Below are 96386 nucleotides of genomic sequence, written 5' to 3'. Positions count from 1 at the left end.
CAAGGCGCGCAAAGGGGCGCATACTCGTTGTATGCAACCCTTTGCGCAACGCCGCTGGGCGGAGTGGCTCGGCGTTCCAAAACAGGAAGTTATTCTTTCGCGGGCCCTTAGGCCGCGATGGCGCTCTGTCCGCCAACCTCCGCGAGCCGCGAAAGGGAAAGCACTTCGAATCATCGCGGCCTAAGGGCCGCTCCTACAAGTGGAACGGATTCCACGGCGCGAAAGAAAGACAACCCCGTTTAGATGGATGTCACCCCGAGCCAGCGCCGTCGGAAAGGTTCGGTGGGTTACGGCGCGCCCGAATGTCGAAGTCAAACGGCGCGCTCATCTCGACGCGCGCCTAACCCACCCTACGCTCGATCAAGCGCCGGATGAAGACGCCTGACAATGAATCCACACAGGAACGCAAACAACCCATTTGCGTCTATTTGCGTTCATTTGTGGACTCGAATTTCCATAACAGACGGGCCCCGCCCGGAGGCGGGGCCCGCTCCCCGGCCGGTCCTAGTGACCGGTCGCACCACCCGCGCCCTTCGGCACGCGGATGTCCTCCACCAGGTGCTGGATGTGCTCCGGCACCGGGGCGGTCATCTTCGACACCACCACCGCGGCGATGAAGTTCAACAGCGCGCCCACCGCGCCGAAGGACTCGGGCTGGATGCCCATCACCCAGTGGGCGGCGTCGTTGGGCAGGTTGTTGGTGCCCGGGACGAAGAACCACCCCTTGTAGACGAAGATGTAGACCAGGGTGGACCCCAGACCCACCAACATGCCGACCACCGCGCCGGTGCTGTTCATCTTCTTGTTGAAGATGCCCATCATCAGCGCCGGGAACAGCGAGGAGGCGGCGAGACCGAAGGCCAGCGCCACCACCTGGGCGGCGAAGCCCGGCGGGTGGAGGCCGAAGTAGCCGGCCACCATGATCGCACCGGCCATGGCGATACGGCCGGCCATCAGCTCGCTCTTCTCCGAGATGTCGGGCCGGAACACGCCCTTCAGCAGGTCATGGGAGATCGCCGAGGCGATCGCCAGCAGGAGACCGGCGGCGGTGGAGAGCGCGGCGGCGATACCGCCGGCGGCCACCAGGGCGATGACCCAGTTGGGCAGCTTGGCGATTTCGGGGTTGGCGAGCACCATGATGTCGCGGTCCACCTTGACCATCTCGTTGCCCTTCCAGCCGTACTCGGCCTCGGCCTTGGCGGCGAACTCCTTGTTCTTGTCGTTGTAGTACTGGATGCGGCCGTCGCCGTTCTTGTCCTCGTACTTCAGCAGGCCGGTCTTCTCCCAGTTCTTGAACCAGTCGGGACGCTCGTCGTAGACCAGGCTGCCGGTGGGGCTGCCCACTTCGCCCGGTTGGACGGTCTTCATCAGGTTGAAGATCGCCATCGCACCGACCGCCGGGGCGGTGGTGTAGAGCAGCGCGATGAAGACCAGCGCCCAGCCCGCGGAGGAGCGGGCGTCCTTCACCTTGGGCACGGTGAAGAAGCGGACGATGACGTGCGGCAGACCGGCGGTGCCGATCATCAACGACATGGTCAATAGCACCATGTTGAGCGTCGTCCCCTTCTGCGCGGTGTATTCGGCGAAGCCGATCCCCGCCAGCACCTCGTTGAGCCGCATCAGCATGTGGCCGCTGTTGTCGGCCATGGTGGCGCCGAGACCGAGCTGGGGCAGCGGCACGCCGGTGAGCTGCAGGGAGATGAACACCGCCGGCACCGTATAGGCGAAGATCATCACGCAGTACTGGGCGATCTGGGTGTAGGTGATGCCCTTCATGCCACCCATCACCGCATAGAAGAAAACGATCGCCATGCCGGTGAAGAGGCCGGTGGCGAAGTCCACTTCGAGGAAGCGCGAGAAGGCCACGCCGATACCCTTCATCTGGCCGATGACGTAGGTGATCGAGGCGACGATCAGGCAGATGACGGCGACGATGCGGGCGGTCTGCGAGTAGTAGCGGTCACCGATGAACTCGGGCACGGTGAACTTGCCGAACTTGCGCAGGTAGGGCGCCAGCAGCATCGCCAGCAGCACGTAGCCGCCAGTCCAGCCCATCAGGTAGACCGAGGCGTCGTAGCCTTTGAAGGCGATCAGGCCGGCCATCGAGATGAAGGAGGCCGCCGACATCCAGTCGGCGCCGGTGGCCATGCCGTTGGCGACCGGGTGGATGCCGCCGCCGGCGACGTAGAACTCACCGGTGGTGCCGGCACGCGCCCAGATGGCGATGCCGATGTAGAGGGCGAAGGTGATGCCCACTACGATAAAGGTCAACGTTTGCAGATCCATGGAGGCTCCCCTTTAGTCTTCGTGGACGTCGAACTGGCGATCGAGCTGATTCATCCGCCAGGCGTAGAAGAAGATCAGCGCCAGGAACGTATAGATCGATCCCTGCTGGGCGAACCAGAAGCCGAGGGGATAACCCCCGAGCATGATGGAGTTGAGCGGCCCGACCAGAATGATGCCGAAGCCGAAGGACACGACGAACCAGATCACCAGGCAGATCATCAGAAGGCGCAGGTTGGCCTTCCAATACTCCGCCATCTTCTCTGATGACGACATTTGCGTTCTCCTCTGTTGTTGAAATTTGGGGAGATCCCCCCTCCGCGATCACAACCCGTCGCTCCCGCTCTCACCGGAAACGGCGGGCAAACCTCTCCGCCCTCCCGGGCAGCGGCCTCTCCTCCCCCGTAGGCCTATTCCTCTACACGACAACACGGCCGCGCTGTAGGAGCGGCCCCTAGGCCGCGAGGCGCCGTCTCCGTTTCTCCCAACCGTGTCCGACGCCTCAGGCGCTGAACTCCGCACATCGCGGCCTAGGGGCCGCTCCTACAGCCGCCGCCGGACTCTCCGCGCCACAGCCCTCGTGCATGTTGTAGGCGCAGTCTCCGTCTCTCCCACCGGCATCCTAAACTCGGGCGCCGCGCTCCGCACATCGCGCCCTAGGGGCCGCTCCTACAGGCCGGGGCCAGAACCGCTCCTACAATTGGTACTCCAGCGACAGCTTCAGCTGGAGCTTGCGCGCCTGGCGGAACGCCTCCTTGAGAATCCGCTGGTCCAGCTCGTTCAGCGAGTCGGGATCGAGGTGATTGCTCATCGGCCGCCCCTCACCCGCCTGGCGCTGGTGGGTGCGCATGCGCAGCAGCTGGATGTAGTGGTAGGCCTCGTTCCACGCCTCCACGTCGGCGGCGCGCATCACTCCCTTCTCCACCATCGCCGCCAGCCGCGCGCCGGTGTTGGTCTCCCCCACCCCGTGGGCGAGGGCGTAGATGCGGGCGGCATCGACGAAGGGGGCGAGCCCCTCCACCTTGAGGTCGAAGGTGTGCGGGTGGTCGCCGCCGCGGCTCACCCGGAAGTCACGGATCATCCCCAGCGGCGGCCGGTTGCGCAGGGCGTTGGCGGCCATCTGGTGACGGAACCGGCTGTTGCGGGCGGTACGTTCGAGCAGCTCCTCGCGCAGTGCCTCCACCGGTCGCTCGGGACCGTAGAGAGGGCGATAGTCGAAGAAGATGGTGGCCTTCAGCAGGTGCTCCGGAGTGCCCTGGTCGATCCAGCGCTCGAACCGCGCGAGCCACTCCGCGCGGGAGAGGCAGCACTCCGGATTGCTCGCCATGATGTTGCCCGGGCAGAGCGGGAAGCCGCAGCGGGCCAGCGCCTCGTTGACCCGGCGGGCGAACGGCAACAGCCGGGCGCGCACGTTCTCCGCTTCACTGTCACCGGCGGCCTCGAACAGGATGCCGTTGTCCTGGTCGGTCTTCAGGGTCTGCTCACTGCGTCCTTCGCTACCGAAAGAGAGCCAAGTGAACTCCGGCAGCTCCCCCTCTTCATCCTCCAGGCAGAGTTCGATCACCCGCCGGGTGAGATGGTCGTTGAGGCGGGCGACGATCTCGGTGAGCTGGGCCACCGAGGCGCCCTGGGCGAGCATCCGGTCGATCAGCCGGTGAACGTCGCGTCCCAACCGCACCAGGCTCTCCACATCGGCGGCCCGCGGGATCGCCCGCGACAGGCTGGAGAGGCCGACCCGCTGCAGCGAGAAGAGATCGCGCTCCGAGAGCACTCCCTCCAGGCGGCCGTCGCGCACCACGCAGACGTGGCCGAAGCCGTGCTCGGCCATCAGCAGCGCCGCCTCGTGGGCGTAGGCCTGGACCGGCAGCGTCACCGGTTCGGCGGTCATCACCGCGGAGAGGGGACGGTCGAGGGCGACGCCCGGCAGCACCACCCTTGAGAGCAGGTCGTGGAGGGTGAACAGCCCCACCGGACGGCCGACGTCATCCACCGCCACGATGCTCCCGACGTGCTCCCGCTCCATCGCCGCCAGCGCTTCGCCCAGCGGGGTTGCGGCACGGGCGGTGACCGGCTCGCGCCGCACCAGCCCGCCCAGCGGGGCGCTCAGCGGAGCGCCGTCGACGTTGCCGGCGGCGAGCCGCGCCCGCTCACCACGCAGCGCCTGGTCCAGCAGATTGGCCAGGCGGCGAGAGCAAAAGTCGTGGAACACCGCGCTCTGCGCCAGCAGCAACTCGAAGTCGTGCCGCTCCAGGGCGTAGCAGATGGTCTCCTCCACCGCCCGTTGCACCATATGCACCGGACGGTGGGAGAGCAGCGCACCGATCGGGAAACACTCACCGGCCACCAGCTCCCATGCCTGACGCTCCTCGGCCTCCTCCTCGCCCTCCTCATGGGCAAGCTCGCCGCGGACCCTTCCCTCCTTGATGATGTAGAAGCGCCGGGCGGGGCCGTCCTCCGGGGCGACGATCACCTCGCCGGGGGCGAAATAGCGGGGTTCGAGGCGCTTGGCAAGAAACTCGAGCTGCGAGCCCCCCATATGGTCGAAGGGGGCGTGCCGCCCGAGAAAATCGAGGACGGGGGTCAGCAGGGAGGGGGAACTTTTTGGGGTCTCGGCCATCGGACATCCGCTAAAAAGCCGCCACGGGCCTAGGGAGAACCCGTGGCGGAAACCACTAAGGGAGACCCCGTAGAAACAAGATGCGTGCCGAGCTGATGTTTCCTAAATTTTCAATAAGTTACAAAATTATTACCGAGCCGTACGTTACGGGACGTAACAGATTTCCCCTCAACGGAAGGCGCGATACGTTACGGATCGTAACGGAGTGACAGATGACAGAGCGGCGCCGGGGCCCGATTTCGGGTCAACCCATTTCCGATATTTTTTCCTTGCCCCCAACCGTTCACCACACATCGACTCGCCGTGAGAGCGTGGCTTTTCTCGTTTCCACGCTCCGCGTGGAAAGTCTTCTTTGACGCTCTGCGTCATGCTGAACGACGACACCAAATTTCAGCGCCTTGCCAAACGCCTGGACGCAGAGCGTCCAAGGTCCCCGGTTGCGACGCAGAGCGTCGCAACCAGCGAGTCGACAAAGGTGGAGGGGCGGCCCTGGCCGCCCTCCCCCTCCGCCTGAAGCCATTTTTCTCGTTTCCACGCTCCGCGTGGAAACGTCTTCTTTGACGCTCTGCGTCATGCTGAACGAAGACACCAAAATTTCAGCGCCTTGCCAAACACCTGGACGCAGAGCGTCCAAGGTCCCCGGTTGCGACGCAGAGCGTCGCAACCAGCGAGTCGACAAAGGTGGAGGGGCAGCCCTGGCCGCCCTCCCCCTCCGCCTGAAGCCATTTTCTCGTTTCCACGCTCCGCGTGGAAACGTCTTCTTTGACGCTCCGCGTCATGCTGAACGAAGACACCAAAATTTCAGCGCCTTACCAAACACCTGGACGTAGAGCGTCCAAGGTCCCCGGTTGCGACGCAGAGCGTCGCAACCAGAGAATCGACAAAAGCGAAGGGGCGGCCCTGGCCGCCCTCCGCCCTCCGCCCTCCGCCCTCCGCCTGAAGCCTGAAGCCTGAAGCCTGACGCCTGACGCCTGACGCCTTTTGCCTGAAACCCAAAAAGGTTGACATATCAGCAAATTCTAATAAACTCTCCCTCAACCCGAATACCTGAGCGAGGCGCTAAACAATATGTTTTCGCTACCCATCCAAGAGATCGACGCCACCGAACTGAAACAGTGGATCGAGGCCAAGGGCGAGCAGTTCCGGATCATCGACGTGCGCGAGGCGATGGAGCACGCCCAGGGCACCATCCCCAATGCCGAGTTGATGCCGCTCTCCACCCTTGGCCACCGCATCCAGGAGATCGAGCGTGATCGCGAGGTGGTCTTCATCTGCCGCAGCGGCGCCCGCTCCGGCCAGGTTTGCGCCTATCTCGCCAACATGGGGTACGAAAAGGTCTACAACCTGCGCGGCGGCATGATCGGCTGGGTGCGCAGCGGCTTCCAGCCGGTCGCACCGATGAGCGCCAGCGCCTGACGGGGGAACCTATCCGGCGCCTCGCGGTCACAAGGTTTTCTCCCCCAAAGCTGGACAGGAACGTCCAACTTCTTTTCCTCCTCTGGAAACACCGCCGCGGCTCCCCGCCCGGCGGTATTTTTTTGCCTACAGGGACGTAGGTATGCGGCGTGAGCAGGACGCGGAAGCAGTAGCCACGGAATTCTTTACCGAAGAAAATCCCCGTAGCGCTTCGCGCGCCGGGCATTTTCTTCGGTAAAGAATTCCGTATGTGGGGGAATATGGCTTTGTTTTCCGGAAAGATCGTCCACCGGGCCCGGGATCGGTGGGGCTCCATCGAGGTGGTGGAGGATGGGGCGGTGCGCTCGCTGCACTTCGGTACCGCGGCGCGGCAGAGCGCCATGTCGCTCTATGAACCGGACTATCTGCTGCTCAGCTACACCCGGGCGATGGTCGCGCCGCTGCTCTTCGTCGAGGCGCCACGACGGGTGTTGCTGGTGGGATTGGGCGGCGGCTCGGTGGCCAAGTTCCTGCTGCGCCACTATCCGCAGTGCCACATCGAGGCGGTGGAGCTGCGCCCGGAGGTGGTCGGAGCGGCGCGTCGCTGGTTCGATCTCCCGACGCCCCCCAATCTGGAGATCTCGATCGGAGACGGGGCGGAGTTTCTGTTCCGCGCCGACGACGGGGGCTACGACCTGATCCTGATCGACGCCTACGACCACGCCGGCATGGCCCCGGGACTGGGCGAGGGCGACGTGCTCGCCGCCGCCGCGCGGGCGCTGCGCGCCGGTGGCGCGTTTTCGCTCAACGCCTGGAGCGCGGAACACGCGCTGTTCGACAAGGTGGAACGGGCCCTGCTCCACCACTTCGAGCGGCGGGTGCTACGGCTGCCGGTGACGGAGAAGGGGAACGTGATCCTGATCGGGTTGGACAACGCCCTCGGCCTCAGCGCCGCAGGCCGCCTGAAACGGCGCGCAGCAGAACTGGACCAGCGCCTCGGCATCGGACTGCAACAACAACTGGCGGCCCTGCGACGTCACAACTCGCTGGCCCGCATCGGGCGGTCGATCTTTTAGGATAACGACTCACCCTTCTGAGGCGAGCAGTTCCTTTTTGGGAACCGGCCTCACTCCAGACCGCAGGCCATCGCCAGTTTGCGAATCCGTGGCGCCATGCTCGCCCGACGTACTCGTTCGCCCCGCCGGGAGACCCATAGCGGGCCGGACAGTTGCGACCCGAGCAAAGCGGTGCGGGTCTCCAGCCATTGATCCAACCACTCCATGGTCTTCGCGTCGACTGCCGCGACCACCGTCTGGCCGCTGCTCGCGCGATAGCGGATGACCCCTTCGGGAAGCACCACGTAATGCTGAAGTGCCGTGGGATCGTAAAGATCCAGCCCCACGACTCCACCGAGCCAGGTACCGGTGACCTGCATCATCCGCAGGAAGGCGCGATCACGGATATTCTCGAAGCTGTCCGCCGGAACCCCGTCCAAGGGTTCCAGCGCCTTCTGCAGCGCCGGCGACAGCAGTCGCTCTTCAGGAAGGCGCAACGGGGGGAACCCCTCGAAAGGATTGCGCGCTGCAGACAACAGGTGACGCTGGGAGGCATGGACGAACAACAAGCGCACGAACGCCGCCGCATAGAGCGACGAGACCTCCTCGGCCAGTCCGTCCAACCAACGCTTGAGATGGCTCCTGCGGATCTTGTCGATCTCGTTGACCCCGAGCCCTTCCATCGACTCCCGCCAAACGCTCAACAGCTCGTGGCACTGCTCCCGCTCCGATCGGCTGAGCCGCTGATTGTCACGACTGCCAAGGAAATTTTCGATCAGCGTCTCAAGATCGCCGGAGCTTTTTCGGACGCCTCGACGAGACCCATGGCTTGCTGCCATATCCATCCCTTCCCGTACCCGCAACGCTGTCCGGCACCCATCGCCGGACTGAAACGACCGAACGGTCGTCTGGATTATCGCTTGAACCTGCGTGCAGTTTAAACCAAACGGTGGTTTGGAATAACTGGGGAAGGGGGATTTTCCGTTTCAGAACGGTAAAAAAGGGGCCAAGAATGAAAAAAAATGGGGAAAACGATGGAATAATTGAAAATTATGCGTGGTAGTACGGCGCGGGAAGGCGCTCACCCGCCCTTGTCGTCACGGTCGCGGAAGTCGATCAGACGCGCGGTTGCCCGTAGCGACACCTTCTCGCCGTAGACGTCGCCCAGCAACACCGTACCGAGGGTCCGCGCAACCACTTCGCGAGCCAACTCCCGCGCTTCCCGCTCATCCCTCTGCTCGGAGAAGATGTGGACCAGGGCACGAATCCAGGCATCGAAGCATTTGCGGATCACCGGCAGGAACTCCGGCTCGTTGGTGATCTCCAGGGCGAGGTTGTGGATGACACAGCCGCCGGAATTGGAGGTAAGGTATCCCTCCATGGCGGCCATCGTCGCCTCGAGGCGCTCGGTTCCGGAGAGGGTCTCGCGGTAGGCCAGCGAGAAGATCTCCTCGTCGAAGCGGTGCTCCACGTAGCGCAACACGGCCAGGGCGATCGCCTTCTTGCTCGGGAAGTAGTGATAGATGCTACCCTTGAGCAGACCGCAGGCCCGGCCGACATCGGCCATCGAAGTGTTGCTGTATCCTTTGGTGCGGAATAGCTCCAGCGCCGCCAGGACGATCGCTTCGGCATTGGTCTTTCGGCTGACCATATGGGGCCTTCTTATCCGTTCTACTTGTAAGAAAATGATTGATAACTAAGATCCCACGATAGCCCCTCGCCCGGCTGGCGACAATTAGCTACTTTCGGAAGTTCTTGAAAGAAATCCTTTAACGATCTGTACGTTTTCTTACAACTCACCAGACGAAATCGTCGCCTCACGTAGGAATTATCCTACAACCAATCACTTCCGAAGCAGACCAATAACTACATGTATGGGAAGGATATTCCCCTGATATTCGCCCTTCATTCTTTCGACTTTCCCCACCAAACCACTCGAACCTTCACTCTCTCGTTCATTTGACTGGGAGGAGACGTCCGGCAACCCTCCTTGCCCATACGGAAGCTCGCCGCATTGGACACGGCAAACGGAGAGGGAGGCAGACTCTCCCAACCGGGGGAGGAGGAACGAACGCCGCCCTGCAGCCCCTCCCTGGACGACGGACACGGACAAAAAAAAGGGGGCGCGGGCCGGTTCGGCCCGCGCCCCCTCTCGGGGGAACGCCGCAGTGGACGCTATCCGCGCCGCCAGCGGGTCTCGCCGGCGGAGTCCTCCAGGATGATTTCGTGGGCCTTGAACAGGTCGCGGATACGGTCGGCCTCCGCCCAATCCTTCGCCGCCCGCGCCTTCGCCCGGCGGACGATCAGCGCCTCGATCTCCTCATCGCTCAAAGTGTCGTCGCCCGCCTGGGCCGGCATTCCCTTGAGGAAGGCCTCGGGATCATCCTGCAGCAGGCCGAGCACCCCGCCGATGGCCCGCATCCGCGCCCCCAGCCGAGCCGCCTCGTTCGGCTCGGCGTCACGTAGACGATTCACCTCGCGGGCCAGCTCGAAAAGCACCGCCAGCGCCTCGGGGGTATTGAAGTCGTCGTCCATCGCCGCCTCGAAGCGGCGCTGGTACTCGTCACCCTCCACCGCCTCGATCCGTTCGAGGCCGCGCAGCGCGGTGTAGAGACGGGTCAGCGCGCCGCGGGCCTGGTCGAGCTGTTCGTCGGAGTAGTTGAGCGGGCTGCGGTACTGGCTGGTGAGGATGAAGTAGCGCACCTCCTCGGCCCGGTAGCGGGCGAGGATCTCGCGCACGGTGAAGAAGTTGCCCAGGGACTTGGACATCTTCTCCTCGTTGATCCGCACGAAGCCGTTGTGCATCCAGTAGTTGACGAAGGTCTCGCCGGTCGCCCCCTCGCTCTGGGCAATTTCGTTCTCGTGGTGGGGGAACTGGAGGTCGGCGCCGCCGCCGTGGATGTCGAAGTGGTTGCCGAGGCAGTCGCAGGACATCGCGGAACATTCGATGTGCCAGCCGGGCCGCCCGCGTCCCCACGGGGAGTCCCACGCCGGCTCGCCGGGCTTGGCCGCCTTCCACAGGGCGAAGTCCAACGGGTCGTCCTTCGCCTCACCGATCTCCACCCGCGCCCCCGCCCGCAGGTCCTCGGGGTTCTTGCCGGAGAGACGGCCGTAGCCGGTGAAGCTGGAGACGTCGTAGTAGACGTCGCCGTTGCCGGCGACGTAGGCGTGGCCGTTGGCGATCAGTTGCTCGATCATCGCCAGGATCTGTTCCATCGAGGTGGTGGCGCGGGGCTCGACGTCGGGTGGGAGTACGCCAAGCGCCGCAGCGTCCTCGTGCATCGCCGCGATGAACCGCTCGGTGAGCTCGGTGAAGGGTTCGCCGTTGGCGTTGGCGCGGTTGATGATCTTGTCGTCGATGTCGGTGACGTTACGCACATAGGTCACCTCGAAACCGCGGACACGCAGATAGCGCACCACCACGTCGAAGGCCACCAGCACCCGGGCGTGGCCCAGATGACAGTAGTCGTAGACGGTCATGCCACAGACGTAGATCCGCACCTTACCCGCCTCGATCGGACGGAATGCCTCCTTCTGGCGGGTGAGACTGTTGTAGATCTGCAGCATCGACACTCTCCGTGAGGATCAGTTGGCGCTGCCGGCGGAGGCCTGCTGTTCGGCCACCTGCTTGTGGACCTCGGCCATGTCGAGGGCCTTGGCCTTCTCCACCACGTCCTGGAAAGCGCCCTTGGGCAGCGCGCCGGCCTGGGAGAAGATCACCACCTTCTCGCGGATGATCATCAGGGTGGGGATGGAGCGGATCTGGAAGGAGCCGGCCAGCTCCTGCTCCACCTCGGTATTGACCTTGCCGAAGACGATGTCGGGGTGGTCCGCGGAGACCTCCTCGTAGACCGGGCCGAAACCCTGACAGGGGCCGCACCAGGGGGCCCAGAAGTCGAGGATAATGAAATCCTTGTCGGCGAGCGTGGTCTCGAAATTGTCCTTGGTCAGTTCAACGGTAGCCATGGGATTCTCCGCAAGAGGATGGGCCTCTCGGCCGCCGACCAGCGGGAACGGCCGGGAAGACCAGTGAGAGACGGTAGTCAGAATGCGGCCGACGACCGGCCGCGACGAGGTTCATAAGAGAACCTTAACATTCTCAAGCGGAGGATTAAAGACGACCGCCATTCAGGCGTACTCCACCAGCACCTGCCGCCGCTCCTCCTCGGACATGGTGTTGAGCACCTCGCGGGCCAACGCCACCCGCTGCTCCCCCTCCAGTCGCTGGGCAAGCTGCTCGAAGGCGCGGATCAGCCGATCGACCTCCTGCTCCGGGGAGAGCGGTGGGCGAGGCATGCGGGCGGTGACCGTCTCCCCCGCCACCGCCTGTTCGATCAGCGCGCGGCGCTCCCCCGCCTCCATGCGCCGCAGGGCATCCAGTTCACACCCCTTGTCGAGGATGGTCCCGGCCAGGTGCTCGGCGGTATAGCCCACCTCCTCGATGGAGGCGGCGCGGCGCAGGTCGCGATTGATCGCCGCCTTCGACTCGCCGGTAATCCCGGCGGTCTCGTCGGCGAAGTCGGGACGCGCCTCCTCTTCCCCTTCGCCCACCGCCCCCAGCTTGCGCTCCCACAGCTCCTTGCGCCGCTTCAGGTGGGCGGCCCGTTCGATCGGCGAGAGTTCGGAGCGCATCAGGTTCTCGTCCACCTCCCACAGCAGCGCCTCCACCTCGCCGCCGGCCATGGCGATGCACGGGACCCGCTCCAACCCGAGGCGCTTGCACGCCTCCAGGCGGTGGAGGCCGGCCACCAGGGTGTAGCCGCCGCCGTCGCCGATCACGCTCACCGGCACCTGGACCCCCAGGGCGCGGATGCTCTCGGCCAGCTTCTCCACCCGGTTCTCCACCACGTGGCGCATGCGCTTGCCGACGCGGATCGCGTCGACCGGGATCGATTCGATAACGGCGCTCATGGACTCTCCGGCTCGGGGATCGAAAAAGGCGGGTAGTGTACCGCGCGCCGGATCGCCCTCCCTACCACTCCTTCACGAACTCGGCGCGGCGGGTCCGCACCAGGGCCCGTTTCGGCACCTTGTAGATGCGCGCCAGCAGCTCCGCCTCGCGTAGCGCATCCCGTTCCGAGGGCTGGTTGGCGAAGTGCTTGATCCGGCCGTCGTTGCCGTAGCAGGCCACCGTCCAGTAGAGGCCGAAATCCTGGAGCCGAATGTTGGGCATGCTCATCCGCTGCTGCACCTCATGAACGATCGATGCTCCCCTAGGGGCGGGCGTGCCGTCCGCGAGTGGTTTATATAGTAGGAAGAATGACCATCGCAAGCACCCCATGAGCCCAGCCGACACCCCGTCCCGCCCCCCCTTCGCCGACGGCGCCGTCGCCGCCGTTCGCGGCTCGGTGGTGGACGTGTGCTTCACCCATCGTCTGCCGCCGTTGCGCCGCCGCCTGCTGGCCGGGGCGGGCGGTGAGGTGGTCCTGGAAGTGGCCGCCCACCTCGGGGAGCTGGAGGCGCGCTGCGTCGCCCTCACCCCCACCCGGGGAGTGGCCCGCGGCGACCCGGTGCGCGACGGCGGCGGACCGCTGACGGTGCCGGTGGGCGAGCGGCTGCTCGGCCGGATGCTCAACGTCTTCGGCGCCCCCATCGACGGCGGCGAGCCGCTCACCGGCGGCCTGTGGCAGAGCATTCATCAACCACCGCCCTCGCTGGAGCGGCGGGTGGTGGGACGCGAGACCTTCGTCACCGGAATCAAGGCGATCGACCTCCTCGCCCCCCTGGAGCGGGGCGGCAAGGCGGGGCTGTTCGGCGGTGCCGGGGTCGGCAAGACGGTGCTGATCACCGAGATGATCCACAACATGGTGGGGCGCTATCGCGGGGTCTCCATGTTCTGCGGCATCGGCGAGCGCTGCCGCGAGGCCGAGGAGCTGCACCGCGAGATGAAGGATGCGGGGGTGCTCGACAAGACGGTGATGGTGTTCGGCCAGATGAACGAGCCGCCGGGCGCCCGCTTCCGCGTCGGTCACGGGGCGCTGACCATGGCCGAGTGGTTCCGCGACAGCGCCAAGCAGGACGTGCTGCTGCTGATCGACAACATCTTCCGCTTCATCCAGGCGGGCGCCGAGGTCTCCGGGCTGATGGGGCAGATCCCCTCGCGGGTCGGCTATCAGCCGACGCTCGCCACCGAGATCGCCGAGCTGGAGGAGCGCATCTGCTCCACCGAATCGGGCTCCATCACCTCGGTGCAGGCGGTCTACGTGCCCGCCGACGACTTCACCGACCCGGCGGCCACCCACACCTTCGGGCATCTCACCGCGAGCATCGTGCTCTCGCGCAAGCGGGCCAGCCAGGGCTTCTACCCGGCCATCGACCCGCTGCGCTCCGACTCCAAGATGCTCACCCCGCAGACCGTCGGCGAGCGCCACTACCGCACCGCCCAGGCGGTGCGCCGCACCCTGAGCGAGTACGAGGAGCTGAAGGACATCATCGCCATGCTCGGCATGGAGGAGCTCTCCCAGCACGACCGCCACACCGTCGCCCACGCCCGCCGGCTGGAGCGGTTCCTCACCCAGCCGTTCTTCTCCACCGAACACTTCACCGGCATCGAGGGCCGCTCGGTGAGCCTGGAGGCGACCATCGACGGCTGCGAGCGGATCCTCGCCGACGCGTTCGCCGACCGGCCGGAGCAGGCGTTGTACATGATCGGGGAGGTCGATGAGGCGCTGGAAGGGAGCGGGAGTCGGACGAGGGAGGTAAAAGGTTAAAGGCGAAAGGTCAAAGGGAAGAGGATCGACTCAATTGAAAGGAATGTGCGTATTGGAAGCCTCATCCCGTTCGCTGATGAAGGCGCACCCTTGCGTGCCATCCCGCCCACTCGGCAGAGGGGAACGCGAAGCGTTCCCGACCTTTGACCTTTGACCTTTGACCTTTGACCTTTGACCTTTGACCTTTGACCTTTGACCTTTGACCTTTGACCTTTGACCTTTGACCTTTGACCTTTGACCTTTGACCTTTGACCTTTGACCCAGGCGCCGATGATGAAACTGAAAGTAATGGTCCCCACCGAGATCGTCGTCGACGAGCCGGCGACCAAGGTGATCGCCGAGGCGGAGGACGGCCAGTTCTGCCTGCTGCCGCGGCATATCGACTTCGTCGCGGCGCTGGTGCCGGGACTGCTCGCCTTCACCGACGCCCGGGGCGAGGAGGTCTACCTGGCGGTGGACGAAGGGACCCTGGTCAAACGGGACAGGGAGGTGCTGGTCTCGGTCCGCCACGCCCTGCGCGGCGAGAGCCTGGAGGCGCTGCACGAGACCCTGCGCCGGCAGTTCCACGAACTGGACGAACACGAACGGGCGGCCCGCACCGCCCTGGCGAAACTGGAGGCGGACGCGGTGCGCCGCTTCCTCGAACTGGGGAGCGACCGGCGATGAACGCGAAGGGCCCGCGAAAGAATAACTTCCTGTTTTGGGGCGTCGAGACGTCCGTCCGGCAAGGCGCGCAAAGGGGCGCATACTTGCCGTATGCAACCCTTTGCGCAACGCCGCCGGACGGAGCGGATCGGCGTTCCAAAACAGGGAGTTATTCTTTCGCGGACCCTAAGCGCAACGGCGATCCCGATTGGCGCGGCCCCCACCAGCGGCTCCACAACCGGATCGGCAAGAAGGCGGAGCGGCGTCTGCGCTCCCGCCGCGACCGGCGCTGGAACGGCTGGTTCGGCCTCGGCATGTTCGGCATGGTGGGCTGGTCGGTGGCGCTGCCCACCCTGCTCGGCATCGCCCTCGGGGTGTGGCTCGACGACCGGATGTCGACGGCGCGTTCCTGGACCCTGACCCTGCTGTTCGCCGGGCTCACCGTCGGGGTGCTGGTGGCGCTGCACTGGATTCGGCAGGAGAGCGGGGAGGACGAGGAAGGTGACCGGTGACGGATGGAGTACAGCCTTGGGGCTGTACGTGCGATACCATCTTCTCATCTTCTCGTTTCCACGCTCTGCGTGGAAACGTCTTTCTTCGACGCTCCGCGTCGTGTCAAACGAGGGCACCGCCCCCCCAATCCGACTCCAGGTCCGTAGGGCGGATTAGCGTAGCGTAATCCGCCGGGAACGAGGGCTCCTTCGCCGAAATCAGCCCCGATCCGGCGGATTACGCTATCGCTAATCCGCCCTACGTCCTACGTCCAACTCGACCGCAAAGGCGACGACGCCTGAGATATCCATCGGGACCCCCTGCGTGACCCCAACAGCGTGGCTTGAACTGCTCCCCTACCTCCTCGCAGGCGTCCTCCTCGGCGCGATCCATTTCGGCGGGCTGTGGTGGACGGTGCGACGACTGCCGACCGCCGCGCACCCGGCCCTGTGGACGGCCGGCAGCTTCCTGCTGCGCTCCGCCCTGGTGCTCGCGGGCTTCGCCTTGATCGCCCGCCAGGGGTGGCCACCGACCCTCGCGGCACTGGCCGGTCTGCTCGCGATCCGCCTGCTGCTGACCCGCCTCCTGGGTACCGTAACGAATCCGCACAACGGCTGACGGCAGGCGCCCCGAGGTCCGCTAGCCGCCCCCCTGAATCGGTGCTAGGTTGTCGGTAAAGAGGGGCCGCAACGGTCCATCGCGAGGCGGTATGGAGTTCAGCAGCGACCACACGATCCTCTGGCAATGGGGGTTGGTCAAACTCAACGCCACGATCCTCTATACATGGCTGGTCATGGCCCTGCTCGCGGGCGGCTCGTGGGCCGTCAGCCGCCGGCTGAGCAGCGACACCCGCATCTCCCACTGGCAGAACCTGCTGGAGGTGATCGTCGTCACCATCCGCAAGCAGGTGCATGAGATCAGCCAGTCGGAGGAGTCGGAGCACTACCTCCCCTTCGTCGGCACCCTCTACCTGTTCATCGCGCTGTCCGGCCTGCTCGGGGTGATCCCCGGCTTCCACCCGCCCACCGGCTCACTCTCCACCACCGCGGCGCTGGCCGCCTGCGTGTTCGTCGCGGTGCCGCTCTACGGCATCCGCCACGAGGGGCTGAGCAACTACCTGCGCCACTACTTCCAGCCCTCGCCGCTGATGTTTCCGTTCCACCTGATCGGCGAGCTGACCCGCACCCTGGCACTCGCCGTGCGACTGTTCGGCAACGTGCTCAGCGGGGTCACCCTGGGGGCGATCATCATCGGCATCGCGCCGCTCTTCTTCCCGGTGCTGCTGCAGGTGCTGGAGCTGCTGATCGGCCAGGTGCAGGCGTTCATCTTCGCCATCCTCGCCACCGTCTACATCGCCTCCGCCGCCCACGGCCATCATCGTGGGGAAGAACCGCCGACCAAGGGAGAAGACCATGGATAACGCCACCCTGATCGCCGTCGCCTCGGTGGCGATGGCCGCCCTCGCGGTGGCCATCGGCTCCATCGGCACCGCCATCGGCATGGGCCGGGCGATCGCCCAGGCCCTCACCTCCATCGCCCAGCAGCCCGACGAGGCCAACACCGTCACCCGCACGCTGTTCGTCGGTCTGGCGATGATCGAATCGCTGGCCATCTACTGTTTCGTGGTGGCGATGATCCTGCTCTTCGCCAACCCCTTCTGGGATCAATTGATCCAGGCGGGGTGAGATGCAGATCGACTGGTTCACCTTCTTCGCCCAGATCGCCAACTTCCTGCTGCTGATCTGGCTGCTCAAGCGCTTCCTCTACCGGCCGGTGACCCGTGCCATGGAGCAGCGTGAGGCGTTCATCGCCGCGCGCCTGGAGGAGGCCCGGGAGCGGGAGGCGAGCGCCGACGAGAAGGCGCTCGACTATCAGCGCCAGCTCCATGAACTGGAGGCGAGCCGCGAAGAGGGTCTGCGCCAGGCGCGGGAAGAGGCGGAGGCGCTGCGCCGGCGCCTGCTGGAGGAGGCGCGGGTCGAGCTCGCCGACACCCGCAAGCGCTGGAGCCGGCAGTTGGAGGAGGAACGGGGAGAACACATCGACGAGATCAAACGCCAGATCGCCCGCGAGGTCTGCGCGGTGAGCCGGCAGGCGCTCCTCGCACTGGCCGACGTCGAGCTGGAGCGGCAGATGGTGACCGTCTTTCTCGGCCGCCTCGCCGAGATGGACGGGACTCAACGGGAACGGATCGCCGCGGAGTGCCGGGGCCACGCGGTCACCCTGTACACGCGGGAGGCGTTGGACGAGACGCTGCGCCGCAGGGCGGACGCGGTGATCGGCGGACTCACCGGTGAAGGGGCGGAACTGCGCTTCGCGACCAGCGAGCGCTGGCAGTGCGGCATCGAACTGGAGCTGCCCGGCCGCTCCATCACCTGGACGCTGGACGACTACCTGCACGACCTGGAGGCCCATCTGAACGCCACCCTGACCAAGACAGCCAACTGACGAATCCGATCGAAGCCCCCCCTGGTTACCACGCTCCGCGTGGTAACCAGGGCTTCCACATCGGCAGAGGAGCCGAACCTGGACGCTCCGCGTCGGCCGCCCTTCACCGCAGCTGCGGTGTCATGACAGGACGCAGAGCGTCCAAGGACCGCCGGTTGCGACGCCGCCGGTTGCGACGCCGCCGGTTACGACGCAGAGCGTCGTAACCAGAGCAACTGGACGCTCCGCGTCGGCGACCCGCTTTCCGAAACCACGGTGCCATGACAGGACGCAGAGCGTCCAAAGGCCCCTGGTTGCGACGCAGAGCGGCGCAACCAGGGGAGCGTCCGAGCGGAGCGTCAGCGCACCCGCCGCAACATCACCATCGCCAGCCCGAGGAACAGCAGGCTCGGCGCGAAGGCGGTGAAGGCGGCATTCAAACCGTAGATCTGCCCCAGGTGGCCGATAGTCTGGTTGAACAGGTGGAAGCCGATCCCCAGCAGCGCCCCCACCGTGAAGCGCAGCCCGATGGCCGCCGAACGCATCCGGCCGAAGGAGAAGGGGACCGCCAGCACCAGCATCACCAGCCCGGTGAAAGGCACGCTGACCCGCCCCCAGAAGGCGTGCTCGTAACGCACCGCATCGAGGCCGTTGTCGAGCAGATAGGCGATGTAGCGGGCCAACCCCCACGCCGACAGCCGCTCCGGGGCGATCGTCACCACGTTGATCAACTCCGGACTGAGCAGCGAATCCCACGGCGCCCGGGGCAGGGAACTCACCGTCACCTTCTTCTCGTCGATGACGCTCTGTTCGATTCCCTCCAGCAGCCAGCCCTGTTTCTGATAGACCGCGCCGCGGGCGGCGGTGGCCTTGCGCAGGCGGCGCTCGCCGTCGAACTCGTAGATGTAGATGCCGCCCAGGCGCCCGCCGGGGAAGATGTCGCGGATGTTGATGAAGTCGTTGCCGTCGCGCACCCAGAAACCGTTGGCGCTGCGGAAGATGGCGTTCTGCGATTGAGCCACCGCCCGCCGGTTGAGGGCGTACTGGTCCACCGGCGGCGCCACCACCTCGCCGACCAGGGTGGCGCCGAGCATGATCACCGCCCCGCTTTTCAGCACCGAGCCGACCAGCCGCTGGAGCGAGACGCCGGCGGCACGGATCGCGGTCAACTCCGCATGGGCGGCCAGCGCACCGAGCGCGAACAGCGCGCCGATCAGCGCGCTGTAGCCGATTACTTCGTGGATCCGGCGGGGAATGGTGAGCAGGATGTAGAGGGCCGCCTCGGCGGTGGTGTAGTCCCCCTTGCCGACGTCGGGCAGCTCGCCGAGGAAACCGAAGAAGAGTTCGATCGACACCAGCACCGCCAACACCGTCAGGGTGGCACGCAGCAGGACGCGGCCGACGTAACGGTCAAGGACCTTCATGCCGCCCTCGCCCGCCGCCACAGGCGGCGTGTCCAGCCCAGATCCACCGCCCAGGCCAGCAGCACGATCGCGCCGAGCAGCAGGTGGACCCACCACAGACCGATCCACGTCGGCACCCCCTCACGCTCCACCAGCTTGCGTGCGACGGTAAGCACGTTGGTGTAGATCAGGTAGGTAAGCAGCGCCACGCCGAGCTTGCCATAGCGCCCCTGGCGCGGCTGCAGCCGTGCCAGGGGGACCGCCAGCAACGCCAGCAGGAGCAGCGACAGCGCCACCGAGAAGCGCCACTGCAACTCGGCCACGTCCGGCGGCTCCGCCGCGGCGAGCAGCTCCTCCACCGAGCGCGCCTCCCGGTCGTAATGCCCCTCGCGGGGCAGGCGGCTCTCCTCGATCAGCACCCGGTGGCGCTGGTAGCGGATGATCCGGTAGTCCGCCGAACCGGGCGTCCCCTCGTAGATGTAGCCGTTCTCCATCACCAGGTAGCGGTCGCCGGTGGCCTCGTCCACCTCCAGGGTGGCCCGCTCCGGCGACTGGATGGAGGTGATGCCACCCCCCTTCACCGCGTGGATGAAGAGGTTGCTCATCTCCTGCTGGTCGCGGCTCATCCGCTCCACGTAGAAGATGCGGTTGCCCGACGGGCTCTCCTTGAAGCGCCCCGCAGCCACCCCGGTCACCTCCGAGCTGCGCGCCGCCTCCCGCTCGATGTCCTCCACCGTCCGCGCCGCCCACGGGGAGAGGCGCATCGTCATGTAGAGCACCAGCAGGAAGATCAGCCCGGCGGCGCCCAGCACCGGCCGCAGCAGCCGCGGATTGCCCACCCCGCAGGCGGCCAGGGCGGCCATCTCGTTGTCGCGGTACATCCGCCCGAGGACCAGCAGCAGCGCCAGGTAGAAGCCCATCGGCAGCAGCAGTGCCAGATACTGCAGCCCCTTCAGCGCGAGCATGGTGAAGATCACGTCGTTGGGCAGCTGGCCGGCCGCCACGTCGGCCAGGAAATGGACCAGGCGGTTGCTGATCAGGATCAGCAGCAGCACCCCCACCACTGCCGATAGCGTCAGCAACAACTCGCGGAGGAGAAACCGGTCGATCACGCCGAAAAAGGGAACTTTGCTTTTTTTGGACAATGGCATTGTCTTTACAGAAAACGGCGTATTAATTACAATTTTCCCACCACGAACCGGCCCTCTCCCGCTTTGCCAAACGGGGCAAAAACGGGCGCTAACGGTATACCGAAACCCCCGCCCCTGCAATCCGGGGCAAGCCGCCGCAGTCGGCGCGGCGCGTCGTCGTTGAGGAACAGCCAATGGAATACAGTGTCAAGAGCGGCAGCCCGGAAAAGCAGCGGACCGCCTGCGTCGTCGTCGGCGTGTTCGAGCCACGACGTCTCTCCACCGCCGCCGAGCAGCTCGATCAGGCCACCGGCGGCATGATCTCCGCAGTGGTACGCCGCGGCGACATGGAGGGCAAGCTGGGCCAGACGCTACTGCTGCACACCAACGCCGACACCGCGATGACCGACCGCATCCTGCTGGTCGGTTGCGGCAAGGAGCGCGAATTCAACGAGAAGAACTACCGCGCCACGGTCGCCACCGCCGCCGACACCCTCAACCAGACCGGCGCCATGGAGGCGGCCTGCTACCTGCCGGAACTGCACCTGAAGGGGCGCGACATCCCGTGGAAGGTACGCCAGGCGGTGCTCGCGGTGGAGGAGGCGCTCTACCGCTTCGACCAGTTGAAGAGCAAGAAGGACACCGAGCGCCGCCCGCTGCGCCGGCTGATCCTCCACGTCCCCTCGCGCCGCGACCTCAACGACGGTGAGCAGGCGATGCGCGAGGGGATCGCCATCGCCGGCGGCGTCGGCCTGGCCAAGGACCTGGGCAACCTGCCCGGCAACATCTGCACCCCCGCCTACCTGGCGAAGAAGGCCGCCGATCTCACCAAGCACCAGGAGCGGCTGGAGGTGGAGGTGCTGGAGGAGGCGCAGATGGAGGAGCTGGGGATGGGCGCCCTGCTGTCGGTCTCCCGCGGCTCCCGCCAGCCGGCGAAGCTGATCGTCATGCGCTACCGCGGCGGCGCCGAGGGTGAGAAGCCGATCGTGCTGGTGGGCAAGGGGCTCACCTTCGACGCCGGCGGCATCAGCCTCAAGCCGGCCGCGGCGATGGACGAGATGAAGTACGACATGTGCGGCGGCGCCTCGGTCTTCGGCACCCTGGCCGCGGCGATGGAGCTGGCGCTGCCGCTCAACCTGATCGGCGTGGTGCCCAGCTCCGAGAACCTCCCCGACGGCGCCGCCAACAAGCCCGGCGACGTCGTCACCTCGATGTCGGGCCAGACCATCGAGGTCCTCAACACCGACGCCGAGGGGCGGCTGATCCTCGCCGACGCCCTCACCTACAGCGAACGCTTCGACCCGGAGACGGTGATCGACATCGCCACCCTCACCGGCGCCTGCGTGGTGGCGCTGGGCTCCCACGCCTCGGGCCTGCTGGGCAACCACCCGCCGCTGGTCAACGACCTGCTCGCCGCCGGCCGCGAGAGCAGCGACCGCGCCTGGGAGCTGCCGCTGTGGGACGACTACCAGGAGCAGCTGAAGAGCCCGTTCGCCGACATGGCCAACATCGGCGGCAAGGAGGGAGGCACGATCACCGCCGGCTGCTTCCTCTCGCGCTTTACCAGGAAATTCCGCTGGGCCCACCTCGACATCGCCGGCACCGCCTGGAGGAGCGGCGAGAAGAAGGGCTCGACGGGGCGGCCAGTGCCGCTGCTGGTGCAGTACCTGCTGGATCGGGTGGCGGAAAAGTGAAGGGACGCGATTTCGATCGCGCTTGGTCAGGTCAAAGGTGAAAGGTCAAAGGAAAGAGGCCGTGCCGCTCCGACGCGCCACCTCCCGAGCGATCCAGCACCAAACAGGCCGATGGCGCCCAACGGAGCCCCTTTAACCTTTCGCCTTTAACCTTTTGCCTCACTCATCGAGACCCATGCCCCAAGTCGACTTCTACATCTCCCCCGACCAGCGCCCCGAGGCCCGCGAGCGACTCTGCTGCCGCCTCGCCGAAAAGGCCTACCGCGCCGGCCAGCGGGTCTACATCCACGCCGCCAGCGGCGCCCAGGCGAGACGCCTCGACGAGCTGCTGTGGACTTGGCGCGACGGCAGCTTCCTGCCCCACACGCTCTACCCGGCCGGGAACGGCGATCCCTCACCGGTATTGATCGGCCACCGCGACGACCCGCCCGGCGAGAATCAGGTGTTGATCAATCTGGCCGACGTCCCGCCGCCCTTCGCCCGCCGCTTCGCCCGCCTTCTCGAACCGGTCGCCGGCAGCGACGAAGAACGCGCCACCGCCCGCCGCCGCTACCGTTCCTATCAGCAACAGGGGTACACTCCCGGTAGTCACGAGGTGTCCGCCTGACGACACCCCGCCGTGAGTCGAACCCCAACAGACGTCGAACCAGATGAGCAGCGACAACGATTCGGTCCAGGATGTACTCGACTCCCTCGACGATCTGTTCGAAGGGGCGATGGCCCCCCACGACGAAGAGCCTCCTCCCCCTGCCAACAAGGCGAAGCGCCCCGCTGCCGCACCGGCGGACGAGGCCGACGCGATCCTCGACGAGCTGCTCGGCGGCGGCGGTACCGCCACCGGCGCGCCACTGCCCGAAGCGGACGAGAAGCCCCATGTCCACCCCGGCGCCCGCGACGGCGCGGTGCTCGACGACTCGCTCAACACCCTGATCTACGACTCCGCCGAAGAGGGGCTCAACGTCGGCCACCTCAATACTTCCCCCACCCCGCCCCCACCCGAGGAGGAGCTCCCCAGCACCGAGGCGCTGATGGAGGACGACCTGCTCTCGGATCTGCTCGGCGGCGACGCCGGCTTCGACTCGGATCCGCCTCCCGCCGCCAAGCGCACCGCCTCCCCCACGCAGGCCGCCCCCACCGACAGCGACGCCGACGCGATCCTCAACGAACTGCTCGGCGGCGGCGAACTCCCGGGCAACGAAAAGCCGCTGGACGAGTTTCTCGCCGAGCAGAAGGGACAGGGGAAGGGCGAAACGCCACCCGCCGCCGCCCCCTCCGACGACGCCGATGCCATCCTCGACGAACTGCTCGGCGGTGGTGACGACCTCTCCGCGGTGGACGGCGACCTCTCCTCCGACGAGGCCGACGCCATCCTCGACGGACTGCTCGGCAACGGCGATGCGATGGAGAGCAGTGGCGCCGACGCCCCGGTCGGCGACTTGGCGAGGGAACCTACCGAAGAGGCCGGTGCCCCGGCCTCCCCGCTCGACACCACCGATGAGATCCTCGGCGATCTGCTCGGTGAGACCTTCCCCGCGCCGACACCGGAACCGGCCGCGGCGGACAACGCGGGACTGGACTTCGGCGACGACGAGGATGCCCTGCTCAACGAACTGCTGGGTGGCAACGACGGCCCCGCGGGAGCACCGTCGGGGGACCTCTCCGGCGACGACGCCGACGCCATGCTCGACGAGCTGCTCGGCGGCGCGGAGATGGCGCCCCCCTCGGCAGACGACGACGTGGAGGGGCTGGAATCCCTGGAGGACGTCTTCGAACTGGGTGACGGCACCATCACCGAAAAGCGCGCCGCCCCTGCCGACGAGCCGTCGCCACCCACCGCTCCTACCGAGGAGGAGACGATTCCCCTGCTTGAAGACGTGGTCATTCCCGGCGACCAGATCGGCCGGATGTCGGCACCCCCTGCCGCCACACCGACCGCCCTCAGCCCCGCCCGGTACGACGAACTGCTCAGCGACCTCGCCGGGGAGCTCCAGGTGCGCCTGGTCTGGCGCATCGAACAGCAGCTCAAGGGGGCCATGGAGCAGCTGGTCCACGACGCCCTCGAACAGGCCTCCGTAGACCTCAAGGAGAGCATCCAGAGCCAACTGAAGGAGAGCCTGCCGTCGGTCCTCGACCGGTTGTCGGGAAAGTGAAAATCGTTACAAGCGGGTAACGATTCGATGAATTCTCCTCTATCCTGGATTCACGACCGGAGGCAGCGGAACCCAGCCGAACCGGGACCTCGCTGATTCCGCCAAGGGGACGCCGCCGCCCCGCCCCCATCAAATTAGGGAGAACGTCCGTGGGATTCCTGAAAAACCTGACCCTTCTTCAGAAGTTCCTGTTGGCCGGCGGCCTGCTGGTCCTCACCATCCTCGGCGAAATGACCCTCTCGGTGGTGCGCATCGGCCAGGTCGCCGAGAGCAGCCAGCGGGTCGAGTCCTCCGCCATCCCGATCCTCAACCGTTCCCACGAGCTGAAGCTGGCGGTGGTCCAGGTGCAGCAGTGGCTCACCGACATCAGCGCCACCCGCGGGCAGGACGGTCTCAACGACGGCTTCGACGAAGCCGCCGCCAACGCCAAGCGGTTCCACACCCTGATCGATGAGCTGAAGCAGCTCGACCCGGCCAACCGACCGCGCTACGAGCAGATGGTCCCGGTATTCGAACGCTACTATCAGGTGGGCCGCGAGATGGCGGAGGCCTACATCGCTGGCGGCCCGGCACAGGGCAACCAGCTGATGGGCCGCTTCGACGACGCCGCCAGCGCGCTGGCCAAGGAGGTCGAACAGTTCGTCGAGGCGGTCCACCGCACGACCGACGCCGACCTGACCCGCCAGCATCAGGCCACCAGCGCCCTGCGCGACGGCCTGATCGGCGCCTCCGTGCTGATGGTGCTGATCCTCGCCCTCAACGTCATGGTGATCCGCAACGCCCTCTCGCCGATCCCGCGGATCGCCGCCGGATTGAACCGCATTGCCGGCGGCGACCTCACCGGCGCCGACGTCACCACCCGCTGCCGCGACGAGATCGGCATGCTCGCCGACGACCTCAACGCGATGAAGCACAACCTGCGCGAGATCATCCAGCGGGTCGCGAGCTCCTCCGAACAGGTGGTGAGCGCCACCAGCCAGCTCGCCACGGTCACCGATCAGGTCCGCGCAGGTGCCGGCAACCAGCTGAACGACGTGGAGCGCATCGTCGGCGCCATGGAGGAGATGGGCAGCACCGTCACCGAGGTCTCCCACAACGCCGACAGCGCCGCCGATGCGGCCCACCAAGCCGACGAGGCGGCCGCCGGCGGCAAACAGGCGATGGCCCGGGTCACCGGTTCGATCCGCAATCTGGCCGCCGACGTCGAACGGGCCGCTGAGGTGATCAATACCCTCGACCAGGAGAGCGAGAACATCGGCAACATCCTCGACGTGATCCGCGCCATCGCCGACCAGACCAACCTGCTGGCACTGAACGCCGCCATCGAGGCGGCCCGCGCCGGGGAACAGGGACGCGGCTTCGCGGTGGTCGCCGACGAGGTGCGCACCCTGGCCTCGCGCACCCAGAAGTCCACCGAGGAGATCCAGGAGATGATCCAGCGCCTGCAGAGCGGGGCGCGCAACGCGGTGGAGGTGATGGGCGAGGGGCGCGGCCAGGCCGAGCGCAGCGTCGGTGAGGTCAACGAGGCGGACGGCCAGCTCGGCGCGATCACCGAGGCGGTCTCCTCGATCACCGCCATGAACCGCCAGATCGCCAACCTCTCCAGCGGCCAGCGGACGGCGGCCGATGCGATGTCCGAACACGTCGCCAGCATCCGCCGCGCCGCCCAGGAGAGCGCCGGCGGCATCGGCCAGGTCGCCGACTCCAGCCACGAACTGCAACGCCTCGCCGGCGAACTGCGCACCCTCGCCTCGCGCTTTGCCCTTTGAGGTTCGGAGGGAAGAGAGGGCTGGGAGGGGCATCGGGGAGTGTAAGCGCTCTTTGAGCACGGTGCGTTCGTTCAGCACGGCGCCCCGCGGGCGCCGTGCTGAACGAAACTGCTACCGACAAATTCACTCCGGAACAAGCAAGCGAAACACAAAACGCTCTTCCCCTTCGCGTTCTTCGTGCCTCCTCCTTCGCGCCCATCGTGTTACAGAACCAACCTCCCCGTCGGCACAACCTATCCGCAGCGGCACAACCCCCGGACCCGCCGCAGTCCCCATGCGTCCACGCCCTCCGTGGTGAAATTCGGCTTCTCCGCCCCCGCGCCCCGTACGGTATAATTGCCGGCTTTCGCGCCCCTCCGCCGGGCCCTCCCCTTTCCCAAACCGTGACGACCCGACCCCATGGAAAAGAGCTACGACCCCCATTCGATTGAGCAGCGCTGGTACCAGACCTGGGAGAGCAACGGCTGGTTTGCCCCTTCTATGGAAGGGGGCAACGCCTACTGCATCATGATCCCGCCGCCCAACGTCACCGGCAGCCTGCACATGGGCCACGGCTTCAACAACACGGTGATGGACACCCTGGTCCGCTACCGCCGGATGAAGGGCGACAACACCCTCTGGCAGCCCGGCACCGACCACGCCGGCATCGCCACCCAGATGGTGGTGGAGCGCCAGTTGGAGGCCGCGGGCAAGACCCGCCACGACCTCGGCCGTGACGTCTTCATCGACCGCGTCTGGGAGTGGCGCGGCGAATCGGGCGGCGCGATCACCCGCCAGTTGCGCCGCCTCGGCTCCTCACTCGACTGGCAGCACGAGCGCTTCACCATGGACGAGGGGCTCTCGGACGCGGTCAAGGAGGTGTTCGTCCGGCTGTTCGAAGAGGGACTGATCTACCGCGGCAAGCGGCTGGTCAACTGGGACCCCAAGCTGCACACCGCGGTCTCCGACCTGGAGGTGCTCAACGAAGAGGAAAAGGGGCACATGTGGCACATGCGCTACCCCCTCTCCAACGGCACCGGCCATCTGGTGGTCTCCACCACCCGCCCCGAGACCATGCTCGGCGACTGCGCGGTGGCGGTGAACCCCGAGGACGAGCGCTACAAACACCTGATCGGCGAGCTGGTGGAGCTGCCGCTGACAGACCGCAAGATCCCGATCGTCGCCGATGAGCACGCCGACCCCGAGTTCGGCACCGGCTGCGTCAAGATCACCCCCGCCCACGACTTCAACGACTACGCGGTATGGCAGCGCCACCGCGACGAGCTGGCGATCAGCCGCCAGATCCACGGTGGGCTGATCAACATCTTCACCCCCGACGCGGCGATCCGCGACAACGAGGAGGACGAGGACCTGCTGATCCCGCCGGCCTACATCGGTCTCGACCGCTACGAGGCGCGCAAGCGCATCGTCGCCGACCTGGAAGAGGCGGGCCTGCTGGAGCAGATCGTCGACCACAAGCTGATGGTCCCCCGCGGCGACCGCTCCGGCGCGGTGATCGAGCCCTACCTCACCGACCAGTGGTACGTGAAGGTCGCCCCGCTGGCCAAACCCGCCATCGAGGCGGTGGAGAGCGGCCGGATCAAGTTCGTCCCCGACAACTGGAAGAACACCTACTACGAGTGGATGCGCAACATCCAGGACTGGTGCATCAGCCGCCAGATCTGGTGGGGCCACCGCATCCCGGCGTGGTACGACGACGCCGGCAACGTCTACGTCGGCCGCTCGGAAGAGGAGGTGCGCGAGAAGCACAGCCTCTCTGCCGACTACCCGCTACGCCAGGACGAGGACGTCCTCGACACCTGGTTCAGTTCCGCGCTGTGGCCCTTCTCCACCCTCGGCTGGCCGGAGGACACCGACCGATTGAAGGCGTTCTACCCGACCAACGTGCTGGTCACCGGCTTCGACATCATCTTCTTCTGGGTCGCGCGGATGATCATGATGGGCCTCAAGTTCATGGACCAGGTGCCCTTCCACGAGGTCTACGTCCACGGTTTGGTGCGCGACTCCCAGGGCAACAAGATGTCCAAGTCGAAGGGCAACGTACTCGACCCCATCGACCTGATCGACGGCATCGAGCTGGAGGCGCTGATCGCCAAGCGCACCAGCGGCATGATGCAGCCCCACCTCAAGCAGAAGATCGAGAAGCAGACGCGCAAGGAGTTCCCCGACGGCATCCCCGCCTTCGGCACCGACGCACTGCGCTTCACCTTCGCATCCCTGGCCTCCACCGGCCGCGACATCAACTTCGATCTCGGGCGCATCGAGGGCTACCGCAACTTCTGCAACAAGCTGTGGAATGCCGCCCGCTATGTGCTGATGAACACCGAGGGGCAGGACTGCGGGCAGAGCGATGGCGAGGTGGAACTCTCCGCCGCCGACCGCTGGATCATCTCCCGCTTGCAACAGGCGGAGCAGACCGTCAACGGCGCCCTCGATGGTTACCGCTTCGACCATGCCGCCCAGGCGATCTACGAGTTCACCTGGAACGAGTACTGCGACTGGTATCTGGAGCTCTCCAAGCCGGTACTCAATGATGAAGGCGTCTCCGAGACCCAGCTGCGCGGCACCCGCCGCACCCTGGTCCGCGTACTGGAGACCATCCTGCGCCTAGCCCACCCGATCATGCCCTTCATCACCGAGGAGATCTGGCAGACGGTGAAACCGCTGGCGGGAAAATCGGGCGAGACGCTGATGCACGAGCCCTATCCGGAGGCCGACGACACCCTCGTCAACGCCGCGGCGTTGGCCGAAGTGGAGTGGGTGAAACTCTTCATCATGGGCGTGCGCAAGATCCGCTCCTCCATGAACATCGCCCCGGGCAAGCCGCTGCCGGTACTGCTCAGCGGCGGCGATGAGAGCGACCGCGCCCGCAGCGGGACCTATCAGCTCTACCTCACCAAGCTGGCCCGCCTGGAGTCGCTCGTCTGGGTGGCCGAGGAGGAGGCCCCCGAATCGGCCACCGCCCTGGTCGGCGAGATGAAGATCCTCATCCCGATGGCCGGGCTGATCGACAAGGAGGCGGAACTGGCACGCCTGGGCAAGGAGATCGAGCGCCTGCGCGGCGAGATCGCCAAGGGCGAGGCGAAGCTCAACAACCCCTCTTTCGCCGACAAGGCCCCTGCCCAAATCGTCGACGGCGTGCGACACAAAGTAGAAGAGAACCAAGCTGCCTTGGAACAACTCACGGATCAGTTGGAAAAAATTAAAGCCCTATGAAAATGAGATGGCCGCGGACACGCGGCCATCTTCGCCAACATTGTGCAAGTAGAGGGGAGCCAACGCGTCCGAGCGTTTGCGTCTTTTTTCACCTACTGCGGCGCCTGAACGATACCGGTACCGACATCTTCCCAATCCGAGTTTGAGACCAGCGGGCTCATCGACCCGCTAGCAACTAGCCTTGCCATGAGAGCGTCACCGCTGATTCGCCCGTGGTGAGATATCTGTTTGCCCGCCCACAAGGCAGCCACGCCCGCCACATGGGGGGTGGCCATACTCGTGCCACTCATGGAGACAAGCCCGCCACCAAGCGCAGCGGAGATCACATCGACTCCTGGAGCGGAGACATCGACGGCTGAATTGGAAAAATCGGCCACTTCCAACCCGTTGGGGGTTTCACCCAACGCGCCAACAGCCACAATACCCGTACCCGCAGCAGGTGGAGCGGCAGCGATCTCGTAGGCAGGTCGATCACTTTCATTTCCGGATGCGGACACGATGACGCAACCTTGGCCCATGGCTCCGTATGCCTGCACAGATCGCGATAACTGAGTGAATAGGTTGACGTTGGCGCGATACCCCTCGAGAGCTTTGGAAGTTGCCGGATTGACATCCATCCCCTGACCAACCAAATAACTGACATAACCCGGAAAATCGATCCCTAGCGACATCGAAATAACATTTGCACCGTTGTGCAAAGCCCATTGAACCGCTTTAGATATGATCAAAGAGGAGCCCCCACCCTCCCCCAAGACCTTCCCGATAAGCGCCTTATCAATATTTCGTGCGACACCTATACGATAACCATCGACATCTCTGCCAAAGATGGTTCCCGCACAATGAGTTCCATGACCATGCAAGTCATCGTCACTTTCAGCTGTGAAATTCCGTTGAACAATATTCATACCACTAAAAGCAGTGTGATTCGGATCAATTCCTGTATCCAAGACCGCCACGCAGACCCCAGCCCCATCAAAATTCGACACCAGGGCGCCAACCGCCTCAATACCCCACGTTGCAGAAGTACCAACGGGAACGGCCGAGTCTTTCACGGAAACCGGATCGATTAGCTTCATCTGCATAACCGGCGCGACCGCATACGTTTGGGGATCTCTTCTTAGATCATGCCGCTCCGACTTGGTCAGCTCAGCCTCGTGAATGACGAGTGATTCTTCGTCTGCCGAGCCGTCTCTGGAGCCGCGAAAAGCGGTTGAAGCCGTTGCACGGAAAGAGCCATCAAACCCCAAGTTTTCCAACGACGGTGTCATCCGCCCACGGTTTTGCAGGACCACGTATTTCTCAATCATTGCCAACGTCCTCCGTAACTAAAAATGCAAAATATTTACTTAACCAGACTGACCGTTTTCTTCTGAAGCCACTCTCTGACACTGAACTATTCGAGCGACCGTCCCCCATGGGACAAGGAATATTTAGCCTACGAAACTATTAAGCACAAGATTCAGATGCCTCTAAATCCATATAGAAACAATAAATGTTCAGAATTCACTCAACGCATTCGACAATCCACGACCCAATCAATTACACTGGGCATGCATTTCCCCTGATAACATCACCCCATCAGCCCCCACTCCAACTGCCGCACCGGCTATCCCAACACCTGACGGTTCCTGGTTGTCGATATTGCGCATACAATGGCCCCAGCATTAACCCGCGTTTAATCTCTTACGACGGGCTGACGCCCGAAGCAACGAGCATCGTGACCAAAAACAACAGTAAACTACGCGACTGGATCTACGTCGCCAACTCGCCGATCCACGGCAAGGGGGTCTTCGCCAAGTGCCCGATCCCCAAGGGGCAGTACATCGGCAGCTACCACGGCCCCGCCGCCTCCAGGAACGGCACCTACGTCCTCTGGGTGCAGGAGACAAACGGCGAGTGGCATGGGGTGAGCGGGCGCAACCAGCTGCGCTACCTCAACCACAGCAACACCCCCTGCGCCGAATTCGACGGTGTCCACCTCTACGCCGCCTGCGACATCGACACCCACGAAGAGATCACCTTCAACTACGGCGAAGACCCCGCCGCCTGCCACGAAGACGAGTAGCGGGCGATGAAGCCCAAGACCCCGCAAGCGATGCGCAACCTGATCGCACAGGTGCGTAGCGCGCTACCCTTAGAGCGTAGCGTCGAGGAGCTGTGCGAGGCCGGCTGCACAGTTTGCTCGCCGAAACTACTGGAGTATCTGGCCGGAGAACTGGAGGAATGGGAGGAGCGGCTGGAGCGGGGGGAGGTCCCCACCTTGGGGGACGTGGACCGACTGGCGAAGAGCAGCCGCAAGGTCTACCGCGCACTGGCGAAGGGCGGCGTGGTCCCGCCGCTGGAGAAAGAGTAGAGACGGCCTGCGGGCACGGCGGCGCAAACGACCGCCTCAGATCAGGATCAGCAGGTTCTCCAGGTACTCCCGCAGGTGGCGCGCGCCCTCCTCTTCGAGGTCGGTGAAACGCACCGCCACCCGGTGCAGCCCCCCGTCCTGCGGCTGACAACGCACCACCTCCACCCGGGCATCCACCGGATAGGTGACGTTGGCCACCGGATCGGCCAGGGAGAAACCGACCCGCAACGCAGCACCGGCGCTCAGTGACCGTTCGGAGACGAAGGCCATGCCGCTCGCCGACAGGTCATGCACCATCCCCGACAACCCGACCTCGTCACCCGCCTCGCCCCCCGTCTCACCGCAGGGCGAGAGGGTCACCCGCTGCGCCCCGCGGCGCTCATGCTCTTTCATGGCACTTCCCGAATATCGTGTAAAAGTGATTCCGCCGATGTTCCCCGCCGCTGCCGCCGCGGTCAATCCCGACCGACTCCCCGATCCCCACTATAGCCGACAACCCGGTTTGCACGCCGCTCTTCGCCTTCGCCCGCAAAAAGCTATCATGGGCCCCATGATCGTCGAGCTGCTGAAACCGCTGGTCCGCGGCCTGCTGCGCCTGCTCTTCCGGGTGCGCATCCACGGCTTCGAGCACTACCTGCGCGCGCCCACCCCGGCGCTGGTGGTGGCCAACCACACCTCCTTTCTCGACGCGGTGCTGCTCACCCTGTTCCTCCCCGACCGCCCCAGCTTCGTGGTCAACACCTACGTCGCCGAGGCGTGGTGGCTCCGCCCGCTGCTGCCGGTGGTCGACTTCTTCCCCATGGACCCGCTCAATCCGCTGTCGGTGAAGTCGCTGATCCACCACCTCAAGGCCGGCCACCGGGCGGTGATCTTCCCCGAGGGGCGGATCACCGTCACCGGCACCCTGATGAAGATCTATCCCGGCCCGGCGATGGTCGCCGACCGCGCCGGCTGCCCGCTGATCCCGCTGCACATCGACGGCCCCCAATACAGCCGCTTCTCGCGCATGCAGGGGCGCTGGCGGCTGCGCTGGTTCCCGCGGGTCACCCTCACCTTCCTGGCGCCGCGCACCCTCGCCGTGGATCCGGCGCTGCGCGGCCGCGCCCGCCGCCGCGCCGCCACCCGCCAACTGGCCCGGCTGATGGCCGAGAACCACTTCGCCACCGCCCCCTGGCGGCGCACCCTCGGCGAGGCGCTGGTCGAGGCACGGCGCACCTATGGCGGCGGCCAGGAGATCGCCGAGGACATCCAGCGCCAGCCGCTCAGCTACAGCGGCCTGCTGCGCAAAAGCCTGGTCCTCGGGCGGTTGTTCGCGCGGGAGACCGAGGCCGACGAGCGGGTCGGCCTGCTGCTGCCCAACACCGTTGCCCTGCTGGTCTCCTTCTTTGCCCTCAGCCTGCGCGGACGGACCCCGGCGCTGCTCAACTTCACCGCCGGCCCCGCCGCGCTGCTCGACGCCTGCACCGCCGCCACCCTGAAGCGCGTCTACACCTCGCGCAGGTTCATCGCCACCGCCCGCCTGCAACCCCTCGCCGAAGCCCTCGCCCGCAAGGTGGAGCTGGTCTACCTGGAGGATCTGCGCGAGCGCCTCTCCCTCACCGACAAGCTCTACGCCCTGCTCGCCCCGCGGCTGGTGCCGCTGCCACCCGCCGGCCGCCCCGACGACCCCGCGGTGGTGCTCTTCACCTCCGGCTCCGAGGGTACCCCCAAAGGGGTGGTGCTCTCCCACGCCAACCTGCTGGCCAACCGCTACCAGGTCGCCGCCGAGTTCGACTTCGGCCCGTGGGACACGGTGCTCAACGCCCTGCCGATGTTCCACTCCTTCGGCCTCACCGCCGGCACCCTGATCCCGCTGCTCGGCGGCGCCAAGGTGTTTCTCTACCCCTCGCCGCTGCACTACCACACCATCCCCGAGCTGGCCTACGACCGCAACGCCACCGCGCTGCTCGGCACCGACACCTTCCTGCGCGGCTACGCCCGCCGTGCCGATCCGATGGACTTCCGCGCCGTGCGGGTGGTGATCGCCGGCGCCGAGCCGCTGCGCGAGGAGACCCGGCGGGTATGGGCCGAGCGCTTCGGCGTGCGTCTGCTGGAGGGCTACGGCGCCACCGAGACCGCGCCGGTGCTCGCCGCCAACTCGCCCCACGCCAACCGCCCCGGCAGCGTCGGCCGGCTGCTCCCCGGCATCGACCACCGCATCGAGCCGGTGGAGGGGATCACCGACGGGGGACGGCTGATCGTCCGGGGCCCCAACGTGATGCTCGGCTACCTCAAGGCCGACCGCCCCGGCCGGCTCCAGCCCCCCGCGGCCGGCAGCGAACCCGGCTGGTACGACACCGGCGACGTCGCCACCCTCGACGAGGAGGGGTTCCTCACCCTCCGCGGCCGCCTCAAGCGCTTCGCCAAGGTAGCCGGCGAGATGGTCCCGCTGGGCGCCGCCGAGGCGCTGGCCGAGCGCACTTGGCCCGACCACCACCACGCGGTGGTGGCGCTGCCCGACGAGCGCAAGGGGGAGCGGCTGATCCTGCTCACCGACTGCCGCGAGGCGACCCCCGCGGCACTGCTGGCGCAGGCCCGCCACGAAGGGCTCAACGAACTGCTGGTGCCCCGCCGCATCCACACCGTCGAGCGTCTCCCGTTGCTCGGCAGCGGCAAGACCGACTACCCCGCCGCCACCCGCCTCGCCCGATCCCTATAGGGTGGCCCTTGGCCACCGCTGCCGAACGGAACTCCGCTCGGTTGCGTCGCCCTCCGCCTTCCCGAGCGCTGCCTTCGTTCAGCGCGGCGCGCACAGCGCGCCCTATAGGGCGGCCTGCGGCCGCCGCAATCTCCCCGCCGGCACCACGCCCCTTCCGCGAGCCGCCAGGGCAAGGCCCGTCTCCTAATCGACGGCCCCAGCGGATACGCCCCGCGAAGAAGACGTGCCTCACCGCCGCCTGACGAGCCACTCCCGCAACGCCTCCGCGACCCGCTCCACCACCTCCGCCCAGTCGCCGAAACGCCGCTGGCGGAACAGCCGCATCACGCCGGGATACCAGGGGGAATCTTCACGCTCCGTGAGCCAGCGCCAGTCGGGCACCAACGGCAGCAGCACCCATACCCGCCGCCCCAGCCCGCCGGCCAGATGGGCCACCGCGGTATCGACGGTGATCAGCAGGTCCAGTTCGCCAAGCAGGGCGGCGCTGTCGGCGAAGTCCTCCAGCAACCCACCCACGGGCAGAACCTGAGGCGGCGCGTCGGCCTCCGCCCTCCCCTTCTGCAGCGAGACCCAGCTCACCTCGGCCACCGCCAGCAGCGGCGCCAGCAGCGACGGCGGCAGGGATCGATTGTGGTCATTGTGATGGCCGGGGTTGCCGGCCCACACCAGACCGATCCGCGGCCGCCCGCGGTCGGCCAGCGCCTCGGCCAGCGGCGACCGCAGCGGCGGGGGCACTGGCAGGTAGGGGAGCCGGGCGGGGATCGACGCGGCGTCGCTGGCGAAGAGGCCCGGCAACGAGGGGAGTGCGGCCTGGCGCTGATAGGGCGGCAGCGGCTCCCGCTCGTCGATCACCCGCTCCACCCCTGGCAGGCCACGTAGCAGCGGCGTCAGCGGGCGCGGCACCAGCAGTACCACCCTTCCCGCGCAACGCTCGATCACCTGCGGCAGGTAACGGATGAACTGGAGGGTGTCGCCGAACCCCTGCTCGGCGTAGAGCAGCAGCACCCCGCCGTCCAGCGGCTCGCCGCGCCACGGCTCGCCGGCGAGCGATTGAACGCCGGCACCAGGCACCGCGGCGCGCCATTCGTAGAGCGGCCACCCCTCGGCGAACCGCCCCTGCAGCAGGTGCAGCATGCCGCGGTTGAGGTTGGCCTCGGGGTCGTCGGGGCGGTGGCGCAGCACCTCGTCGAAGGCCGCCTCCGCCCCCGCCAAGTCACCGCTGAGGAACAGCACCTTGCCCAGGTTGTTGCGCGCATCGAGGAAGCCGGGCATGGCCGCGAGGAGGGCGAGCAGCACCTCCTTCGCCTCGTCCAACCGCCCCAACTGCTCCAGGGTGACGCCGAGGTTGTTGGCGGCGGTGAGGTAGTCGGGGCGCAGCGCCAGCGCTTGGCGGTAGCCGGTGCAGGCCTCCTCCAGCCGGCCGGCGGCGCGCAGCGCGTTGGCCCGGTTGTACTGCACGTCGGGGGCGTCGGGGGTGAGCCGCAGCGCCCGCTCGGCACTCTCCAGCGCCCCGCTCACCTCGCCCAGCTCCAGGCGCACCACCGACAGCGCCGAGTGGGCGGCGGCGAAGTGGGGATTGCGCAGGAGCGACTTGCCGATCCGGTCGGCGGCGGCCGCCAGGTCCCCCTGCTGTTGGGCGATCACGCCGAGGAGATAATGGGCGTCGGCGTTCTTCGGCTGCACCTTCAGCACCCGGCGATAGCGCGCCGCCGCCTCGTCGAGACGGCCGGCACGGTGGAGTTCCATCCCCTGCTGGAGGAGCTTTTGCGGGTCTTTCATGGTCACGCGATGTCTCTTTCGGAAGTACGGGAGACTACCATTTCCGCTCCCGATCCGCCGGCCCCCGCGGACATAGCCCCGAAAAAATGCCGGCCAGGTGGGCCGCAACGCCATTCGGTCACGCCATCCTCAACCCGTGGGAGCGGCTCCGACGGGAAAAGTGCGTTTCGGTTCGGGCCATTGGGACAGGCCGGGGAAATCCAGTAGAATTACCGCCCTTTTCCGAGCCCCCATCATTCCCGACAGGCCCCCACAGGAGCGAGACCATGAGCGCCACGATCATCGACGGCAAGGCGATCGCCGCGGACATCCGCCGCGAGGTGAAGGAGGCGGTGGACGCGCGGCGCGCCAAGGGGCTGCGGGCGCCGGGGCTGGCGGTGGTGCTGGTGGGCCAGGACCCCGCCTCCCGGGTCTACGTCGGCAGCAAGCGCAGGGGCTGCGCCGAGGTGGGCTTCCACTCGCTCTCCCATGACCTCTCCGCCGATACCGATCAGGCGACGCTGTTGGCGCTGGTCGATGAGCTCAACGCCGATCCGGCCATCGACGGCATCCTGGTGCAGTTGCCGCTGCCCGAGCAGATCGATCCCACCGCGGTGATCGAGCGGATCGATCCGGAGAAGGACGTGGACGGCTTCCACCCCTACAACGTCGGTCGTCTGGTGATCCGCATGCCGTCGCTCCACCCCTGCACGCCGAAAGGGGTGATGACCCTGCTGGAGCGTTCGGGGATCGACTGCGAGGGGAAGGAGGCGGTGGTGGTGGGCGCGTCCAACATCGTCGGCCGCCCGGCGGCGCTGGAGCTGCTGGCCAAGCGGGCGACGGTGACCGTCTGCCACAGCCGCACCAGGGACCTGGAGTCCCACGTGCGCCGCGCCGAGATCCTGGTGGTCGGGGTGGGCATTCCGAACTTCATCCCCGGCGAATGGATCCGCGAGGGGGCGGCGGTGATCGACGTCGGCATGAACCGGCTGGAGAGCGGCAAGCTGGCGGGCGACGTGGACTTCGAGGGCGCCAAGGAGCGCGCCGGCTGCATCACCCCGGTCCCCGGCGGCGTCGGCCCGATGACCATCGCCACCCTCCTGCAGAACACCCTGCGCGCCTGCGAGGCCCGCGACTCGTGAGTCCTTTTTGAGTCCTCATGGGTAACGCGGAGGACGCAGAGACGCAGAGAACGCAAAGTTTCTTGGTGCGCTTCGCGCACAACGAAAGAAGGCCATGGAGAAACGTCATGGCCTTCTTCGTATTTACGCCTTCTATTCTCTCCTCCGCGTTCTCTGCATCTTTGCGATCTCTGCGTCGATCGACCCACCTCAACCGAGTCCACGTTCCAGATCGGCCTTCAGGTCGTCGACCGTCTCCAGCCCCACCGAGACGCGCAGCAGGCCGTCACGAATGCCGGCGTCCGCCTTCTGCTCGGGGGTGAGGCGGCCGTGGGTGGTGGTGGCCGGATGGGTGATGGTGCTCTTGGCATCCCCCAGGTTGGCGGTGATCGAGAGGATGCGGGTGGCGTCCACCACCCGCCAGGCCGCCTCCCTCCCCCCTTTGACCTCGAAGGAGAGGACGCCGCCGTAGCCGCTCTGCTGGCGGCTCGCCAGGGCGTGCTGCGGGTGGGATTCCAGGCCGGGATAGTGGACCCGCGCCACGTTGGGCTGCGCCTCCAGCCAGCGCGCCAGCTCCAGGGCGTTGGCGCAGTGCGCTTCCATGCGCAGCCGCAACGTCTCCAACCCCTTGAGGAAGACCCAGGCGTTGAACGGGCTCATCGACGGGCCGGCGGTACGCACCACGCCGTAGACCTCCTCCCCCACCAGCGCCTCGCTGCCCACCACCGCACCGCCCAGCGCGCGCCCCTGGCCATCGATGTACTTGGTGGCGGAGTGGATCACCAGGTCGGCGCCCAGCTCCAGTGGGCGCTGCAGGGCGGGGGTGCAGAAGACGTTGTCCACCGCCAGCAGGCAGCCGTGTTCGTGGGCCAGCTGGGCCAGGGCGGCAACGTCGGCCACCTCGGTGAGCGGATTGGAGGGGGTCTCCAGGAAGAGCAGACGAGTGTTGGGGCGGATCGCCCCGCGCCAGGCGTCCAGGTCGCCGAGGGCGACATAGCTGATCTCGATCCCGAAACGGGAGAGATATTTGTCGAAGAGGACGGTGGTGGAGCCGAAGATCGCCTTCGAGGAGACGAGGTGGTCGCCGCTCTTCAGCAGCCCCATGCAGGTGGCGAGGATCGCGGCCATGCCGGAGGCCGTCGCCACGCAGCGCTCGCCGCCTTCAAGGGCCGCGAGCCGTTGTTCGAAGGTGCGCACCGTGGGATTGGTGAAACGCGAATAGATGTTGCCGGGCTGCTCGCCGGAAAACCGGGCGGCTGCCTCCGCGGCACTGCCGAAGACGTAGCTGGAGGTGGTGAAGATCGGTTCACCATGCTCGCCTTCCGCGGTTCGTTGCTGACCCCAGCGCACCGCACGGGTGTCGAAACCGACCGGGTCATCGTCGAACGGGGTCTCATCGGACATGGAGCGCTACCTGGCGTGGCCGGAAAAAAAGGTCGGCGGCGGACCCCTCCGGACAGGAACCCCGCAAGGGCCCGTCCGCCGCTGAAGCATACCTTCCAACCATGCCACCGCCTTGGGCGACCGGTCGGAGCCGGGGATTCTACTCCTGCAAGGGAGCTCCCCCAACTCTCGCCGCACGTCGGGCGGTCAACCGAGGGAGGGGATGAACCCGCCGCCCTCGGTGCCGTGACGCCTTGCCTGCCCATGGCCGGTTTCTCCGCAACAGGTGAGACGACGGACCTTAGCCGAGCAGCTGCAGCACCTGCTGCGGCAACTGGTTGGCCTGGGCGAGCATGGCCACGCCCGACTGTTGCAGGATCTGGGTTCGCGTCAACTCCGCAGTCTCGGCAGCGAAGTCGGCATCCATGATGCGCGAACGGGAGGCCGAGAGATTCTCGGAGACGTTCTGCAGGTTGCGCACCACCGACTCGAAGCGGTTCTGGATGGTACCGAAATCGGCACGCACCGTGCTCACCCGGTCGAGCATGGTGTCGATCATGGTGATCGCCGAGCGGGCCCCAGCCTGGGTGGCGATGCTCAGCGCACCGCCGGTGCCGTTGAGCGCGCTGCCGATGCCGTTGGTGCCGTTGGCGCTGGCCAGGTTACTGACGTTGAGGCTGAAATAGTCGACACCGGAGACCGCCTTGGCACCGACGTGGAAATTGATCTCGGCGGAGGCGCCGAGGATCTTCACGCCGTTGAACTCCACCGCCTTGGTGATGCGGATGATCTCGCTCTGCAGCGCCGACACCTCGTTCTGCAGGCTGGTACGGTCACCGGTGGTGTAGGTACCGTTGGCCGACTGCACCGCCAGCTCACGGATGCGCTGAAGGTTGTTGGTGATCTCCTGCAGCGCGCCCTCGCCGGTCTGCGCGAGCGAGATACCGTCGTTGGCGTTGCGTACCGCCTGATTGAGGCCGGTGATCTGCGCGGTGAAGCGGGTGGAGATGGCCAGACCGGCGGCATCGTCCTTCGCGCTGTTGATCCGCAGACCCGAGGAGAGCCGTTGCAGCGCTACCTGCATGGACCCCTGGGTGGAATTGAGATTTCGCTGAGAGTTCAGCGACATCACATTCGTGTTAATGACCTGTGGCATGGTTCTGTCTCCTGTTTTTTCCTGTTACGGAACGGTCATTTGCCGTCGCCTAACGGAAAGCAGATGTCATGCCAAAACAAATTTTACAGCGAAAACTTCTTATAACTTATTGAAAATAAACCAATTTATTTTTATTGCATCAGTAAAAAATCAACCACTTACCGCGCCTCGAACCGGGGTGACAGATTTTCGACCAGGGGGTGACGGAAAATTGTTGCCGGGGGGCGGCAAAGAGGAAGGGCCCTGCCGCCAGAGCGGCAAACCCGTCTGCCGACAAAAAAACGGCGGCCCGAAGGCCGCCGCCAATAATCAATAAAAACAGGGACTCAGGAAGCCTTCCCCACCCACTAGTTGGCCGACATCCGTTGCGCCTGCAGCCAATCCTCGTTGACCGCATCCTGGAGCTGCTGGATGTGGGGGTGACCGGGACGCTCGCGGGAGATGTAGTCGATCTCGCGCAGCGCCAGCCGGCGGTTGCCCACCTTCAGGTAGCTGAGACCCGCCTTGTAGTACCACTCCACCGCGGTATCCACGTTGCGCTCCACGTTGCGTCCGTGATTGTACATCAGGCCGAGGGTATGCTGGGCATCGGCATGCCCCTGTTCCGCCGCCTCGCGCAGCAGTCCAATACCGCGCATCGGGTTCTTGGTCACGCCGACCCCGTTGAGGTACATCATCCCCAACTCGAACTGAGCGCAGTAGTTGCCGTCAGAGGCACGCTCGTCGAGCTTCTCCGCCATCTCGGCGAAGTCCTTCACCACCACCGGCTTGTAGCCGAAGGAGGCGTAGGGCAGGTTGCAATCGAGGGGGCGATCGGCCGCGGTGGCCGTCGGCGGCGTCGAGGGTGCGGCCGGATCGGCGGCTGCGGCAAGGGGGCCGTAGCAGAGAACTAGAAAGGAAGCGACGGTAAGCGCGCGCATGGGCAGACCTCCTGAAGGCGTAATTCTTACGTGAAGTACGTAATCTTATAGTGTAGGCCGCATTCTCCGCCGGGGAATACGAAGATCCACTGCCATGATCGGACTATTCGTCTGTCAACGAAGTAATGACGGCTTCAGCGGGAGAAGGGGGTTCATCCCCTGTCGGAGGTCAACTTGAAGCGGAAATTGCGACCGATCAACGCTTCTGCCATGCCACCCGATCGCGCAGGTAGACCGGCAGCGCCGCCTCCGCCGTCACCCCGCCTTCCTCCTGCAACCGTCGGGCACCCAGGGCGGCCACATGACGGGCCCGCGGCAGGCCATCGCCTCGCCACCCTTCCAGACGATCGCCGAACCGCCCGGCCAGCGCCGCGCCGTACGCCTCCCAACCGCTGCCGAACCCCCACCATCCCGCCCCTCCCGGGAGCGACGCCGACTCCGGCGGGAGCACCCGCTCCTCACCCAGCAGACGCACCAGGCGTTCGACATCGGCCTCGAAACAGCCCCAGTAGAGCTCGCCCATCCGCGCATCGACGGCGGCCACCACCCGCTGCGCACCCAACGCCTCGGTGCCGCCGAGGGCCAGCGCCGCCAGGGTGGAGACCGGCGCCACCGGCAAATCGGCGCCGAAGGCGATCCCCTGGACCACCCCGGTGACGATGCGCACCCCGGTGAACGAACCGGGCCCTCGGCCGAAGGCGATTCCGTCGAGCTGCCCGAGGGAGAGCCCCCCATCCGCCAGCAGCGACTCGGCCCACGGCAACAACAGTTGGGCATGGCGACGAGGCGCCACCTCGAAGCGCTCGCGCACCTCGCCGCCGAGCCACAGGGCGACGGAGCAGGCTTCGGTGGAGGATTCGAAGGCGAGGAGTTTCAGTGGGTCAATTCCAGGGAGGTGACGCCGCCCATGTAGGGCTGGAGGGCAGCGGGAATGGCGACGCGGCCGGCGCCGTCCTGGTAGTTCTCCATCACCGCCACCAGGGCGCGGCCGACCGCCAGCCCCGAGCCGTTGAGGGTGTGGACCAGCTCCGGCTTGCCGCTCTCGGGATTGCGCCAGCGCGCCTTCATGCGCCGTGCCTGGAAGTCGAGGAAGTTGGAGCACGAGGAGATCTCGCGATACTTCCCCTGCCCCGGCAGCCACACCTCCAGGTCGTAGGTCTTGGCCGCCGAGAAGCCCATGTCGCCGGCACACAGCGCCATCGTGCGGTAAGGAAGCTCCAGGCGCTGGAGCACCTGCTCGGCGTGGCCGGTCAGCTCTTCGAGGGCGTTCCACGAGTCCTCGGGGCGCACCACCTGCACCAGCTCCACCTTCTCGAACTGATGCTGGCGGATCATGCCTCGGGTGTCCTTGCCGTAGGAGCCCGCCTCGGAGCGGAAGCAGGGGGTGTGGGCGACGAACTTGAGCGGCGCCTCGACGATCTCGTCGCGCACCAGATTGGTCACCGGCACCTCGGCGGTGGGGATCAGGTAGTAGCCCGGCTCGCTGCGCATGCGGAAGAGGTCCTCCTCGAACTTGGGCAACTGACCGGTGCCGCGCAGGGAGTCGGCGTTGACCAGGTAGGGGACGTACATCTCGCGATAGCCGTGCTCGGTAGTGTGCAGATCGAGCATGAACTGGATCAGCGCCCGGTGCAGGCGGGCCAGCGGGCCGCCCAGCACCGCGAAGCGGGAGCCGGCGATCTTGGCGGCGGTCTCGAAGTCGAGCATCTGCAGGTGCTCGCCGAGGTCGACGTGGTCGAGGGGCTCGAATTCGAACGCCTGCGGCGTACCCCAGCGGCGCACCTCGACGTTGTCCTCCTCCGATCGCCCGTCGGGGACGCTCGCGTCGGGCAGGTTGGGGATGCCGAGGACGATCTCGTCCAGCACCACCTGGAGCGCGGCCAGCTCCTCGTCGGCGGCCTTCAGCTGATCGCCGAGGCCGGCCACCTCATCGAGCAGCGGCTGGATGTCCTCGCCGGCCGCCTTCGCCTTGCCGATCCCCTTGGACTTGGCGTTGCGCTCCGCCTGGAGCTGCTGCTGACGCACCTGCACCTCCTTGCGGGCACCTTCCAATTCGGCAAGTTTGGCGGTATCCAGTTCGAAGCCGCGCCGTTTCAGCGCGGCGGCGGTCTGCTCCAGTTCGTTGCGCAGCAGTTTCGGGTCGAGCATCGTTGAGCCTTGTAGTTCGTTGTCTTAATCGTTGACCCGGGCGGGCCAGCTGACGATGTGGCCCGGCCCGATGGAATCATGGAGGTCGGCGATGATCTGTGCCGCCCGTTCCGGGGTATCGAAGAACTCGATCACCAACGGCAGGTCGAGGGAGAGATCCACCAGGGTCGTGGTGTGCAGCACCCCGGAGCCGCCGTAGCCGGCCACCCCGCGGAAGACGGTCACCCCGCGCACCTGCTCCTCTTCGTGCAACCGTTGCAGCAGCTCGGGGAGGGAACCCTTCCCCTCGCGCCAGTAGATGCGCACCATGGTGACTTCGCTCACAGCTCCCTCCCGAGGAGTACGCCGAGTCCGGCGGCGGTGATACAGAGCGCCACGCTGACCAGGACGTTGATCCCCGCCTTCAACGGCTCCCCCGCCTCGATCAGGTTGAGGGTCTCCAGGGAGAAGGTGGAGAAGGTGGTGAAGGCGCCGAGCAGGCCGACGGTGAGCGCCGCCCGCACCTCCGCGGGGCCGGCCATCCGGTCGACCAGCAACACGTAGAGAAAGCCCATGGCGAGGCTGCCGGCGACGTTGACCGCCAGCGTCCCCCAAGGGAAGTTGCGGCCGAGCCAGCCGTAGACCGCGGTGGAGACCCAGAACCGCCCCACCGCCCCTACCGCACCACCGGCGGCGATCGCCAATGTTTGTGTCAGTGCCATAGGGCGGGGATTGTAACGCAAGCGTGCGTCGTGGGGGGCGGCGGCATTCGGGCGCCGGATGATCGAAACCGCCTTCAATCCCCCCTCCCGCGAGCCTTGCGATCCAACTCCGCAAGGTAAGCCAAGCGTTCGGCGATCTTGATCTCCATGCCGCGGGGCACCGGCCGGTAGTAGACCCGCTCGCCCAGCTCCTCGGGGAAGTAGGTCTCGCCGGCGGCGTAGGCCTCCGGTTCGTCGTGGGCATAGCGGTAGTCGTGGCCATAGCCCAGCTCCTTCATCAGCCGGGTGGGGGCGTTGCGCAGGTGGATCGGCACCTCCAGCGAGCCGTTCTCCCGCGCATCCTGGAGCGCCGCCTTGTAGGCGGTGTAGACCGCGTTGCTCTTTGGCGCCACCGCCAGATAGGCGACCGCCTGGGCCACCGCCAGCTCCCCCTCGGGGGAGCCGAGCCGCGCCTGGACGTCCCAGGCGTTCAACGCCAGGGTCAGGGCGCGGGGGTCGGCGTTGCCGATGTCCTCGCTGGCCATACGCACCACCCGCCGGGCGACGTAGAGGGGATCGACGCCGCCGTCGATCATCCGGGTGAACCAGTAGAGCGCCGCATCGGGGTTGGAGCCGCGCACCGACTTGTGCAGCGCCGAGATCTGGTCGTAGAACGCCTCACCGCCCTTGTCGAAACGGCGCACCCCACCCGCCACCACCTCGCGGACGATCGCCTCGCTGACCACCTCGCGCCCGCCCTCCGGCTCCGCCAGGTCGGCGGCGATCTCCAGCAGGTTGAGGGCGCGCCGCCCGTCGCCGTCGGCGGCGGCGGCGATCAGATCGCGCAGGGGTTCGGCGATCTCCAGCGGCCGACCGCCGAGTCCGCGCTCGCCGTCGGCCAGCGCCGCATCGACGATCCGCCGCACCGCCTCGATGCCGAGCCCCTTCAACACGTAGGTGCGGGCACGGGAGAGCAGCGCGTTGTTCAGCTCGAAGGAGGGGTTCTCGGTGGTGGCGCCGATGAAGATGACGGTGCCGTCCTCCACGTAGGGGAGAAAGGCGTCCTGCTGGGCCTTGTTGAAGCGGTGCACCTCGTCGACGAAAAGCACGGTGCGCTGGCCGCTACCGCGGGCGCTCTTCGCCTTGGCAACCGCCTCGCGGATCTCCTTCACCCCGCCGAGGACGGCGGAAATCTGCAGGAACTGGGCGCCACAGTAGCCGGCCACCAGTCGCGCCAGGGTCGTCTTGCCGGTCCCCGGCGGCCCCCACAGCACCATCGAGTGGAGGTTGTCCGCCTCGATCGCCCGGCGTAGCGGCTTGCCCGGTCCCACCAGGTGCTCCTGGCCGATGTATTCGTCCAGGGTGCGCGGGCGCATGCGGTCGGCCAGCGGCCGACCGGCGGGGTCGTGGTCGATGAAAAGGTCCATGTCCGCCGTGGTCAGCGACCGGCACCGAGGACGTCCACCCCCGGCGGCGGGACGAAACGGAACAGCCCGGCGGGGAGGGAGGGATTTCGCTCCACATCGGAGAAGGCGATGCGGGTGGTCTGACCGAAGCTGTCGACGACTTCCATCAAGGTCAGTGACTCCCCCTTGAAGGTGAGGCGGATGGTATCGAATTGCCCCTCCCGCTCCTTCGGCGTCAACTCCACCCGCTGGGCCCCGCCGAGGGGGGCGATCTCGACGATGTCGAAGCGGCTCTCCAGCGCCTCGCCGCCGGTGAGCAGGAAGGCGGGAGTGCTGCCCAACCCCTCCTCCAGGGGCTTCACCGTCACCTGCTCCAGGTCGGTGTCGTAGAACCAGAGCTTCTCGCCATCGGCGACGATCTGCTGGCGGTAGGGTTGCAGGTAGTCCCAGCGAAAGCGGCCGGGGCGCTGGATCGCCACCGTTCCGGAGGCGTGTTGCAGCGCCCCCTTCTGGCGGTCGAAGAGCTCCTGGGTGAATTTCGCGCGCAGGGAGTGGACCTGATCGAAGAAGGCGTGCAGGGCGTCGGTCGCCTCGCCGGCATGGGTCGAAACATTGGCGACGATGCCGGTCAGCAACATGAAGGCGGAAAGGAGAATTCGTTTCATGGGTGGGTGCCGTTCACTGGACGTGGGTCGATGAATGGTAGGACGTGCCGAAACGGGCGCGCGGCGATCTCGGGTGAAAGGTAAAAGGTTAAAGGACCTTCGATCAACACCATCGCGTCATCAAGGCTGCGCTGCGCGGAAAGCAAGGTGTCGAATAGGGCACGGTCTCTCTTCCCTTTGACCTTTGACCTTTGACCTTTCGCCTTTGACCTGAACTAGTCCCCCACCGGCGGCGGCGCCAGCACCTCGCGCGAACCGTTGGAGGCGACCGGGCTGACCACCCCGGCGAGTTCCATCGCCTCCACCAGCCGCGCGGCGCGGTTGTAGCCGATCTTCAGCCGCCGCTGGACACCGGAGACCGAGGCGCGGCGGGTCTCGCAGACGATCTGCACCGCCTGATCGTAGAGCGGATCGCTCTCCGCGTCGCCGCCCTCGCCCGTCGCGCCGTCACCGCCCCCGCCCTCGACCTCTACGTCGCGCAGCACCTCCTCCAAATACTGCGGCTCGCCGGCCCGTTTGAGGAACTCGACGATCTTGTGCACCTCGTGATCGTCGACGAAGGCGCCGTGGACCCGCTGCGGGATGCCGGTGCCGGGGGGAAGGTAGAGCATGTCGCCGTGGCCGAGCAGGGTCTCGGCGCCCATCTGGTCGAGGATGGTGCGCGAATCGATTTTGGAAGAGACCTGGAAGGCCATGCGGGTGGGAATGTTGGCCTTGATCAGGCCGGTGATCACGTCCACCGAGGGGCGCTGGGTGGCGAGGATCAGGTGGATGCCCGAAGCGCGCGCCTTCTGGGCGAGGCGGGCGATCAGCTCCTCGACCTTCTTGCCCACGACCATCATCAGGTCGGCGAACTCGTCCACCACCACCACGATGTAGGGGAGCGCCGTCAAGTCCGGCGGCGGCGCCTCGGGATCGAGCGCCTCCTCCGGCTTGTAGAGGGGGTCGGGGATCGGCTCGCCCTTCTCGGCCGCCTCGCGCACCTTGCGGTTGTAGCCGCCGATGTTGCGCACGCCGAGGGCCGCCATCAGGCGGTAGCGCCGCTCCATCTCGCCGACGCACCAGCGCAGCGCGCTGGCCGCCTCCTTCATGTCGGTGACCACCGGGGTGAGCAGATGGGGGATGCCGTCGTAGACCGACAGCTCGAGCATCTTGGGGTCGATGAGGATCAGCCGCACCTCGTTGGCCGACGACTTGTAGAGCATCGACAGCAGCATGGTGTTGACGCCCACCGACTTGCCCGAACCGGTGGTACCGGCCACCAGCAGGTGGGGCATCCGCCCCAGGTCCGCCACCACCGGCTCGCCGGCGATGTCCTTGCCGAGCGCCAGGGTCAGCGGCGACTTGGCGTTGTCGTAGTCCGCCGAGCGCAGGATCTCGCCGAGGGTGACCAGCTCGCGCTCCTCGTTGGGCACCTCCAGGCCGATCACCGACTTGCCGGGGATCACCTCCACCACGCGCACGCTGATCGCCGACATGGCGCGAGACAGGTCCTTGCTCAGATTGCTGATCCGGCTCACCTTGACGCCGGGGGCCGGCTGCAGCTCGAAGCGGGTGATCACCGGGCCGGGGCTCACCTCCACCACCTCCACCTCGACGCCGAAGTCGCGCAGCTTGTGCTCGACCAGCCGCGACATCGCCTCCAGCGCCTGGGGCGAGTAGCCGAGGCTCCCCTCCGGAGGATCATCCAGCAGGGTCAGCGGCGGTCGCTCCCCGGCCCCCACCGGTTCGAACAGCTCGATCTGCCGCTCCTCCTCGACCCGCTTGCTCTCCTCCACCTTTTTCTTCGGCGGGGCGATGACCACCTCGCGCTTCGGCTTGCTCTTGGCCACCTCGAATACCGCTTCACGCTCGGCCCGCGCCCGCTCCCCCGCACGCGTCTCCCGCCGCTGCGCAATTTTCTCGCGGACCCAGGCGACGGCACGCAGGGTCACCCCGCCGGTCCAGTCCATCAGCCACAGCCAGGAGAGGTTGGTGAAGAGGGTGATGCCGGTGAGGAAGAGCGCGAGCAGGAACAGGGTGGCGCCGAGGAAATTGAACACGCCCACCAGCCCGCCGGCCACCAGATCGCCGAGGATGCCACCGGCATTGAGCGGCAGCACGCCCGGCGGCAACGGGTGGTGGAGCACCGCCAGGGCGGTGCCGCTGCACAGGGCGAGAATGAAACCGAACCAGGAGATCGCCAGCACCGCCGGCCGGAACCCCTCCACCGAGCGGAAACCGCGATAGACCAGCAGCGCGCTGTAGCCCACCATGATCGGCACCAGATAGGCCATGTAGCCGAAGAGGTAGAAGAAGATATCGGCAAACCAGGCGCCGACGATACCCGCCGAGTTGACCGCCTGTTCGCGCAGCCCGCTGTGGGACCAACAGGGGTCGCCCGCGTCGTAGGTGACCAGCGCGATGAACAGCACCACCGCCAGCGCGCCGATCAGCCACAGCCCCGCCTCGCGCAGGCCGCGAACCATCCGCTCCGGGAGGATCACCTTCTCCGGTTGCTGCTCTTTAGCGGCTGCTTTCGCCATGGTTCCTGTGGTCTGGGGGAGAGATCGCGCCGAACGCGAAGAGAAGGAAATGCGTGTACGGGCGGTATCTTACCGGAAGGAGCTGAGGCATTACACCACCCCGCACCGGCGACGGTGGAAAATGGACAGGCCATCACAATCTCCGTGGTGAACTCAGCCCCCGAACTCGGCCACCAGCGCCGGATGGACGAAGGCGCCGTCGGCGACGTTGATGCCGGCGGCCAGCGCCGGGTCCGCACGCCACTCGGGCGCCAGCAGCCGCAGCAGATAGGGGATGATCGACGCCGACAGCGCCTGCGAGGCGGAGCGGGGCACCGCGCCCGGCATGTTGGTCACCGCAAAGTGGGTCACTCCGCCCACCTTGTAGGTGGGGTCGGCGTAGTTGGTCGGGCGGGTGGTCTCGACGCATCCGCCCTGGTCCACCGAGATGTCCACCACCACCGCCCCCTCGTTCATCCGCGCCACCTGGGCGGCGCTGACCACACTCGGCGCCCGCCGTCCGGGGAGCAGTACCGCGCCCACCAGCAGGTCGGCGTTCTCCACCGCCCGCTCCACCTCGTCGGGATAGGGGTAGAGGGCGGTGACGTTGGGTCCCAGCGCACGCATCTGCTCCAGCTTGCTCCGCACCCGGTCGAAGACCGTGACGTTGGCACCGATCGCCGCCGCCATCGCCGCGGCCGCACCGCCGGCCACCCCGGCGCCGAGCACGGCAACGTTGCCCCGTTCGGCGGCCGGCAACCCGCCCAGCAGGATCCCGCGTCCCCCCTGGGGCTGGTGCAGCAGATGGGTGCCGATCTGCACCGACAGCCGCCCGGCGATGTCGCTCATCGGCGCCAGCAGCGGCAGCCCGCCCCCCTCCTCCACGGTCTCGAAGGCCACCGCGGTGAGTCCGATGCCGAGCAACGCCTCGGCCAGCTCCCGCTCGGCGGCCAGGTGGAGATAGCAGAAGAGGCGGTGATCCCGGCGCAGCAGCGGCAGCTCCGCCGGCTGCGGCTCCTTCACCTTCACCACCAGCTCCGCCTCGCCGTAGAGCCCCGCCGCGTCGTCGACGATACGCGCCCCGGCGGCACGGAACTCCTCGTCCCCGTAGCCGCTCTTCAGCCCCGCCCCGCCCTCCACCAACACCTGATGACCACGGGCGACCAATTCCGAACAGGCCGCCGGCACCAATCCGACCCGCCCCTCCAGGGGCTTGATCTCTTTGGGAATTCCGATACGCATGACACTCACCGATGGTTGACCTTTCAATCCAGTATACCCCTGAGGCAACGACTCGCCCCGCTCCTGGAATCCGATTAGAATGTCGCGATTTACTCGCGGCCCCCTCCCGGCCTGCGCCGAATGTTCCCCATTGCGAAGGAGTACGACCCCCCATGAGCGACACCAAGCACTGCCGCCTGCTGATCCTGGGCTCCGGGCCCGCCGGCTACACCGCCGCGGTCTACGCCGCCCGCGCCAACCTCAATCCGGTGATGATCACCGGCATGCAGCAGGGTGGCCAGCTCACCACCACCACCGAGGTGGACAACTGGCCCGGCGGCGCCGAGGGGCTCACCGGCCCGCAACTGATGCAGGAGATGCTGGCCCACGCCGAGCGTTTCAACACCGAGGTGATCTTCGATCAGATCAGCGGCGCCGATCTCTCCCGGCGTCCCTTCACCCTCACCGGCGACAACGGCACCTACACCTGCGATGCACTGATCGTCGCCACCGGCGCCTCCGCCATGTACCTGGGGCTCGACTCCGAGGAGAAGTTCAAGGGCCGCGGCGTCTCCGGCTGCGCCACCTGTGACGGCTTCTTCTACCGCGGCCAGAAGGTGGCGGTGGTGGGCGGCGGCAACACCGCCGTGGAGGAGGCGCTCTACCTCTCCAACATTGCCGCCGAGGTGACCCTGATCCACCGCCGCGACACCTTCCGCTCGGAGAAGATCCTCATCGATCAGCTGATGGACAAGGTGGAGAACGGCAACATCCGGCTGGAGCTGTTCCACGAAGTGGACGAGGTGCTCGGCGACGACGCGGGGGTCACCGGCGTGCGGATCAAGAACAACCAGGACGGCTCCACCAAGGAAATCGAGGTAATGGGGCTCTTTATCGCCATCGGCCACAAACCCAACACCGGCCTCTTCGAGGGGCAGTTGGAGCTGGATCACGGCTACATCGTCACCCGCAAGGGGCGCGACGGCAACGCCACCGCCACCTCGGTGGAGGGGGTGTTCGCCGCCGGCGACGTGGCCGACCCGATCTACAAGCAGGCGATCACCTCGGCCGCCTCCGGCTGCCAGGCGGCGCTGGACGTGGAGCGCTTCCTCGAAAATTGATTGTTTCCCGTCCCCACGAAAAAGCCCCGCCGTTGGCGGGGCTTTTTCGTGGGGACGGGAAACAATCAAAATTCAAACGGAAGGCTTCGACCGCCGCGGCCCCACTCCCCGACCGATACGACGTCAAACAGCCACGAGCGCTGGACGAGGCCCCTTTGACCTTTCGCCTTTGACCTCACTTGGCCACCTGCGTCCGCGCGCCTTCCGGCAGGCGGTGGAAGAACTGGTAGTGGTCGCGGCCGTGCTCCTTGACGTGGTACATGGCAACGTCGGCGTTGCCGATCAGGGCATCGACGTCGCGGTCGCCCTTGGAATAGAGGGCGATGCCGATGCTGCCCCCCAATTCACAGCGGTGGCCAACCACCTCCACCGGCTCGTCAAGGCGGGAGAGGATCTTCTGCGCCACCGTTTCCACGTCCTGCTCGTCGATCACGTTCTGCAGGATGATGACGAACTCATCCCCCCCCATCCGCGCCACCGTATCGGTTTCGCGCACGCAACTCTTCAACCGCCACGCCACCTCCTGGAGCACCACGTCACCCGCCTCGTGGCCATAGCTGTCGTTGATCGGCTTGAACTTGTCGAGGTCGATGAACAGCACCGCCATGTCGCTGCGCTGCCGGCGCACCCCGGCGATCGCCTGCTCCAGACGGTCCATCAGCAACATCCGGTTGGGCAGTCCGGTGAGCATGTCATGGGTCGCGAGGTGCTCCAGCCGCTGCTCGGCCAGCTTCAGCGCGGAGATGTCGGAGAAGATGCCGACATACTGGGAGACCCGCCCGTGGTCGTCCTTGATCGCGCTGATCGAGAGCCACTCAGGGTAGATCTCGCCGTTCTTGTGGCGGTTCCAGATCTCCCCCTGCCACTGCCCTTCACTGAGCAGACACTCCCACATCTGGCGGTAGAACTCGGGCCCCTGGCGCCCCGACTGAAGGATGCTCGGATTGTGTCCCAGCACCTCCTCCTCGGCATAGCCGGTAAAATTGGAGAAGGCGGGATTGACCGAGCGGATGCGCGCCTCGGGGTCGGTGATGATGATCCCTTCGAGGCTGTTCTCGATCACCTTGGCGGAGAGTTTCAATCCCTCCTCCGCCTCACGGCGGTGGGTGATGTCCTGGAAGGCAACCACCGAGCCGGTGAACCGCTCGTCCTCCATCAGCGGCGCCGCCACATACGCCACCGGGAAGCGGCTGCCATCCTTGCGGATGAAGTGGTCGTCATCCTCGCGCAGCACCTTGCCGGCGCGGTTGGCGTTCATGATCGCACACGCTTCGTAGGCAACCCGCCCGCCATGATCATCCAGGAAGTGGATCACGTCGTGGACCCGCTGCCCCACCAGCTCCTCTTCGCGCCAACCGAGCAACCGCTCCGCCTCGGGGTTCATGAAGGTGAGCCGCCCCTCCGGATCCATCACATAGAGCCCCTCACCGAGGGCCGAGGTGATCTGGCGCATGCGCCGCTCACTGTGCTTGAGCTCCGCCTGGCTGCGCTGAACGGTGATGGTGGCATTGATCCGCGCCACCATCTCCACCTTGTTGATCGGCTTGGTGATGTAGTCGACGGCCCCGGCGGAGAAGGCGGCGTTGAGGGCCTTCGGCCCGGTATTGCCGGTGACCATGATGATCGGGGTGTCGCGCAGACGATCATCCGCCTTCAGCCGCGCACAGGCATCGATGCCGTCGATCTCCGGCATCATCACGTCCATCAGCACGATGTCGACCGATTGGCCCTCCCCCCCCCCTTCGACGCCCAGCAGGCGAAAGGCCGCCTTGGCCGAGTCGGCGAACACCAACTCACCGAACCCCGCCTTGGTGAGGATGGTCTTCAGCAGCAGGCGATCATCAGGGGAATCATCAACGACGAGGATTCTCATACCGGGAGACTCACTCCTCGTAGGTCACCTCGACCCTCGCCAAGTAGTCCCGCAGATCATCGATCTGGGTTCGGATCGCCTCCGCATCGCTCCCCTTGGCAGCCGTCTCCAGGGCGAACCCGATGTCGGTGATATGATCGAAGCCATACCCTCCGCCACTCCCCTTCATCCGGTGACCAAGCACCCGGATGGACTCGAAGTCCCCTGCCTCCACCGCCGCGCCGATCTCGACGATATCCTTCCGACGGTTCTCCAGGTAACCCGGCACGATATCCTCCAGATCGGCATCCACCACTACCACAATCTTGTCGTCTGCACTCATGAGCCCTACCTCGATCGCCTCTGTCACGGAAATTCCTGTCCCGCGAACCGGCCGGGAGTCATCGTTTATTATTGCGTTCCTTCTCGTCTATTATGCCTAAGCGCCAACGAGATTCCAGCTACTGTCTCCAGTAAAACGGACAACCCGAACCCGGATTATTCGGACAACCTACGACGATTTTCCCCATGATTCCGTGGCTCGACCCAACCCGCCCGACCCAGCCCTTTCCGCCGCTCAGCTCGGCGCTCGCCGAACCGGACGGGCTGCTCGCCGCCGGCGGCGACCTCTCGCCGCAAAGACTGCTGCGGGCCTACCGCAGCGGCATTTTCCCCTGGTCCGAGGAGGGTCAGCCGCTCCTCTGGTGGTCCCCCGACCCACGCGCGGTACTGCGCCCGGAAACGCTGAAGGTCTCCCGCAGCCTGCGCAAGCGGCTCAACCGGGGTGAGTACCGGGTCACCTTCGACACCGACTTCGCGGCGGTGATGCGCGCCTGCGCGGAACCGCGGGAGGGACAACAGGGCACCTGGATCACCGGCCAGATGGTGACCGCCTATTGCCGATTGCACGAGGAAGGAGTCGCCCACTCGGTGGAGTGCCGCTTCCAGGAAGAGCTGGTGGGGGGGCTCTATGGCGTGGCGCTGGGACGGGTCTTCTTCGGCGAATCGATGTTCAGCCGCCGCAGCGACGCCTCCAAGGTGGCCCTGGTCCACCTTGCCCACAAACTGCTGGCGTGGGACTACCGGTTGATCGACTGCCAGCTCAGCTCCAGCCACCTGCGCAGCCTCGGCGCCGAGGAGATCCCGCGACAAGAGTTCGCCGCGCTGCTGGACCGCTGGTGTGACGTCGGCGGGCGGGGCGGAAAGTGGGATCACGCCGAATGATGTTCCCTGCGGCCATAGGGGCCCGCGAAAGAATAACTTCCTGTTTTGGGACGCCGATCCATCCTCTCCGGCGGCGTTGCGCAAAGGGTTGCATACAACGAGTATGCGCCCCTTTGCGCGTCTTGCCGGAGAGGCGTCTCGACGCCCCAAAACAGGAAGTTATTCTTTCGCGGGCCCTAGAGACGAGACGCCCCCCGTTCACCCATTCAACATTGACGACTCCGACCTGAACGATGCGCCGCGAAGAGGACATTGCATTCTATCTCGGCCAGGAGCACCCCTGCTCCTACCTGGAGGAACGGGTTGCCCGCAGCATCTTCCTGGACCCGGAACGGGACCCCGATCGCCGTCTCTACAGCGTCCTGGTGGACCACGGATTCCGCCGCAGCGGCCGCTACGTCTATCGTCCCAACTGCGGCGGCTGCAACGCCTGCATCCCGCTACGCCTGCCGGTGGCCCGCTTCCAGCCCTCGCGCCGCGATCGCCGCACCTGGAAGGCCAACCGGGACCTCACCGTGACCGCCCATGAGCCGGCCTTCAGCGACGAGCGGTTCGACCTCTACCGCCGTTACCAGGAGGCGCGCCACCGCGACGGCGGCATGGACGACCCTCGGCCGGAGGAGTTCCTGCGGTTTCTCGACGCCCCGTGGAGCCCGACCCGCTTCCACGAGTTCCGTCTGGGGGGAAGGCTTCTCGCAGTGGCGGTGACCGACCACCTCGAACAGGGACTCTCCGCGGTCTACACCTTTTTCGACCCCGACGAGGCCAATCGTGGTCTCGGCAATCTGGCAGTACTGTGGCAGATCGAAGAGGCGCGGCGCACGGGACTGCCGTTCCTCTATCTCGGCTACTGGATCGCGGAATCGGCGAAAATGGCCTACAAATCCCGCTTTCGCCCGGCGGAGACGTTCCTCGACGACGCCTGGCACCCCCTCGACACGCCCCCGGATTCGGCCGCCAACGCGCCGTCCATCGGATAGCCGCGCCCCCGATTCTCGGATGGACGGGGCACCGTGGAGCGCTCCCCCTTGTTTTGCGGCGAGAATTCCCGATAATAACGCGCCTACTTTTCCGCATTAGGATTTCCAATTCGCATGGCGAAAGAAGACGCGATCGAGATGCAAGGCGTGGTGATCGACACCCTGCCCAACACCATGTTCCGGGTGGAGCTGGAAAACGGTCACGTGGTGACCGCCCACATCTCCGGCAAGATGCGCAAGCATTACATCCGCATCCTCACCGGCGACAAGGTGACCGTGGAGATGACCCCCTACGACCTCAGCAAGGGCCGCATCACCTACCGCAGCCGCTGATCCGCGGTCGCGGCTCCGCCGCATCGTCGAAGGCCCGAACGACGAAAACCGCCGGGGCGCACCCAGCGCCCCGGCGGTTTTCGTGCGCCCCGGGAAAGACAGATGACAGGTGAAGAGTGGGGCGCCTCTTCCCTGTCACCCGTCACCCGACGTTTCAAACCGTCTCCGCCTGCTGCCGCGGCGCATGCTCCTCGATCTCGAAGGAGAGTTCGCCGTCCTCGACATCGACATAGGCATACCCCCCGCCGACCAGACGACCGAACAGCAGCTCCTCGGCGAGCAGCCGCTTGATGTTCTCGCGAATCACCCGCGCCATCGGTCGAGCCCCCATCTTCGGGTCGTAGCCCCGCTCGGCGAGCCAGTCGCGAGCCGCCTGACTCACCTCCAACTCCACCCCCTTGGGTTCCAACTGGGCCTCCAGTTCGATCAGGAACTTCTCCACCACATTGTCGATGGTGGAGGCGTCCAGGGCCTTGAACTGGACCACCGCATCGAGGCGGTTGCGGAACTCCGGCGAGAAGCCGCGGCGAACCGCCTCCATGCCGTCGCTGGAGTGGTCCTGGGCGGTGAAGCCGATGGAGCTGCGGCTGATGTCGGCGGCGCCAATGTTGGAAGTCATCACCAGGATGACGTTGCGGAAATCGGCCTTGCGCCCGTTGTTGTCGGTCAACGTACCGTGATCCATCACCTGCAACAAAAGGTTGAAAACGTCGGGGTGGGCCTTCTCGATCTCGTCGAGCAACACCACCGCATGAGGGTGCTTGATCACCGCCTCGGTGAGCAGCCCACCCTGATCGTAGCCGACGTAGCCGGGGGGAGCACCGATCAACCGCGAGACCGTGTGGCGCTCCATGTACTCCGACATATCGAAACGGATCAACTCGATGCCGAGGATGGTGGCGAGCTGCCGGGTCACCTCGGTCTTGCCGACGCCGGTGGGGCCGGCGAAGAGGAACGAGCCCACCGGCTTGCGGGTATCACCGAGCCCCGAACGGGACATCTTGATCGAGGTGGCGAGGGTATCGATCGCCTCGTCCTGACCGAACACCACCATTTTCAGGTCGCGCTCCAGGGTCTTCAGCGACTCCTTATCGGAGGCGGAGACACTCTTCGGCGGAATCCGCGCCATCTTGGCGACGATCTCCTCGATATCGGCGACGCCGATATTCTTCTTGCGCTTGGAGACGGGGCGCAGGCGGAGCTTGGCGCCCGCCTCGTCGATCACGTCGATCGCCTTGTCGGGAAGGTGGCGATCATTCATGTAGCGGGCGGAGAGCTCGGCCGCCGAACGCAGTGCCGGCAGCGAGTACTTCACCTCGTGATGCTCCTCGAAGCGGCTCTTCAACCCCTTGAGGATGCGGAAGGTCTCCTCCACGCTCGGCTCCTCCACGTCGATTTTCTGGAAGCGACGGGCCAGCGCGCGATCCTTTTCGAAGATGCCGCGGTACTCCTGGTAGGTGGTGGAACCGATGCAGCGCAGCTCACCGGAAGCAAGTAGCGGCTTGATCAGGTTGGAGGCATCCATGGTTCCGCCAGAGGCGGAGCCGGCACCGATGATGGTATGGATCTCGTCGATGAAGAGGACCGCCCCCTCCTGCCGCTTGAGCTCCTTGAGCAGCCCCTTGAGCCGCTTCTCGAAGTCGCCGCGATATTTGGTGCCGGCCACCAGCGCGCCCAGATCGAGGGAGTAGATGGTGGCATTGAGCAGCACCTCCGGCACCTCCCCTTCGACGATCATCCGCGCCAACCCCTCGGCGATGGCGGTCTTGCCGACGCCCGCCTCGCCGACGAAGAGCGGGTTGTTCTTGCGCCTCCGGCAGAGGATCTGCACCGTCCGCTCCACCTCCTCGCGACGGCCGATCAACGGATCAATGCGCCCCTGGGCCGCCACCTCGTTGAGGTTCACCGCGTAGGCCTCCAACGGATTCTGGGCGGGGGAGCCGCCATCCTCCTCGGTGGGCGCGGGGCGAGGCCCCTCCTCCTCCGGCGCCTTGGAGATGCCGTGGGAGATGTAGTTGACCAGATGGAGCCGGGTCACCCCCTGGCGACCGAGCAGATAGACCGCCTGGGACTCCTTCTCGCCGAAGATCGCCACCAGCACGTTGGGCGGGGTCACCTGCTCGGTACCGGCCGACTGCATGTGCAGCGCCGCCCGTTGCAGGACCCGCTGGAAACCGAGGGTGGTCTGGGTATCGCGGTCGTCGGCGGCATCCAGCCGCGGGGTGTTGCCGTCGATGAAGTCGGCGAGCTCCACCCGCAGGGTATTGACGTCGGCACCACAGGCACGCAAGGCATCGGCGGCGGACGGGTTGTCGAGCAACGCGAGCAGCATGTGCTCGACGGTGATGAACTCGTGACGCTTCTCCCGCGCCTCCTTCAAGGCGAGGTTGAGGGTAAATTCCAGTTCTTTGCTGAGCATATTTGAACCTTCCTCCGAATACGCACGCTGCCGCAGCGGGACGAGCCCGCGGTGGAGAGGGGGAGAGACTGGTGAAGTCTAGCCCATATGATGGGGATCTTGGGACACCGTTCAGCAGTATCAACCATATGACCCGCATGGAAATTGACGCCCGGCCGCAGGCGACCACCAGCACCACCACTTTTGGCTGATTTTTTGCTTCCTCCGCAAGGAATGCCTCACCCCCCCGGAGAACCGCCATGCCCCGCCGCCTGCTGCCGATCCTGCTGCTCCTGATCACCCCGCTGCTCCACGCAGAGGAGGGCGTGGTCACCCTCCAACACCGCCCGGCGGAAGAGCTGGCGCCGCTGCTCACCCCGCTTCTGGAGGAAAACGAGCGAGCCGTCGCCAACGGCGACCAGTTGATCCTCTCCGCCACCACCGAGCGACTCCACCGACTGGCCTCCATCGCACGCACCCTCGACCGCCCTCTGCGCCGCCTCCACCTCACACTGCTTCGCGGCAACCCACCGGCGGCCGGCACCCGCCGCTATCACGTCGGCGACGACAACGAGCAGCGGATCGCCGTCACCGAAGGGGAGCAGGTGGAGCTGTTCGAGGGCCAGCGACGGTTGGAGGCAAGGAGCGGCTTCGACGGAATCTACGGGCGAGGGATCCAACTGGAAGAGCGGGAACGCGGGCGGCGGCTGAGTACCCGCGTCTGGCTGGTCGGTGAGCAGGCGGTCGTGGAGCTGAAATCCCGAGAAGAGGAGAACGCCATCGGTCATCAGGTCCGCCAACTGACCACACGCCTGTCGGTGGCGCCCGGAGAGTGGCTTCAGCTGAGGGGCCCCCGCCGCCCCCCACACACCCTATCCACCACAAGGTCCGACACCCTCTGGCTGCGGGTGGAGGTCGATCAGCCCTGACGGGTAAGGAGGGGGACGAACCCCCGTGTTGCATAAGTCTTCTGACAAGCCTCAGTTCCGAAAATTCATGCAACACGGGGGGGACGCTGGCGTATCGAAACGGCAGTGCGACGGGAAGAGGGTCGCTATTTGCCGCGATTCTCGTCGAGCAGGGTGCCCCCCTGCTTGCTCTTGTCGACCAGGACATCGCCAAACGGCGTGCGCACCTTGCGGTAACCGGGAGGAACATCGCGATCGTCGATCACCCGGGGGCGGAAATTGGCTCCCGCCTCCTCCTTGCCCGCGTCCTTTGGCGCCTCCTGCGCGGAACCGGAGGTACCTCGCAGGGTCAGGGTCCGCAACTCGCCCTTGGGCGTGCGCAGATCCACCGAGCGGGGAGCGATCCGTTCCACCGTCCACCCCCCCATCGACTCGCCCTCGCGAAAGCGGCTCCTCTTGCCATCCACCGTGAGGTACGCACTCTTCGACGCCCCCAGAATGTTGACCCCTTCGAGACGGATCTCCGCACCGGCGACGACGACGGGCAGCGCCGACAGGAGAAACCAGGAAACGCCCCATGATCGCCGCACGCCGCTCACTCCCCCGCCCGAGCGTCGACGGTGGACGGTTCGGCGGCCTCCGCGGCGGCACGCCCACCGGACGGATTGGTGAACTGGTCGTTCAACTCCTGGACGTACCGGTCGGCGGCGTGGAGAATCTGCTTGATGCGCTTCTTCGCCCAACCGCCCCAACCGGCCGGTTCCCGCTGGAAGAGCGAGCGCCAACCGCAGGTGGAGCGACGGAAAGCACGAATCATACTGTCCCGCTCGAACCCTTCCGGCATGCTCTCGGCAAGCTGGCGCGCCTGACGCCGACGGTAGAACTCCCGCAGCGAGAAATGGGCGTAGCCCCCCCCTGCCAGCAGTAGCAGCGCGACCAGTCCGCCCCACAACGGACTCCCGCCGATGGTGACCAACCACACCGGTGGCGCAGACCACCAGCCACCGTTGATCGATGCGGCCAACAGCCCAACCAGCACCACGCCGAGGAGGACGCCGTCGGTCCACAGCACCCGGCGGCGCCAGTCGGCCAGCAACTCGCGCAGGCGGGGAACGATCTGCTCCTCGATATCGTGAACCTGCTTCTCCAGGGCGCCGACGATACGGTAGGCGCGCTCCACCTCCACCTGGTGCATCCGCCGGCGGATCTCGGCCAGATCGGTATCGCGCTTGCTCTCGAAGCGGCGGCGCAGCGCCTCGTCGTCGATCGGTACCGCGGCATCCGGGCTGTAGATGGCGTAGAACCGGCCCGCGGTGAGTCCCTGCTGGGCCAATGCCCGCTGCCAAGCCCCGAACACCTCCTCCGGATTGTCCTCACGAGCGGTGGTATCCACCTGATTGAGGATATAGAGGAACTTGGAGGAGTCGGGGCGGTTGACCGTCTTGCCCACCAGATGATCCAGGGTATCGTGCATCGCACCCGGCTCGGGATGGCGGGCGTCGAAGAAGACCAGCACGAGGTCCGCCAGGTCGATGATATGGTCGGTGATACGCAGGGTGGAGGTGCGCTGGGCGTCGGCGTCGAAACCGGGGGAATCGATGAAGATCTTGCCTCGCACCCGCTCGCTGGGGCAGGTCTTCAACTGGAGGTAGGCATCGACCCGTCGCCCCTCCCCCGCGGCCACCCGCTCGATCTTGTCGCTGATCTGGTAGAAAGGGAAGCGGGGATCGGCATCCAGGGCGAAACCGGGCAGCACGTTGACGTTCTCGTCCTGAGAGAAGCAGATGACGGTGAACTTGTCGTCCACCGCCTGATTGCCGGTCTGCTGGAGCTTGGCGCCGAGATTGTAATTGATGAAGGTCGACTTGCCGGCGGAGAAGGTGCCGAGCACCGCCACCAACGGCCACCACGAGATGCGCGAGGCGAACGACTCCTCGGCATCGAGCAGCCCCATACGGCGGCCGACGCGATCCAGCTCGCGATAGCTCTGGACCACCGAAAGGAGGACTGGATTTTCCAGCTTGAGGTGAGCCTCCAGGCTCTGGAGCCGGGCCTCGATGACACTGCCGCCGTCAAACATGGGATAACTCCGTTCGGATTACCAGGGCATCAGGTTGTTCATGCCACGCATGGCCGGGGAGACGTTGCGGTTCATGATCGCCAGATCCTGGCCCATCCGGTCAGTCGAGCCCGCCATGGCAGCGGAGTAGCGGGTCATCTGCTCCATCTGCCCCAACATCGGCCCCAGGTTGTCGACGTCGCCGGACATCTCCTGCAGGGTGACGTTCATCTTGCTCACCGAATCACTCATCTGCGAAACCGCGGTGGACATCTGCTGGATGCTGATGGTCATCTCGGCCATGTGGTGTTCCATCGCCGGGTCGATCGACTTGGCCAGTTGGGCGACATCGCTGGTCAGACTGTAGACCAGGTAAAAACCGTAGACGGCGAGAATAATGAAAGCCACCAGTGAAGGGTAGACCACCAGCTCCCAGCGCTTCGCACTGGCCTCGAAGCTGGCGGCGAAACGGTCCATCGCCGCGTCATTGGCATTGGCGATCGTCCCCTCGGAGCCACCGCGAATCCCCACCACGGTCTCGCCACCGCCGACTCTCTCCACGCTCATATTCCGGTTCTCTGTGAATCTCGATCAGGCAGCGGATCATACCCCCACACCGCCGGAGGCACCAGCTACAGGTCGCCGTTGGCCCCGGCCTGCATGATGTCGTAGAGCCCCTCGCGGATCGCCACCGCACTCTCCTTCAGCTGGGGCTTCAGCTCACGACCGCCGTGGATCAACAGATCCATGTTCATGGTTTCCAGCCACCGGTTGCCGTCGGCATCCTCGAAGAGCGCGATGCGGCACGGCATGAAGGCGATGTAGTCAGGGTTGTAGTCGAGCATCTTGGCCGCGGTGGCGGCGTCGCAGAACTCGAAGATACCGGCGTAGCGGTGGGGTTGGCCGGTGGTCGCCTCGATCTGCTGATGGAGCGGCTTCTCGCCCACCAGCTTGATGTTGCGCAGGTTGGCGCGGAGCTTCATGGACTCCACCGCGTCCTCCAGGGTGACCCCCTCGGCCACCGGCACCCGCACCACTGCCGCGGTGGCCATGTCGCTTTCGATGAAGCGTTTGGCGAAACTGCTCAACACCTCGGCGGCCCTGGGGTCGAAGTCCCGTAGCTTCTCGGTGCCGGAGAGATAGACGACGACACCCAGCACCAGGACGAGAAAACCGAACAGGGCAAACAGATTGCGGATCAGACCGAACATCGGAGCCTCCTGAACTTACGAGTGGTTCGCGGTGAGACCGGGGTAGAGGGCGGCGGCGAACGCCTCGAACTCGGCGCTGGCCTTTCCCGAAGGCTCCAGCTCGAACACCGCCAGTCCCTCGCTGAACGAGCGCCGGAAGGAGGTACGCTGACTGAGCCGCCGACCGAGAAGCTCGACCCCCGGGAGCGCGCCCAGGGCCTCTTCCGCCTCCTGAGTCTCGCGCACCGCATGATGGGTGTCGGCACGATTGATGAAGCCGACCACCTGAGGCATCCCCTGCCCCCCCTTACGATCGCTCACCGCCTCGGCGACGATATTGAGAAAACGCTGGGTGGACCAGACGTCCGCCTGACTCGGCGCCACCGGCACCACCACCCGATCGGCCAACGCGATCGCCTGGCGCATCGCCCACATGTTGGAGGCTCCCACGTCGACCAGCGCCTGCCCCTGATGATGACGCAGCACCTTCAACGGATCGCTCTCCATGCGGTAGACGCTGACCGAGGGCTCGTGGCCGTCTTCGGTACGCACCTCGACCACATCGCTGAGGGTCGCCTGGGGATCCAGGTCGAAGGTCACCACCTCCTGGCCCTGCTCCAGCAGCCAGACGGCCAGATTGAAGGTAACGGTGCTCTTGCCGGAGCCCCCTTTGAGATTGCCTACTACTGTGATCATATGCGCACTTTGCCGCCCACCGCCGGGGCTGCTCATCGGAGTTAATGTTGATACCCGCCCTGACCGCGGGGCGGCTGCCCCGGCGAGCCCGCACGACCGTAGCGATCTCCGCCCCCGCCAGGGGGCATCCGTCCCGCACCACTGCCCTGCGGCGCCGCGATCGCCTGGTAGTCGGCAGGCACTTCGAACAACTGCGCCGGCTGCGGCCCCACCTGGATGTTGACCAACTCGCGGGAAGCGCCACCGGGAAACTCCTCCCGCAGTCGCAGGCTGAGCTCCGGATCGAACCAGAAGTGGGTGGTCTGCGCCTGATCACCCTCGCGGGCGGTGCTCTCCCACTTCTCCACCCGCCGGCCGTCGATCGTGTCCATCCCCACCAGACGCGACTCGAAGGAGGCGCCATTGGGCATCTGGTGCTTGACCGGGAAACGGCGCTCCTTGTCGATCCATTGTACCGAGGAGACGCGCCCCTGCTGCGGGTGCTCGCCGCTGATCTCCCACTTCTCGGCAGGACGCCCGTTGAGCTCCTCCTCCCCCTGCTTGGTACAGCGGAAGCCGGGCAGCGCCGCACACGGATCCTGCTGGGCGGCACTGCCCGGCATCACCATCTGCGGCGGCAGAGGCAATTCCATGTACTGCTTGCGTTCGGGCATCAGTCGATACCCCTTGCCCGCCGCCACATCGGCGATCATCACCCCCTTGCGACCGGCCAGTTGCTCGAAGCGTAGCTGATCGGCGCCGACATACATCCGCTGGACCACCGTCCGCGATCCGTCGGGCGCGATCTGCACTTGCTCCGCGGAAAACTCCTTGCCGTTGCCCAGCGGCGAAGCCGCCGTGCCCAATGCGGAGAGAAGCGCAACCGCGCCGCCGAAAAGAGATAGGGAGAACCTGCCCATGATCACACTCCTCGTCTGGCCCACCACTTCGGAGAAGGCGCGGCGCTTCGCGACTCTCTTCATGATGGCTACCTCATCACAAATGGTGGTTGCAGTCCCGCCGGGACCGTTTTTATGGGTTCGGGGGAGTCGCGCCCCCTCTCCCCCTAGGGGACTTCGCCCCTTGACCATACGACGTCAAAACGCCCTCACGCCCCCCTGGAAAATCATCCGGCCGCCCGTTCGCCCACTTCACCAACTCCACGGCATATAGGGCCAGCTCCCCCAGTTGCCGTTCGGCCAACTGCCACTCGGCCAGTTACCGCCGGGCATCCCCCCTCCCCAGACCGACCACGGGTTCCAGTTTCCACCCGGATAGTAGCGATCGGCCGATCCATATCCGGGAAAACCGTTGTCACCGTAACGGCGGTAGGGCAAACCGTATGGCAGCTCCTGCGGGGGCGGCTCCTCCCGCCTGGACTCCGCCTCGCCGCCCCAAGGCCGCGGCGCCACTTCCCGCCAACGGCGCCGCTCGGCCTGCCGCGCCGGATCGGGACGATCGAACGCCCATGGATTCTCCTTTCGCCGCTGATCGCGATAGTCCTCCGCCGGCTCGCGGGAGTATCCGTCCGCAGTCCCCGCCCAGGGATTGCCGCGCGATTCCGGCGAAGACGAAGAAGGGGGGTAGTAACTCCCCTCTCCGCCGTACCGGCCAGCGCCCCCCCAAGAGTCGGAATAGCCGCCGGAGGAGTAGCGTTCTCCTCTATAGTTCGTGCCGCCCGATGCCGCTCCCCCCGCCCAATTCTCTCCGTAGGAACGGGTGGACGGCGCACCGTAGCCGGTTCCCGGGGCGGAATAACGCTTGGCGGAGGGCGGCCGGGGGTAAGTCTCCCCACCGGCAGCGGGTGAATAGGGCTGTGCGGCATTGCCGTCGAGCGGATAGCTGCTACGCCCCCAATCGTCCGCGGTACTGGACGGGTAGCCGCCACCGTAGCTTGCCCCGGCACCGCCGTAAACATCGTTGGAAGTGCCGGCTCCCCAATCGGTGGTGGGGGTGTACTGCGGATAGGAGGAGGCGTTCCCGTCGGCCGTGCGGACAACCGGGAAACCACCGCCGTCGGATGAAGATGAGGAGTAGGAGCGGTAGTCGGTGCCACCACCGGGTGCCGGCGACGTGGGTTGCGAATAGCCGTGAGTCCCACTCGGGTAGCCTTCCGTCACCGGGTATGCCCCATACCCCCGGTCGAAGTCGGTGGCATTCCAGGAGGAAGTGGACGGATATTCCCGATTCGCCCTCGCGTCGTCCGTGGAATAGAATCCGCCGGCGGTGTAGCGGGGGCCGGTGCCCTCGTTCGCCCACCGCCCCTGGTCATCATACCAACCACCACTTCCCTGGGCCGCGACCAACGCGGGGAGCAAGGTGCCGACGACGAATGCCGCCCCAATGACCTTCTCGAGCTTCATCGCCCCTCCTCGCGTGGAGTAGCCACGTCGAGCACTCAGTCTTCACCGTCCTCATTGGCACCACCATCATCAAGGGCCTTCAGGCGAATTCCGCGCCGCGCTCCCTTCTTCTTGATCGGCGCCTTTTTCTTCGCCGGGGCCCGCTTGACGGTCGCCTCGCCGACCGCTCCCTCCTTCTTGGCTGGAGCCCTCCTTTTCGGCGCGACCGCCTTTTTCACCGGCGGCTTCACGACCTCGCTATCGGTACGGTCGGCGGATTCCACAGCCGCGGGCGCCGTCGACATCTCCTTTCGACCCGAATCCTCGCGAGGGGTTTCGGCGGGCGCCCCCCCTTCCCCGGACTGCGCAGGTGACGACGGAGAGGCGGCCGGTATAGTCGCGGGGTTCGCGGGCGTCTCGTCCGCCACCGCTCCGGGCCCCTCGCCAGCCCGCTCCGCCACCAGCTCTTCGGCCTTCGGCGGGGCGGCGGCTGCGAGCACCTCCTCCACCTTCGGCTCCACCGGCACCGGAGCGGGCGAAGCGGCCGAGGGGGGTGCCGACACCTCCTCCTCACGCCGGGCGCCCCCCTTTCCCAGGAGCGATCCCAACAAACTGCCGATCAGCAGGAAGATGCCGCGGACGAGATAGAACAGCGTCTGCACGACGGTGAACAGGGCCGACCAGATCCGAAAAAGCAGGCCCGGACGGTAGGGAGGCTCGACGTCACAGTTGGACGACGGCACATCGGCCGGGCAGATCGCCGAGCGGGCGCTCATGCAACCCAGCGGAATCACCACCAGCGTCAACAGGGTGGAGACCATGACACCGAATAGCAGCGAGATGGCCATTCCCTGGAAGATCGGATCGAAGAGGATCACCGAAGAGCCGAGCACCAGCGCGAAGGCGGTGATCAGGATCGGCCGGGTACGGGTCTTACAGGAGAGGATCACCGCATCCTGCACCGTCGCCCCCCCCTGCACCGACTGGATGGAGAAGTCCACCAGCAGGATGGAGTTGCGAACGATGATGCCCGCCAGGGCGATGAAACCGATCATCGAGGTGGCGGTGAACTCCGCGCCGAGAAACCAGTGGCCGGGGATGATGCCGATCAAGGTCAGCGGAATCGGCGCCATGATGATCGCCGGAATGACGAAATTGCCGAACTCCCACACCACCAGCACATAGATCAGCACCAACGCGGCACCAAACGCCAGCCCCATGTCGCGGAAGGTCTCGTAGGTGACGGTCCACTCGCCGGTCCATTCGAAGGCCGACTTGCCGTCGCCGTCGGGGGGCCCAAGGTAACCGCCGTCGAGTTTCACCCCATCCGGTGCGGTGTAGTCCGCAAGCATCTTCTCCACTTCGAACATGCCGTAGATCGGGGCACCGAGCCGCCCCTGGGTATCGGCCACCACGTACTCCACCGGACGCAGATCCTTGTGGTAGATGATCGGGTCTTCGACCGCTCGCACGAACCGGCCGACTTCGGCCAACGGCACCGTACTGCCCGACTGGGCGGGCACCGGCAGGTCGGAGAGGCGGGCGATCTGGCCGCGCACCGCCAGCGGGATCTGCATCACGATGTAGAGCGGATCGAGCAGGCTCCCCTGCTTGACGTCGCCCAGCCGGAAGCCGCCCATGGCCATGGAGAGGGTGCGGTTGATGGTGTCCACCGAGACGCCGCGGCGAACCGCCTTCTCGGTATCCACTTCGAAACGCCACACCTCATGAGGCTGCTGCATGTAGTTGTCGACGTCGGTGAGGATCGTCGCCTTCTCGAACATCGCGGTCAGATCGGCGGCCACCTGACGTCGGGTGTTGGCATCGGGACCGTAGACCTCCGCCACCACCGACTCGAGCACCGGCGGCCCCGGCGGCATCTCGACCACGGCGACCCGCGCCCCGACGTCGCGGGCAACCTTGGTGATCAGCTCACGCGCCGCCACCGCGATCTCGTGACTCTTGCGGTCGCGTTCGCTCTTGTCCTTGAGCTGCACGTGGATATCCGCGTGCCACGGCTTATTACGCAGGTAGTAGTGGCGCACCATGCCGTTGAAGTCGAAGGGCATGGCGGTGCCGACGTAGCTCTGCAGATAGGTCACTTCGGGCAGCTGACGCAACTTCTCGACCAGGCGCGCGGTGAGGTTGGCGGTGACCGGCAGGGCGGTGCCCTCAGGCATGTCGATGACGACGTTGAACTCCGGCTTGTTGTCGAAGGGGAGCATCTTCACCGTGACCGCCGTGGTGTAAAACATCGCACAGCAGGCGAAGAAGATGGCAACCACCCCGACCAGGAAGCCCCAGCCGAGCAGGCGGTTGGAGATCAGCGGGACGAGGATCTTGCGGAACAGCTTCTCCAGCTTTTCGTTGGTGGCGTGCTCACGCTGCTCGGCCTTGTGCAGCGCCTCGATGGAGGGCTTGATGCGCATCGCCAGCCACGGGGTGAAGATGAACGCCGCGATCAAAGAGAAGATCATCGCCACCGAACCGAGGGCCGGGATGGGTGCCATGTAGGGACCCATCATGCCGGAGACGAAGCCCATCGGCAGCAGCGCGGCAACCACGGTGAAGGTGGCGAGGATGGTCGGATTGCCCACCTCGCGCACCGCGTCGACCGCAGTGTCGGTATCGGTCTCGCCATGCTGCAGCCAGCGGCGGTAGATGTTCTCCACCACCACGATGGCGTCGTCCACCAGGATACCGATGGAGAAGATCAGCGCGAACAGCGATACCCGGTCGATGGTGAAACCGAGAATCCACGCGGAGAAGACCGTGATCAGGATGACCACCGGAATCACCGCCAGCACCACGATGGCGGGACGGATCCCCAGTGCCATCCAGACCAGCAAGGCCACCGCCGCAGTGGCGACGAAGAGCTTGAAGATCAGCTCGTTGACCTTCTCGTTGGCGGTCTCGCCGTAGTTGCGGGTGAGCGCCACCTGCACGTTGTCGGGGATCAGCCGCCCCTTCAACTGCTCGACCTTGTCGAGGATCGCGTTGGCGACGGTGACACCGTTGGTCCCCACCTTCTTGGAAACCGCGATGGTTACCGCGGGAACCCCGTGCTCCACCGGCATCTCTCCCTCGTAGGCGGGACCGGTGTAGTAGGAGACCATCTGGCCGGTCTCCTCGGGCGCCTGGAAGACCCGGGCGACGTCACGCACATAGATCGGCGAGCCGGCGTGGGTCCCCACCACCAGGCGCTTGACGTCGTCGGCGGAGCGCAGGAAGGAACCGGAGTAGACGGTGAAGTGGGTATCCCCCATCTCCATGGAGCCCGCCGCGGTCTCCGCGTTGGCGGTCTGGATGGCGCCGGCAACCCGGTCGAGGCCGATATTGAAACCGGAGAGCCGTTCCGGCATCACCTCCACCCGAATCTGCTCGGAGCGCCCGCCGACGATGAAGCCCTGACCGGTATTCGGCACCTGCTTGAGGCTCTGCAACACATCGAGCGCGAGGGTGCGCAGCGCCCCGTCATCGACGTCGGGAGACCACAACGTCAGGGTCACCACCGGGACGTCATCGATCCCCTTCGGCTTGACCAACGGCGCGGGAACCCCCGGCGGGATGCGGTCCTTGTTGGACTCCAGCTTGTCGTAGACCTTCACCAGCGAGGGGCCGAGCTGCTCACCGACCTTGAAACGGACGGTAACCATGCCTTGTCCGCGCTGAGCGGCGGAGTAGACGTGCTTGACCCCGGGAATCTCCGACATGATCCGCTCCAGCGGATCGATGGCGAGGCTGGCCACCTGATCGGCGGAGCCGCCGGGGAACTGGACGAAGATATCCACCATCGGCACCGAGATCTGGGGGTCCTCCTGACGGGGAGTGAAGACCAGACCGAGCAGGCCGAGGGCCAACATGGCGAAGAAAAGAATGGGTGAGAGGGGGGAGTGGATGAACTCCTTGGCCATATTGCCGGCCAGCCCCAACGAGTGGTGCCCGTTACCGGAGTGGTTCCCTGATTGCGGCGCGTCGTAGTCTGCCATCTGCCAATCTTTTCGTTGTGGTTATTGAAGGTCGAGCGAGAGGAAGGCGCGGTGGCGGTACTTCCCGATCAGGGTTGGGGAATCCAACCTGACGCCATCCCCGGTTGCGGGTTGGCGATGATCCGCTCGTTGGGCTTGAGGCCGGAGAGGATGCTGACGTAGTCGCGGTCGACCTCGTCCCCCTTGCGCACCAGCCGCAACTCGGTGCGGTTCTCGTTGTTGATCACGAACACCGCGTGGAGGCTACCCCGCCGCACCAGCGCAGACTTCGGTACCACCGCCAGATTGCGGGCCGGGGCGGTGGGATCCTGGATGCGCACCTCGGCATACATGCCGGGGGCGGCAGGGGCGCCCTGGGGGATGTCGAATTTGACGGTGACCGTGTGGCGTTGGACATCGGCCATCGGGAAGATCTGGTTGACGCGAACGTGGACCACCACGTCGGAGACGTCCAGCTTCGCCGGCACCACCATCCCCCGATTCAGCGCCGCCACGTGCCGCGCAGGAACCTCCACCTTGATCTGCAAGGCGTCGACGTCGGCGAAACCGAGCAGCGGCATCCCCGGCTGGACGGTATCCCCCTCTTCCACCAGCTTCTTCACGATGACGCCGTCGAACGGCGCCACCGAGCGGGTGTCACGGAGCTTGGCGTCGATCGCCTGGATGCTCGACTGGGCACGCATCATCGAGTTGCGCGCCTGTTCCATCTGGGTACCGATGCCGTAGAGGTCGGCGTGACGCTCCAGACCCGGTTTGCCCTTGCCCACCATCGACCCCATGTTGCGGGTGAAGAACTGGTCGAACAGCGAGGGCATGCCCATGCCGGGCATCGTGCTGGGGGACTCGCTCTGCGGGGCGATCAGCTCGCGCGAGTACTGGACCCCGGCGTTACGCGCACTGGCATCGGCGTTGGCGTACTCCGCCACCGCCGCGCGACGCTGGGCAAGCAGCTCGTCATCACCGAGGGCGACCAGCAGGTCCCCTTCCTTGAAGCGGTCCCCCTCCGTCCCGGCTATGTACTCGACCCGTCCAGGGAGCTGGGCGGAGAGGGTGACCTCCTTGCGGGGGACGACGGTACCGCCCAAGGTGATCGATGAACCGACGCGGCTCCCCTGAACGGTAATGATTTGACTGCCACTGAGCGGCGCCTGGGCGGCGACGGCAAGGGCGGAGCAACCCACGACCCCGGCGAAGAGCAGGGATGCGATACGAACGGACATCAAAACTAACCCCTAAGAGCAGATTGTCGGGCCCTGCACCGGCGGACGGCGCGGGGCCCTCTCTGAGTGGGAATCGACAGCCGCTCAGACGCGGCCCATGGCGGAAAAACTCTTGATGAAGGGGCCGGCCATGCGCGGATCCTTGATCATCGCGGCGTAGTCACCGATCTTGAACTTCAGCTTGCCGGTGGCGTACGCGGTGCCCAGCCCCATCATGCCGATTCCCTTCTTCATCCACTTGTTCCAATTGTCCTCCTTGGCACGCAGATCCCAGTTCACGGCCTGGCCGTCGAAGGCGCCGCCGGAGGTTGCCTTGCCGTTTTCGATCACCAACACGCCGCGGGGGGCATCCTCACCGTCGATACCGTAGGCGATCACGGAACTGAAGCCGATTTTCTCCAGCGCGCCAGAGAGTTCGGGATCACCGTTCCACTCCTCCATGTATTTGGACATCCAGTCAGCGGAAAACAGATCAGCCATGCTCATTCCCCTTCTATGTGCTTTTTAATTGGTATTTTCGGCACGGCGCGGCGAGCCTCGCCGTGCCCTACAATCGGTCCGTTGGAGAGAACGAAAGTATTACGAAACGGAAGCCGTTGCAACCGGTGAAACGGCCGCCGAAGGGATTCCTCGCCCGTCGTTTCCGACCATTCCCGTCAGTCATTCGACGAATCCCCGCCAAACGCCGATGGACCGGCCATTGGAGAAGGTCAGCGGGAGTCACCCTGCCGCGACTTCGCAATCTCGATATCGGCACGGGCGCGCAATCCGGACATCAGATCGGAGAACTCCGCCGCACCCACGCCCCGTGCCAGCGCGCCGAGCTCGGACTTGCGCTCCGCATCGGTCAGCTTGGCCGGATCACCGTCCACCACGCCGGTCAGCTCCACCACCGCGTAGCCGCCATCCCCGAGCGGGACGCCCTCGAACACCGCGCCTTCCTCGCCGGGGCGGCGGAGACGGAAGAGCGCCTCGACCAGTTGCGCGGGTTCCACTTCCGAGCCGGAACGGGGCACCCCCGTCTCCTCCTTCAACTCCAGCCCATTCGCCTCGGCCAAGGCGCGCAGCGCCTCACCGCCACGAGCCGCCGCGAGAATCTCCTCGCCCTTCTTGCGAGCCAACTCACGCCCCGCGCGCGCGCGCAGCTGGCTGACGATCTGCTCGCGCACCGCCTCCAGCGGCTTGGCGGCCACCGGCTTGCGATCGAGTCGACGCACCACCACCATCCGGTCGGTGCCGAGCTCCACCGGCGTGCTGTTGTTGCCCCCTTCCAGGACATCGGGTTCGAACGCCGCCGCCCGCACCTTGGGGTCGACCGCAACCCCTGTGCCGACGTCACGTGAGAACCAGTCGCTGGTCTGGACCGGCAACCCCAACTCCTTGGCAGGCACCTCCAGCGACGTCGGATTCTCGAACGCCACGGAGGTAAGTAGTTCCTCCTGCTCCACGAACAACCCCTCGGCCTGACGTCGGCGAACCTCCCTCTCCACCGAATCCCGGACCGTCTCAAACGTCTCGGTCCCCCCCGGCTTCACCTCCTCCAGACGAATCACATGAAAACCGTAGGGAGAGCGCACCGGATCGCTCACCTCGCCGACCTTCATGGAGAAGACGGCATCCTCGAAGGGCCCCACCATCATCCCCTTGCTGAAGAAGCCGAGGTCCCCCCCTTTGGCCGCCGAACCGGGGTCCTGAGAGAACTCCTTCGCCAACACGGAGAAATCCTCTCCGGCACGAATCCGCTCAACCAGGCTCATCGCCTCCGCCCGCACCTGATCGATGCGCTGCTGATCCGCCCCCTTCTCCACAGTTAGCAGGATGTGGCTGGCCTTACGCTCCTCCTTGCGCTGGTAGCGCGCCTTCTGCTCCTCATAGAGCGACCTGACTGCGGCCTCGTCGACCTTGACCGCATCCATCAAATGATTGAGGGTCAACTCGAGGTACTCCACCTTGACCTGCTCGGGTTCCATGAACGCGGAGCGGTTGGCTTCGTACTCCTTGGCGACCTCCTCGTCGCTCACCGCGACCGCATCGTCCCGCGCATCGGGAGCGATAAGCAGATAGCGGAAATTTCGTTGTTGATCGCGCAGCGCGAGGTAGGCGTTGGCCTCCTGAGGAGTCACCAGGGCAGTGGCCACCACCCCCTGGCGCAACTGAGTGGTCAGCATATCGCCCCGCAGCTGTTCCTCGAAGCGCTTCGGCGAGAAATCGTTGCGCATCAGCACCCGCTCGTATCGCTGCTGATCGAAGTGCCCATCCTGCTTGAATGCATCGATGGAATCGATCTCCCTCGCCACCTGCTCGTCACCCACCCGGAAGCCGACGGAGTAGGCGCTTTGACGACGCAACTCCCGATCGATCAGCCCCTGCAGCACCTGCTTGCGCAGCGCCTCGTCGGAGATGAACTGGGAGGCCGCCGGACCCAGGGCCTGCTGCAGCCGGGAGCGTTCGGTCTGCATCTCCTGCTGCAAGGTGCGCAGCGGAATCTCCGACCCGTTGACCGTAGCGGCCAACACCGGGCCGCCCGCTCCGGTGTACTCCTGGATACCCCACAGGGCGAAGGGGATGGAGATGAGGATGATGACGACCCAGGCGATCCAGCCGGTCGCGCGATCTCTGATCGATTGCAGCATTGCGGTTCTCTATCGTTCCAGCGTTGAGTGGTCGACCCGTCGCCCCCGCCGCGACCCCGGGTGGTGGCGGAGCACCGAATCACGGCCAGCGGACTATTGCGAAAAAAGGGGCCAGGCTCTGAATTTTGGCGGGACAGTATACGAAAAAAGGGCGCCTGAAACAGGCGCCCTTTGATGCAAGGGTTCGCAAACCCTAAAAAAGCTGGCGGAGCGGACGGGACTCGAACCCGCGACCCCCGGCGTGACAGGCCGGTATTCTAACCAACTGAACTACCGCTCCAAACTCGTTATTCGACCGACCAACGCTTCCCGCAATCGACCGGCCTTCAATATTTCTTCTCGAAAGAGAGAGGACGCCCTGAGGAACGTCCTCTTCCTGGAATCAGTGGCGGAGCGGACGGGACTCGAACCCGCGACCCCCGGCGTGACAGGCCGGTATTCTAACCAACTGAACTACCGCTCCGGAATATCTACTGGTGGGTGCTGAGGGGATCGAACCCCCGACATTCGCCTTGTAAGGGCGACGCTCTCCCAGCTGAGCTAAGCACCCCGGAAAGCCGCCTAGTTTACCGCGTCTTTCAGCGCTTTGCCAGCCTTAAAGCTGGGCGCCTTGCTGGCCGCAATCTCGATGGTCTTACCGGTCTGCGGATTGCGGCCGGTACGAGCCGCCCGCTCGCGCACCAGGAAGGTGCCGAAACCAACCAGGGAGACTTGATCACCGGCTGCCAGCGCCCCCGTAATGGCATCGACGACGGCGTCGACGGCGCGAGCGGCGGACGCCTTGGAGAGGTCAGCGGACTCGGCAACAGCATCAATCAATTCGGACTTGTTCATGGGTTTTAGATCCTGTGTTCTGCTTCTATTTCGGTTGTTCCGATGACCCGTCAAACGGCCGGGTCGCAATCGCGATCCCGCTGGTTTAGTCATCCAGCCCCCACGGCCGGGGCGACTATACCAGGGCCATTTAAGGGCAGTCAACGGAGAATTAATATGCTTGCAACGTGCTCCAGAACGCCTGTTTGACGGGCCGTTCGGAACACCCGGGCGGCGGATTTCTACCACACCGGCCGCGCTCGGTCCATCCTCTTCCTACGGGAAGCGGGAGACAATACCTTCTATCTCCCGAAGGCCACCGCCGGACGAAATCCAGCAGGCGTCCACCCCTGCGCGCGTCTCTGGAGACCCCGCCAATCAATGAGCCCTCACGGCGTTCTCCGTCTCCTGAACCCCTCCCCCCTCAGCGACCACCTCCTCTGCGGGCTCCGGCAGGGGCTCGGGCTGACGGGTCAGCGCCACTTCCAGCACGTCATCGATCCAGCGCACCGGCTTCACCTCCAGCTCGCCCAACACGTTCTTCGGGATGTCGATGAGGTCCTTGCGATTCTCTTCGGGGATCAGCACCGTGGTAATGCCGCCGCGATGGGCCGCCAGCAGCTTCTCCTTCAATCCGCCGATCGGCAGCACCTCGCCACGCAGGGTGATCTCCCCGGTCATCGCCACGTCGGCGCGCACCGATATCCCGGTGAGGGCGGAAACCAGCGCGGTACACATGGCAATACCGGCACTGGGACCATCCTTCGGGGTCGCCCCTTCCGGGACGTGGATGTGGATATCGCGCTTTTGATGGAACTCCCGATCGATGCCGAGTTTGGCGGAGCGGGAGCGCACCACGGTAAGCGCTGCCTGAATCGACTCCTGCATCACGTCACCCAGCTTTCCGGTATGGGTGAGCCGACCCTTGCCGTCGACGACCACCGACTCGATGGTGAGCAACTCCCCCCCCACCTCGGTCCAGGCGAGGCCGGTGACCTGCCCGACCTGATCGTGCTCCTCCGCCCGCCCATAGCGGAACCGCTTCACCCCAAGGTACTTCTCCAGGTTGCGCGAGCTGACGGTAATCTTCTTGGTCTCCGGCTTGAGCAGAATCGCCTTCACCACCTTGCGGCACACCTTGGCGATCTCCCGCTCCAGGTTGCGCACCCCCGCCTCGCGAGTGTAGTGGCGGATGATGTCGCGGATCGCCGACTCGGCGATGGCGATCTCCTTCGCCTTCAGGCCATTGGCCTCCACCTGCTTCGGAATCAGATAGCGTTGGGCAATATTGACCTTTTCATCCTCGGTATACCCCGCGATACGGATCACTTCCATGCGGTCCAACAGCGGTCCCGGGATATTCAGGGTGTTGGCGGTGGCGACGAACATCACGTCCGACAGATCGCAGTCCACCTCAAGATAGTGATCGGCAAAGGTATGGTTCTGCTCCGGGTCGAGCACCTCCAGCAACGCCGAGGAGGGATCACCGCGAAAGTCGGTGGACATCTTGTCGATCTCGTCGAGCAGGAAGAGCGGGTTGCGCACCCCTACCTTGGAAAGGTTCTGCACGATCTTGCCCGGAAGCGAACCGATGTAGGTGCGGCGATGCCCACGGATCTCCGCCTCATCACGTACCCCACCCAACGCCATGCGGGTAAACTTGCGGTTGGTCGACTTGGCGATGGAACGGCCCAGCGAGGTCTTTCCGACCCCCGGGGGGCCCACCAGACAGAGGATCGACCCTTTCAGTTTGCGCACCCGCTGCTGCACCGCCAAATACTCCAGGATCCGCTCCTTCACCTTCTCCAGACCGTAGTGATCCGCCTCCAACACCGCCTCGGCCTCGGCCAGGTCGTGGCGAATCTTGCTTCGCCTCTTCCACGGGACGTTGACCAGCCAGTCGATGTAGTTGCGCACCACAGTGGCCTCGGCCGACATCGGCGACATCATCTTCAGCTTGTTGAGCTCCTGGATCGCCTTCTCCTTGGCCTCCTTGGGCATGCCCGCCTTCTCGATCTTCTTGGCCAGCTCCTCGGTCTCGTTGGGGACCTCCTCCAGATCGCCCAACTCCTTCTGGATCGCCTTCATCTGTTCATTGAGGTAGTACTCGCGCTGGGATTTCTCCATCTGCTGCTTGACCCGGCCACGAATCCGCTTCTCGATCTGCAGGATGTCGATCTCACCTTCGATCAGCCCCATCAACGCCTCCAGGCGGCCACGCACCTCGCCCACCTCCAGGATGCGCTGCTTCTCCTCCAACTTCAGCGACATGTGGGCGGCGATGGTATCGGCGAGGCGCCCGGGGTCATCGATCCCCGCCAGCGAGGTGAGGATCTCCGGCGGGACCTTCTTGTTGAGCTTCACATACTGGTCGAACAGCGCCATCACCGAGCGGACCAGCACCTCGGACTCCCGCTCATCTGCCTCGCTGCCGCCAACGACCGCTTCCACCTCCGCAGCGAAGTAGTCGCCATGGTCCTCGAGGTCGATTACCTGAGCGCGCCGCACCCCCTCCACCAGCACCTTGATGGTGCCGTCCGGAAGTTTCAGCAGTTGCAGAATGGTGGCGACGGTGCCGATCTCGTAAACGTCGTCACGCCCCGGATCGTCCACTTCGGCACTCTTCTGGGCAACCAGCAGGATCCGCTTGTCGGAGGCCATTGCCGCATCGAGGGCCTTGATCGACTTCTCCCGGCCGACAAAGAGCGGGATCACCATGTGGGGATAGACCACCACATCGCGTAGCGGCAACACCGGAACGCTGGCGGAGGAATCCTCTACGGGGAGGTTGCGGCTTTCAGTATCGGACATCGCTGGGGTCCTCGAAAAAGGGGGGTGAAATCCATTTTTTCTCCCGCATCGCTGCGTACCGGGGATATCCCGATCCCGGAGATTGGCGTGAAGTATACCTGAGGCCGAAAGGCACCGGATTCAATGACCGCGCGCAGAGCGAGCGAAAAAGACGCAGGCTCGCGGGAGGCAAGCAGCGCCCCCTACCCACACCAATCGGGAGCCGATGACACGCCCCCTCCCGGCTGGGGAAGGGGCATCCATCATCGGAAAAAGGAGGGTATCAGTCCGGTGCAACCCGCTGCTGCGGCTCGCCTGGACCTTCGTAGAGAATGTAGGGCTTGTTATCGCCGCGGATCACCGCCTCGTCGACCACCACCTTGCTGACGTCATCCATGGAAGGGAGGTCGTACATGGTGTCGAGCAGCACGTGCTCGAGAATGGTGCGCAGACCACGGGCGCCGGTCTTGCGCTCCATCGCCTTGCGCGCGACCGCCGAGAGGGCATCCTCGCGGAACTCGATGTCCACGCCCTCCATGGAGAAGAGCTTGAAGTACTGCTTGGTGATCGCGTTCCTGGGCTCGGTAAGGATGCGCACCAGCGCCGCCTCGTCCAGCTCCTGCAGCGTCGCCACCACCGGCAGGCGCCCGACGAATTCGGGGATCAGGCCGTAGCGGATCAGGTCCTCCGGCTCCACGTCGGCGATCACCTCGCCGAAGGAGCGTTTCTCCTCCTTGCTCTTCACCTGCGCCGAGAAACCGATGCCCCCCTTCTCACTGCGCTGGCCGATGATCTTGTCCAGGCCGGCGAAGGCGCCACCGACGATGAACAGGATATTGGAGGTGTCGACCTGGAGAAACTCCTGCTGAGGATGTTTGCGCCCACCCTGGGGCGGCACCGAGGCGACCGTCCCCTCGATCAGCTTGAGCAGCGCCTGCTGAACCCCTTCACCGGATACATCGCGGGTGATCGACGGGTTCTCCGACTTGCGCGAGATCTTGTCGATCTCGTCGATGTAGACGATGCCGGTCTGCGCCTTCTCGACGTCGTAGTCACACTTCTGCAACAGCTTCTGGATGATGTTCTCGACGTCCTCGCCGACATATCCCGCCTCGGTCAGCGTCGTGGCGTCGGCAATGGTGAACGGGACGTTGAGCAGCCGTGCCAGGGTCTCGGCCAGCAGGGTCTTGCCGGAGCCGGTGGGACCGATAAGCAGGATGTTGCTCTTGGAGAGCTCCACCTCATCGCCGCTCTGATGGGCATCGAGGCGCTTGTAGTGGTTGTAAACCGCCACTGACAGCACCTTTTTGGCGCGTTCCTGACCAATCACGTACTCGTCGAGAACCTGCTTGATCTCCTGAGGCTTGGGCAGCTTGCTCTCGCCCTCCACCGCCTTGTCCTGCAACTCCTCTCGAATGATGTCGTTGCACAGGTCGACGCACTCGTCGCAGATGAAAACCGAAGGTCCGGCAATCAGCTTGCGGACTTCGTGCTGGCTCTTGCCGCAAAAGGAACAGTAGAGGAGCTTGCCGTCGTCGTCGCCACGGCCGGATCTGTTATCGCTCATCGAACACCTCGCTGGGCGCCCCGAATCAGGCGCCGCGGAAAACCGGGAATGCTTCAATTCAACTACAGCACCGGGGCGCTGACAAGCCCCGACCACCGAGTTATTGCACAATTCATTCCCGTTTACATACCGTTCGTCCAACGGTTATATGACTTCACTCGGATTTCATCAACCGGAAACATCCTGCGGGATCTCCCGGGAGGAGATCACCTCGTCGATCAGGCCGTACGTTTTCGACTCCTCCGCACCGAGGAAGAAATCGCGCTCGGTATCGAGCTGGATCTTGTCCAGCGACTGTCCGGTGTGGCGGGCAAGGATGCCATTGAGCTTCTCGCGCAGCAGCAGGATCTCCTTGGCGTGGATCTCGATCTCGGTGGCCTGACCGCGGAAACCGCCCAGCGGCTGGTGGATCATGGTGCGCGAGTTGGGCAGGCTGTAGCGCTTGCCGGCGGCGCCACCAGCCAGCAGCACCGCACCCATGCTCGCCGCCTGGCCGATGCACAGGGTACTGACGTCGGGCTTGACGAACTGCATGGTGTCGTAGATCGACAACCCCGCGGTCACCGAACCGCCGGGAGAATTGATGTAGAGATGGATGTCCTTGTCCGGATTCTCCGACTCCAGGAAAAGCATCTGCGCGACGATCAGGTTCGCCATGTAGTCCTCGACCTGACCAACGCAGAAGATCACCCGCTCCTTGAGGAGCCGGGAGTAGATATCGTAGGCACGCTCGCCACGAGGCGTCTGCTCGACCACCATCGGTACGAGGTTGGCCTGGACGTCGAGGGCGCCGCCAAGGCCACCGTTACGGAAAGGGAAATCGGACATAGGTCCCTCCTCATCAGGGAAACCGGGAAATGGGGGATGACGGGATTATGCTATGGACGGGCCATAAACGAAATCGCCCGCCGCACCCCGAAGCTCCAGGCAGCTATGGGGGCGGGGCGGGCGCCTTTCAACTCTAGGAGCCTGTCGGGCTTAGGGGGATCGAGCGGCGGGAGTGGGAGAGCGGCCCCAATTTTCCGAAAATTCGAGGAAAATAGTGAGCTATTTAACGAGGATTTTCGGAAAAGGGCAGGGCCGCTCTCCCGCTTTCGCAGCCGATTCATCCTAAGTCCGACAGGCTCCTAGGAGCAGAGCAGCAAACGCTACTTGCCGGCGTTCATCACCTCATCAAAGGTGGCGGTGACGTCGTTCACCCGGGCCTCGGAGAGGATCTGCTCGACCACCTGATCCTCCAGCACCGAGGACTGGATACGCGACAGGTACTCGGGGTTCTTGTAGTACCAGGCAATCACCTCGGCGGGTTCCTCATAGGTGGAGGCCAGCTCCTCGACCTTGGCGCGAACCCGGTCGGTGTCGGCCTTCATCTCACCGGATCGGACGATCTCCCCCACCATCAGGCCGAGGGCGACCCGGCGACGAGCCTGCTCCTCGAACAGTTCGCGCGGCAGCGAGAAGTTGCCCCCCTGGTTATAGCGCTGTGCATCCTGGCTCAGCACGTCGATCTCCCGCTCGACCAGCGCCTTCGGCAGATCGAAGGGGTTCTTCTCCAGCAGGGCATCCATCACCGCGCTCTTCACCTTGGACTGGATGGCACCGCGCAGCTCGCGCTCCATGTTGCCGCGAACCTCCTTGCGCAACCCCTCCAACCCGCCCTCAGCCACCTTCATCTCGGCGGCGAGTTCATCGTTCAGCTCCGGCAGCTCCTTCTCTTCCACCGAGTGGAGCTTGACCGCGAACCGGGCGGCCTTGCCGGCCAGCGATTCCACGTGATACGCCTCCGGGAAGGAGACCTCCAGCGTCTTTTCGTCGCCGGCGGAGAGCCCCACGAGCTGCTCCTCGAAACCGGGAATCATCTGCTTGGAGCCGAGCACGATGGGCGCCTTCTCGGCCTTGCCACCCTGGAACAGCTCACCGTCGATGGAACCTTCGAAATCGATGGTCACCCGGTCCCCCTCGGCAGCGGCCCGCTCCACCGTCTTCCAGGTCGCGCGCTGCTCGCGCAACTTCTCCAGCATCGCGTCCACGTCGGCCTCGGCCACCTCGGCGACCGGGCGCTCCACGCTGATCTCGCTCATCGCCACCAGGGTCACCTCGGGATAGACCTCGAAGGTGGCGGTATACTTCAGCTCGTCATCGTTCAGATCGGCCGCGGTGATCGAAGGCGGACCGGCCAGGTGCAGGCTCTGCTCGTTGACCGCCTCACCGAAGGTGGAGTGGATCACCTCATCGACCACCTCGCCGCGAACCCGACCGCCGTATTGACGCTTGATGACCTTCAACGGCGCCTTGCCGGGACGGAAACCATCGACACGCAGGGTACGGGCCATCGACTTCAGCCGCTCATCCACCTGAGCATCGATCTGCCCGGCCGGGACCTGAACGGTCATCTTGCGTTCCAAACCTTCGGTCGTCTCGACAGAAACCTGCATCTCTCACCTCTGTACGTAAGGCCCGTTGGGCCGGCTCGTTTGAATCCAAATGCCTGACATAAAGCTGAATCATGGTGCGAAAGGCGAGACTCGAACTCGCACGGGTTGCCCCACTGGAACCTAAATCCAGCGCGTCTACCAGTTCCGCCACTTTCGCCGACGGGTTATCAAGCGGGCCATTATAGCGGGGAAAGGGGGTGTGGGGGAACCGGGCGGGAATCGGATAACAGGTGAAAGATAAGGATTCCCGACCCCGAAAAGGCATAGCGGCGAAAACGTCGAGCACCGCGAGACGTTTTCGCCTGAAATCTGAAACCTCAGGGGTTTCAAGCATAGGCATCAAGCATCCCGACGCCGACCGCGGCGCTCTGCGCCTGAGGCATATCGGCCTCCTCCCCATCGCCCCCGCCACCGCGGCCGCCACGACCGCTTCCGTCACCCTCGCCATCCCCCTCACGAGCCCGCTGGTCGGGAGGAGCGTCGGAGACCTCGGCCTCCGCCAGTTGGAGCCCGTTGTCGCCCATCATCTCCCGCAGCCGCGGCATCGCCTGCTCGAGGGCCTCGCGCACCGCCGGGTTGTGGGAGACAAAAGAGACACTGGCCTGATCGCCGTGCATCTTCACTTTCACCTCGATCGGCCCGAGGGTGGGCGGATTGAGGCGGATCTCCGCCTTCTCGATCTTTTCGTTGGCCATCCACATCACGCGGTTGCCGAGGGAGTCGTTCCACCCCGGTTGACGAAATGGCGTGTCGATGGCACTACGCATCGGCGGCTGGGCCGACGCGGTCGCCTGGGCGGCGGATGCCGCCCCCCCGCCGGCGGTCGCGGGGGCCGTCAAGGTGGACGATGCGCCGGCACCTTCGGTGTTCTGGGCCGCCGGCGTCGCCGCCAGACGACTATCGAGCAGTTGGCTGAATGCCCGCTGCCCAGCGCTCCCATCCGCCGCCTTGTCGACCACCGCCGCGAACTCGCGGCGGGTGGTGAGCTCGCCGCCCGCTTCCGCCGCCGAAACCGATTCCGCCCCCCCCGGCAGCCCGCCCGCGGTGGTCGAATTGGCCGCCGCAGACAGCGTGAGCGGCATCCCGCCGGTGGCAGCCGGCAAGCCGTTGCCGCCGCTCGGCAGGCCGCTGCCGCTCGCCGACAAGCTCACCGACGCCACGGGCAGGTTCAACAGCTCCAGTCCGGGAGGGAGCACCACTTCGTCGACCGGCGGATCGTCATCGTCCCCCTCCGCTGCGGTCTCCACGGACTTCTCCTCCTCGGCCCCCTCGCCATCCTCCGTCGAACCGGCATCCTGCGAATCCCGCTCCTCCGGCGATTCCTCGCCGACGACTCCCCCCTCCCCTTCAGGGGCGGGGGCCCCATCGGAGGCCGCGGTCGCATCGGGCGAGGCGGCCTCCGGACGACTCTCCTCCAGGTGGCGGGAGAGGGCCTCGGAAAAGCCCCCCCGACCCTCGGCAGCGGCGGGTTCCCCGCCCCCCCCCGCCGCGGCCTGAGCGGCCTGCACCGGCGCGGAGGCGGGCTTGCTCCCGGTGAGCAGCATCTCTAAGGTTACTTCGGACACGTTGAAATCTCTCGTCGGTTGGCTCTTGTCAGGAAACAAGCAATCGGGATGCCAGGTGTTTGGAACCTGATTTCCTCACCCTCCTCCACGGTATCGCTGCGCCCGCTCGTCGCTCTCTCCCTGCTCCGCCCGCTCCTCCTGCTCCAGCTCCTCGTCACGCAGCCGCTCGACCGCCTTCTCCATCGCCTGGAGCCGGCTGCGCGCCGCCTGCCAGTCGGTGATCCGCCGGCGGACCACCTCGCGCGCCTGAGCCACCACCACCTCCTGCTGTTCGACGGCCGTATTGAGCTGGGCGAGGAAACGGCGGTAGGAGAGCAGCGCGCCGGTGGTGAAGCCGCCGCCCCCCTCCCGGGTGAAGCGCTGGGCGTACTCCTCACGATAGCGCTTCAGCTCCTCCAGCTGCTGCTCCCGCCGCACCAGCTCACCCCGCGCCTCGCCGAGACGGCGGGCCGCCTCCTGCTGACGGTTCTCCGCCACGTGGACGATGGGTCGCATGCGGACCGAGCGTTTCATTTAGTGGATTGCCCCGTCATCCGACGGCACCCGGCGGCCGCTGGCTGCCGACGAGCTTCATCAACCCCGCCAGCGCCTCCTCGAAAGGGACCGCCTTGCGCTGATCCTGCTGCAGGAAGTGCATCAGCCGCGGCTGGAACTCGATCGCCTCGTCGACCCGCGAATCGGCCCCCCGCTGGTAGGCACCCACCGAGATCAGGTCGCGGTTCTGGCTGTAGGTGGCGGAGATGGAGCGGAAGCGGCGCGCCGCCTGCTGGTGCTCGGGCGAGGTGATCTCATTCATCGCACGACTCACCGACGCCTCCACGTCGATCGCCGGATAGTGGCCCTGTTCGGCCAGCGAGCGCGACAGCACGATGTGGCCGTCGAGGATACCGCGGGCGGCGTCGGCCACCGGGTCATTGGTGTCGTCCCCCTCGGTGAGTACGGTGTAGAAAGCGGTGATCGACCCGGTGGAGCCGTTGCCCGCGCGCTCCACCAGCCGCGGCATCTTGGCGAAGACCGACGGCGGATAGCCCTTGGTGGCCGGCGGCTCGCCCACCGCCAGGGCGATCTCGCGCTGGGCCTGGGCGAAGCGGGTCAACGAATCCATCAGCAACAGCACCTCCAACCCCTGGTCGCGGAAGTACTCGGCGATGGAACTGGCGAGCATCGCGCCATGCAGACGCATCAACGGCGGGTTGTCGGCCGGGGTGGCCACCACCACCGCGCGGGCCAGCCCCTCCGCGCCGAGGATCTTCTCGACGAACTCCTTCACCTCGCGGCCGCGCTCGCCGATCAGCCCCACCACTACCACGTCGGCGGTGGTGTACTTGGTCATCATGCCGAGCAGCACCGACTTGCCCACGCCGGTGCCGGCGAACAGACCCATGCGCTGGCCGCGCCCGACGGTCAGCATGGAGTTGATCGCGCCGATGCCGACATCCAGCGGCTCGTCGATCGGCCGGCGCACCAGGGGATTGAGCGGGGTGCCGGTAAGCGAGCGGCGCTCCGCCGCATGCAGCGGTCCCTTGCCGTCCAGCGGCTTGCCGGCGCCATCCAGCACCCGCCCGAGCAGGCTAGGGCCCACCGCCACCTCGTGGCCCTTGTGGGTCGGGATGACCCGCGCGTTGGGCACCAGGCCGACGGTGTCGCCGGTGGGCATCAGGTAGGTCTTGCCCTCGGCGAAGCCCACCACCTCCGCCTCCACCGGCGCGCTTCCGGCGGAGACCACCAGGCAGCGGCCGCCGATCGCCTCCTGCACCCCCACCGCCTCCAGGGTGAGACCGACGATGCGGGTCAACCGTCCCTCCACCACCAGCGGCGGCGGAGCAACCCGCTCGGCATACTTGGCAATCCGCTCGCGCCAGATCGCCCCGCGCTGGATCTCAGGCCTGGGCATGGGGTTCTTTCATGGATTGGGATGGGAAACGCGGAGGACGCAGAGACGCAGAGAACGCAAAGAAGAGTTCGAATGCGCAGAGACCGTTGCAGGAACAGTTAGTGATTGTGCACACCATTACTCGATCATCGAAAAAGGAGGCTCGATCATTCCGATTCCCGCAAAACGCCCTATCGACACCGGCCCTCATCTCTTCTTCTCCGCGTTCTCTGCGTCTTTGCGCCCTCCGCGTTCCCTTCCAGAGCGCCAAAAATGAGCCTACGACCGATCGTCGTCGCCGCGTTCGTCGCCGAGGGCGCCGGCGATCAGCACCTGCAGGCGCTTCTCGACGGTGGCGTCGATACGTGAATCCTCCGCCACCACCTCACAGCCGCCGCGGCTGATCCGCACGTCCTCCATCAGCCGCCACGCCTGCTCGCCCTCGTGCAACGACAGCGCCTCGCGGACCAGGGCGGCGTCCTCGGGGTGGAGGTGGAGCTGGACGCTGCGCGCCGCCACCGGCAGGGCGGCGGCGGCCTCGCGCACCGCAGCGATCACCTGACCGGGATCGATATGGAGTTCGCGCCGCACCACTTGGCTCGCCACCAGCATCGCCAGCTTGGCCACCTCCTTCTCCACCTCCTCGTCGAGCTCCTCGAAGGGGTGGATCAGCGCCTCCATCAGCACCTCCAGCTCGCCCCCCTTCTCGATCAGCCGGGCGCGCTCCTGCTCGGTCTCGGCGATGCGCGCATCGAACTCCGCCTGACCGGCCACCCGCCCCTCCACCAGCCCGGCGGCATAACCCTCCTCGAAGGCCTGCTTCTGGATCGCCTCGATCTCCTCCACCGTCGGCGGCTGCGGCAGCGCCTCCTCGGGCTCCTCCTGCTTTTTCTTCTTGACGAAGGCGTTGGGGTCGGTGACGTCCGGTGCCTGCCAGCGGTCGACCTCGTCGAGCAGCTCCTTCGGAATCAGGTGGGAGAAACGGCCGTGACCGCCGCCCACCCTAGACATATGCGTCGCCCTTGCCGCCCAACGAGATCTCGCCGGCGTCGGCCATGCGGCGAGCGATCGCCAAGACCTCCTTCTGCGCCTGCTCCACCTCGCTCAGGCGCACCGGGCCCTTCGCCTCCAGATCGTCGCGCAGCATCTCCGAGGCGCGCTTCGACATGTTCTTGAAGATCTTCTCCTTGACCGGCTCGTCGGCCCCCTTCAGCGCCAGCAGCAGAGTCTCCGAGGGGACCTCGCGGAGGATCATCTGGATACCGCGATCGTCGACATCGGCGAGGTTGTCGAAGACGAACATCAGGTCGGCGATCTGCTGGCCCAGGTCGGCATCCACGTCCTTCACCGAGGACATGATCTCCGCCTCGATCGAGCCCTCGACGAAGTTGAGGATGTCGGCCGCCTTTTTCACGCCGCCGACGCTGGAGGCCTGGGCGTTGGCACCGCCGGAGAACTGCCGTTCGAGGATGATGTCCAGCTCCTGCAGCGCCGAAGGCTGGATGCGGTCGAGCGAGGCAATACGCATGATCAGGTCGGGGCGGGTACGCTCCGGCAGGTGGGAGAGGATCTCCGCCGAGTGGTCCTCCTCCAGATAGGAGAGGATGGTGGCGATGATCTGCGGGTGCTCGTTGCGGATCACCTCCGCCACCGCGCGGGGGTCCATCCACTTGAGGGTCTCCAGCCCCTTCGCCTCGCGCCCCATCATGATCCGGTCGATCATGCCGGCCGCCTTGTCCTCGCCCAGCGCCGCGATCAGCACCTTGCGGATGTAGTCCTCGGAGCCGACGCCGATGCCGGTCTGGTGGCCCACCGCGGTGAGGAAGTTGTCGACCACCACGTCCACGTCGTCCTTGCTGACGTTGGTCAGCGACGACATGGTCATGCCCACCTTCTGCACCTCTTTCGGGTTGAGATGCTTGAGCACCTCGGCGGCGTCGTGCTCGCCGAGCGACATCAGCAACACCGCGGCGCGCTCGGCGCCGGAGAGCTTGATCGGGGGCTTGTTCTGCTCAGACATCTTCGGCGATCCAGTTCTTCAGGGTTTGGGCGACGATCTTCGGATCCTGGGCCACCAGCCCCTTCACCGCCTCCATCTGCAGGTCGGCGTTGGAAGGGCCCTCCAGGGCGGCCGGCGCCTGGGTGGTCAGGCTGACCCCCTGCTCGCCGAAATCCTCCATCGCGCCGGCCCCTTCGGCCACCAGGGCGGAGGACTCGGCACCGCGCTGGGCCAGGCTGTTGAGGATCGGACGCAGCACGCCGAAGATCACGAACAGCACCGCCAACCCGCCGAGGAGCTGCTTGGCCAGCTCCCAGAACCAAGGCTCCTTCCAGATCGGCACCTCGGCCGGCGGCGCCTCCTCTTCGGCATCCATGAACGAGGCGTTGATCACGTTGACGCTGTCGCCGCGCTGGGCGTTGAAGCCCACCGCCTCCTTCACCAGGGAGGTGATGCGCTCCAGCTCGTCGGCCTTCAACGGGGTCCGGGTCGGCTTGCCCTCCTCGTCCACCCCCTTGCGGTCGTCCACCACCACCGCCACCGACAGCCGGCGCACGGTGCCGGTGGCGAGCTTGGTGTGGCTCACCGTGCGATCCACCTCGTAGTTGCGGATCACCTGCTTGCTGGCGTTGGTCTTGGTCGCATCGCTATTGCCGGAATCGGCGCCGGTACCCGCCACCTCGGGCGCGACGCCGCCGCCGGGGGGCTGGTTGGTCAGCGCGCCGGGGACCCCGGAGACGCCGGCCCCGCCCTTCGACTCCTCCTCGGAAAGCTGTTCGCTGCGCACCGCGGTCTGGTCGGGGTTGTAGCTCTCGCGGGTCCGTTCGGTGACGGTGAAATCGAGATCGGCGGAGACCTGCGCGCGCACCCCCTCGGCGCCCACCACCGGCTGGAGGATGTGCTCGATGCGCTTGATGTAGTCGTGCTCCACCTTGCGGGTATATTCGAACTGCTTGCCGCTCATCTCCACCTCGGTGGAGGCCTCGTCGGCGGTGAGCAGGCGGCCGGCCTGGTCCACCACCTTGACGTTGGAGGGCAGCAGCGAGGGGATCGAGGAGGCGACGATGTGGACGATCGCCTGCACCTGGCTGCGCTCCAGGGCGCGGCCGCGGGCGAGCTGGACCATCACCGAGGCGGTGGGGTCCTGACGGTCACGGATGAACACCGATTTCTTGGGGATGGCGAGGTGGACCCGCGCCTTCTGCACCGCCTCGATGGTCTCCACGGTGTGGGCCAGCTCCCCCTCCATGGCGCGCTGGTAGCGGGCCTTCTGCATGAATTCGCTGGTGCCGAAACCCTGGTCCTTCTCCAGCAGCTCGAAGCCCATGCCGCCCCCCTTGGGCAGGCCCTGGGCAGCCAGTTTCATGCGGATCTCGTGGACCTTGTTGGAAGGGACGCGGATGGCACCGGTGGTCTGGTCGATCTCGTAGGGGACCTGGGCCTGTTCCAGGGCCTCGATCACCATGCCGGCATCCTTGTCGGTGAGGTTGCCGTAGAGTTTGCCGAAGGTGGGGCGCTGGGACCACAGGGCGACCCCGACGACCAGGGCGATGACCAGGGCGGCACCGACGATCAGACCGACCTGGCGCCAGCCGGACAGTTCACTGAAGCCCCGGGTCAGGGCCGAGACGTTCGCTTTCGATTCCTCCGCCATGGATGGATACCTGTCGTGCCAACCGCTTCCGCTTGGAGAGTTGGAGCATTGTAACTGAAGGCCCGCCCTTTCCCCACAAATCGACCCTCAGCGCCTTGCGACCCACTGATGGCCGATTCGTGAGGAAAGGGCGGGCCTCGTCCGCCGGCTTACACCTGCATCCGTTTGATTTCGTTATAGGCCTCCAGCAGTTTGCCGTGGACGCTCTTCATCGCCGCGAAGGAGAGGCTGGCCTTCTGGGTGGCAATCATCACCTGCTCCAGACCGACGTCCGAGTCACCCCGGACGAAGGACTCCTGGAGGCTCTTGGAGGTCTGCTGGGCCTCGTTGACCGAATCGATGGAGTTGCGCAGCAGCGTGGCGAAATCGCTCCCGCCGGCCTGCGCCCCCTCCTGGACCGCACCGATCCCCGCAGCCCCGGAGGCCTGCACCCCCTGGGCCTCGGCCCGCATCGCACGCATCTGGCTGAGGACACTGTTCACGTCAAAGTCATTCATGGCGGCTACTCCGTTGCGACGTCGAAAATCCGTCGCCGATCTCTACTTGCCTCGGGACCATGCAGGTCATGTGCCACCTGATGCAAAACCACTCGAACAGAGAGGATGATCAAACATCAACCAATTGTTTTAGAACGGGGAATCAGACCGCGAAGGGTGTGAATACGGGAATTGAGGTATGGGTTGGAGGGGAGAATTGGCCGTCGGGCGGCTAAGGGTTGCCCAACGGTTTTCCGGCGGCCGTCGAATCCCGGATGCGGTGCCACCCGGACAGAGCGAACATTTCACCTGAGGATGGTTTTCACATCAACCGCAAAAACGAACGCACCCGAAGGCGGGAACCCCGCCCCGGGTGCATCGCTATGAAGCAGCGCCTCCGCTCAGGCCGCCTCGCCGGGGATCGCCACCCCCGCCTCGCGCATGCGCGCGATCTTGTAGCGCAAGGTGCGCGGGCTGATGCCGAGCTTCTCCGCCGCCGCCTTGCGGCTGCCGGCGGCCAGGGCGTCGATGATCAGGCTGAACTCACGCGCCTTGAGGTCGTCACCGAGGCACCCCTCGCCGCGCCCCTCCTCGCCATCGGTGCTCTCCGCCGCTGGCGGCGCCATCGGTTCGGCGATCCGCGCGGCCGGCACCGCCATCCGCGGCAGGTCGCTGAAGGTCTCGAAGATCAGGTTCTCCGGCTCGATCCGGCCGCCCTGCATCAGGATCAGCGCCCGCTGGATGACGTTGTCCAGCTCGCGCACGTTGCCCGGCCAGGGGTAGGCGCGCAGCCGCGCCTCGGCCGCCGGCGAGATCTGCGGCGGCGGCGTCGGCTCGCGGTGGTGGCGGGCGATGAAGTGGGCGGCCAGCGGGGCCACGTCGCCGGGACGCTCGCGCAGCGGGGCCAGTTTCAGCGGGAAGACGCTCAAGCGGTAGTAGAGGTCCTCGCGAAACTTGCCGTCGGCCACCATCTGCTTCAGATTGCGGTTGGTGGTGGCCAGCACCCGCACGTCGAGCAGCGTCGGCTTGCGCCCGCCGATCCGCTCCACCTCCTTCTCCTGGATCACGCGCAGCAGCTTCGCCTGCAGCCCCAGATCCATCTCCGAGATCTCGTCAAGCAGGATCGTCCCCCCCTGGGCCTGCTCGAACTTGCCGGGGTTGGACTGATAGGCCCCGGTGAACGCCCCCTTCTCGTAGCCGAAGAGCAGCGCCTCCAGCATGTTCTCGGGGATCGCCGCGCAGTTGATGGCGACGAACGGCCCCTCGGCCCGCGGCGAGGCGTCGTGGATGAAGCGGGCGAACACCTCCTTGCCGCTGCCGCTCTCGCCGTTGAGCATCACCGTGACGTCGGTCTGCGCCACCCGGCGGGCCAGCTCCAGCAGCTCGCGGGTGCGTGCGTCCTCGGTGACCACCCCATGGATCGCGGTGGGCCGGCTGGCGGGCATGTAGCGCTCCACCATCTCCACCAGCACCTCCGCCTCGAAGGGCTTCACCAGATAATCGGTCGCCCCCTCCTGCATCGCGCTCACCGCCCGGTCGATGGTGCCGTAGGCGGTCATCAGCACCACCGGCAACTCGGGGCGCACGGCGCGGATGCGCTTGAGCAGGGTGTGGCCGTCCATCGGCCGCATCCGCACGTCGCTCACCACCATCGCCACCGCCTCGCGCTCCAGCACCTCCAGCGCCTTGGCGCCGTCGGTGGCCGAGAGCACCGGAAAGCCGGCCAGCTCCACCGTATCGCAAAGGGCCTCGGAGAGGGAGGGATCGTCCTCGACGATCAACACCGCACCGCTGTTCATGACCAACCTCCTTCGACAGAGGGCGCAAGGCCGACCGTCATCGTTTCGTCTTCTTGGTTGTTGCCGGGTGCCGGAGCCTCCCCCGAGAGCAGCGCCTGACGCCGCTCGCCGGTGGGCAGGCGGATGGCGAAGCACGCCCCCTCCCCCGCCTGCGGCTGCTCCAGCTCGATTCGACCGTGGTGGGCCTCCACCACGTTGCGCACCACCGCCAACCCCAGGCCGGTGCCGTCGGGCCGGGTGGTGAAAAAGGGTTCGAAGACCGTCTCGCGGATGTCCTCGCCGATGCCGGGGCCGTTGTCCGCCACCCGGACGGCGACGAACCCCGCCCCTTCGAGCCGCACGTCGACCCGCAGCCGCACCCCCTCGCCCACCGCCTGGATGGCGTTGGCGCCGAGGTTGATCAGCGCGCCGAGCAGCGCCTCGCGATTGCCGTGAAGGGTCACCCCCGCCACCCGCTGGTCCACCTCGATGCCGCCGCCCACCGCCGCCAGTTGCGGCTCCAGGGTCTGCGCCAGGTCGGCCAGCAGCCCGTCCAGCGCCACCGCCTCGCTGTCGGTGGAGCCGCCGCGGGCGAACACCAGCATGTCGTTGACCATCCGCTCCATGTGGCGCAGCCGGTCGCGAATCCGCTCCGCGAAGCGGGCCCGCCCGGCGGCGTCCAGATTGGGACGGCCGAGATTGGAGATGTAGAGGAGCGCCGAGGCGAGCGGCGTGCGGATCTGATGGGCCAGCCCGGCCGCCACCTCACCCATGGCGGTCAACCGCTGCTGGCGGGCGACCATCTCCTGCAGGGCGCGGGTCTCGGTGACGTCCTTGAGCAGCACGATCTGCCCCGGCTCGCTGCCCAGGGAGCGTACCGAGACGCTCACCCGGCGCCCGTCCTGGAGCACGATCTCGTCGCCGTTGCCCCCGCTACGCTCGAAGGCGCGCAGGGTCACCTCCCGCCAGCGCTCCCCGAGCAGCGGCTTGCCCAGCAGGTCGACCGCCGCCGGGTTGCACTCGCGCACCACCCCGTCGCCGTCGAGCACCAGCACCCCGGCCGGCAGCGCCTCCAACAGCCGCTCCAGCCGATTGGCCAGTTGCTCCTTCTCCGCCAGCTCCCGCAGCCGCTCGCTGTTGGCCACCGCCAGCGCCTCGTGCAGCCGCGCCACCTGGTTCTCCAGGTCGCGGTAGGAGGCCTCCAGCGACAGCGACATCTCATTGAAGACGTTGAAGGCGTCCTCCAGGCGCTGCGCCGAATCGAGCGATGAGCTGGTGGCGATGGGGTTGTGCATGGTCGTATTCGCTCCCGGTGACGGGCCCCGGACGGCGGGGCTGGATGTCCGAGACAAGGAAAGCGAATATCGTGCCATCAACAATTATTATTATAAATCAGTAAGTTGTATAACAATGAGACGGCTGTGCCAAAAAGTTGGCGATACGGGAGGGAGGGAGTGACGGGGTGTCGGCGGGGAGAACGGGAATTCGCCGGTCGATCGGGCGGGGGGGACCTCTCACACCTACCATGAAAGGCGGAATCAACAGGGCTACCGCGAAGGGTTCAAAAACCGGCGCCCACCGAATCCACGGCAGTCCCGGCGAACTCCGGCTTGAGCAACAACAGCCACGCCTCGACGAAGTCGGGCAGATGGCGGTTGGCGGCGTGGTACTCCTTCCAGCCGTGGTAGGCGCCAGCCAACAGGTCCAGCTGAAACAGGTTGTCGTCGAAGGCACCGCCGGTGTCGGCGAGGATGCCGAGGCGGTTGACCGTCCCCGCGTCCGTCGGGTAACGCACCATCAGCAGCTTGCCGAGGCCCAGATCGGCGACGTCGCCGGCGAAGGTGACCTGCTCGGCCACCTCGATCTTGTGGTCGGCGTCCTTGCCGTACCCCATGATCCCCGGCACCTCCTTGAAGTACCAGTAGCGCCCCTGACGCTCCTTGGCCAGGGTGTAGTCGTAGGCGATGCCGTTGTTGCGGTGGACATTGAAATGGCGCACTCCGTTCGCCGTCTCAACGACGGCGGAGCCCTGCATGAGGACATCCTCCAGGTCGGTGCGACTGAGCCACACCAGCGGCTTGGCCAGCCCCCCTTCGCGGAGCGCCCCATCCAGCACCTGCTGCTTGGTATAACGGTAGCGGGTCAGCTCCGCCCTTCTCGCCTCCGCCTGCTCCAGGGTCAGCCCCCGTTCGTCGAACGGCAGCCCATAGAGGGCGTGGGGATGGTCGGCGTCCCGCTCCGTAACGCCGGCCAGCCGTTTGACGTAGTACTTGGTCATCAGGATGCGCCCCGCCGGGATGCGCTCGAGCATCTTCGCCTGGGCCTTGGCGGCGCGGGCGGCGTGGGCGTGGGCCCGCTCCAGGTCGGGGTGCCAGCGGTAGCGGTCGAAGTGGCGTTCGATGAAGACGGCGTCGTGCAGGCGGCTCGGACGCTTGGCGCGGACATCCTCGACATAGGTGCGGCAGAGGAAATCGAGGGTGGCGAGCACCCGCTTCAGATCAAAGGGGATCGCCGGTGCATGGACACCGTGGATCGCCGCCGGATCGTAATCCGCCCCCTTGCGCAGATAGTCGGCGGTGTGGCGCGCCACCGCACAGAGGTCGCTGCTGCGGTCGACGCGCATCCGCCCCTCCATCGGAGCGGGATCGGGAGAGAAACGCTCCGCCGCCACGGTCGTGGCGAACAGCAGCAGAAACGGTGGCAGCCAACGGCGAATCACAGGTCATTCCCCTCCGCATCGATAAAGCACAGCCCGCGGATATCCACCCCGAGGGCGACCCTCTCCGCCGACGGCGGCGCGCCGGACAGACGGGCGACCCGGGGGTCGTCCACCCCCGGCAGACGCAAATGAAGCCGGCACTCATGACCCAGCGCCTCGCGCCTCTCCACCGCCGCGGCTGCCGGGGTGGAACGCCTCCGGGCGCAGGCCGCCCGCGATCGACTTGCCGATCCACGGACCAAGACGGGCGGCCAGCGCCAGCCCCACCCCCTCCTCCTCCTCCAGGTTGCAGAGATCCGGCCAGTCATCGGCCGAGTGTATCCGCTCATCGGATTCCTTGCAGCGTGGCAGAGGATGCACCGCTTCTCCAACACCAACCGCACCAAGCCTCCTCGCCGCCAAAAGGCCGGCAAGGCGTCGCCCGCAGGAGCGGCGCCGTTTCCGGCAATCACCGAAAAAGACTATGTTTATCGAAATAAATATGTAAGAACCATCTTAATAGTCATTAAGAATTTTCTTAAATGCCAAGACCTTTCCGAAACCCGCGGATTCGCCAAGGCACCAACCCGCCCCTGCGCTGGCTGGCGTTCGCGCTGCTCTTCGGGCTGCTGCCGGCGGCGCACGCCGCACAGGAGGTCCGGATCGGGGTGCTGGCCAAGCGCGGACCGGCGGTGGCGCAAGCGATGTGGGAACCCACCGCCGACTACCTGTCGCGGCAGGTCGACGGCTACCGCTTCCGCATCGTCCCCCTCGGCTTCGGCGAGATCCATTCGGCGGCGGCCCGCGGCGAGGTGGACTTCATCCTCGCCAACCCCTCCTTCTACGTGCAGTTGGAGAGCCGCTACGGCGCCTCGCGCATCGCCACCCTGCGCAACCGCGCCGGCGACGACGGCCACGAGCGGTTCGGCGGGGTGATCTTCGCCCGCGCCGAGCGCCGCGATCTCGACGATCCGGCGGCGCTCAAGGGGGGGCGTTTCGCGGCCGTGGAGGAGAACTCCCTGGGGGGCTTCCACATGGCCTGGCGGGAGCTCCACCGCCTCGGTATCGACCCCTACCGGGACTTCGCCGAACTGCTCTTCACCGGCACCCACGACGCCGTGGTCTACGCGGTGCTGGAGCGGCGGGTGGACGCCGGCACCGTGCGCAGCGACACCCTGGAGCGGATGGCGGCCGAGGGGAAGATCGAGCTCACCCAGTTGCGGGTGATCGATGCCCGCCCCCCGGATGCGGCGAACGCCACCTTCCCGCTGCTCCACAGCACCCGCCTCTACCCCGAGTGGCCCTTCGCCAAGATGGCCCGCACCGCCGGCGAGCTGACCCGCCGGGTCGCCGTCGCCCTGCTGCAGATGCCGCCCGACGGCCCCGCGGCGCGCGCCTCGAAGAGCGCCGGCTGGACCATCCCTGCCAACTACCAGCCGGTGCGGGATCTGTTGCGGGAGCTGCGCATCGCCCCCTACCAGGACTACGGCAAGGTGACCCCCGGAGAGGTGGTGCGCCTCTACTGGCACTGGCTGGCGCTGGCCGGAGGCGTACTCGCCGCGCTGGCGCTGCTCACCTTCACCGCCACCCGCACCAGCCGCCGACTGCGCCTCTCCGAGGCACAACTGAGCCGCCAGCAGTCGTTCCTCGAAGGGGTGCTGGAGAGCATCGAGGACGGGGTGGTGACCTGCGACGCCGAGGGGCGGCTCTCCCACTTCAACCGCGCCACCCGCGCCTTCCACGGCTGCGAGCAACAGCCGCTGCCGCCGGAGCAGTGGAGCCGTCGCTACAACCTCTACCGCAGCGACGGCCACACCCCGCTGCCGATGGAGGAGGCCCCCCTCTACCGAGCCCTCCTCGGTGAACGGGTCCTCAACCAGGAGATGGTCATCTCCCCACCGGGCGGGCCGCCGCGCTTCGTCCTCGCCTCGGGCCGGCGACTGCTCGACGAAGCGGGACGCACCGCCGGGGCGGTGGTTTCGATGCACGACGTCACCGAGAGCCGCCGCCGCCAGGAGGCGCTGCTGGCCCAGGAGAAGGCGGAGGCGGCGAGCCGGGCGAAGAGCGAGTTCCTGGCCAGCATGAGCCACGAGATCCGCACCCCGATGAACGTGGTGATCGGCATGTCCGAGGTGCTCCTCGACACCCCGCTGGACGCCGACCAGCGCCACTACCTGGAGCTGCTGCAGCACGCCGGATCGAGTCTGCTGGAGCTGATCGACGACATCCTCGACCTCTCCAAGATCGAGGCCGGGCGGATGGAGCTGCACGACGCCCCCTACGATCCGCGCGAACTGCTTGAAGCCACCGTCGAGATCATGGCACCGACCGCGCGAGAGCGGGGGATCGAGTTGCGGCTGGAGTGCGACCCGTTGCCGCGCTCGGTGGTCGGCGACCGCGGGCGGCTGCGGCAGGTGCTGGTCAACCTGCTGGCCAACGCCGTCAAGTTCACCACCGAGGGGAGGATCGTCCTGCGCGTGCGGCAGACCGCGGAAGACCGCCTGCACTTCGAGGTGGAGGACAGCGGCATCGGCATCGCGCCGGAGAAGCAGCGACGGATCTTCGAGGCCTTCTCCCAGGGGGGAAGCCACATCAGCGGACGCTACGGCGGCACCGGCCTGGGGCTTACCATCTGCCAACGGCTGGTGGGCCTGATGGGGGGCGAGATCGGCGTGGAGAGCCAGCCCGGCCGCGGCAGCCGCTTCCACTTCACCTTGCCGGTACAGCGGAATGAGCCCGCCTGCCCGAAAGAGGAGGCTCCGTCCCCACCGCTCACTGCGGGATCATGCGCCGGGCGCCACCTGCTGCTGGCCGAAGACAGTGCGGACAACCGGCAACTGGTCGAGGCCTACCTCAAGGGGAAAGGCTGCACGCTGGAGTGGGCGGAGAATGGCGAGCAGGCGGTGGCGCGAGCCAAGCGCGGCGGGGTCGACCTGATCCTGATGGACATGCAGATGCCGGTGATGGACGGCTATCGCGCCACCCGGGAGATCCGCCGGTGGGAGGAGCGGGAGCGGCGCCCGCCGCTACCGATCCTGGCGCTGACCGCCTACGCCCTCGATGGGGATCGCGAGCGCAGCCTGGCGGCAGGCTGCAACGCCCACTTGAGCAAGCCGATCAGGAAAGGCCAGCTGCTGGAGGCGCTGGGAAGGTGGCTTGGGTAGCGGCTCGTTGGCAATGGCGACTCCGCTCACCACTCTTCCATTTCGGCAACCCGCTTCTTGGCATAGGGCCCGCGAAAGAATAACTTCCTGTCTCGGGATGCCGATCCATCCTCTCCGGCGGCGTTGCGCAAAGGGTTGCACACAACGAGTATGCGCCCCTTTGCGCGCCTTGCCGGAGAGGCGTCTCGGCATCCCGAAACAGGAAGTTATTCTTTCGCGGGCCCTATGGCCTCGTCGAAACCAAAATCACCAGGATCAAGACGACGAGCGAGGCGAGACGTTTTCGCCTGACACCTGACACCTGACACCCATGCGTTCCCTCCAATCCCGCCTGACCCTCGGCCTGCTCATCTCCCTGCTGCTGCTGCTGGCCGGCCAGTGGGTGGTGGTCGATCGGATGGTCCGCTCGGCGGTGGAGGGGTACGCCCAGTCGCGGATCGAGCACGACATGGAGAGTCTGCTCGCCGCCGTCGCCTTCGCCGACGACGGTACCCCGCAGCTCACCTCTCCCGCCCTCAACGCGGTCTACAACCAGCCGCTCTCCGGCCATTACTACCAGCTGCGCAGCGGCGACCATCTGCTGCGCTCCCGCTCCCTGTGGGACGAAGCCCTCGCCGACAGCGCAATCCCGCCGGGGGCGGCCCGGCCGTTCCGCCAGCATGGCCCCGGCGAGCAGCGGCTGATCGGCGTCACTCGCGGTTTCGAGATCCAGCACCACCCCCTCACCATCACCGTCGCCGAGGATCTCTCACCGCTGCGCACCGCGCTGGTCCGCTACCGGGTCTACTTCGCCCTGCTCTTCGTCGCCCTGCTGGCCGGGCTGATCGCGGTACAGCGGCTGGTGGTGCGGCGGGGACTGGAGCCGCTGGAACGGGCGCGGCGGGAACTGATGCGGCTGGAGCAGGGGGAGATCGAGGCCCTCGACGAGCGGGCACCGCCGGAGGTGCGCCCCCTGGTGGAGGAGATCAACCGGCTGCTCAGGGTGATGAGACGGCGGCTGGAACGCTCACGCAATGCCACCGGCAACCTCGCCCACGCCCTCAAGGGCCCCCTCACCCTGCTTGGCCAGGCCGCCGACGGGGCGCCGGAGCCGCTGCGCGGCGAGCTGCACGAGCACGCCGACGCGCTGCGCCGACTGATGGAACGTGAGCTGAAACGGGCGCGCCTGGCCGGCGGCGGCGGCGGACCCCGGCTCGACCTGCGCCGCGAGCTGGAGCCGCTGCTCGATACCCTGCGCCGCATCCACCCGGAGAGGCCGCTGGCCTTCGAACTGCGCATCGAGCCGGGGACCACCCTGCCGATGGACCGCGAGGATCTGCTGGAACTCTTCGGCAACCTCCTCGACAACGCCTGCAAGTGGGCGAGCGGGCGGGTGGTGGTGAGCGCCGAGACGGGCGACGGCCTGCGCCTCGCGGTGGAGGACGACGGCCCCGGCGTGCCCTCCGCACAGCTCGCCGCCCTCACCCGCCGCGGCACCCGACTCGACGAGCAGACCGCCGGCCACGGCCTGGGACTGGCCATCGTCCAGGAGCTGGTGGACGACTACGGCGGCCGGCTCGAACTGACCCGCTCCGCCACCCTGGGCGGGCTTTGCGCGGAGGTTCGACTGTAGGGGCACGGGAAACGTGCAATGCCCCGATCGCTTCTGCGTCCC

The 96386-nt window shown here is 66.1% G+C and carries 79 protein-coding genes and 4 tRNA genes; 25 read left to right on the top strand and 58 right to left on the bottom strand.

Annotation, left to right across the window (positions count from 1 at the left end):
- Positions 1-504: 504 nt before the first annotated feature.
- The 3 genes from ACYQ2W_RS03725 to ACYQ2W_RS03715 all read right to left on the bottom strand — a co-directional run bounded on the left by ACYQ2W_RS03725 (position 505) and on the right by ACYQ2W_RS03715 (position 4900).
- Entirely contained in the window at positions 505-2286 is a 1782-nt protein-coding gene (locus ACYQ2W_RS03725; RefSeq protein WP_459863349.1) for a sodium:solute symporter family protein, read from the bottom strand.
- A gap of 12 nt (positions 2287-2298) precedes the next feature.
- Complete coding sequence (locus ACYQ2W_RS03720) at positions 2299-2559, bottom strand: DUF4212 domain-containing protein (protein WP_459863346.1); 261 nt, start codon at positions 2557-2559, stop codon at positions 2299-2301.
- A 418-nt stretch (positions 2560-2977) separates the two neighbouring features.
- Positions 2978-4900, bottom strand: a complete 1923-nt coding sequence (locus ACYQ2W_RS03715) for a putative nucleotidyltransferase substrate binding domain-containing protein (protein ID WP_459863344.1) — start codon at positions 4898-4900, stop codon at positions 2978-2980.
- 1068 nt (positions 4901-5968) lie between these two features.
- Between ACYQ2W_RS03715 and ACYQ2W_RS03710 the strand changes: the two genes are divergently transcribed.
- On the top strand, positions 5969-6316 hold the full coding sequence (locus ACYQ2W_RS03710) for a rhodanese-like domain-containing protein (protein ID WP_459863340.1): 348 nt from the start codon (positions 5969-5971) through the stop codon (positions 6314-6316).
- A gap of 260 nt (positions 6317-6576) precedes the next feature.
- On the top strand, positions 6577-7371 hold the full coding sequence (locus ACYQ2W_RS03705; protein WP_459863337.1) for a spermine/spermidine synthase domain-containing protein: 795 nt from the start codon (positions 6577-6579) through the stop codon (positions 7369-7371).
- Between the two features lie 50 nt (positions 7372-7421).
- Here ACYQ2W_RS03705 and ACYQ2W_RS03700 read toward each other — a convergent pair whose 3' ends face one another.
- From ACYQ2W_RS03700 to ACYQ2W_RS03675, 6 genes are all read right to left on the bottom strand, one after another.
- Positions 7422-8189: a tyrosine-type recombinase/integrase gene (locus ACYQ2W_RS03700; protein WP_459863335.1), complete on the bottom strand. Its 768-nt coding sequence runs from the start codon at positions 8187-8189 to the stop codon at positions 7422-7424.
- A gap of 242 nt (positions 8190-8431) precedes the next feature.
- Positions 8432-9001 carry a TetR/AcrR family transcriptional regulator gene (locus ACYQ2W_RS03695; protein WP_459863332.1) on the bottom strand — a complete coding sequence of 190 codons (570 nt, stop codon included), beginning with the start codon at positions 8999-9001 and terminating at the stop codon, positions 8432-8434.
- Between the two features lie 524 nt (positions 9002-9525).
- A complete protein-coding gene (gene cysS / locus ACYQ2W_RS03690; protein ID WP_459863330.1) occupies positions 9526-10917 on the bottom strand; it encodes a cysteine--tRNA ligase in 1392 nt (463 codons plus the stop codon).
- 18 nt (positions 10918-10935) lie between these two features.
- Positions 10936-11316 (bottom strand): thioredoxin family protein, encoded by a 381-nt coding sequence (locus tag ACYQ2W_RS03685; protein ID WP_459863328.1) that lies wholly within the window; start codon positions 11314-11316, stop codon positions 10936-10938.
- A 162-nt stretch (positions 11317-11478) separates the two neighbouring features.
- Positions 11479-12261 carry a ParB/RepB/Spo0J family partition protein gene (locus ACYQ2W_RS03680; RefSeq protein ID WP_459863326.1) on the bottom strand — a complete coding sequence of 261 codons (783 nt, stop codon included), beginning with the start codon at positions 12259-12261 and terminating at the stop codon, positions 11479-11481.
- Between the two features lie 61 nt (positions 12262-12322).
- Positions 12323-12529, bottom strand: a complete 207-nt coding sequence (locus tag ACYQ2W_RS03675) for a hypothetical protein (protein ID WP_459863324.1) — start codon at positions 12527-12529, stop codon at positions 12323-12325.
- A gap of 100 nt (positions 12530-12629) precedes the next feature.
- Between ACYQ2W_RS03675 and atpD the strand changes: the two genes are divergently transcribed.
- The 7 genes from atpD (at position 12630) to ACYQ2W_RS03640 (ending at position 17642) form a co-directional block, all read left to right on the top strand.
- Complete coding sequence (atpD, locus tag ACYQ2W_RS03670) at positions 12630-14060, top strand: F0F1 ATP synthase subunit beta (protein WP_459863322.1); 1431 nt, start codon at positions 12630-12632, stop codon at positions 14058-14060.
- Between the two features lie 273 nt (positions 14061-14333).
- Positions 14334-14726, top strand: coding sequence for a F0F1 ATP synthase subunit epsilon (locus ACYQ2W_RS03665; RefSeq protein WP_459863320.1), 393 nt, complete (start codon positions 14334-14336; stop codon positions 14724-14726).
- An 83-nt stretch (positions 14727-14809) separates the two neighbouring features.
- Positions 14810-15217: an AtpZ/AtpI family protein gene (locus ACYQ2W_RS03660; RefSeq protein ID WP_459863318.1), complete on the top strand. Its 408-nt coding sequence runs from the start codon at positions 14810-14812 to the stop codon at positions 15215-15217.
- Positions 15218-15521: 304 nt separating this feature from the next.
- A complete protein-coding gene (locus tag ACYQ2W_RS03655; protein WP_459863316.1) occupies positions 15522-15815 on the top strand; it encodes an ATP synthase subunit I in 294 nt (97 codons plus the stop codon).
- A 91-nt stretch (positions 15816-15906) separates the two neighbouring features.
- Entirely contained in the window at positions 15907-16617 is a 711-nt protein-coding gene (locus tag ACYQ2W_RS03650) for a F0F1 ATP synthase subunit A (RefSeq protein ID WP_459863314.1), read from the top strand.
- On the top strand, positions 16610-16882 hold the full coding sequence (locus ACYQ2W_RS03645) for a F0F1 ATP synthase subunit C (protein ID WP_459863312.1): 273 nt from the start codon (positions 16610-16612) through the stop codon (positions 16880-16882). The genes ACYQ2W_RS03650 and ACYQ2W_RS03645 overlap by 8 nt, the downstream gene beginning before the upstream one ends.
- 1 nt (position 16883) lies before the next feature.
- Positions 16884-17642: a F0F1 ATP synthase subunit B family protein gene (locus tag ACYQ2W_RS03640; RefSeq protein ID WP_459863310.1), complete on the top strand. Its 759-nt coding sequence runs from the start codon at positions 16884-16886 to the stop codon at positions 17640-17642.
- A gap of 338 nt (positions 17643-17980) precedes the next feature.
- Here ACYQ2W_RS03640 and lptG read toward each other — a convergent pair whose 3' ends face one another.
- Together lptG and lptF are read right to left on the bottom strand one after the other, a co-directional pair.
- Positions 17981-19045 (bottom strand): LPS export ABC transporter permease LptG, encoded by a 1065-nt coding sequence (lptG, locus tag ACYQ2W_RS03635; RefSeq protein ID WP_459863308.1) that lies wholly within the window; start codon positions 19043-19045, stop codon positions 17981-17983.
- Positions 19042-20169: an LPS export ABC transporter permease LptF gene (lptF, locus tag ACYQ2W_RS03630; RefSeq protein WP_459863306.1), complete on the bottom strand. Its 1128-nt coding sequence runs from the start codon at positions 20167-20169 to the stop codon at positions 19042-19044. Before lptF ends, lptG begins: the two co-directional genes overlap by 4 nt.
- Before the next feature lie 179 nt (positions 20170-20348).
- Here lptF and ACYQ2W_RS03625 point away from each other — a divergent pair, with 179 nt between their 5' ends.
- The 5 genes from ACYQ2W_RS03625 to ACYQ2W_RS03605 all read left to right on the top strand — a co-directional run bounded on the left by ACYQ2W_RS03625 (position 20349) and on the right by ACYQ2W_RS03605 (position 28983).
- Positions 20349-21848 carry a leucyl aminopeptidase gene (locus ACYQ2W_RS03625; protein ID WP_459863304.1) on the top strand — a complete coding sequence of 500 codons (1500 nt, stop codon included), beginning with the start codon at positions 20349-20351 and terminating at the stop codon, positions 21846-21848.
- A gap of 175 nt (positions 21849-22023) precedes the next feature.
- Positions 22024-22455 (top strand): DNA polymerase III subunit chi, encoded by a 432-nt coding sequence (locus tag ACYQ2W_RS03620; RefSeq protein WP_459863302.1) that lies wholly within the window; start codon positions 22024-22026, stop codon positions 22453-22455.
- Between the two features lie 43 nt (positions 22456-22498).
- A complete protein-coding gene (locus tag ACYQ2W_RS03615) occupies positions 22499-23998 on the top strand; it encodes a hypothetical protein (protein ID WP_459863300.1) in 1500 nt (499 codons plus the stop codon).
- Positions 23999-24147: 149 nt separating this feature from the next.
- The gene (locus tag ACYQ2W_RS03610) at positions 24148-25767 is read left to right on the top strand and encodes a methyl-accepting chemotaxis protein (RefSeq protein ID WP_459863298.1); all 1620 of its coding nucleotides are present in this window, start codon (positions 24148-24150) and stop codon (positions 25765-25767) included.
- A gap of 399 nt (positions 25768-26166) precedes the next feature.
- Positions 26167-28983 carry a valine--tRNA ligase gene (locus tag ACYQ2W_RS03605; protein ID WP_459863296.1) on the top strand — a complete coding sequence of 939 codons (2817 nt, stop codon included), beginning with the start codon at positions 26167-26169 and terminating at the stop codon, positions 28981-28983.
- 92 nt (positions 28984-29075) lie between these two features.
- Here the strand turns inward: ACYQ2W_RS03605 and ACYQ2W_RS03600 are convergent, their stop codons facing one another.
- Complete coding sequence (locus tag ACYQ2W_RS03600) at positions 29076-30290, bottom strand: S8 family peptidase (RefSeq protein ID WP_459863294.1); 1215 nt, start codon at positions 30288-30290, stop codon at positions 29076-29078.
- A 410-nt stretch (positions 30291-30700) separates the two neighbouring features.
- On the opposite strand from ACYQ2W_RS03600, the gene ACYQ2W_RS03595 reads away from it, so the two are divergent.
- Together ACYQ2W_RS03595 and ACYQ2W_RS03590 are read left to right on the top strand one after the other, a co-directional pair.
- Positions 30701-31048: an SET domain-containing protein gene (locus ACYQ2W_RS03595; protein ID WP_459863292.1), complete on the top strand. Its 348-nt coding sequence runs from the start codon at positions 30701-30703 to the stop codon at positions 31046-31048.
- Positions 31049-31054: 6 nt separating this feature from the next.
- On the top strand, positions 31055-31336 hold the full coding sequence (locus tag ACYQ2W_RS03590) for a hypothetical protein (protein ID WP_459863290.1): 282 nt from the start codon (positions 31055-31057) through the stop codon (positions 31334-31336).
- Between the two features lie 36 nt (positions 31337-31372).
- On the opposite strand, the gene ACYQ2W_RS03585 is transcribed toward ACYQ2W_RS03590, so the two are convergent.
- Entirely contained in the window at positions 31373-31729 is a 357-nt protein-coding gene (locus ACYQ2W_RS03585; protein WP_459863288.1) for a PilZ domain-containing protein, read from the bottom strand.
- Between the two features lie 148 nt (positions 31730-31877).
- Here ACYQ2W_RS03585 and ACYQ2W_RS03580 point away from each other — a divergent pair, with 148 nt between their 5' ends.
- A complete protein-coding gene (locus ACYQ2W_RS03580) occupies positions 31878-34034 on the top strand; it encodes an AMP-binding protein (RefSeq protein ID WP_459863286.1) in 2157 nt (718 codons plus the stop codon).
- Between the two features lie 228 nt (positions 34035-34262).
- Here ACYQ2W_RS03580 and ACYQ2W_RS03575 read toward each other — a convergent pair whose 3' ends face one another.
- Complete coding sequence (locus ACYQ2W_RS03575) at positions 34263-35813, bottom strand: tetratricopeptide repeat protein (protein WP_459863353.1); 1551 nt, start codon at positions 35811-35813, stop codon at positions 34263-34265.
- A gap of 266 nt (positions 35814-36079) precedes the next feature.
- On the opposite strand from ACYQ2W_RS03575, the gene folD reads away from it, so the two are divergent.
- Positions 36080-36934, top strand: a complete 855-nt coding sequence (gene folD, locus ACYQ2W_RS03570; protein ID WP_459863284.1) for a bifunctional methylenetetrahydrofolate dehydrogenase/methenyltetrahydrofolate cyclohydrolase FolD — start codon at positions 36080-36082, stop codon at positions 36932-36934.
- Positions 36935-37123: 189 nt separating this feature from the next.
- On the opposite strand, the gene ACYQ2W_RS03565 is transcribed toward folD, so the two are convergent.
- The 11 genes from ACYQ2W_RS03565 to ald form a co-directional block, all read right to left on the bottom strand.
- Positions 37124-38317, bottom strand: a complete 1194-nt coding sequence (locus ACYQ2W_RS03565) for an O-succinylhomoserine sulfhydrylase (RefSeq protein ID WP_459863282.1) — start codon at positions 38315-38317, stop codon at positions 37124-37126.
- 280 nt (positions 38318-38597) lie between these two features.
- The gene (locus ACYQ2W_RS03560; RefSeq protein WP_459863280.1) at positions 38598-39452 is read right to left on the bottom strand and encodes a flagellin N-terminal helical domain-containing protein; all 855 of its coding nucleotides are present in this window, start codon (positions 39450-39452) and stop codon (positions 38598-38600) included.
- Positions 39453-39799: 347 nt separating this feature from the next.
- Positions 39800-40372, bottom strand: coding sequence for a tetratricopeptide repeat protein (locus ACYQ2W_RS03555; protein WP_459863278.1), 573 nt, complete (start codon positions 40370-40372; stop codon positions 39800-39802).
- A 196-nt stretch (positions 40373-40568) separates the two neighbouring features.
- The gene (tsaB, locus tag ACYQ2W_RS03550) at positions 40569-41249 is read right to left on the bottom strand and encodes a tRNA (adenosine(37)-N6)-threonylcarbamoyltransferase complex dimerization subunit type 1 TsaB (RefSeq protein WP_459863351.1); all 681 of its coding nucleotides are present in this window, start codon (positions 41247-41249) and stop codon (positions 40569-40571) included.
- Positions 41246-42520, bottom strand: coding sequence for a serine--tRNA ligase (serS, locus tag ACYQ2W_RS03545; RefSeq protein WP_459863276.1), 1275 nt, complete (start codon positions 42518-42520; stop codon positions 41246-41248). Before serS ends, tsaB begins: the two co-directional genes overlap by 4 nt.
- 24 nt (positions 42521-42544) lie before the next feature.
- A complete protein-coding gene (locus ACYQ2W_RS03540) occupies positions 42545-42844 on the bottom strand; it encodes a DUF190 domain-containing protein (RefSeq protein WP_459863274.1) in 300 nt (99 codons plus the stop codon).
- Entirely contained in the window at positions 42841-43221 is a 381-nt protein-coding gene (gene crcB, locus ACYQ2W_RS03535; RefSeq protein WP_459863272.1) for a fluoride efflux transporter CrcB, read from the bottom strand. Before crcB ends, ACYQ2W_RS03540 begins: the two co-directional genes overlap by 4 nt.
- Positions 43222-43295: 74 nt before the next feature.
- A complete protein-coding gene (locus ACYQ2W_RS03530; RefSeq protein WP_459863270.1) occupies positions 43296-44627 on the bottom strand; it encodes a replication-associated recombination protein A in 1332 nt (443 codons plus the stop codon).
- 11 nt (positions 44628-44638) lie between these two features.
- Positions 44639-45271 (bottom strand): outer membrane lipoprotein periplasmic chaperone LolA, encoded by a 633-nt coding sequence (gene lolA, locus ACYQ2W_RS03525; RefSeq protein ID WP_459863268.1) that lies wholly within the window; start codon positions 45269-45271, stop codon positions 44639-44641.
- 215 nt (positions 45272-45486) lie between these two features.
- Entirely contained in the window at positions 45487-47796 is a 2310-nt protein-coding gene (locus ACYQ2W_RS03520; RefSeq protein ID WP_459863266.1) for a DNA translocase FtsK, read from the bottom strand.
- A 153-nt stretch (positions 47797-47949) separates the two neighbouring features.
- Complete coding sequence (ald, locus tag ACYQ2W_RS03515; RefSeq protein ID WP_459863263.1) at positions 47950-49017, bottom strand: alanine dehydrogenase; 1068 nt, start codon at positions 49015-49017, stop codon at positions 47950-47952.
- A 152-nt stretch (positions 49018-49169) separates the two neighbouring features.
- Here ald and trxB point away from each other — a divergent pair, with 152 nt between their 5' ends.
- Positions 49170-50117 (top strand): thioredoxin-disulfide reductase, encoded by a 948-nt coding sequence (trxB, locus tag ACYQ2W_RS03510; protein WP_459863261.1) that lies wholly within the window; start codon positions 49170-49172, stop codon positions 50115-50117.
- 175 nt (positions 50118-50292) lie between these two features.
- Here trxB and ACYQ2W_RS03505 read toward each other — a convergent pair whose 3' ends face one another.
- Positions 50293-51990 carry a two-component system response regulator gene (locus ACYQ2W_RS03505; RefSeq protein WP_459863259.1) on the bottom strand — a complete coding sequence of 566 codons (1698 nt, stop codon included), beginning with the start codon at positions 51988-51990 and terminating at the stop codon, positions 50293-50295.
- Between the two features lie 10 nt (positions 51991-52000).
- Positions 52001-52312 carry an Hpt domain-containing protein gene (locus ACYQ2W_RS03500; protein ID WP_459863257.1) on the bottom strand — a complete coding sequence of 104 codons (312 nt, stop codon included), beginning with the start codon at positions 52310-52312 and terminating at the stop codon, positions 52001-52003.
- A 185-nt stretch (positions 52313-52497) separates the two neighbouring features.
- Here ACYQ2W_RS03500 and aat point away from each other — a divergent pair, with 185 nt between their 5' ends.
- The 3 genes from aat (at position 52498) to infA (ending at position 54506) form a co-directional block, all read left to right on the top strand.
- A complete protein-coding gene (gene aat / locus ACYQ2W_RS03495; protein WP_459863255.1) occupies positions 52498-53193 on the top strand; it encodes a leucyl/phenylalanyl-tRNA--protein transferase in 696 nt (231 codons plus the stop codon).
- A gap of 233 nt (positions 53194-53426) precedes the next feature.
- Positions 53427-54173 (top strand): arginyltransferase, encoded by a 747-nt coding sequence (locus ACYQ2W_RS03490; protein WP_459863253.1) that lies wholly within the window; start codon positions 53427-53429, stop codon positions 54171-54173.
- A 114-nt stretch (positions 54174-54287) separates the two neighbouring features.
- Positions 54288-54506, top strand: a complete 219-nt coding sequence (gene infA, locus ACYQ2W_RS03485; protein ID WP_459863251.1) for a translation initiation factor IF-1 — start codon at positions 54288-54290, stop codon at positions 54504-54506.
- A gap of 154 nt (positions 54507-54660) precedes the next feature.
- Here infA and clpA read toward each other — a convergent pair whose 3' ends face one another.
- On the bottom strand, positions 54661-56925 hold the full coding sequence (clpA, locus tag ACYQ2W_RS03480) for an ATP-dependent Clp protease ATP-binding subunit ClpA (protein WP_459863249.1): 2265 nt from the start codon (positions 56923-56925) through the stop codon (positions 54661-54663).
- Between the two features lie 239 nt (positions 56926-57164).
- On the opposite strand from clpA, the gene ACYQ2W_RS03475 reads away from it, so the two are divergent.
- Positions 57165-57833 (top strand): hypothetical protein, encoded by a 669-nt coding sequence (locus tag ACYQ2W_RS03475; protein WP_459863247.1) that lies wholly within the window; start codon positions 57165-57167, stop codon positions 57831-57833.
- A 125-nt stretch (positions 57834-57958) separates the two neighbouring features.
- Here the strand turns inward: ACYQ2W_RS03475 and ACYQ2W_RS03470 are convergent, their stop codons facing one another.
- From ACYQ2W_RS03470 to ACYQ2W_RS03325, 30 genes are all read right to left on the bottom strand, one after another.
- Positions 57959-58402, bottom strand: coding sequence for a hypothetical protein (locus tag ACYQ2W_RS03470; RefSeq protein WP_459863245.1), 444 nt, complete (start codon positions 58400-58402; stop codon positions 57959-57961).
- Positions 58403-58407: 5 nt separating this feature from the next.
- Positions 58408-59892: a dynamin family protein gene (locus ACYQ2W_RS03465; RefSeq protein ID WP_459863243.1), complete on the bottom strand. Its 1485-nt coding sequence runs from the start codon at positions 59890-59892 to the stop codon at positions 58408-58410.
- Between the two features lie 18 nt (positions 59893-59910).
- Entirely contained in the window at positions 59911-60438 is a 528-nt protein-coding gene (locus tag ACYQ2W_RS03460; protein ID WP_459863242.1) for a hypothetical protein, read from the bottom strand.
- A 65-nt stretch (positions 60439-60503) separates the two neighbouring features.
- Complete coding sequence (locus ACYQ2W_RS03455; RefSeq protein WP_459863241.1) at positions 60504-61082, bottom strand: DUF302 domain-containing protein; 579 nt, start codon at positions 61080-61082, stop codon at positions 60504-60506.
- Between the two features lie 15 nt (positions 61083-61097).
- Complete coding sequence (locus tag ACYQ2W_RS03450; RefSeq protein ID WP_459863240.1) at positions 61098-61757, bottom strand: nucleotide-binding protein; 660 nt, start codon at positions 61755-61757, stop codon at positions 61098-61100.
- A 41-nt stretch (positions 61758-61798) separates the two neighbouring features.
- Positions 61799-62719 (bottom strand): hypothetical protein, encoded by a 921-nt coding sequence (locus ACYQ2W_RS03445; protein WP_459863239.1) that lies wholly within the window; start codon positions 62717-62719, stop codon positions 61799-61801.
- A gap of 1415 nt (positions 62720-64134) precedes the next feature.
- Positions 64135-68067 carry an efflux RND transporter permease subunit gene (locus ACYQ2W_RS03440; protein ID WP_459863238.1) on the bottom strand — a complete coding sequence of 1311 codons (3933 nt, stop codon included), beginning with the start codon at positions 68065-68067 and terminating at the stop codon, positions 64135-64137.
- Positions 68068-68135: 68 nt separating this feature from the next.
- Positions 68136-69287: an efflux RND transporter periplasmic adaptor subunit gene (locus ACYQ2W_RS03435; RefSeq protein WP_459863237.1), complete on the bottom strand. Its 1152-nt coding sequence runs from the start codon at positions 69285-69287 to the stop codon at positions 68136-68138.
- Positions 69288-69371: 84 nt separating this feature from the next.
- The gene (locus ACYQ2W_RS03430; protein ID WP_459863235.1) at positions 69372-69767 is read right to left on the bottom strand and encodes an SCP-2 sterol transfer family protein; all 396 of its coding nucleotides are present in this window, start codon (positions 69765-69767) and stop codon (positions 69372-69374) included.
- A 230-nt stretch (positions 69768-69997) separates the two neighbouring features.
- Entirely contained in the window at positions 69998-71920 is a 1923-nt protein-coding gene (locus ACYQ2W_RS03425; RefSeq protein WP_459863233.1) for a SurA N-terminal domain-containing protein, read from the bottom strand.
- A 203-nt stretch (positions 71921-72123) separates the two neighbouring features.
- Positions 72124-72200 (bottom strand) — tRNA-Asp (locus tag ACYQ2W_RS03420).
- Positions 72201-72306: 106 nt separating this feature from the next.
- A tRNA-Asp gene (locus tag ACYQ2W_RS03415) sits at positions 72307-72383 on the bottom strand.
- Positions 72384-72394: 11 nt separating this feature from the next.
- Positions 72395-72470, bottom strand: a tRNA-Val gene (locus tag ACYQ2W_RS03410).
- An 11-nt stretch (positions 72471-72481) separates the two neighbouring features.
- Positions 72482-72754 carry an HU family DNA-binding protein gene (locus ACYQ2W_RS03405; protein ID WP_488193036.1) on the bottom strand — a complete coding sequence of 91 codons (273 nt, stop codon included), beginning with the start codon at positions 72752-72754 and terminating at the stop codon, positions 72482-72484.
- A gap of 357 nt (positions 72755-73111) precedes the next feature.
- Entirely contained in the window at positions 73112-75544 is a 2433-nt protein-coding gene (lon, locus tag ACYQ2W_RS03400; RefSeq protein ID WP_459863229.1) for an endopeptidase La, read from the bottom strand.
- A gap of 262 nt (positions 75545-75806) precedes the next feature.
- Entirely contained in the window at positions 75807-77090 is a 1284-nt protein-coding gene (clpX, locus tag ACYQ2W_RS03395; protein ID WP_459863227.1) for an ATP-dependent Clp protease ATP-binding subunit ClpX, read from the bottom strand.
- A 168-nt stretch (positions 77091-77258) separates the two neighbouring features.
- Positions 77259-77918 carry an ATP-dependent Clp endopeptidase proteolytic subunit ClpP gene (gene clpP, locus ACYQ2W_RS03390; RefSeq protein ID WP_459863225.1) on the bottom strand — a complete coding sequence of 220 codons (660 nt, stop codon included), beginning with the start codon at positions 77916-77918 and terminating at the stop codon, positions 77259-77261.
- Positions 77919-78238: 320 nt separating this feature from the next.
- The gene (tig, locus tag ACYQ2W_RS03385) at positions 78239-79525 is read right to left on the bottom strand and encodes a trigger factor (protein ID WP_459863223.1); all 1287 of its coding nucleotides are present in this window, start codon (positions 79523-79525) and stop codon (positions 78239-78241) included.
- A 72-nt stretch (positions 79526-79597) separates the two neighbouring features.
- Positions 79598-79682, bottom strand: a tRNA-Leu gene (locus tag ACYQ2W_RS03380).
- Between the two features lie 169 nt (positions 79683-79851).
- On the bottom strand, positions 79852-81090 hold the full coding sequence (locus ACYQ2W_RS03375) for a flagellar hook-length control protein FliK (RefSeq protein WP_459863221.1): 1239 nt from the start codon (positions 81088-81090) through the stop codon (positions 79852-79854).
- A 75-nt stretch (positions 81091-81165) separates the two neighbouring features.
- A complete protein-coding gene (fliJ, locus tag ACYQ2W_RS03370) occupies positions 81166-81603 on the bottom strand; it encodes a flagellar export protein FliJ (RefSeq protein WP_459863219.1) in 438 nt (145 codons plus the stop codon).
- A 16-nt stretch (positions 81604-81619) separates the two neighbouring features.
- Positions 81620-82984 (bottom strand): flagellar protein export ATPase FliI, encoded by a 1365-nt coding sequence (fliI, locus tag ACYQ2W_RS03365; protein WP_459863217.1) that lies wholly within the window; start codon positions 82982-82984, stop codon positions 81620-81622.
- A 258-nt stretch (positions 82985-83242) separates the two neighbouring features.
- Positions 83243-83974: a FliH/SctL family protein gene (locus ACYQ2W_RS03360; RefSeq protein ID WP_459863215.1), complete on the bottom strand. Its 732-nt coding sequence runs from the start codon at positions 83972-83974 to the stop codon at positions 83243-83245.
- The gene (gene fliG, locus ACYQ2W_RS03355) at positions 83967-84983 is read right to left on the bottom strand and encodes a flagellar motor switch protein FliG (protein ID WP_459863213.1); all 1017 of its coding nucleotides are present in this window, start codon (positions 84981-84983) and stop codon (positions 83967-83969) included. The genes ACYQ2W_RS03360 and fliG overlap by 8 nt, the downstream gene beginning before the upstream one ends.
- Positions 84976-86616: a flagellar basal-body MS-ring/collar protein FliF gene (gene fliF / locus ACYQ2W_RS03350; RefSeq protein WP_459863211.1), complete on the bottom strand. Its 1641-nt coding sequence runs from the start codon at positions 86614-86616 to the stop codon at positions 84976-84978. The genes fliG and fliF overlap by 8 nt, the downstream gene beginning before the upstream one ends.
- 149 nt (positions 86617-86765) lie before the next feature.
- A complete protein-coding gene (gene fliE, locus ACYQ2W_RS03345; RefSeq protein ID WP_459863209.1) occupies positions 86766-87113 on the bottom strand; it encodes a flagellar hook-basal body complex protein FliE in 348 nt (115 codons plus the stop codon).
- 380 nt (positions 87114-87493) lie between these two features.
- Positions 87494-88891, bottom strand: a complete 1398-nt coding sequence (locus tag ACYQ2W_RS03340; protein WP_459863207.1) for a sigma-54-dependent transcriptional regulator — start codon at positions 88889-88891, stop codon at positions 87494-87496.
- Entirely contained in the window at positions 88888-90165 is a 1278-nt protein-coding gene (locus tag ACYQ2W_RS03335; RefSeq protein WP_459863205.1) for a sensor histidine kinase, read from the bottom strand. Before ACYQ2W_RS03335 ends, ACYQ2W_RS03340 begins: the two co-directional genes overlap by 4 nt.
- A 266-nt stretch (positions 90166-90431) precedes the next feature.
- Entirely contained in the window at positions 90432-91589 is a 1158-nt protein-coding gene (locus ACYQ2W_RS03330; RefSeq protein WP_459863203.1) for a hypothetical protein, read from the bottom strand.
- A 141-nt stretch (positions 91590-91730) separates the two neighbouring features.
- Positions 91731-91949: a hypothetical protein gene (locus ACYQ2W_RS03325; protein ID WP_459863201.1), complete on the bottom strand. Its 219-nt coding sequence runs from the start codon at positions 91947-91949 to the stop codon at positions 91731-91733.
- A 161-nt stretch (positions 91950-92110) separates the two neighbouring features.
- Here ACYQ2W_RS03325 and ACYQ2W_RS03320 point away from each other — a divergent pair, with 161 nt between their 5' ends.
- Together ACYQ2W_RS03320 and ACYQ2W_RS03315 are read left to right on the top strand one after the other, a co-directional pair.
- Positions 92111-94732 (top strand): PhnD/SsuA/transferrin family substrate-binding protein, encoded by a 2622-nt coding sequence (locus tag ACYQ2W_RS03320; RefSeq protein ID WP_459863199.1) that lies wholly within the window; start codon positions 92111-92113, stop codon positions 94730-94732.
- Positions 94733-95042: 310 nt separating this feature from the next.
- Complete coding sequence (locus ACYQ2W_RS03315; RefSeq protein ID WP_459863197.1) at positions 95043-96344, top strand: ATP-binding protein; 1302 nt, start codon at positions 95043-95045, stop codon at positions 96342-96344.
- Positions 96345-96386: the final 42 nt, after the last annotated feature.

The sequence above is a fragment of the Endothiovibrio diazotrophicus genome (assembly GCF_054657215.1).
Note: the sequence above shows the minus strand (reverse complement) of the source record. Positions and strands in the feature narration are given on the sequence as shown.

Coding starts and splice junctions, on each gene's coding strand:
- crcB (WP_459863272.1), bottom strand. CDS start 43,221: ATGGCACTGACACAAACATTGGCGATCGCCGCCGGTGGTGCGGTAGGG.
- ACYQ2W_RS03340 (WP_459863207.1), bottom strand. CDS start 88,891: ATGAACAGCGGTGCGGTGTTGATCGTCGAGGACGATCCCTCCCTCTCC.
- serS (WP_459863276.1), bottom strand. CDS start 42,520: ATGCTCGACCCGAAACTGCTGCGCAACGAACTGGAGCAGACCGCCGCC.
- ACYQ2W_RS03590 (WP_459863290.1), top strand. CDS start 31,055: ATGAAGCCCAAGACCCCGCAAGCGATGCGCAACCTGATCGCACAGGTG.
- ACYQ2W_RS03555 (WP_459863278.1), bottom strand. CDS start 40,372: ATGCGCGCGCTTACCGTCGCTTCCTTTCTAGTTCTCTGCTACGGCCCC.
- lolA (WP_459863268.1), bottom strand. CDS start 45,271: ATGAAACGAATTCTCCTTTCCGCCTTCATGTTGCTGACCGGCATCGTC.
- ACYQ2W_RS03500 (WP_459863257.1), bottom strand. CDS start 52,312: ATGAGTGCAGACGACAAGATTGTGGTAGTGGTGGATGCCGATCTGGAG.
- ACYQ2W_RS03625 (WP_459863304.1), top strand. CDS start 20,349: ATGGAATACAGTGTCAAGAGCGGCAGCCCGGAAAAGCAGCGGACCGCC.
- ACYQ2W_RS03505 (WP_459863259.1), bottom strand. CDS start 51,990: ATGAGAATCCTCGTCGTTGATGATTCCCCTGATGATCGCCTGCTGCTG.
- ACYQ2W_RS03675 (WP_459863324.1), bottom strand. CDS start 12,529: ATGAGCATGCCCAACATTCGGCTCCAGGATTTCGGCCTCTACTGGACG.
- ACYQ2W_RS03580 (WP_459863286.1), top strand. CDS start 31,878: ATGGGCCCCATGATCGTCGAGCTGCTGAAACCGCTGGTCCGCGGCCTG.
- ACYQ2W_RS03710 (WP_459863340.1), top strand. CDS start 5,969: ATGTTTTCGCTACCCATCCAAGAGATCGACGCCACCGAACTGAAACAG.
- fliE (WP_459863209.1), bottom strand. CDS start 87,113: ATGAATGACTTTGACGTGAACAGTGTCCTCAGCCAGATGCGTGCGATG.
- clpA (WP_459863249.1), bottom strand. CDS start 56,925: ATGCTCAGCAAAGAACTGGAATTTACCCTCAACCTCGCCTTGAAGGAG.
- fliG (WP_459863213.1), bottom strand. CDS start 84,983: ATGTCTGAGCAGAACAAGCCCCCGATCAAGCTCTCCGGCGCCGAGCGC.
- fliF (WP_459863211.1), bottom strand. CDS start 86,616: ATGGCGGAGGAATCGAAAGCGAACGTCTCGGCCCTGACCCGGGGCTTC.
- fliI (WP_459863217.1), bottom strand. CDS start 82,984: ATGCCCAGGCCTGAGATCCAGCGCGGGGCGATCTGGCGCGAGCGGATT.
- ACYQ2W_RS03430 (WP_459863235.1), bottom strand. CDS start 69,767: ATGGCTGATCTGTTTTCCGCTGACTGGATGTCCAAATACATGGAGGAG.
- ACYQ2W_RS03695 (WP_459863332.1), bottom strand. CDS start 9,001: ATGGTCAGCCGAAAGACCAATGCCGAAGCGATCGTCCTGGCGGCGCTG.
- ACYQ2W_RS03600 (WP_459863294.1), bottom strand. CDS start 30,290: ATGATTGAGAAATACGTGGTCCTGCAAAACCGTGGGCGGATGACACCG.
- ACYQ2W_RS03335 (WP_459863205.1), bottom strand. CDS start 90,165: ATGCACAACCCCATCGCCACCAGCTCATCGCTCGATTCGGCGCAGCGC.
- atpD (WP_459863322.1), top strand. CDS start 12,630: ATGAGCCCAGCCGACACCCCGTCCCGCCCCCCCTTCGCCGACGGCGCC.
- ACYQ2W_RS03700 (WP_459863335.1), bottom strand. CDS start 8,189: ATGGCAGCAAGCCATGGGTCTCGTCGAGGCGTCCGAAAAAGCTCCGGC.
- ACYQ2W_RS03520 (WP_459863266.1), bottom strand. CDS start 47,796: ATGGCGAAAGCAGCCGCTAAAGAGCAGCAACCGGAGAAGGTGATCCTC.
- ACYQ2W_RS03425 (WP_459863233.1), bottom strand. CDS start 71,920: ATGCTGCAATCGATCAGAGATCGCGCGACCGGCTGGATCGCCTGGGTC.
- ACYQ2W_RS03405 (WP_488193036.1), bottom strand. CDS start 72,754: ATGAACAAGTCCGAATTGATTGATGCTGTTGCCGAGTCCGCTGACCTC.
- ACYQ2W_RS03455 (WP_459863241.1), bottom strand. CDS start 61,082: ATGTTCGGTCTGATCCGCAATCTGTTTGCCCTGTTCGGTTTTCTCGTC.
- clpX (WP_459863227.1), bottom strand. CDS start 77,090: ATGAGCGATAACAGATCCGGCCGTGGCGACGACGACGGCAAGCTCCTC.
- ACYQ2W_RS03560 (WP_459863280.1), bottom strand. CDS start 39,452: ATGCCACAGGTCATTAACACGAATGTGATGTCGCTGAACTCTCAGCGA.
- ACYQ2W_RS03715 (WP_459863344.1), bottom strand. CDS start 4,900: ATGGCCGAGACCCCAAAAAGTTCCCCCTCCCTGCTGACCCCCGTCCTC.
- aat (WP_459863255.1), top strand. CDS start 52,498: ATGATTCCGTGGCTCGACCCAACCCGCCCGACCCAGCCCTTTCCGCCG.
- clpP (WP_459863225.1), bottom strand. CDS start 77,918: ATGTCCGATTTCCCTTTCCGTAACGGTGGCCTTGGCGGCGCCCTCGAC.
- ACYQ2W_RS03640 (WP_459863310.1), top strand. CDS start 16,884: ATGCAGATCGACTGGTTCACCTTCTTCGCCCAGATCGCCAACTTCCTG.
- ACYQ2W_RS03650 (WP_459863314.1), top strand. CDS start 15,907: ATGGAGTTCAGCAGCGACCACACGATCCTCTGGCAATGGGGGTTGGTC.
- ACYQ2W_RS03565 (WP_459863282.1), bottom strand. CDS start 38,317: ATGTCCGATGAGACCCCGTTCGACGATGACCCGGTCGGTTTCGACACC.
- ACYQ2W_RS03620 (WP_459863302.1), top strand. CDS start 22,024: ATGCCCCAAGTCGACTTCTACATCTCCCCCGACCAGCGCCCCGAGGCC.
- ACYQ2W_RS03585 (WP_459863288.1), bottom strand. CDS start 31,729: ATGAAAGAGCATGAGCGCCGCGGGGCGCAGCGGGTGACCCTCTCGCCC.
- ACYQ2W_RS03360 (WP_459863215.1), bottom strand. CDS start 83,974: ATGTCTAGGGTGGGCGGCGGTCACGGCCGTTTCTCCCACCTGATTCCG.
- ACYQ2W_RS03490 (WP_459863253.1), top strand. CDS start 53,427: ATGCGCCGCGAAGAGGACATTGCATTCTATCTCGGCCAGGAGCACCCC.
- ACYQ2W_RS03440 (WP_459863238.1), bottom strand. CDS start 68,067: ATGGCAGACTACGACGCGCCGCAATCAGGGAACCACTCCGGTAACGGG.
- ACYQ2W_RS03320 (WP_459863199.1), top strand. CDS start 92,111: ATGCCAAGACCTTTCCGAAACCCGCGGATTCGCCAAGGCACCAACCCG.
- ACYQ2W_RS03720 (WP_459863346.1), bottom strand. CDS start 2,559: ATGTCGTCATCAGAGAAGATGGCGGAGTATTGGAAGGCCAACCTGCGC.
- ACYQ2W_RS03445 (WP_459863239.1), bottom strand. CDS start 62,719: ATGAAGAGAGTCGCGAAGCGCCGCGCCTTCTCCGAAGTGGTGGGCCAG.
- ACYQ2W_RS03460 (WP_459863242.1), bottom strand. CDS start 60,438: ATGAGCGTGGAGAGAGTCGGCGGTGGCGAGACCGTGGTGGGGATTCGC.
- ACYQ2W_RS03530 (WP_459863270.1), bottom strand. CDS start 44,627: ATGGACCTTTTCATCGACCACGACCCCGCCGGTCGGCCGCTGGCCGAC.
- ACYQ2W_RS03645 (WP_459863312.1), top strand. CDS start 16,610: ATGGATAACGCCACCCTGATCGCCGTCGCCTCGGTGGCGATGGCCGCC.
- ACYQ2W_RS03315 (WP_459863197.1), top strand. CDS start 95,043: ATGCGTTCCCTCCAATCCCGCCTGACCCTCGGCCTGCTCATCTCCCTG.
- ACYQ2W_RS03615 (WP_459863300.1), top strand. CDS start 22,499: ATGAGCAGCGACAACGATTCGGTCCAGGATGTACTCGACTCCCTCGAC.
- ACYQ2W_RS03665 (WP_459863320.1), top strand. CDS start 14,334: ATGAAACTGAAAGTAATGGTCCCCACCGAGATCGTCGTCGACGAGCCG.
- ACYQ2W_RS03475 (WP_459863247.1), top strand. CDS start 57,165: ATGCCCCGCCGCCTGCTGCCGATCCTGCTGCTCCTGATCACCCCGCTG.
- tig (WP_459863223.1), bottom strand. CDS start 79,525: ATGCAGGTTTCTGTCGAGACGACCGAAGGTTTGGAACGCAAGATGACC.
- infA (WP_459863251.1), top strand. CDS start 54,288: ATGGCGAAAGAAGACGCGATCGAGATGCAAGGCGTGGTGATCGACACC.
- ACYQ2W_RS03575 (WP_459863353.1), bottom strand. CDS start 35,813: ATGAAAGACCCGCAAAAGCTCCTCCAGCAGGGGATGGAACTCCACCGT.
- ACYQ2W_RS03605 (WP_459863296.1), top strand. CDS start 26,167: ATGGAAAAGAGCTACGACCCCCATTCGATTGAGCAGCGCTGGTACCAG.
- ACYQ2W_RS03705 (WP_459863337.1), top strand. CDS start 6,577: ATGGCTTTGTTTTCCGGAAAGATCGTCCACCGGGCCCGGGATCGGTGG.
- lon (WP_459863229.1), bottom strand. CDS start 75,544: ATGTCCGATACTGAAAGCCGCAACCTCCCCGTAGAGGATTCCTCCGCC.
- ACYQ2W_RS03725 (WP_459863349.1), bottom strand. CDS start 2,286: ATGGATCTGCAAACGTTGACCTTTATCGTAGTGGGCATCACCTTCGCC.
- cysS (WP_459863330.1), bottom strand. CDS start 10,917: ATGCTGCAGATCTACAACAGTCTCACCCGCCAGAAGGAGGCATTCCGT.
- lptG (WP_459863308.1), bottom strand. CDS start 19,045: ATGAAGGTCCTTGACCGTTACGTCGGCCGCGTCCTGCTGCGTGCCACC.
- ACYQ2W_RS03680 (WP_459863326.1), bottom strand. CDS start 12,261: ATGAGCGCCGTTATCGAATCGATCCCGGTCGACGCGATCCGCGTCGGC.
- trxB (WP_459863261.1), top strand. CDS start 49,170: ATGAGCGACACCAAGCACTGCCGCCTGCTGATCCTGGGCTCCGGGCCC.
- fliJ (WP_459863219.1), bottom strand. CDS start 81,603: ATGAAACGCTCGGTCCGCATGCGACCCATCGTCCACGTGGCGGAGAAC.
- ald (WP_459863263.1), bottom strand. CDS start 49,017: ATGCGTATCGGAATTCCCAAAGAGATCAAGCCCCTGGAGGGGCGGGTC.
- ACYQ2W_RS03465 (WP_459863243.1), bottom strand. CDS start 59,892: ATGTTTGACGGCGGCAGTGTCATCGAGGCCCGGCTCCAGAGCCTGGAG.
- ACYQ2W_RS03450 (WP_459863240.1), bottom strand. CDS start 61,757: ATGATCACAGTAGTAGGCAATCTCAAAGGGGGCTCCGGCAAGAGCACC.
- ACYQ2W_RS03685 (WP_459863328.1), bottom strand. CDS start 11,316: ATGGCTACCGTTGAACTGACCAAGGACAATTTCGAGACCACGCTCGCC.
- folD (WP_459863284.1), top strand. CDS start 36,080: ATGAGCGCCACGATCATCGACGGCAAGGCGATCGCCGCGGACATCCGC.
- ACYQ2W_RS03435 (WP_459863237.1), bottom strand. CDS start 69,287: ATGTCCGTTCGTATCGCATCCCTGCTCTTCGCCGGGGTCGTGGGTTGC.